The organism is Rhodococcus sp. 14-2496-1d (assembly GCF_002259365.1).
Taxonomy (GTDB): domain Bacteria; phylum Actinomycetota; class Actinomycetes; order Mycobacteriales; family Mycobacteriaceae; genus Rhodococcoides.
On record NZ_NPFV01000012.1, the window covers coordinates 169767 to 285109 of the forward strand.

Genomic DNA, 115343 nt, shown 5'->3' on the forward strand with positions numbered 1-115343 from the left:
ATCGCGGGCAAGGACCCTCTGTCCGAACCACTTTCGACCACAAGCACGTTCACCACAAGACTCGCCACCTCCGTACGATGGCACCGTGCTCACCGTAGAACTCGCAACTGCCGCCGACGCAGCAACGATACTCGGCCTGCGGCACGCAGCCGAGGACTGGCTCTTCGCTCGAGAAATCGACCAGTGGACACCGCGCGAGGTACCCCTGTCCACTGTCGCGGCGCACATCGAGGCAGGAGAGTTCTACGTCGCCCGGCGCGATCCGAGTGGCCCGATAGTCGGTGCGCTGAGACTGATCTGGGCCGATCCCACAATCTGGCCCGAAGAGGATGGGCTCGCCGGGTACGTGCACGGATTGGTGATCGACAGAAGCGAAGCGGGCACGGGCCTCGGCGCGTTGCTGCTCGAGTGGGCGGCGGAGCAGACCCACCGGGAAGGACGCGCGTTGCTGCGTCTGGACTGCGCCGAAACCAACGGTGCGTTGTGCAATTACTACCTGAATCAGGGTTTCCGCCACGTCGGCCGACACGAGTTCGCCGACGGCAGTGCGTGGTTCAGCGTGGCCCTGTTCGAGAAGTCGACCGATCGGTAGCCTGTCGTCCATGGGCGAGAACCGGGATCGGATGCTGCGCGGAGAGCTGTACCGAGACAGTGATCCCGACCTGGTTGCGTCCCGGGTGGCGTGCGGAAAGCTGCTCGACCGATTCAACGCAACCGAGGCAGATCAGAACAAAGAACGACGCGAGATTCTCGGCGAGCTGCTCGGATCCATCGGAGCGGATTCGTGGATCATGCCCAGGTTCCAATGCGATTACGGCACATACATTTCCATCGGATCCAACAGTTTCCTCAACTACGACGCCATCCTGTTGGACTGTGCACCCATCACCATCGGTGACGATGTATCGATCGGCCCACGGGCACAACTGCTGACGGCGCTGCACCCCATGGAGGATCACGAGGCGCGCCGAACACGCTGGGAGAGTGCTCTTCCCATCACCATAGGGAACAACGTCTGGCTGGGCGGCGGGGTCATCGTGTGCCCGGGAGTCACGATCGGCGACAACTCGGTGATCGGTGCCGGCAGCGTCGTCACCCGGGATGTGCCGTCGCACACCTTCGCTGCCGGCAACCCGTGCCGGGCTATCCGCGCCCTACCGTGAGATGACCTCGTGCAGGATCTTGTCGGAGTCGCCGACGAGCCTGTCGACCGCCATCCGCGCGTCAGCAGGGCAACAGAATTCGTTTGCACAGATAAGAGACTAACCGGTATGGATCGGATCGTCACGTGGTACGGATTGACCGCGTCGGTACCATCTGGGCATGAATCGCACGGCAGTGGTGACCGGAGCCTCGTCGGGTATCGGACGCGCGGTTGCGCAGGCGCTCGTCGCCCGGGGATATCGAGTGATCGGTACCTCCCGCAATCCGGCCTCGATGACCGACGCGCAGCGAGCCACCGGTGTCGAGTATCGCGCTCTCGATCTCACCGATGCCGACTCGATCCGCACCTTCGTCGCCGATCTCGGGGACGTCGACGTCCTGGTCAACAACGCCGGTGAGAGCCAGTCCGGGCCCTTCGAGGAGCTACCGACCGATGCCATCGAGCGACTCTTCCAGTTGAACGTCTTCGGCGCAGTGACGCTGTCGCAAGGTGTCATTCCCGGGATGCGCGATCGTGGTTACGGCCGCATCGTGATGGTCGGATCGATGCTGGCCAGCTTCCCGCTTGCCTATCGCTCGTCCTACGCCTCCACGAAAGCCGCCATCAAGGGCTTCTCCGATGCGGCGCGTCTGGAACTCTCGCCCTTCGGTGTGTGGATGACCACCGTCGAGCCGGGCTCGATCAACACCGGAATCAGTGAGCGCCGAACCAAGTACATCGCACCGGATTCGGTCCATCGAGACGACTTCCACACCGCCATCTCGTCGCTGGACCGCAAGGAAGGAACCGGCATCTCCGCCGAGGACGTCGCCGAGGTAGTAGTGAAGGCCATCGAGGCCGACAAGCCGAAACCGTTGTACGCCAGAGGAAGCAATGCACCGGTCGTGTTTCTCGCGCGGCGGCTGCTGCCTGCGACCTTCATGGAGAAGACGATCGCGAAGATGTTCGGACTGAAGAGGTAGTTTGAACCGCTGACCTGCGGGAATACAGCTGGGTGAACTATTTCCCTCTCGACCTACCGTGGTAGAGACACTCGGTCTCGTCCTGGCAGCCACAGGCCTGATCGTCGCCGCACAGGTGATCTCGAAGAAGACGACACTCCCCGCGGCAGCGTTGTTGACGCTCGCCGGCCTGGCCGTCTCGGCGTCGGCGTTGCCCGACATCGTTCTCGACCCCGAGCTCGTGCTGACCCTGGTGATTCCGCCGCTGCTCTACAGCGCCGCTCTGAACTCCTCCTTGATCGCCATCCGCCGCAACGTGTGGACCATCTTGAGTTTGTCGGTCGCCCTCGTCGTGGCGACGGCTGCCCTCGTCGGCGTCGGTCTGTGGTTGCTCGTTCCGGGGATCACGCTGGCCGCTGGTATGGCGCTCGGTGCCGCCGTGGCACCACCGGACCCGGTCGCGGCGCTGGCGGTGGGTCGACGCGCAGGCATCCCACCGAAACTGGTGACCCTGATAGAGGGCGAGGGACTGCTGAACGACGCGACCGCACTGACGATGCTGACCGTGGCGATCGCCGCGATCTCGAGTCAGGACATGACAGCCGCTCACGCCGGGGGATTGTTCGTGCTCGCCGCAGCAGGCGGCATCGTCGTCGGACTGATCGTCGCACTGGCGATTCGGCTGGTACAGCGGTTCGTTCACGATTCGCTGCTGCTCAACATCGTTTCGCTGGCTACACCGTTCCTCGCGTACCTCGCGGCCGAAGAAGTGCATGCGTCCGGGGTGTTGGCCGTCGTCGTCGCAGCACTGGTGATCGGTCACCACACCCGTCACGCCATCTCCGGAGCCAGTCGCCTGCAGACCAGTGCCGTGTGGAGGCTGATCGATCTGCTTCTCGAGGGCTTCGTGTTCTTGTTGATCGGCGAGCAATTGCCCACCGTTGTCGGCGGCCTGTCGGCCTACTCGGGGACGACCATCGCCCTCGCAGTCACGGTGACGCTCGCCGGCGTCCTGTTGCTGCGGCCGCTGTGGCTCCTGACCACCGGGCTGTCCGCCCGCGAGGCGGTGGTGATGAGTTGGGCAGGCACTCGCGGAGTCATCACCGTCGCTGCCGTCTTCACGTTGCCGCTGACCATCGACTCGGGCGAGCCGTTCGAGAGCCGAGATCTGCTGCTGTTCTGTGCATTTCTCGTCGTGCTGGTGACGGTGATCGGTCAGGGATTGACTTTCGCTCCGCTGGTGCGCAGGTTGAACGTCGTGGCCGATCCCGCCGCAGAGGCACGTCTACGCAACGAAGCACGGGAGGGTTCGACGAAAGCTGCTCTGTCACAGTTGGACCGGATTGCGGACGAGGAGAACCTGGACGACGAGGGTCGCGAGATACTGCGCCGCGAGTTGGAGCACCGTATCGACCGCTACCATCGCCGTCTGGATCACCTCGACGAGTCCGAGATCGGCGATGCGGTCATCTCACCCGAGCAAATTGCCGCGATGACCACACGTCGCCGCATACTCGACGTCGAGCGGGAGGAGCTGCTGTGCTGGCGAGACGCCGGCCGGCTGCCGGACAACAGCATGCGGAGTCTCGAGCACGAACTCGATCACGAAGAGCATTCCTTCCGCCCGCATCGAGAGACCGACTAGCCGGCGATCGCCGCGTGCATCTCCCACACGATCACTTCGGCTCCGGTCGCGGTGCTCAGCTTCTGACCGCCGCCTCCGCTGACGCGCACGGCATCACCCTCGGCCAGTGGTCCGACGCCCTCGAGCATCGCTTCGCCCCGGGCGACGAAGATGTGCACGAACGGGGCGTCGGGTATCTCGACGGGAGCCTGCCCGGACTGCAAGCGCGCCACGTGCATGGCGGCGTACTTGTTCTTGATGCGAATGGCTGCGTGGTCGGCGTGGTGTGCCATTCCTGATGCCACGGGAACCAAACCGCCACTGAGCAATTCGCCGTCGATCTCGAGCTGCTCGTAGCCGGGGGTGATGCCCTGTTCGTCGGGCACCACCCACATCTGCACGAAGCGAACGGGATCGCCGTGCTTGCCGGAGTACGAGCCGGCGGTCTCCCCGAGTCGCCACGAATCGTTCTTCTCCGAGTGCAGGATTCCCGTGCCTGCGCTCATTCGTTGGGCGAGACCGGGGTAGATGACGCCGGTGTGACCCATCGAGTCCTGGTGCACCAGTGAGCCCTGCAGCACCCAGGTGACGATCTCCATGTCGCGGTGCGGGTGGGTGTCGAAACCCTGGCCGGGAACGACGATGTCGTCGTTGTTCACCATCAACACGCCGTGGTGGGTGTTGCCGCGATCGAAGTGGTTGCCGAAGGAGAAGGAGTGCTTGGAATCGAGCCAACCGATCTTGGTCTTGAATCGGTCATCGGCTCGCCGGACGTCGAGTGTGGTTGCTGCAGAGGTCATGTCATTGCCTCGAATCTGGAAAGTAGGTGTGTTCTCAGAGGACGTGCGAGCCGTACATCTCGCCGAGTGGATCGGCAATCAGTTCCAGGCGGGCACCGTCGGGGTCGCGGAAGTACAGCGAGACCTCGCTGTGCTCGATCAGTTCGACTCCGGCGTCGATGAGCTTGGTACGCAGGTGCTCCCACCTGGCGGGTTCGACACTGATCGCCACGTGATGAAGGCCGCCGAGCACCTCGGCGTACGGTCCGACGTCGAGTCCGGGAAAGTCGAAGAATGCCAACAGGTTGCTGTTCCCGATATCGAAGAAGAAGTGCGAAGAGCCCGGGTAGTCACGGTTCTCGATGAGCTCGGTGAGCGGGAACTCGAGCAGATCCTGATAGAAGCGGACCGTTGCTTCGACGTCACTGCTGACCAACGCGGTGTGGTGGAGGCCGCGAGCCGACGACGCCGGCCGTTCGCCTGCGGGCTTGAGGTGCTGAGTACGGATACGGTCCCGCTGCTCTTCGTGTTCCTGCGCGCGTCGTGTCTCTTCGGCAGTCATGTCGTCGGTCATCGCTGCACCCTCCGGGTCAAGTAGTTGCTTCGTCAACTACCAAGAACAGTACACCCAGTAGTTGCGTTGTCAACTACTATGGACTCATGGATTCCCCACGGTGGCTCAGCCAGGACGAACAGCTGGCCTGGCGCGCGTACCTCGACGCCACTCGGCTGCTGCTTCGCGATCTCGACAATCAGCTCACGCGCGACTCCGGGATCTCGTTCACCGACTTCGAGCTGCTCGTGGTCCTTTCCGAAGCACCCGATCGCCGACGCCGCATGAACGAACTCGCCGACGCCGTCACCACCACTCGCAGCGGCGTAACCAGGGCAATCAGCCGACTCGTCGACTGCGGTTGGGTCCGGCGCGTCAAATGCGACGACGACAAGCGGGGCATGTCCGCCGAACTCACCGAAGCCGGACTGAACACCCTCGCCGCAGCCAGTCCAGGGCACGTCGAGGCGGTGCGGAAGAACATGTTCGACCTCGTGGATCCGGACGATCTTGCGGCACTGACCCGGACTTTCTCGGCCATGCGGAACCACGCGTCGTGATCAGCCACATTCCCGGGGAGCAGCGCCATCACTGGTGGAACGAGTGGCTCGATTCCAAACAGTCCTTCCCCGCGACCGGCAACTACGACCTGGCGGCCAACGCGCACGGGTTGCTGATGGTGCACAACGAGGACACCGTCTTTCCCGGCGAGGGATTCGACTCGCACGAGCACCGGGACATGGAGATCCTCACCTGGGTGCTCGAGGGCACCCTCGAACACACGGACTCCGAGGGCCACAGCGGGCTGATCCGCCCCGGACTGATTCAACGCATGAGCGCAGGCACCGGCATCCGCCACACCGAACGCAACGCATCGAGTCTGACCAGCCGCGACAAGCTACGCGTCGTGCAGATGTGGATTCCACCGGATGCCGACGGACGGGTGCCGTCGTACGACGAGCTGGACGTGCGGGACGAGTTGGCATCCGGCGAGCTCGTCTGCGTCGCATCGGGAATGCCGGGTAGGACCGGCGTACGCATCGGCAATCGCTTTGTGTCGCTTCATGTTGCGCGGCTCGCGCCGGGACAGTCGATCACCGTTCCCGACGCACCGTTCGGTCACGTCTTCGTCGCCGACGGTTCAGTGGTGTTCGAGGACATCGGCGATCTCGACCAGGGTGACGCGGTGCGGCTGACCGGTACCGGCGGACACCGTGTGACAGCATCGACGTCGAGCGAGATCATGATCTGGGAAATGCACGCCGAGTTCGCCTGAGGGAGTGTCGTCCATGCCGACCGTCATCACCGACGATGCCGTCACCCTGAACTATCTGGACGAGGGCAGGGGCCAGGCCGTGGTGCTCATCGCCGGCTTCTGCGCGCCCGCGACCACCTGGATGCTGCAGCAGAAGACATTGGTGGCGAACGGATACCGCGTTCTGGCGCTCGATCGACGAGGGCACGGTGCCTCGGAGGCACCGACACACGGCGCGACCATGGAGCGGCACGGACGCGATGTGGCGAACTTCCTGTCGGCGGTGGGCCTCGACGAAGCCGTTCTGATCGGCGGCTCGATGGGAGCGAGCACCATCTGGTCGTACGTGTCGCAGTTCGGCACCGAACGCGTTCGCGCCATCGTGTCGGTGGATCAGACACCGAGAATGGTCAACAGCGCGGGCTGGGCCAACGGGTTCTACGGACTCACCGAGGACAATCGAACGACGTTCTTCGACAACGGAATACCCGATACCGGTCACGGGCGGCCCCAGTGGAAATCCGTACCGTCGCTGCTGAGGCTTGTGCTCGCATTACGTGCGATTCCGAAATTGGCGTCCCCCGACACCCCACCGATGAGGGCTCTGCTCGCAGATCATGCTGCGCAGGATTGGCGCGCAACCATTGCCGGTATCGACAAGCCGTACCTGATGGTCGCCGCGCGTGACAGTCAGTTCTGGCCTGCTGCACATGCTTTCGAGTCGGTAGACCTGAACCCGCTCGGTCGATCGGTCGTCTTGGAGAGCTGCGGTCACGCCGCGAACATGGACCGGCCCAGTGAGTTCAACGCGGCGATGCTGGAGTTCCTCGACTCGATCGCGTGACGTCAAGACCGGTGCCCGCCCAACGCCTCAGCACACGCAACGAGATTGCGATGCAGCACTTTTCGCTCGCCCATCGACAGTGACGCAATCATGGCCTGCTCCACGGCGGCGACCGCCGCCGACGCTTGCCGCAAGCGCTCTCGGCCCGTAGCGGTCACGTACAGGCGTTGGTCACGACCGGCGCCCTCGATCTCCACCAAACCGTCTCGCGTGAGCCCGGCCAGCAGCTGATGCGTTGCCTGCCTGCTGACGAACACCGCGCGAGCGAGTTCGGCGTTGGACAGGCCCGGTGTGTGCGCGAGGTGTTCGAGGCTCGAGTACTGCGAGACCGTGATGTCGAGTTCGCTCAGAGCATCGTCCATCGCCGAACGCAGGGCGGACGTGGCTCGCTTGAGGGCCAGACCGATGGAGGAATCGACGTCCACTTGACTCATGTCAATATCTTGACATACATTTCCCTCGTCAAGAACTTGACGACCACTCGAAAGGACCCATCATGACCGTTGCAGCTGTTTCCGGACCGAGCTTCCTCTCACTCCAAGTACGCGACCTCGCCGTCAGCGCGGATTTCTACGAATCGCGTCTGGGTCTCGTCCGCGCGCCTCAGGCACCACCCGGCGCAGTGGTATTCACCACGTCACCGATTCCGTTCGCAGTCCGAAACCCAGCTCCCGGAACAGATCTCGACAGTGGTCAGCCGGGACTCGGAGTTGCGCTGTGGCTCGTGTGCAACGACGCCGAGGCGCTGCACGAGTCACTGATCGCGGCCGACGTGCCCATCCTGACCGCACCCTTCGACGGCCCCTTCGGTAAGACCTTCGTCCTGCAAGACCCGGACGGGTATGCCGTCACCGTGCACAGCAGCTAATTCCGAAAGAACTATTGCGAAATATTTCTTTCGGGTTATGGTTGTCGCATGACCCCACCGCCGCCCGACAGGACGCCCCGGAAGCTGACGGACATGTCCGAGCTGAAGGCGCTGACGCATCCCATTCGGCTCCGCCTGCTCTATGCACTCCGCGCCAACAAGTCGATGACGGCGACCCAGCTCGGCGATCTGGTGGACGAGTCACCCGCCTCGGTGAGCTATCACCTGCGCAAACTCGCCGAGCACGGGTTCGTCAAGGAGGTCGAGAACGGATCCGACAAACGTCAGCGCTGGTGGTCGGAGGCCAACGAGGGAGGGTTCAGCTGGTCCGAGAACGACTTCTCGGACTCACCCGAATCGCTGTCGGTCGCCAAGGCATCCATGGATTCCTGGCTGGCGCACCAGTGGTCGCGTCTGCACGACTTCGGGCGAACTTCGGAGTCCTGGGGGCCGGAATGGGTGGCGGCGGCGTTCAGTTCCGACGACGTCCTGCGACTCACCGCCGACGAGACGAAGACCATGGGGACGGAAATGCGCGCCGTCATCGACAAGTGGCGTCGACACGGCGAGCAATCACCATCGGCGGAGCGCGAACACGTCATGGTGCTGATGCACGGATTCCCCACCACACCATAGGAGTTGGCATGTATCCGTTCGATCCGCACACATACCTCTTCATCGCCGATCAGGATCGCGATCGGAATCTGCTTCTGGCCGAGCGCCGCAGACTCGCTGCTGCGCAGAAGCGCCTCCGCCGAGACGAACTCCGCGTTCAGAGGGCATGGGACGAGTTGACGGCATCCCTCGCCGATGTCTCCGCGTCCGAGCGACGGGTTCTCGAACTGGCTCGACGCTGATCAGAGCAAGATTTTGTGCAGCCCCACCTTTGAGGAATGAACGACGGCGAAAGTCGCCGGTACAGCCACTACTTCGCAGCAGCTCGCTTGGCGAGCGCCTTCGAGATTCCCAGCTGCGCAACCACGATGATGCAACCGACGATGGCACCGATGATCGCCGATGCGAGTGTGTTGACGATCCACGCCAGCACTCCGCCGATGCCGGCGACTCCTCGCACCGCTTCTTCGCCGTGGTGGACGAGTTCGTAGATGGGATGGAAGCCGAGCTCGTCGATACCCACGAGCAGGATGTGCCCGCCGACCCACAGCATCGCTGCGGTGCCGACGACCGAGAGCACCGACATGACCTTGGGCATGCCCTTGACCAGGCCTCGGCCGAACTTCTCGACGAACCCTGTGGAGCCGTCGGCCAATTTCAGTCCGATGTCGTCCATCTTCACGATCAGTGCGACGACGCCGTAGACGACGATCGTGATGACCACGGCGACGACGGCCAGGATGATCAGCCGACTCCAGAAGCCTTCTGCAGCAATGGTGTCCAGCGCGATGACCATGATCTCGGCCGACAGGATGAGATCGGTACGCACCGCTCCGGAGACGACGGCGTCCTCGTCACGCGGCTCGTCCTCGGCGGCCGCGTGATCATCGCCGTGGCCGAAGAGTGCGCCCCATATCTTGTGCGCCGCCTCGTAGCTGAGGTAGCAGCCGCCGAGCATCAGTATGGGCGTGAGCAACCACGGCACGAACTGGCTGAGCAGCAAGGCGATCGGCAGAATGATCAGCAACTTGTTGCGCAGCGAGCCCACGGCAATGCGCTTGATGATGGGCAGTTCACGTTCGGCCGCGAGACCGCGAACGTACTGAGGCGTCACGGCGGCGTCGTCGATCACGACCCCGGCCGCCTTGGCCGTCGCTTTGCCGGTAGCTGCTCCGACGTCGTCGATGGACGCTGCAGCCAGGCGAGCCAGCGCTGCCACGTCGTCGAGCAGGGCTACGAGTCCGCCGGCCATCACAAACCTCCGCGTCGATACGAGAACACCACATGGCTCCTCATGATGCGAGCCCTTGGAACCCTACCGCCCGCGGATGGTCCGTGATCGCCGTCCGGCCTTTCCCTCTGCTACGCGATCTTCCTCTCCTGCTCGTCGTCGAGAACTTTCGCGGGCGGCAGTCCGATGCTCGGGTCGTGTCCACGGAAGTTCTTCAGCCACCAACTCCAGTCCTCGGGGACCAGCGAGAACGGATCCCCGTGGCCGAGCTCACGCGCGGCCCAGACCGGCCAGTGCGGATTGGCCAGTGCCGGACGTCCGAGCAGCACGACATCGATCTTGCCTTCGCGGATGACGGCGTCGGCGTTCTCCGGTACGCCCAGATTCCAGCTGCAGGTCACCGGGATATCCAGCTCACGCTTGACGCGTGCGGCGCGCTCGACCATGAAGCCCATGTCCCCGAACGGAGGATCGACCATGTCGTCGGTGTTGAAACCGAGGCTGACATCGGCCATGTCCAGGCCATGCTCCTTCATCCATCCGATGGCGATCATGGATTCGTCGAACTGGACACCGTCCGGGTGGTGATCGTCCGAGCCCAATCGCATGGTGAGGGGGTACTTCTCGGGCCACACCTCACGCACCGCGTCGAGCGCCTCCAGGTGGAACCGCGCCCGGTTCTCCAGGCTGCCGCCGTACTGATCGGTGCGCTGGTTGGCCAACGGGGAGAAGAAGCTCGCACCGAGATAACCGTGGGCATAGTGCATTTCGAGCCATTCGTACCCGGCTTCGGCGGCCCGAACAGCTGCATCGGCGTAGCTCTGGTGGATGGCCTTGATCTCGGGCACGGTGAGTTCGTGGACGGGGAACGAGTGGTCACCGCCGTAGGGAATCGCCGATGGCGCCACACATTCCCAGCCGTCGGGATGGTCGGCCGGAAGCTGATGTCCGCCCTGCCACGGTGGGACTTCGCTGCCCTTGCGTCCGGTGTGCCCCAGCTGAATGGCCGGGACCGATCCCATCTCCTTGATCATTGCCGTCACGCGTGCGTGTCCCTCGATCTGGTCGTCGTCGTAGATCCCCGCACAGCCAGGAGTCGTACGACCGTCCGGCGTGATCGCAACCTGTTCCGGGAACACCATCCCGAAACCTCCTGCCGCACGCGCACCGAGATACATCAGGTGAAAGTCGTTCATCTTGCCGTCGACGGCGCGGTACATCGTCATCGGCGACATGGCGATTCGATTTCGAAGCGTCACACTCTTGAGGGTGAACGGGCTGAAGAGATCCGGCATGACAGTGGTCCTTTCCTGAGTGACACCACCTCACCACCTGGCACGTTTCGATCGACTACACCGATGCTGCACGTCGGTGACAGTCTTCTCACCGTCCCGATCATCCGAGTGTGAGGGCCCGATGTATGGTTTCCTATACGTATAGCGAGCTATACCTACGATCGGAGCACTCACATGACACTCAGATGGCTGTCGGTCGGCGCAGTCGGCCTTGCCGCCGCCTCGGCAACGGCGTTGCTGGCCTGGCTGGTCTCACCGGTCGCACCGGGGATCGCAGCGGTGGTGTTCGGGTTCACCGCTCTTCCGTTCGGTGCCATGCTGGGCTGGGTGCTCTTCGTTGCCCCGACGACAACCGAGCCGGCGTATGCATCGGGCGAAAGCATCGAATCTCATTGGACGTCGGCCGCATCGAGTGGGATGGCCACCGACCTGGTGTGCACTCTGGGCCTGACGCTGACCGTTGTCTCGATCGCACGAGCCGAACCACCGGCCACCCTCTTGCTGATCGGTCTGCTTCTCGCCGCGTTCGCATCGTTCACCGCGCGGTACACCTACGCGCGACATCGCGCACTGTCCGAGTGAAGAACAGTGTTCGACGGCGTCGCACCGAGCAGGGTTGGTCTCAGCACGAACTGGCCGAGCGCATCGACGTCACCCGACTGACGATCATCTCGATCGAGAAGGAGCGATTCGACCCGAGCCTGCCTGTCGCCTTTCGCCTCGCCGCGGCGTTCGATTGCTCGATCGAGGACCTGTTCGAGCCGGATCAGAGCTGATAGCTACTGCCGATAGGAGCTCATGAAATTGCCCAGGCGGTCGAGTGCCGTCGCGAGATCGTCGACGTTGGGCAACGTGACGAGTCGGAAGTGATCGGGCACATCCCAATTGAAGGCACGGCCGTGACTGACCAGAATTTTCTCGGACTCGAGCAGGTCGAGCACGAACTTCTCGTCGTCGACGATCCCGAACCGTTCGGTGTCGAGTTTGGGGAACATGTACAGCGCCCCCGCTGCCTGGACGCAGCTGATTCCGTCGATCGAGTTGAGCATGCGATGCGCCAGGTCACGCTGCGCGGTCAACCTGCCCGCCGGGAGCAGCAGATCCTCGATCGACTGCCTGCCGCCGAGCGCGGTCTGTATCGCATGTTGCGCCGGCACATTCGCGCACATGCGCATGTTGGACAGCAGCGTGATGCCCTCGATGAAGCTCGCCGCGCGTCGGCGCGGGCCGGTGATCGCCAGCCATCCCGCCCTGAATCCGCACACCCGGTACGCCTTCGACAGACCCGAATAGGTAAGGCACAGAACATCTTTCCCGGTCAGGGTGGCGAGGTTGGTCATCACCGCCCCGTCGTACACGATCTTCTCGTAGATCTCGTCGGCGAGCAGAACCAGATCGTGCTCCCGTGCCAGGTCGACGAATCGCTGCAGTACCTCTCGTGAGTACACCGCTCCGGTGGGATTGTTCGGGTTGATCACCACGATCGCGCGGGTGCGGGGCGTGATCTTGGCTTCGAGGTCATCGAAGTCCGGGGCCCAATCCTGGTTTTCGTCGGACAGATAATGGACGGGCACACCACCGGCCAGGGCCACCGAGCCGGTCCACAGCGGGTAGTCGGGCGACGGGATCAGGATTTCGTCTTCCGGGTTGCACAGCGCCTGCATCGTCATGGTGATCAGTTCCGAGACCCCGTTTCCGAGGTAGATGTCGCCGACGTCGAGATCGGTCAGGCCTTTGGTCTGGTAGTACTGGACCACTGCCGTGCGGGCGGAGAACAGGCCCCGGGAATCCGAATAGCCCTGTGCGGTGGGAAGGTTGCGGATCATCGCCATCATGATCTCGTCCGGTGCCTCGAAACCGAACGGGGCAGGATTGCCGACGTTGAGTCGCAGGATGGCGTGCCCTTGCTCCTCGAGTTCCTCGGTCTTGTCCAGAATGCGTCCACGGATGTCGTAGCGCACGTTCTCGAGCTTGCGCGCCTGGTCGATCGATCTCGTCATTTCGAAAACTCCTCCTGCCGAACGGTCGGCGACATCCGGGTCCGGACCGCCACTGTTGCACACACGATGACCGCCGCTCCACCCACGAGCACCGGCCACGTCAAGCCCTCGCGCAGGATGACCGCGGCCCAGCAGATGGTCAGCACAGGTTGGATCAACTGGACCTGGCTGACGCTGGACATCGGGCCGATCGCCAGTCCCCGATACCAGGCGAAGAACCCGAGGTACATGCTCACCACCGCCAGGTAGCCGAAGGCGGCCCACTCGGTTGCCCCCGCTGTCGACGGTTGCTGCCACCACGCGAGAGCAGTCAACGCTCCGGTGACCGGCACGGACACCACCAACGCCCACGACACCGTCTGCCACGCACCGAGTTCTCGCGACAGCAGCCCGCCTTCGGCATATCCCACCGCTGCGGCGACGACCGCTCCGAGCAGCAACAGATCCGACCACTGCAATCCGGTCAGCTGTCCGCCTTGCAGCGCAGCGAAGCCGACCGCGACGGCGGCCCCCACGCCTGCGACCACCCAGAACATCGGCCGCACCGGTTGCCGTTCGCGGACAACTGCAATAGCGGCGGTGGCCGCAGGCAGCAACGCGATGACCACGGCACTGTGTCCCGCCGATGCGGTGGTGAGGGCGTACGACGTCAGTACCGGGAAGCCAACGACGACACCGCCCGCGATCACTGCGAGCCGAATCCATTGCCGTCCCTGCGGGAGCCGTTGTCCTGTAGCGGCGAGCGCTATCGCGGCCAGCGCGGCTGCGACCACAGCACGTCCGCAGCCCACGAAGAGCGGGGACAGGCCTCCGGTGACCGCGACGCGGGTCAGCGGGACCGTGAACGAGAACGCCGTAACGCCCGCCAGGCCCCAGAGCAATCCGGCGCGCGATAGCAGGCCCGTCCCAGAACGAGTAGCGCTACTATGCTGTGTCATGTCCGACGATAGCAGTTCCCGGATCGTCTCTGCACTGAGAACCTGGATTGCGACTGCCCCTCCCGAAGCCAGGCTGCCGTCCACCCGCGCCCTGGTCGCCGAGCATTCGGCCAGCCCGGTCACGGTACAGAAGGCCCTGCGCACGCTCATCGCGCAAGGCGTCATCGAGAGCCGGCCTGGCGTCGGCACATTCGTCAGGACGGTGCGCACGGCCCGCCCCAACGACTACGGGTGGCAGACGGCGGCGCTGGGAGCGCCGGACAATCGACTACAACTTCCGGCGGCTCTGCAGTCGACGTCGAGCGATGTGATCGCGTTGCATTCGGGCTACCCGGCCCGGGAGTTGTTGCCGGAAAGGCTTGTTCACGCCGCCTTCACGCGTGCGTCACGGACCGACTCGGTGATCGCCCGACCCCCCACCGCGGGTCTGCCGGAACTGCGGGCGTGGTTCGCGGCCGAGTTGGGGGCGTCGACACCGTTGGGCGTCACGCCACCGTCGGCCAGTGACGTCGTCATCATTCCCGGCAGCCAGACCGGACTCAGCACAGCGTTTCGAGCACTCGTCGGTGCCGGGCGTCCACTGCTCATGGAGTCCCCGACGTACTGGGGTGCGATCCTTGCTGCCACGCAGGCCGGCGTCCGTGTGGTACCGATACCCAGCGGCGTCGACGGGCCCGACCCCGACGCGCTCGCACGAGCGTTCGCGCACACCGGCGCTCGGGCGTTCTACGCGCAACCCACCTTCGCCAGTCCCACCGGGGCCCAGTGGTCGCCCACGTTGTCCGAGCGGGTCCTCGACACTGTTCGACGCCACGGCGCATTCCTGATCGAGGACGACTCGGCCCACGATTTCGGTATCAGCTCCGAGCCGAATCCGCTGGCCGCACGGGACGACGGCGGGCATGTCGTCTACCTTCGCTCACTCACCAAGACGGTCTCGCCCTCGGTTCGCCTGGCCGGCCTGATCGCCCGTGGGCCCGCCCACGAGCGCATCCTCGCCGACACCGGCGCCGAATCGATGTACGTCAGCGGGATTCTGCAAGCCGTCGCCTTGGACGTCGTCACGCAACCCGCCTGGCGAACTCACCTGCGGAGGTTGCGCACTCAGTTGGCATCGCGCCGAGACTTGTTGGCCAACAGCCTCATCGAGTTCGCACCGCGTGGGCACCTCGACGCGGTGCCCCGAGGTGGGCTCAATCTCTGGATGCGCCTGCGCGACGACTCGGACCTGGAACGCATTGTGCAGGAATGCAAGGCAGCGGGTGTCATCGTCGGCGCGGGCGACGATTACTTTCCCGCCGAACCCACCGGCAAGTACCTACGGCTCAACTATGCAGGCCCCAACCCCGGCGAGTTCGCCGACGCGGCGCGCACGATCGGATCGATCATCTGAGACCGTTCAGTCGATCGAATGACAGCAACCTCTGGGGCACAGCATCTTCGGCCCTGCACGATCATCCGAACAAGGGATACTCGACGCGCGATCACTGTGTCACCATCGCTGAGACGGACAGCCCGTCGAATACTTTCGGTGGAGGAAATGTGGCGCGCACGAGTGGAATTCGCAGGAACCTGGTTCGTCGTTCGATGGCAGTCGCCCTGGCAACCGGGGCATGTGCCCTGGCCGTCCCAGCGGCAGCGGTCGCCCAACCCGAACTCGGACCCATAGTCGACAGTGGCAGCGCGATCGTCGACAGCGGAAGCGCAATCCTCGACGGTGGCAACATCATCGACAACGGTGCCCGCATCCTCGGCAGCGGAAGTGCCATCGCCGGAGGCATTCTCGGCATCGACACCGGTTCGGCCAACGGAGGCATCGCTACGCAGCAGTGCAATGCCTCCACGATGTCGGGTGAGGAGGGCGTGACTGAGACCCTGCACGAGCTGGGCCGAACCGGACCGACCTCGTTCGTGCTCAGCTACGACACCGTCGATGTTCCCGATCAGATCGAGGTCTTCTACCAGGGCGCACCGATCCACAACACCGGCTATGTCGGCGGCAGTACCGGAGTCGGCTCGGTGGTGGTGTCGGTTCCGCCCGGCACCGCGTCCGCTGTACTGGTCCGCGTCACCGGACCGGTCGGCACAGTCTGGACCTACACCGTGAGCTGCCCGGCCTGACGGGCTGTTCCCGCCCGGCCCCACCAGCTATGTTGATCCCGTGCAGAAGGTCAGGAACGACTACGCCGCGTGGATCGACCTGGGGCCGGGTGGCCTTCCCGCCAACGTCGGTGGCTGGCTGATCACCACTGCCCTCAAACCACTCGCCCGACGCGACACGACGACCGTCGACGGTGCCGGGAGCCCAGGACTGCACTGGCACCTCGATCACCGACCCGGACCTCGTCCGACGATCGCGCCCTACCCGATACCGCACCGGCAACTCACCCACCGTGGCAGCATTGAGCTCATCGAGCGGCTCACGGCAACGGTGGTCGCCGAAGCCCGATCCGGCGGGCCGTTTCACCTCGAGCGCAGTCGATTCGAGCGCAGAGGCGACGCGCTGTACGTCACGGACATCGGTGCCGCTGCGCCCTGGATCTCACGAACGAAGGGTGAAGTTCTGCACGTGCACGACAGTGAGGGCTCGCTGCACGTGGTGATGCAGCCGGACGATGCGCAGACCGTGATCTCCGCGGGTTGGGGTGAACTGCACCCCTTGGCCGGACGCCCGGTTCTCGGACTACCCGAGACCTACGTCTTCGTCTACGCACCCAGAGACGCCGACGACGCAGACCGAATCGAGCAGATCATCTCGCGCGCGACGGCGACTGCAACGACCTGAGCCGAGGACGATGCGGATCTGTTGCTCGACCGGCCACGTACGAAATCGGGTGAACGATCCTGCCGACCGTGTGACGATCGGGACATGACACTCGACGACATCGTGAATCTGGTCCGCAGCTTCGGAGGCACCGTGACGCAGCGGCCTCGAGAGGGAGACGGAACTCCCGAACTCGCCTGGGGCGATGCGTTCTTCTACTACTCGCCCGACGGGTCCATCCCCACGAACACTCAGCCGTTCGCCACGATCGTGACCAAGAACTACCCGGGCGACGAGCTGTCCCGACTGGACCGACCCGACGCGTTCCGCGTCAACATCGTTGCAGGAAAACAAGAATTCCACAGGATGCTGGGAGTGCCGCCCCGCGAAGCGGCCCACGCACCCCAGGCCGACACAGACGACGTCCTCGCTGCCCACCCTCAGTACGGCACCGCAGGCTGGCTGTCGGTGGTCAACCCGTCTTCGCAGACCGAAACGCGTGTCCGGGAACTACTCGACGCCGCGTATCACGGTGCCAAGAGCAGATACGAGCGCCGCCAAGCCTGATCAGCCGAAGAAATCGTCCATCGATCGGGAGAGCCCCTCGATATCCAGGCCGTTGGCCCGATCATGTTGGGCCACCGTGCCGTATTTGCGTCGTTCTCCTGCTTCGACCCCGACTCCCGACACCCGATGACGCGCATCGGCGAGGGCTCTGTTCACTTGCAGCACTGACGTTCCCGCGAGATACGGCTCGACGATCATGACGTCCGGCGCGGTCAACGTCGCCCGCAGCGTTCGGCTGTCGAACGGCCTGATCGTCGACGCATGCAGCACCGTCAGGTCGCGTCCCGAGGCTGCGGCGAGAACCCGGTCCGTCATCGGGCCGACGGAGATCACTGTTCCCGAATTGCCCTGTTGCACAATGGTGAACAATCCATCGGGCCGGACGTATGGACGTTCGTTGCACACCCCGTCGAGCCTGATGTAGACGCGATCGTCGGTTGCCGCCGCGCCCTGCAGCATCCACTCGACCTCGTCGACATGCCCGGGAACGTGAACCGTCCACCCGTCCAGGGTGTCGAGGAGTGCGACATCTCGCTGACCGAAGTGTGTCTCGCCGCCCTGCGGCCACCCGTAGGACCCACCCGAGCTCACCAGGATTGCGCCGACGCTCTGATGTCCCAGATCGAGTTTCACCTGCTCGAAGGGCCGCTCGATCAGGAACGGCGGGAAGGTGTGCACGATCGGACGCATTCCGGCCAGGGCCAGACCGCCGGCGACCCCGATCATGGCCTGCTCTCGAATGCCGACGTTGATCACCCGCGATCGAATACCGGCGGTGAGGTGCGGTTCGAGATATCCAACTCCGATCTCCGCCAGCACCAACGCTGTTCGCTCGTTCTGCGCCAACAGATCGGGCAGCAGGCCGTAGAAGTGCTCGCGTTGGTCCAGCGTTGCTTTCATCAGCTCTCCTTCTTTTCGACGTGAGCGACCACCACGTGCGGCCCCTGTGGATGATGGAGGCGAAACGCGCGCCTGAGAGCGGTGTGATCTCGGCCGTCGACGTCGGAAGCGGACCACCCCTCGACCGCGAACCGCGACGCGATACCGCCGGGCCATCCCAGGCCGGCGGAGTCGTTGTCGATCACCACCGCGGTCAGATTGCCCAGATTCGATCGCGCAGCGAATTGAACGGCTTCCATATTGCTCCCCTCGTCGAGCTCGGCGTCGCCGATCAGTACGAAGACTCGGGCGATACTGTTCTGAATCCGCAGCGCAACAGCAGTTCCGGCGGCCAGTGCCAAGCCATGACCGAGCGATCCCGATCCGATATCGACCCCGCGTGCCAGCGTGCGATCCGGGTGATTTCCCAGCGGTGAGTCGTAGCTGCCGAACGACGCGAGCTCGTGCGGCGTCAAGAATCCCCGTGCCGCAAGCACGGCGTAGTACGCCATCGGCCCGTGACCCTTGGACAGGTAGAACCGATCACGGTCCGGGTCGTCAGGATTGGCTGGGTCCAGGCTCAGAATGTCGGAGTACAACACCCACAACACATCGAGTGTCGAAGTGGCGTTGGTGCTGTGCTTTTCGTCGCCCGTCATCAGAGTCATGAGCCGAGGCAACTCGTCGAATGTCATCTGCATGACCCCACCCTGCAACCTCGAGCGCACTCGAGGTCAAGTCCTGCGGGGGAGGTGATGTGAGTGTCCGACATTCCCGGGCGGGACGGCGATTTCCGCTTCTCGAGCCGAATTGTGGACACTGACGGCACCACCGACCGTAGTCTCCAGATATGCCGCGAAACCCCCTCGCTATAGCGGGGACGTCCATCGACTGCGCCGATCCGGCGGAACTAGCGCACTTCTATCTCGCGCTTCTCGGCGGCGAGTTGTTGTGGGAGAACTCCGAGAGCGTTGGGATCCGCACACAATTCGGCCTGAACATCGTTGCTCAGAAAGTCACGAACTACTTTCCGCCCCAATGGCCGTCGACATCCATCGTGCACTTCGATCTGGACGCTGGAGCCGACCTGGCCGATTCCGTCGCCTTTGCAGTCGAATGCGGGACCAAGGAGGCAGCAGAGCAGCCGGACCCCCGATGGCGAGTTCTGCTCGACCCCGCCGGGCACCCCTTCTGCATCACCACGGAGGTGTACGACGGTTGACGAGGGCAATAGCCTGAGATGGTGCGCAATCTCGTCATCGTTCTGCTGCTGTTCGGATTCATCGTCGGATTGGTGCCGTTGGGCTGGTACCTGATGGGCGAGATGACCACCAACGCGAATGGCGTCGTGTATTCCGGTGGCTATCAAGCCCTGAACGGTGTCACGATGGACGACGAATTCGTCGGTGACATGAACGATTCGTTCGACCGAAGAACTCGAGGCCTGTCCATGCTGTGGCTGTACGTAGTGCCTGTGTGTACCGCAGCTCTCGGTGCACTGGCCGGATTCGTTCTCGGCAAGTTCGGATTCGTACTCACGCGCAAGCGAACTCGAGAGGCATGAGGTGGCTGGGCCTGCCCAAGTGGAGCTGAGCACCGACGACATTCGACACGTGACGGCCTTTGCGGCTACCTGCGCCCGACGGGCATTACCGATCTACGAGATGGCCCACCCCGGGGATGCGCGTCCACGCTCGGCGATCGAGGGTGCCGAGGCATTCGCCGAGACCGGCCACCGGACGGCGGAGTTACGCAGGCTCGCCTGGGACGCGCACAAAGCGGCCCGCGAACTGCCGACTTCAGCGGCCACGGACGCAGCACTGTCCGCAATGCACGCGGCCGGCTCTGTGTTTCTCCATCCGCTGTACAGCCCCCATCAGATCAAACACATTCTCGGTTCTGCCGTGCACCTGGTGCTCGCCGACCCCGAATCTGCTGCAGAACAGATCGAATGGATCGACGCGCAGTCCGATGCGACTGTGCGAGCGGTTTTGCGTCGGTTTCCGCCACCGATCGCCGGGCGCACGAGGTTCGGCGTGCTCATGGCCCGACTCGATACCGAATTGCGCCGTTGAGCCGTTGCCTCGATTGGAGTGCGGTGACAGCATGGGAAAGATGAAGGCACATGAACGCCCGTGGAAGCGTTATGCAATTGCCGCGTTGCTGGCCTTCCTCGCATTCTCGACAATCAGCGACATCGTGTCCGATCCTTCTGCCTGGAACTGGTCGAAGCTGGCTGTGCTGGCTGTGGCCGCTGTGTTCATCTGGTACGGAGAGCGCCGAACCTGGACGTCTCCGGACAAGATCGGACCCGAAGCCGTACCCGCCGGGGATGTCGAAGCGGTGGTCGCAGAATCCGGCAGAACTGTCCACGCCATCAAAGCGTTACGAGAGATGCATCCCGGTCTCGGTCTGCGTGACGCCAAGAATCTCGTTCGACCGGATCACTGACCGAGGAGAAGGCGATGTCGTCAGTCAGCGGTACACGTGCCGTCCAGGATCCCGCCGGACTGACCGAGGCCGCAATCCTGTTGATCGACTTCAATCGCGAGTACGACTACCCGGTGCCCGAGTCGGATTGGCTTGCAGCTCATCTCGATACTCTGGTGAAATCCGGCGATACCAGCGTGCTGACATTCGGGACTCCCGCCATCGGTGTGGCGATTCTGCGATTTCGGGCCGGCACTCTGAGCGCAGATATCGAGGCCTATCTCGCCGAGTTCTACGTCCGGCCTGGCCTACGCGGGAAGGGCTACGGAACAACCTTTCTCGACGACGTCATCGAGCACGCACGCGGCAGGGGTGCCACCTACATGGACCTCAACACTTCCGAGGACGACGAGGCGGCGCGACACGTGTACGAAAAGCGTGGCTTCGACTGCCACGAAGGCCGTGGCGAGGGACCCAAAGCTCTGTATTACGAACTCGAGCTGAACTGACGCAAGAGATGTAGCCTGGCCATATGGTTAGCCGAGATAACAGCTCTACATCGTTCGGGACCGTCGCCGACGTGTACGAATCTGCTCGCCCCGAATACCCGTCGGCCGCGGTCGAGTGGATGCTTGAACCCGTACTCGAGTCGGGCGGGCGGCCTCTTGTCGCCGACGTCGGTGCCGGGACCGGCAAGCTCACCCGCATCATCGTCGCCGCCGGGTGCGACGCCGTCGCGGTCGATCCTGATCCCGCCATGCTCGACGCCCTGCGCGTTGCAGTGCCCGGAGTTCCCGCCCACGTCGGCACTGCCGAGTCCCTGCCTCTGGATGATGAGAGCGTCGATGCCGTCCTGCTCGGACAGACGTGGCACTGGGTCGAGCCGGTGGCCGCGTCACGCGAGATCGGCCGGGTTCTCCGCCCAGGTGGCACCCTGGGACTCATCTGGAACATTCGCGACGAGTCGCACTCGTGGGTTCGGCGACTGAACTCGGTGGTCTCGCGCGGTGGAGCGCTGACCATGTTCGACGACGGTCCACCGCCGATCGCAGAACCGTTCCGCCGGCTCGACGAGGAGCGGTGGGCGTGGTCGCGCACGGTGAGCCGGTCCCAGTTGACCGATCTGGTTCGGTCGCGCAGCTTCTACATCACCGCGACCCCCGATGAGCGCAACCGCATCGATCGGGATCTCACTGCACTGTTCGACGAATTGGGTCTCGAGGGATCGAGGACGATCGAACTGCCCTATGTCACAAGGGCTTTCCGCACCACGAAGCCGAGCCGGTGAGACGCCCCAACCCCGGGAGTCGCCACATCCGAGCAAAACGAATATGATTCCCAATAAGTGGGTGCAGGTTCGACTTCGAGGAGCTACAACATGGCGTTTCCGATCATCGTCGCGAAAGCAGTATCGACGGTCGTAACAGGCGCAGTCGGCGTCGCCGCGTACAACGGTGCCAAGAAGCTGTACGACAAGGCTCCCGTCCGCAAGGTCGCGGTGTCGGCAACCGAGCTCGGTCTCCGTGCCGCACGAAAGGCCGAAATCCACGCCGAGTCAGCACGTCTGGCCGTGTCCGATGTTGTTGCGGAGGCGCGGGACCGGCTCGGCGAAGAAGTGCCGCCACCCTCGGCCACCGAAGTCGGCCACGGCCACTCGCACTGATCACGGCAGTCGGCCGAACATGACGATGCTCGTCGAACATTCCCTCGAAGCAGCTCCCGACCGCGCGGATGGCATCGAGATCCTGTCCGATGCCGCCGGCCGCATGCGGCTTCGCGTCGACTGGCTTCGATCGAGTCCGGGTCGCGCGGTCGCCGTCGAAGATCACGTCGACAAGATTCGCGGCGTTCGAGCTGTCCACGCGTACCCCCGCACCGCATCGGTCGTCATCTGGTACTCCCGCTCGCGCATCGACCGGGCCGAGCTGTTCGATGCCGTGAACGCAGGTCGCACCACCGACTGGGGACTTGTGCCCGTCCGAAGCCCACGCTCTGCGGACGTCACCAGCGGTGATGTCCTACGCATGACCATCGGCGGAGCGGCCCTGGTCCTGCTCGGCTTCCGTCGCTACGCCTTCCGACGGCCGCCCCTCCTCGGACCCACCAGCCGCGTCGTGGCGACCGGAGCCACCATCTTCACCGGCTATCCATTCCTGAAGGGAGCGCTGCGCTCGCTGACCGGAAACCGGTCCGCCGGGACCGACGCACTCGTCAGCGCCGCCACCGTGGCCAGTCTGGTGCTCCGTGAGAACGTTGTTGCCCTGACCGTGCTGTGGCTGCTCAACATCGGTGAATATCTGCAGGAGCTGACGCTCAAGCGCACTCGTCGCGCGATCTCCGATCTCCTGACCGGCACGCAGGACACCGCGTGGATTCGCCTTCCGGACGGTTCCGAGATCTCCGTCGACGTCGATCGGCTGGAGATCGGCGACGACGTCGTCGTGCACGATCACGTCGGCGTGCCCGTTGACGGGACCGTCGTAGACGGTGACGCGGTGGTCGACCAATCCGCCATCACCGGTGAGACATTGCCGGTGTCGATAGCTGCAGGCGACAGGATCCATGCCGGGTCCGTCGTTGTCCGTGGCCGCATCGTCGTCCGCGCGTCTGCGGTAGGCCGCGATACGACGATCGGCCGCATCATCTCGCGCGTCGAGGAGGCACAGGAAGACCGCGCCCCGATTCAGACGGTGGGAGAGAACTTCTCACGCCGCTTCGTACCCGCGTCGTTCATCCTGTCGGGCCTCACGCTCCTGGTCACCCGCGATGTCCGACGGGCGATGACCATGCTGCTCGTCGCGTGCCCGTGTGCGGTGGGTCTGTCGACTCCGACGGCCATCAGCGCCGCCATCGGAAACGGTGCTCGCCGGGGGATTCTCATCAAGGGCGGATCGCATCTGGAACAAGCAGGCAGGGTCGATGCCTTCGTGTTCGACAAGACCGGGACCCTCACCGTCGGACGCCCGGTCGTCACCAATGTCGTGTCATTCCAGGACGACTGGGAGCCGGAGCAGGTGCTGGCGTATGCCGCCAGTTCCGAGATCCACTCTCGGCATCCGTTGGCGGAGGCCGTGATTCGCAGCACCGAGGAACGCCATATCGTAATTCCTCCGCACGAGGAATGCGAAGTACTCGTCGGCCTCGGCATGCGTACCGTCGCAGACGGCCGGACTCTGCTGCTGGGCAGCCCGTCACTGCTGCGCAGCGAGAACGTCACCGTCTCCGACCATGCGGCCGAATGGGTTTCGCGCTTGCAGCGTGAGGCCGAAACTCCGCTACTGCTGGCGGTGGACGGCGTACTGGTCGGGTTGATCAGCCTGCGTGACGAGGTCCGATCCAATGCTTTGGACGTACTGAACGCGCTCCGCGCCGACGGTGTGGAACGGATCGTCATGCTCACCGGAGATCACCCGGAGACCGCCGCGGCCGTCGCCGCCGAACTGGGCATCGCCGAGTGGCGAGCCGAGGTGATGCCCGACGACAAACTCGACGCCGTCCGCAAGCTCCAACAAGAGGGATACGTCGTCGCGATGGTCGGAGACGGCACCAACGACGCTCCCGCGCTCGCCGTCGCGGATATCGGAATCGCAATGGGATTGGCGGGCACCGATGTTGCCGTCGAAACGGCCGATGTAGCTCTGGCCAGCGACGACCTGACACGGTTGCTCGACGTTCGCGATCTCGGTCGGCACTCGGTATCGGTGATCCGGCAGAACTACGGAATGTCGATCGCCGTGAACGCTCTGGGCCTCCTGGTCAGCGCCGGTGGAGCACTCTCTCCGGTGCTCGCCGCGATTCTGCACAACGCGTCCTCGGTCGCGGTGGTCGGCAACAGCTCCCGACTGATCCGATACCGAATCTGATCAGTAACGCCCCGACACGAGGGCGATCTGCTTGGTACCCAGTCCGCTATTTCGCGTCGCGGAAGTACGGTTCGACCGTGCCCTTGAGCTTGACGAGCATGGGATTTCCGTAGCGATCCTTCGCGGTGGGGACTTCGACTCGCACCCAACCCTCGGTGACGTTGTATTCGCGAACACTGGTCTTCTCGACGCCGTTGAAGCGAATACCGACGTCCCGGCGAAGAACCTCTTCGTTGTAGAAGGGGCTCCGCGGATCGATCGCGAGGTGATTCGGTGGAACGTCTGTGTGCTGGTCCTCTGACATGAATTACTTTCGTCGAATGCTGCGATAAGGGCTTGGTTGATTCCTGAAGAGAATACGCGACCCAGCGCTGTCGGCCCTAGCCCCGCGCCATGTCCACGAATCTGGACAGGTGAAGCTGGTGAGCCACAGTGATTGTCGCGGTCGGGCCGTTACGGTGCTTGCCGAGGATCAGGTCGGCCTCACCCCCGCGGGGGTCGTCGCGCTCGATTGCGTCAGGGCGGTGCAGCAGAATCACCATGTCGGCGTCCTGCTCCAGTGAGCCGGACTCACGGAGGTCCGAGACCATCGGCTTCTTGTCGGTTCGCTGCTCCGGGCCACGGTTGAGCTGGCAGACCGCGACCACCGGGCATTCGAGTTCCTTGGCCAACAGCTTGAGCTGACGGGAGAAGTCCGAGACCTCCTGCTGACGGGATTCGACCTTCTTGCCCGACGACATCAGCTGAAGGTAGTCCACCACAATGAGTTTCAGTCCGTTGCGCTGCTTGAGGCGACGTGCCTTGGCACGGATCTCCATCATCGTCAGGTTCGGGGAGTCGTCGACGAAGAGCGGTGCTTCGCTGATCTCGCTCATGCGCCGGGCCAGCTTGGTCCAGTCGTCGTCGGTCATCTTTCCCGAACGCATGTCGCCGAGCTTGATCTTCGCCTCGGCGGACAACAGTCGCATGACGATCTCGGTGCGACTCATTTCCAGGGAGAAAATGACACTGGGCATGCCGTGCTTGATCGAGCACGAACGCATGAAATCCATACTCAGGGTCGACTTACCCACGCCAGGCCTCGCCGCCACGATGATCATCTGACCCGGGTGCAGGCCGTTGGTGATTTCGTCGAGTTCGGCGAATCCTGTTGGTACACCGAGGGATATGCCACCACGGCTGGCGATGGAGTCGATTTCGTCCATCGTGGGCTGCAGCAGTTCCTCGAGGGGCAGAAAGTCCTCGGAGGTGCGGCGTTCGGTGACCTCGTACACCTCGGCCTGCGCACGGTCGACCACCTCGGCCACGTCCTGGCCGTCGGCTCCGGCGTAGCCGAACTGCACGATGCGGGTACCGGCCTGCACGAGCCGGCGCAGAATCGACTTCTCCGCGACGATCTCGGCGTAGTACCCGGCATTGGCTGCCGTCGGCGTCGTCTGCGTCAGGGTGATCAGGTACGGGGGGCCGCCGATGCGTTTGAGCTCACCGCGACGGTCCAGCTCGGCCGATACGGTGACCGGGTCGGCAGGCTCACCGCGGCTGTAGAGGTCGAGGATCGCGTCGTACACGTTCTGGTGGGCCGGGCGATAGAAGTCGCCGGGACGAAGCACCTCGAGCACGTCGGCAATGGCGTCCTTGCTCAGCAGCATGCCGCCGAGTACGGACTGTTCGGCCGCCATGTCCTGTGGGGGCTGGCGACCGAAATCCTCGCCGGGGCCCTCGCTGGAGGAGGGGCCGGAGTAGTCGGACTGTCCTCGATCGTCCACAACTGCCACGCGAACCGGCCGTCCTCTCCCCATTGTCGTCGGCACCGTCGAATATCACCCGGCGGTGCTGTGTAGCAAGTTCTACCCCCGGGCACCGACAGGTCCTGCTCGGCACCGGATACGCACTCTCCGGAGGCCGCTGCACGGCATCGAGAGAGACGCTGCACGGACGTTAAGCGCTATCGGCAGGAGTCACAACATGGCCTGTGGATGGAACTGTGGATGAAATGTGGATGGTGTTGAACAACGGTGTTGACCATCTGTGGACAACCTGGGTATAACTTTCCGGTTTTCGGGTTCTTCGCCAGGTCAAAGGGTGTACATAAAATTTTCTTCCTGTGCATCGATTCGGGAGCGGCGTGTCGGCCGAATTGACAACTCGGGCGTGTTGAGTAAATACCGGGTGAACCCAGGGGTGAATTGGGTCACACCGACTGGGATCACTCACAGAAACAGACCACTCTCCCGTTTAGACGCGAGAGGCCCGATCCCATTCTTGGAATCGGGCCCCTCGACACTCACGGCGAGACGTCAGGAGTCACTCTTCTGCGGGCAGTCCGCCGGGTCGAGGACCGTGATCTCCTGGGTACCCATCTGCAGAACTCGTGCCGACGGAATGTCGAAGAAGAGGCCGGTGATTCGTAGGCGCCCCTCGGCGTTGGCACGACCGACGACTCGATGCCGCGTGAGCGTCTGCAGCTGCACTGCGACGTTCACCATCGCCAGTTGGTCCTCCTCTCCGAATCCGAGCTCCGCCGCCTGACGACCGACCACGTGCCCGCTGCGATACGCGTCGAGGCTTGCCATCCCGTAACCCAACCACTCGGCGACGGAGGCGTCCGCGGCGTTCTCAGGGCCGCTGAGTACCGCCTTCATGGCACCGCAGCCCGAGTGCCCACAGACCACGACCGACGACGTCCCGAGTTGATCGACACCGAACGCCAGCGCCGCCTCCACCGAGCAGTCCTGCCCCTGAGCGGGAACGAGGTTGCCCATGTTGCGGACGGTGAACAGGTCACCCGGGCCGCTGCTGGTGATCGTGTTCGGCATGACTCGCGAATCCACACAGCACAGAAACAGAGTGTCCGGATCCTGGCTGTCGGTCAGTCCCTCGAGGTGCGGACGGATGTTGGGAGCATGCGTGCGGTGGTACTCCGCAACGCCGCTCAACACCGGCCGCAGGGCCGCGGGCGAGTCCTCCTGCGCGACATCACTCTTGAGCTGCCAGGCGCGCCACGGTGCCAACGAACTGCGTACCGTCGCCGATCCACGCTTGGGTGGCCCTTCGGCAGCCGCCGCCATGGACGCCGTACCCACTTCTTCGACTTTCACTGTGCCGCCACCGAGTTCGTGCTGACGCATCCACTCGTTCAAGGCGTCGTGCACGGCATGGTCGAGGAAGTCGACGCCGAGGTGGACCGTGACGGCCGTGCCTGCCGGGACAGTGGACAGCACATGCGTCAACCGGGGGAGCGCGAGGAAGCTCAACGACCCCTCGGTGGTGACACGCCAGGTGCCGTCGACGGTTTCCTCGGCCCTGACCTTCGCCCACACCACCCGACGCAGCACGAGGATGATCGACAGTGCCAAACCGATCAACACACCCTCGAGCAGGTTGAGAGCCACCACTCCGACGACAGTGACCGCATAGACCGCGATGTCTCCGGTCTTGTTCGCAATCTTGATGTCCGCCAGCTTGATCAGCTGCACGCCGATCATCACCAGCAACCCGGCCAGAGCTGCGAAGGGAACCAGTTCGACGATCGAGATGAACAGTACCGAGAAGATCAGAATCCACACGCCGTGCAGAATCGCCGATGCCCGAGATTTGGCACCGACCTTGACGTTGGTGGCACTGCGCACGATCACCCCGGTGATCGGCAGACCGCCGATGGCGCCTGAGGCCATGTTGCCGGCACCCTGAGCCATCAATTCACGGTCGAAGTTTGTGCGCTCACCGCTGTGCATCTTGTCGACGGCCACCGCGGAGAGCAGACTCTCGACACTGGCGATCAACGCGATGGTGATGACGCCGGTGACGAACGCACTCCACTGCCCGTCGGGCATGACCGGCAGGCTCAAGGACTCGATCAGGTTGCCGGGCAATTCGATTCGTTCGACATCGAGTGAGAAGAAGATCGAGACCGCGGTGGCGGTGACCACTGCGACCAGGGCGGCCGGCACCTTGGTGACCTTGGCCAGCACGGCGGACAACTCGCTCAACCGTGGCCAGGCGAACATCAGCACGACCACGATTCCGCCGACGACGATCGACGGCCACTGGCCGTTCGCGACGGATGTAGGGATGGCGAGCACGTTCTGGACCGCAGAACTTTCGGATTCCCCACCGAGAAGCACGTGAATCTGTTGCAGCGCAATGGTTATACCGATTCCGGCGAGCATCGCATGCACCACGACGGGCGAGATGGCCAACGCACTGCGCGCAATCCGGCTCATTCCCAGCAGGATCTGCACAGCACCGGCCAGGACGGTGATGGCGCACGTTACGCCCCACCCGAATTGGTTGACCAACTCGGCAACCACGACGGTCAGGCCTGCCGCGGGACCACTGACCTGCAGCGGTGATCCGCCGAGTATGCCGGCAAGAATGCCGCCGACCACAGCGGCAATGAGACCGGCCATGATCGGCGCGCCCGATGCGACGGCGATACCGATCGAAAGTGGCACTGCAACAAGGAAAACGACCAACGAGGCCGGTACGTCGTATTTCAGGATCGACCCGACGCGAGACTGCGGCTCGAGTCGGGTCTCGGGACTGGGGTCGGAATCGGGTTCCACGGTCGTGGTCACGGCAGCGTTCCTCCGGGCGTCTAGGCGTCAGGTCGGGTGAATCCAGTTGGTGATGATGTTCGATGTCGCCCCGCCTAAAGAGTACGCAAAGCTTTGCTCACGAACGTCCGAAGAGAGATGCTTCACAAATCGGAACCCATTGCGACAGTTGATCTTTGTGAGAAGACACGAAAAAGCCCCACGAACCGAGGTTCGTGGGGCTTTGTTCGACCGAAACGGGCCGAAAGCTGAAATCAGCTTCCGACGACATCCAGCTTGAACTTGGCGGTCACGTCGGGGTGCAGGTTCACGACGATGTCGTGCTTGCCCGTGCTCTTGACGTGAGCCTTCGGCAGATCGATGCTGCGCTTGTCGACGACCGGGCCACCGGCAGCCTTCAGAGCAGAAGCGACGTCCGACGCGGTGACCGAGCCGAACAGCTTGCCCGAGTCGCCCGCGGTCTTCACGGAGAGCGTGACGGCCTCGAGGCCTTCGATGGCCTGCTTGAGCTCGTTGGCGTGCTCGAGGCCGCGGACGGCACGAGCTTCCTGAGCGCGGCGGATGCCGTCGACCTGCTTCTGAGCTCCACGGGTGGCCTGGATGGCCAATCCGCGGGGCAGCAGGAAGTTACGGCCGTAGCCGTCCTTGACCTCTACGGTGTCGCCAGGCGCACCGAGGTTGTCCACATCAGCGGTGAGGATCAGTTTCATACCAATCGCCCCTTTCTATCGAGCCGTCGCGGCGTAAGGCAGCAGTGCTACCTCACGCGAGTTCTTCACGGCAACGGCCACGTCACGCTGATGCTGGACGCAGTTGCCGGTGACACGGCGAGCACGGATCTTTCCGCGATCGCTGACGTACTTACGCAGCAACGTCGTGTCCTTGTAATCGATCGACGTGTTCTTTTCCTTGCAGAAGGAACACGCTTTCTTCTTGAGCACCTTGTCGCGCAATGGCGGTTTGGGCATGGGTCTTTCTCCGTTACATCTGGTTGTTCTCGATCGAAGGATCTAGAACGGTGGCTCTTCGTCTCCGCCACGTCCGCCGAAGGAGCCCGACGCCGCCGGGGCACTGCCCCAGGGATCGTCTCCGCCGGAACCGGAGTTGGACGAGGAGTTCGAGCGGCCGCCGCTCGATCCGCCGGAGGAACCGGAGCCGGAGCCGGAGTTGAAGCCGCCTCCGCCGCCACCTCCACCGCGGTTGGCCTTGTTGACCTTTGCGGTGGCGTAGCGGAGTGAAGGTCCGATCTCGTCTACCTCGAGCTCGACGACTGTCCGCTTCTCACCCTCACGCGTCTCGTACGAGCGCTGCCGCAGCCGTCCGCTCACGATCACTCGCGAGCCTCGGGTCAAGCTCTCGGCAACGTTCTCCGCTGCCTCGCGCCAGATGTTGCAGCGCATGAAGAGCGCGTCGCCGTCTTTCCACTCGTTCGTCTGACGATCGAATGTGCGCGGGGTGGATGCAACCGTGAAGTTGGCAACCGCCGCACCGGCGGGGGTGAATCGAAGTTCTGGATCAGCCGTCAAGTTTCCGATGACGGTGATGACGGTCTCGCCTGCCATGGTTCCTCTTTCAGTAGTAAGCGTTGTAGATGCCAGCCTAGAGGCGGGCAACGACAATTACTTGCCCTGTCGCAGGACCTTCGTGCGCAGAACGGACTCGTTGAGTCCGAGCTGACGATCGAGCTCGCTGACGGTGGCAGGCTCGGCGTTGAGGTTCACAACGGCGTAGATGCCCTCGGCATGCTTGAGGATTTCGTAGGCCAGACGACGCTTGCCCCACACATCGACCTTGTCGACGGTGCCGCCATCCTTGCGAACGACGTTGAGGAACGTGTCGAGCGACGGAGCGACAGTGCGCTCGTCCAGATTGGGGTCGAGAATGACCATCAATTCGTAATGACGCATAAGACCTCATCACCTCCTGTGGACTAGTGAAAACGGCCACGGACTGTCCGTGGCAGGAGGGTCGTTGCGTCAGCAACCCCTCGAAGATACACGACAGGGCCCTGACCTGCTAATTCGCGTCGGGCGCACGGTCCGGCCCTCACGCGTCATACTCTTGCACCATGCGATCCGGGGTCCGCGCCAATCCGATGACGGTCGTCGTGGTCGTCGCGATGGCTGCGCTGGGATTGATTCTGGGATATCTGAACAAGGCCCGATGCGCGGTCGCGCCGTTCGACGCCTCCGGACGCAGCACGGTGTTCGACGCCATCAAGGATTCCTCGGTCTGCTACTCCGACATCCAATTCCTGTGGCTCGGCCGAGACATCGACAATCACATCTTTCCCTACATTCACGGAGCCATCACCAGCGACGGGATCCTCACCGGCGGGACGGTGGAGTATCCCGTCCTCAGTGGGTTGCTGATGTGGCTCGGAGCCATCCCGGCCCACACCGATGCACAGTTCCTGCTGACCTCGGCGTTGATTCTGGCACCGTTCGGTCTGCTCACCGCCTGGATGCTCGGGCGGATGGCCGGCTGGTCCGCGTTGCTGTGGTCGATCGGCCCACCTGTGGTGATGTACGCCTTCCACAACTGGGAACTTCCGGTCGTGGCCGCTGCCGTCGGCGCGATCTTCGTCATGACCCTGCCGATGCCGCTGCGGCGCAGAGCGATTCTCGCGTCGGTGCTGTTGGCCGTCGGCTTCTGCCTCAAGCTCTACCCGGGAGCTTTCGTATTGCCCCTGATCGCGTATGTGGTCACCGGCGGCATCGACGGGCGCGAGTCCGCCGACACCATCCGGGGTCGCTGGGACGTCCGCGGCGGTCTGATGGTCGCCGGTGCCGCGATCGGCACGGTCGTCGCAATCAACCTGCCGTTCGCAGTCCTCGGTTACGAGGGGTGGCGTGCATCCTTCACCTTCCAGTCGCTGCGGCAGGCAGACCTGACGACCAACTCCATCTGGTACTGGGGACTGCGCCACTTCTACATCAGCGACCAGATGACTCCCGATGCCTACGCGGAGGCCGACGCGTCCTTCCAGGATGTGGTCGATGTCGCGTCGCCGCTGCTGGTGTTCGCCGCGTTCGCACTTGCGCTGTGGCTCGGCTGGCGTCGGGCAAAGGTTGTCGGAACGTACCCGTGGGTCGCGGTGAGCGGGTCGATGCTGTGCGGATTCATGCTGCTGCACAAGGTGCACTCGCCGCAGTACACGCTGTGGCTGCTGCCTTTCCTGGTGTTGCTTCGGGTCCCGTGGGCGCTCGTCGCCGCGTATCTCGTCGTCGATCTGTCGATGGGAATCGGCGTGTTCAAGTACTTCGCCGCATTGGCCTCCGGGGTGGACGCCGAGGACGAGGAGTTCTTCGTTCTGGTGGGGGTATGGGGACGGGCGCTGCTGCTGGTGGTGCTGTTCGTGCTGCTCATCCGTACGCGCATGCGGATTCCAGTGCGCGGCGAAACAGACCAGGAGTCGGTATCATCGCGCCGACCAGCAGCGACATCGCTGACGGGATCACCGGGGCAGTAGGGCGCAGAGCGGGGCGGGGACATGACACAGGTGTCGCGATCACAGGAGAGCACAGAAAATCGGGCCACCGAAGTACGACGTGTCGGCCTCGTCGAGGACCACGAATCGGTAGCGCTCGGACTCAAGGCCATGCTCGCCGACGAACCCGACCTGGAACTGGTGTCCACCGCCGCCACCGTCGCAGAGTTGCTCGCCCAGCAGCCGACACTCGATCTGGTGGTACTCGATCTTCGGCTCGGTGACGGGTCCTCACCCCGCTCCAACGTGGAGCAACTGCACGCCGCCGGTGCGCGCGTCCTCGTCTACACCGGTGCCGAGAACGCCTTTCTGGTTCGCTCGGCAGCTCGTGCGGGCGTACTGGGCGTAGTTCGCAAGTCGGCACCGGCCGCAGCGATCGTCTCCGCGATCCGGCGCGCCGCGAGCGGGGGACAGGTCGTCACGACGGACTGGGCTGCCGCGATCGACGGCGATCCCCAGCTTCCGGACGTGGGACTCAGTCCACGCCAACGTGAAGTACTCGCCCTCTACGCGTCGGGCGAGAAGGCCGGACGCGTCGCCCGCCTGGCCGGACTGTCCGAGCAGACCGTCAACGACTACCTGGTGCGGATCCGCAACAAATACGCCGAGGCGGGGCGTCCGGCACCGACGAAGACCGATCTGTACAAGCGTGCGGTCGAGGACGGCTGGCTCCCCATGCCCGAGCTACCTCCACAGGATTGATGCAGGCCCCACTCGAAAAAATCGCCAGCGGGTCCGGTCTCGATACCGCCGAACGGCAGGCCTGCGGACTTCTCGAAGCAACTCTGCCGGATCGACTGCGGGCACCGGGACTGACGACGGACGAGGTCGCCGCGCACGCGCGGGCTGCCAGGGCACGGGGAGTGCAGGTGATTCTGCTCGACGACGGCGGGCTCACTATGGCTCATCCCACAATTTCGGACAGAGTGAGCACCGCGGTGTCCGACGCGCTCAGCGGTGCGACAGGCGGGGTGGTGACCGCTCGGATACTGCCGCCTGGACGCGCGAAGATCGTATTCATCCTGGTCAGCGGCTTGAGCGCCGATGTGCGGATCGAACTCGATGCAGTCGGAGAGAAGTCTGTCGTAGCCTCGTGACACTCTGACAGGACGGTTGACGGTTCAATGCCCCAAATAATAAGGGCAGAAAACCTGCGAATTACCTGTGAGAATCGACCGCATTGGTTTAGTCGGTCTCAACTCACTTCGGCGTCCGGGAGATTAGATGTCTGCACTGCTCGAACCCTTGCCCTCCGCGAACGACTCCGGAGTCCCGACGACGCGCCGTTCACGCGGTCCGATCAGCCTCGTTCCACCCCCGATGCAGATACATCCCGTTCCCGCCGCCACGAGCCCCTTCCCGCCGCGACCGGATCTGACCGGCCGCGAGATCGAGGTGCTGCTCTGCTGGATTCGACACGACTCGAAGACCGAAGTGGCAAAGGCACTGTTTCTCTCGCTCGGCACCGTCAACACCCACCTCACCCGGATTCGGGCCAAGTACACCTCCGTCGGACGGCCGGCACCGACCAAGGCGGCCCTCGTCGCGCGCGCCCTGCAGGACGGGCTCGTCGATATCTCGGAGCTGTGAACCAGGGTCGGTGATGCCGTCGGTCAGACGCTGACGGCAGTGTCCACGCCCTCGTTCTCGAGGCGTTTGTTGCGTCGAATACTGCTCAGCAGGGCGGCCCCGATGAACAGGATTCCCACGAAGCCGGTGATCAGCTCGTTGATGTGTACACCGATCGAAACCAGCAGGATGATGGACAACGCACCGATCGCCCAGTGCGCACCGTGCTCGAGGTACACGTAATCGGACAACGTTCCCTTGCGAACCAGGAAGACCGTGATCGAGCGGACGAACATCGCACCGATGAAGCCCAGGCCGAGCGCGATGATGATCGGGTCTGCGGTGATGGCGAACGCACCGATGACACCGTCGAACGAGAACGATGCGTCGAGCACCTCGAGGTAGAGGAACAGGAAGAACCCGGCCTTACCCGTCGCCTTCGCCAGTTCGCTCGGCCCGCCCGAGGACTCTTCGCCCTCTTCTTCGACGTGGAAGAGTTCACCGAGTCCGTTCACTGCGATGTAGGTGATCATGCCCAGCACGCCGGAGACCATGACGGTGGAGATCTTGTCGTCCTCGGCGAGGAATTCGGCGCTCAGGACCAGCAGCAGGCCTGCGACGACCACGGAGAGCTGATCGAGGCGACCGATGCGGGCGAGCGGCTTTTCGAGCCAACTCAACCAGGTGATCTCGCGATCCTCGAAGATGAATCCGAGGAAGAGCATCAGCAGGAACATGCCACCGAATGCAGCGATCTGCGGATGCGCGTCGGTGAGGAGCGTCTCGTAGCTGGGTGAACCGTCCGGGAACGTTGCGGCACCGTCGGCGGGCGGGTTGAGGGCCAGGTCGATCGCGGCGACCGGACCGAGGCCCGACGCAGCCCAGACGATGACCAGCGGGAACAGCAGCCGCATGCCGAACACGGCGATGATGATGCCGATGGTGAGGAAGATCTTCTGCCAGAACTCGCTCATGCGTCGCAACACGGTGGCGTTGATGACGGCATTGTCGAAGGACAGCGACACCTCGAGTACACCGAGGATGAGGACGAGGATCATCGCCTCGATCCCGCCGTACAGAAAAGCCACGATGACGGACACGATGGTGACCGCGATCGACCATCCGAAGATCTTGACAACCACAGTCGTGGCCCTTCTCGAGACAAAGACGGAAAAACCCCCGCCCATCATGGATGACGAGGCGGGGGTACTCCCAATCTTGAGGAGGCCTTTACTACACGTTTACTCCGAAATCGCGAGCGATTCCTGCGAGTCCCGAGGCGTAGCCCTGACCGACCGCGCGGAACTTCCACTCCGCGCCGTTGCGATACAGCTCACCGAAGACCATGGCGGTCTCGGTGGAGGCGTCCTCGCTGAGGTCGTAGCGTGCGAGCTCGGAGTTGTCGGCCTGGTTGATGACGCGGATGAACGCGTTGCGCACCTGACCGAACGACTGCGAGCGTGCGTCCGCATCGTAGATGGACACGGGGAAGACGATGGTCTCGATCTCCGGCGGTACTGCGGCGAGATCGACCTTGATCTGCTCGTCGTCTCCGTCGCCCTCACCCGTGGTGTTGTCCCCGGTGTGCTCGATGGAGCCGTCGGGAGACTTCAGGTTGTTGAAGAACACGAAGTGCCCGTCGCTCAAGGCCTTCTTCGTCGAGTTCAGAGCGATGGCGCTGGCGTCGAGATCGAAGTCGGTGCCGGTCGTCGTGCGGATGTCCCATCCGAGACCGACCACGACCGCGGTCAGGTTCGGAGCTGCCTTGGTGAGCGAGACATTGCCACCCTTGCTGAGGCTGACGCCCATTGAGAGGTCCTTTCGCAATTGGTTTCCCGTTACGGGGTCAACCGTAGTGGGAATGTCCGGTTCTTGGACGTACTCAGCCAACGACTGCGACATCGCCAGGGTTCCCGTCAGTACTATCGAGCAGGTGACAAGTCGCTGGCCTGGGGTGTTCCGCCGGGGTGCCGAATCGGACGCCGCCGCGCGTCGATCCCAGGACAACGCTGTCGCCGCGTTCCTCGACATGGACAAGCGTCAGTCCATCGCGTCGGCCGGCGTCGAGGCCTCCACCGCACTGCGCCCTCAGGATCGACTCGCAGGCCGATGGTCCGACACCGAGAAGCAATGTTTCGACGCCGGAGCCGCCTACCTCGCCGCCGTCGAGCAGTTCGACGGAATCACCACCCCTGCCGCCAGATCGGCGTTCGACCGAGCAACCGCGCTTCTGCACGATGCCAGCACCGCCGTCGATCGGTTCTACGACGCCCATCGAGGCACGCTCGAGCAGGCATCTGCTCAGTTCGCCGCGACCCCGCGCCTGGTCCAGGACGCGTTGGCCGAGGCAGACGCAGCCCGCTCCACCGTCGACGAGCAGTTCGCCGCCTACCCCTCACTTCGCCAGGCGTGGCGCGAACTCGATTCTGCGACAACACAATTGCAGGCCGATCAGCGCGACCCTCTGCGCGCCCGAGAGCACGCCGCCCAAGTCCGCGACCGTGCGGCCGCGCTGCGTGCTGCCGTGGACTCGGCCCCGGGACGCCTTCAGGAGGCCCGAACCGCGCTGGCCTCCGTGCGCACCCGAATCGAGGCGGTGCGAACCAGATCCGAGGGTATTGCGCCTGCCTTCTCGAGCTTGCTTCGTGAATTCAACGCCCAGAGCTCGGCAGATCTGTCCCGAAACGAACGATCCAGTGCGCGCCACATCGAGCAGGCCGACGAGGACCTGCGCGCGGCGCGTTCGGCGCTCGATTCGGGCAATCCCGAGCAGTCACTGGATCTGGTCACCCAGGCGCGCCAACACCTGAGCGATGCCGAACAGCTGGTCGACGCGGTCACCGACCGAGTTCGACTGCTGCGCGCGGTCAGGGCCGATCCGAAAGAGACCGAGAACAAGGTGCGGTTCAAACTTCGTGACGCTCAACAACTCGCGATCAATCGTGGTCTGGTTGCCGAATGGGGCTCGGTGTTGGATGCTCAGCTCGCCCGGATCGACAGGGCGAGCACAGCACTGACGGGTACCCACCCGGACTACTGGTCATATCTGCAGGATCTGGATACCATTTCGGACTTCATCGCAGGCGTGATCGACCGCATGCGAACGTCGCACTGACTACATTCACACGAAGGACAGTGGTGCAACACTTTCGCCATCTCGACGCAGACACTCGCCGACGAGTGTTCTTCATGCAACCGGAAGACATCGAGACGAGCGACGGAAACGACCTCGTGGCAACGGCTCTCGGCGCAACGCTGTACATCCCGGCCACGCGTCCGGACCTGACGGCAACGGTGAACAAACGCACCGACGAGGGTGTGCGGTCCATCGTCATCGATCTCGAAGACGCTGTCGCAGATCATGATCTGGAAGAAGCGTTGGCCAACACCGTGCGAACTCTGAACGAACTCTCGGGTTCGGGATCGCTGGTGTTCGTTCGGGCTCGTACCGCCGCCCACATCCGCAGCATCTGCGACGGCCTCGACCACGGTGCCGCAGGGCTGGCCGGATTCGTCGTACCGAAGTTCACGGCAGCACGCGGAGCCGAGTTCCTCGACGAGATCGTCGCTGCGTCGAAGACACACGGCACCCGTCTGTTCGCCATGCCGGTCCTCGAATCACCGGAGGTGGTGCACCGGGAGACCCGCGACGCGGAACTGGTTGCCATTCGCGAACTGCTCGGTGAGTACCGCGACGTCGTACTGGCGGTGCGAATCGGTGCCACCGACATGTGCGGCACGTTCGGCATCCGCCGCGACCGGGACCTGACGATCTACGACGTCCGCGTCGTCGCCGACGTCATCAGCGCGATCGTCAATCACCTGGGCCGCTACGACGGTTCGGGATTCGTCATCACCGGACCGGTGTGGGAGTACTTCGCAGACCACGAACGCATGTTCCGTCCCCTGCTGCGTCAGACGCCGTTCGTCGATCAACAGGCCGTACGCTTCCGCCAGCAACTGGTCAGCAGCGACCTCGACGCCCTGCTGCGCGAGGTGGCACTCGACCGCGCGAACGGCATTCAGGGCAAGACCGTCATCCACCCCTCGCACGTACCTGCCGTGCACGCACTGTCCGCGGTGACGCACGAGGAATACCACGATGCACTCGACATTCTCTCCTCCGACCAGGGCGGCGTCCAGGCGTCCGGCTACCGCAACAAGATGAACGAGCTGGGCCCGCACCGCAACTGGGCGAAGCAGACGGTGGTGCGCGCCAGGGCGTTCGGCGTCACCAACGAGGGAATCACGTTCGTGGATCTACTGACCGCACTGGCACAGCGATGAACACGAACCCGGCCGACGGAATCGCGCTCACCGACACCGGTTCGTCGTCGTCCTGGTCGGCCACGCAATTGGTGCGGCCAGGTCTGCGTCGCAATCCCCGCCGCGCCCATCTGTTGGTCTCGACGGTGCTCGGCAAACACATCCCTGTGGATCCGGACGTCGTGATCGCCGCAGGCACCGAACTGGCCGCCCTGGTGCACGCCGCGGTGGACGGTTCCGATGCCGATGTTCTCGGATTCGCCGAGACTGCAACGGGATTGGGCCACACGGTCGCAACGGCTCTGGGCGCGCACTGCTACCTGCACTCGACGCGCCGCGGTGTTCCCGGCATGACGGTGCACGGCGAGTTCGAGGAGGGTCACTCGCACGCCACCGACCACCTGCTGATGCCCACTTCGGCCGACCTTCTCGCCGGCGACCTGCCGTTGATACTCGTCGACGACGAGATCTCGACCGGAGCGACCGCATTGGATGCGTTGCGACAGATTCACTCCACGGCCGGGCGCGCGCACTACGTCATCGCATCCCTGGTGGACATGCGCACCGCCGAGCATCTCGCTGCAGCTGCCGCGGTGGCAACAGAACTCGGCGTTCGGATCGACAACGTGAGCCTGGCACAGGGATCCGTCGAGCTGGAGCCGGGACTGACGCAGACAGTGCTGGACCTCCCGGATCCGGTATTCAATCCCACTGCTGCACAGCCTGGCTCGGTTCATCGAGTCGACGCCCACTGGCCGGCCACCCTGCCGGACGGCGGACGCCACGGATTCCTCCGATCCGATTCGGCAGGTTTCGACTCCGCGATCGACGCCCTCGCAGCCACCGTGGATGCGTCGCTCTCCGAATCGACACCGGTGGTCGTCATCGGCCACGAGGAGCTCATGTATCTGCCCCTCCGGCTCGCGGCGGCCCTGCAGAAACTGGGGCACCGTGCGCTGTTCCAGACCACGACCCGGTCACCGGCGTACGTGCTGGACGTGCCCGACTACCCCCTGCGCCGTGGTTTCGAATTCGCTGCACCCGAGGACGAATCGGGACTGCGCTACCTCTACAACGCGTCCGCCCCGCACGAGACCACACTGGTGCTCGTCGCCGACGCCCCCGCCGACACCGACGCCCTTGCCGCCGCGGCGGAGACACTGGCAGCCTCGGGCACCGACGTACTCCTGGTGGTCGTGACGGGAGCCGACCCGGTGGCGCTCGAGGTTTCCCGGCGCGCACGCCCGCTCCGCGGACCCGAATTCGGCTCCTACGCGGCGGACGAAGTCACGTGGCTGCTCAAGGACCTCTCGTCGGTCTCCCTCGAAGCAGGAATCGAGGAGCGGGAGCAGCGCATTCAAGCCGGCGAGGCCCATTACGCCGAATCGCTTCCGGTCGAGTATCAGCCGGATCTGGCCTACCGCGAACTGTTCGAGAAGGTGCTACAGGAAAGCGCGTCACGGCTGGCGGTCGCGGTCGGAACCGTCACCGAGGTCGTGCTGGCCGAGCGCGGACACGACATCGCACTCGCGTCATTGGCTCGGGCGGGTACACCCGTCGGAATTCTGATGCGCCGCTGGGCATTCGCGGCCCACGGCATCGAGCTTCCCCACTACGCCGTCTCGATCGTGCGTGATCGAGGCATCGACGCCGTGGCACTGCGCTACCTCGCCGAACACCACGACTCGCGCTCGGTGGTGTTCGTCGACGGCTGGACCGGCAAGGGTGCGATCGCCCGCGAACTCACCGCCGCCCTCCGCGACTTTCCCGGTGCCGAGTTCGACGACGACCTCGCCGTGCTCGCCGATCCTGGCAACTGCGCGCGCACGTACGGCACCCGCGACGACTTCCTCATCGCGTCCGCCTGTCTCAATTCGACGGTCTCGGGCCTGGTTTCACGAACCGTGCTCAACGACAGTCTGATTCGTCCCGGGGACTTCCACGGCGCGAAGTACTACGCCGATCTCGCCCCCGACGACGTCTCGCGGCACCTGCTCGACACCGTCGCTGCGCGGTTCGACGATGTCCGCGGTGAGGTCGAAGCCTCGGTGGCTGCGGTGTTGGGCTCCGACCGAACCCCCACCTGGACCGGATGGGCATCGGTGGAGAAGGTGCGTGAAGAATACGGAATCTCGCACGTCAACTTCGTCAAACCGGGCGTCGGCGAGACCACCCGGGTGTTGCTGCGTCGTGTCCCGTGGCGGGTACTGGTGCGGGACGCCGATGCGCCCGAGCACGAACACATTCGGATGCTCGCCGCAGCCAGGGGCGTGCCGGTGGACGTGGTGCCCGACCTCGCCTATTCGTGCATGGGGCTGATCAAGAACGTCTCGAACGGGGACCCGTCGTGAGCGCTCTGGTCGCGGTGGATCTCGACCGTACGATGATCTTCTCCGAGGGCGCACTCGGGGTTCCCCTGGACGATTCGTTCGAGTGCGTCGAGATGTACGAGGGAAAACCACTGTCCTACATGAGCTCTCGCGCGGTGTCGTTGCTTCGGGAGTTGAGCGAGACCACGGTCGTGGTGCCGACCACCACGCGAACCATCGAGCAGTTTCGGCGGATCGCGTTGCCCGGGGCACCGTGGCGATATGCCATCACCAGCAACGGGGGCAACATCCTTGTCGACGGTGTGCCGGATATGCAGTGGCGCAGCAGGTTCGAGTTGGATCTGGTGGGAATCGGCGCAGAGTTGAGGTCACGGGTCTCCGAGGAGTGGGTCCTCAAGTACCGCGAGGCGGACGGGCTGTTCTGCTACCTGGTGGTGAACACGTCCGCCGTGCCCGAGGGCTTCGTCGCGCAGTGGTCGCAGTGGTGCGCCGCTCGGGACTGGAACGTCTCGCAGCAGGGTCGAAAGATCTACACGATGCCCAACGCGGTGTGCAAGAGCTCTGCGGTGGCCGAGGTACGGTCTCGGCTGATCCAGGACGGCACGCTGGAAGCCGACGCTCGACTGTTCGCCGCCGGTGACGGCGCACTCGATGCCGAGATGCTCATGGCCGCCGACTCGGCCGTTCGACCACGGCACGGCGAACTGGAGCTGCTCGGATTCACCCGGCCGGGCTTGACCGTCACCGACTCCTCCGGCGTCCGGGCCAGCGAGGAGATTCTCGAGTGGCTGCGGAACCGAAGTGCCGTGCGCCGCGTCTAACTGTTCGTCGGGGAGACAGGCAGTGGGGCAAGGGGTGGGCATGACGGATCCGTACGAGGAACTCGCAGCGACGATCGACAACATCGTCACCAGTGCGTTCGTGACGCCGGTTGGCCCCGAATTTCTCGGCTCCGTTCTGCAAGCGGCATTCGAGAAGGCGAACGTGGCCCTCGACTACCGCGGCGAGTTCGAGCCGACCGAGGTGGTCATCACCGAGGCGTTCGAGGTGATGCCGCACGAGGAGATCGTGGCCATGGTCGGATCGCTGGGAACCGACACCATCGGGAACTCGTCCAAGAACTGGAACGACTTGTCCGCTGCCGCTACCACCGGATCCGACACCTTCCGGTCCGGCATCGAGGCGGCCATGACGTCGGGCTGGTCGGGACCGACAGCCGACGCCGTCCGTGGCGGCGTGGCCGACTACGTGTCGTCTGCGACCGCGCTGTCCACCTCGATGAGCCTGATCAGCAACAAATTACTCGAGGCGCACTCCGGATTCACGCAGACGCAATCGAGGATGCCGCCGGTGGTTGCGGCGCCCGTGAGCAGCATGATCGATTCCCTTCTGCCCATTCCCTTCGCCGCGAAGGACGCAGCGTCCGCCCGCGAGGAGCAGCAGGAAGAAGCTCGTCGAATCATGCGCTCGGTCTACGTACCAGGGGTGTTGCAGTCCGATTCCGAGGTGCCGGTGCTACCGGCGGCGCACAACCCGGTCGCAGACAGTGCCCCCTCCAGCGGAGGCTGGGGACTCGGGAACTCCGCGGGGGACGGCAGCCTCGGTTCGAGTTCCGGAAACCGGAGCGCGAACGGAACAGATTCGGCGGCCCCGACGGCTGCAGGACAGGCACCACCCGGCGGCACCGAAGGTGCCGATACGGGTCGGACCGGTACGCCGTCGGAGCAGGCGGGGGCCGGCGGTTCGGGTTCCTTGCCTCCTGCCGACAACTCCGGTGACACTCGGGCCGCATCGGCCACCGGGCCCGGCACTTCCGGTGGTGCGGGTTCCGGGCTGGGCGCAGGTCCCGGCGGCGGCTACGGCGGAACAGGACCGGGCAGTGGCGGCTTCGCAGGATCCAATGGTTCGGGCTACGGCGGCGCGGGATACGCGGGTGGATCCGGAAACGGTTCCGGTGCCGGATCAGGTTATGGCAGCTCGGTTCTCGGCCCTCCGATCGGCGGCGGGACGGGCGGCGGCGGGGCAGGCAGCAATGGGGCGGGCGGCGGACTCGGCAGCGCAGCAGCGGCCGGCCGCGCGGGAGCGCACGGTATGCCGGGAATGGGTGCCGTGGGCGCACCGGGCACACGGGGAGCGGGCGACAACGACGGCGAACACGCGACTCCCGGTTACCTGGTGGACGTGAGCAACGGCAGCGAACTGATCGGCGATCTGCCCCTCGTCGCACCTCCGGTACTCGGCGGCTGACGATGACGACCTGGACCATGCCCGGCATCGATTTCATGATGCTGTGCAGTCGATTCGGACGCGACCGACTGCCGTACCCCCTGGCGGTCACCATCGACGTCGATACCGTGGACGAACTGCGACAACTGCGGCTCGAGGCGTCGGCAAGGATCGACGCGATGATGGACGAGGAGCTCGGCGCAGCTGTTCGGAGCGTCGTCGACCCGATGGTTCGTATCGAATGTCGCGGCGAGACAACCGATTCCCCCAACGCAATCGTGCGCAGCCACGCAGCGATTCGCCACGATACGGCCGCGGTGCTGACTCAACAACCGGGGCCCGACGCCTCCTCCGGTGGTGCCGTCACCATCGAACTGACCGGCCCGGCTCGTGCCCCCGCCCTGGTCCTCGGGCCCGTGCCGAGTATCACGGCAGGTCACCGACCGGCCGAGCGACTCGAACGTGCCACTGCCGCAGCGACATCGGGTGGCACGCATCTGTCCACCGCAACGCGGGGCGCGACGGCGGACGAGCAGTTCCGGTCGTTCTTCGACCGCCCACGGTCGGCAGTCGGCGAGGTCATCGTCGCGCGCGGCAAGACCTACGACAACCGCCGCGACACCGACGCCGTCTCGTTCTTCTGGATGGACTTCGATCGAGACGGTCGGTACATCGTGCACTCCGGAGAGTCGATCGAGATAGCGCCCATCGATACCGCCGGCTTGGCGTCGCAGATCGAAGGGCACGTGGCGGTCGCGCTGAGGCAATGACTGCGCGCCCTTGACACCGTATCGATTTTCGATAGGTTATCGATATTCGTTGTTATCGACTATCGATATGGAGGCGGCGGGATGGCATACGGACTGGGCTCGGCACGAGCCAACAAATGGGCGATGGCGTTCTACGCGGCTGCGGCTGTGGTGTGGTCGGGGAGGAGGCTGTGGCAGTACCACTCGTCTGAGGACGTCCTCGCGCGGTTGGAACTGCAATCGGGCACACCACCAGCCGAGTTGTTCGGCGGTCGGTTGGAACCGGGCAACTCGATCGAGCTCAGCGTGCCCAAAGCGGACCTGACCCGACTGATGGGCATCATCGACTTCCTGCGCTACGGGTCCATCGTCGTAGGGATGGTCATCATTCTGGTCGGGCTGCTGTTCGTCTACCGATTCTGCGACCGCGTCATCATGGGCAACCCGTTCACCAACGCCGCCCGCACCGACGTGGTGATGATCGGCGTCTGCATCGCCGTCTATCCCGCCATCACCGGCTTCATGAATCTGCTGGGCACGAACAGTGTCGTCGGCGCACTGGAGCTATCGGACGTCGCAACGTCGTCGATATCGACCGTCGGCCTCTACGTTGCAGTCGTAGTAGCGGTGTTTCTGCAGTTCGTCTACGCCACCATCACCCAGGGCACCAAGCTCGCTCGCGATGCCGAGGGCCTGGTCTGATGGTGGAGGAGTTCGTCGACCATCTGGTCGTCTGCCATCTGGGCGAGATTCTCGACGCCCGCGGGATGACGCTCGCCGAGCTCTCGCGTCTGGTCGGAGTCAGTGTCGTCAATCTGTCGGTGCTCAAGAACGACCGCGCCAAGGCAATCCGATTCTCGACCCTCACCGCCGTGTGCCGCGCCCTCGACTGCACACCCGGCGACCTGTTCACCCTGCGGCAGATCTGACGGCCGCCGAATCCCAGTGACGCCAGTCGGACAAATCGAACAAGTACATTGGATGACGGTAACCAGCACTACGAGAGAGAGTCCATCACATTGTCTGCTCCGGCCGGTCAACCGTTGTCCAAGGGTCAGAACGGCCCACTCACCGTCGGTGACGTCGTCGTCTCCATCTCGCTGGCCGTACCCGCGGACCTGTCCGCGCTACTGGTCACCGACGCCGGAAAAGTGCGCACCGACGCCGATTTCGTGTTCTTCAACCAGCCCACCGGCCCCGGCGTACGCCTCGAGCCCGGCCAGGGCGGACCGGCCCGGCTCGCCGTATCGCTCGCCGCAGTTCCCGCCGACATCGAGCAGATCCGCGCTGTCATCACCCTCGACGACGCGTCGAGCAACTTCGGTCGATCCGCCGCTCCCGTCGCCCGAGTGAGCGACGCGACCGGAAATGTGTTGTACGAGTACACGATCGACGGCTTGAGCTCGGAGTCGATCGTGATCGCACTGGAGATCTACCGACGTCAGGGCAGCTGGAAGGTGCGAGCCGTCGGGCAGGGTTACGCAGGTGGCTTCGCCGCACTGGTGACCGACCACGGTGTGTCCGTGGACGACGCCCCCGCACCCGCACCGACGCCTCCTCCCGCACCCGCCGCTCCACCGCCACCCGCTGCGCCGGCCGCACCACCCGCCGCCCCGGTCCGTACCGAGGCTCCGGAAGTCAGCCTCACCAAATCCAAGCCCGTCAGCCTCACCAAGGGCCAGAAGGTCACCCTGCGCAAGGACGGCGGCGTGGCTCTGACGGTCATCCGCATGGGCCTCGGCTGGGATCCGGTGACCACTCCGAAGAAGGGCGGACTGTTCGGTGGCGGAGGCCGCGCCGCGAACATCGACCTGGACGCGTCGGCGATCATGCTCGCCGACCGCAACGTCAACGATGTCGTCTACTACGGCCAGCTCAAGGCCAAGGACGGCTCGATCGTGCACCAGGGCGACAACCTCACCGGCGAAGGCGAGGGCGACGACGAGGTGATCGTGGTCGACCTGACGCGGGTACCCAAGCACGTTACCGGCATCGTCTTCACCGTCACCTCGTACCGCGGTCAGACGTTCGAGCAGGTCGCGAACGCATTCTGCCGTCTGGTCGACAACACCACCAACACCGAACTCGCCCGCTTCACCCTGCAGGGCGGCATGCCGTTCACCGGTCTGGTGATGGCCAAGGTGTATCGCCAGGGCAGTGAGTGGAAGCTCCAGGCGATCGGCGACGGCATCCAGGCCAAGCACGCCGGTGAAGCCGTCAAACAGCTCGGCCGCTATATGTGACCTTTCGGGCCCCGGTCCGATCCGAGATGGTCCGATCTGCAGCGCCGTCGAGCACGCCACCGAGCGGGTCGACGGCGCTGCCGTTTCTGATGAGATCCTCGGACGGTCGGTAGATCTGCCGAACGATCAACGCGCACAATCCGATCACGGCGACATCGCGCACCACGACGGTCGCGGTGAACCACTGTTCGGGTAGGCCCTTGTTCTCCACACCCAGGTAGTAGTACATCCGCGGGAACCAGACGAATGCGTCGATCGTCATCCACGCCAACAGAATTCGCCGATGCGGCAGCGCCAGCACGGCCAACGGAACCAGCCACAGCGAATACTGCGGGCTCCATACCTTGTTGGTGAGCAGGAACCCGGCCACCACCAGGAACACCAGTTGCGCGAGACGCGGCCGCGTCGGTGCCGTCGTACCGATGTATGCGATCAGCGCACACACGATGGCGAACAACACGAGTGTCACGGCGTTGAGGACCAACGGTTTGTCGCCCGGGTAGAGGGGGCCGTCGAAACCGGTCCAGCCGGTGAACGAGGTGACGACGTTGTACAGCGAATCCGGGTCGGCACCGCGCTCGGAATTGAGCCGGAAGAATTCGTACCATCCCGACGGATACAGCAGCGCGAGAGGGAGATTGACCGCCAGCCAGGCACCGAGCGCCGCGCAGGCGGTGATGCCCCACTCGCGCATCTTTCCGGTGCGCCAGCACAGCACCAGCAGGGGTCCGAGGAACAGCAGGGGATAGAGCTTGGTGGCACCGCCGAGACCGATCAGAACTCCGGCCAGAACCGGCCGCTTCTTGGCCCACGCCAGCAATCCGGTGAGAGCGAAAGCCGTTGCGAGAGCGTCGAAATTGGTGAATCCGTGCACGATCACCAGCGGCGAGGCCGCCACGAGCGCGGCATCCCAGATGCGGCGTCCGGCAGCTATTGCGGTGGCCCACACGGTGACCAGCCAGGCGACCGCCAATCCCAGGGCAACCACGTTGAAGTAGACCACGACCGGCAGCGCCTGCGGCAGGAAACTCAGTGAGTTCCAGGCTTTTCCGACGACCATCGAGCCGTACTGGTACAACCCCGCGAGCACCGGGTACTCCATGTACCTGATCTGACTGGACCCGTCCGCCTTGGTTTCTTCCCAGGACTTCTTGTACGGGAAAGCACCTTGATCGAGTCGCTCCGCCCCGTAGAGCGGCACGGTGTCGGAATAGCACATCGCCACGTACTGACGACTGCCACTCCAGTCGAGTCCGAGCTCGCCGCCCGGTCCCACCGGTGCCTGCTGGATACAGGCTGCCTTGGCGAACCAACCGAAGCATAGGAAGACCACCGCCAGCAGCAGAATCACCCGTAGTGCGGTAAACCAGCGCTGCCGACCGATCAGCGCGTGCTTGCCGACCGGCCCGCCGATGACCGAGGACAGTTCCTCGGTCATCGGATCGGTACGACTGGGCAGATCGCGGTCTGCTGCGCTCGCGGGGTCGAGGCGACCGGGGCTGGCCACTGCTCGACCCTTGCGCTCGGGTTCGGTCGTCACCGCTGGAGTCGTTACTGCCCGGGTGCCACTGGTTCGGGCGCGGCGGGTTCGGGTGCCGCCGGTTCGGGTTCCGCGGGCTGCGCCGGTGCCAGCCCTGGCAGCGGGATGGTGACGCCGGGCAGAATCTCGACCTGCCGCGGAGTGATGACCACCGGCGGCGAGATCTCCGTCGGAATCGGCAAGGTCACCTGCGGCGGAGCTGTCGACGGTGCCACCGTCGCCGTCGGGGCCGGTGCCGAGTACTGCGGCACCCCGGCCTGACCTGCGATGGCCTCCGGCGTCGGGAAGGTCTCGTTCGAGGTGCCCTCCAAAGTGCCGTCCATCGTGTCTTTCCAGATGTCCGACGGTATGCCCGATCCGTAGATCGGTCCGCCGTAACTGTTCTCGAGCGGCAGACCCTGCTCGGTGCCGACCCACACGGCCGTGGACAGTGACGGCGTGTAGCCGACCATCCAGGCGTCCTTGTTCTGCCCGGTGTCTCCGAGCTGAGCGGTACCGGTCTTGGCCGCCGACTGGCGACCGCCGGCGAGGTTGTGACCGTTGGAGTAGCCGGCGATCGGACGCATCGCCGAGGTCACGTTGTCCGCGACCGCGGCCGAGACGACCTGCTGGCCCGCTTCGGGAGCGCGGTCGAGAAGGACTGTGCCGTCGGCCGTGACGACCTTCTGCACGAAGTGCGGGGTGTGATAAACGCCCGACGCAGCCAAGGTCGCGTAGGCCGAAGCCATGTCGATGACGCGAGACTGGTACTGGCCGAGCACGACTCCGTAGTTGGGGCCTGCGTTGTCGGGCTCGGTGAGGGTGGGTCCGACGCCGTCGATCTCCTGCGGGATGCCGAGCTTGTGCGCCATGTCCGCGATGGCCTGCGGACCGTTGTCCATGCCGAGCATCATGCGATAGAAGCTCGTGTTGAGCGAGCGCTTGAGTGCTTCGGCGATGGTGCACGTTCCACAGGAGGCACCCTCGACGTTGCTGATCTCGATGCCGTTGACGTCGAGCGGCGAGCTGTCGTACATCTTCGAGAGCGGAATGCCCTGATCCAGCGCAGCGGCCAGACCGAACACCTTGAACGAGGACCCGGTCTGCAAGCCGGACTGCGCGAAGTCGAATCCTCGTCCGTCCGCGCCGCCGTAGTACGAGCGGACCGCACCGGTACGGGGATCGATGGACACCGAAGCCGTGCGCAGCTCGGACGGTTCGTTCTCGAGATTGCTGTTCACGGCATCGACCGCAGCCGCCTGGGCTTTCGGATCGATGGTCGTCGTGATCTGCAGTCCCTCGGTGTTGAGGTCCTGCTCACTGACCCCGGCAGCGGACAGCTCGCGCAGCACCTGGGCCTTGATCAGACCGTTCGGACCGGCGTCGTCGGCGTCACCGGAGTCCACCTGTGACGTAGGGACCACCACCGGGAACATCATCGCGGCCCGCTGGGTCGCGTCGAGCTGACCCTGCGAGACCATGCCGTCGAGCACGTAGTCCCAACGAGCTTGCGCGCCGGTGGGGTTGGTTTCGGGATCGAGATTGGAAGGCTGCTGAATGACCGCCGCGAGGACGGCACCCTCCTCGACGGAGAGCTGATCGACGGACTTACCGAAGTACGCCGTCGACGCGGCAGCGATACCGTACGCACCACGGCCGAAGTAGATGGTGTTGAGATACGCAGCGAGAATGTCGTCCTTCGACCACTGACGCGCCATCTTCGAGGAGATGACGAGCTCACGCATCTTGCGGGTCAGCGTCCGATCGTTTCCGACCAACGCGTTCTTCACGTACTGCTGGGTGATGGTCGAACCGCCGCCTGCGCTGTCGCGTCCGAGCACGTTGTCACGGAGCGCTCGACCGAAGCCGGTCACCGAGAATCCGGGATTGGAGTAGAAATCGCGATCCTCGGCCGAGAGCACGGCATTGCGCACATGCTCCGGAATCTGGTCGATCGTCACGTCGGTGCGGTTGCCCTCGGGCGGCACCACCTTGCCGAGCACACTCGCGCCGTCCGCGGCGAAGATCGTGGCGACCTGGTTGGTCCTGATGTCGCCGGGACGCGGCACGTCCTCGACGGTGTACGCCACCATGAAGGCCAGGATAGGCACGATCAGACCCAGGGCGATCAACGCGTACATCGTGCGTCGAACGACCCGCCACTTGGACTTCTTCTTCGTTTTCGCGGCGGGACCTCTTTCGGGCGGCTCGGGCGGTTCGCTACCCGAGGAGAGAACTGATGGATCGTTCGGTTCGTAGGGCGGTGGCACGGAGCCGGACCGAGTGACGGCCGTCGGGGCAGCAGACCGAACAGGAGGCGCGATGGGCGGCTCTCCGTAGCGACGTTCTCCGTAAGGACGCTCACCTGCGGGACGTCCACTGACCGGATCGACCGGCGGCCTGCCCTGAAAGGGTCGGCTCTGCGGCGGCATCGGTCGCTGGCCCGGAGGGGGTCCGGGTCGCTGCCCGGGAGGAGGTCCAGGACGTTGGCCGGGAGGAGGCATCGGGGGACGACCCTGCGGCGGCATCGGACGCTGCCCGGGAGGAGGCCCTGGTCGCTGCCCGGGAGGAGGTACCGGACGCTGACCGGCAGGGGGCATCGGGGGACGACCCTGCGGCGGCATCGGACGCGGGCCGGGAGGAGGCACCGGGCGACGACCGGGAGGATCGGAATGTCGACTGCCGCGCGGCGGCCCGGGCACGTCGGGACGCCGTCCGGAGTCGCTACGGCCCGGTTCGTTGCTACCCGGGTTGTTGTCGTAGGGGGAACTCACGTACGAATCTCCAGTAATTTCGGCGGCCGCGTCGAACTCTCGGTGGATGGGATCAGCGGAGCGATTGTGTCACTCACTCGCTGTTCGACGGTTCGGTTGTCGGGAACCCGATCGCGGACGACGGGGTTGTTTGGGCGCGGGAACGGCCCGTGGGACATAGGACTGGACGAGGTGGTTCCAACTGCACGACCTACACACCTCGACCACATGGACCGAGAACTCCTCCTGGGTCGCCGCGAGGCGGACGAGTTCGTCCGCAGTTCTCGCCGACCCGGACAGCGCCCCGAGCTTCTCGCCGAACACCCAGGACACCAGCGTGAGCTGCTCCTTGCGGCAGATGGGGCACACCACGTCGCTGCCGCGCCCGTGGAACTTGGCAGCGCGCAGCAGGTACGGATCTGCATCACAGACCGCTGCGACACCCGTCTTACCGGAGTAGACCTCGGCCAGCAGCGACCGACGCTGAAGGGCGTAGTCCACCACCTGTCGCTGAAGTCGCACGAGGACCAGAGTACGTGCGGCCCCTCCGATGCGGACCTGCGAACCCCGCCTCGGCAACGAGCAGGCCCCATTTCGGCCTCGAGACACAGTGCTCCACCTGTTGCGACGCGATGATCCGTCGTTCGTGATCATGCACACTGTGCCGATCCTCGCCGTGGGCATGACCGTCCGGTCCCTACACTCGCCCACATGTTCGCCACATCGGGAATACACGTGCGGCCCCGACGGGACGGCGACCTGAGCACCCTCCTACCCATCCTGCAACGTACGCACGAAACACAGCGCTATCCCATGCGCGCAGCGGCGGTGCGCGCCGACTGGCTTGCCGCACCCAACGAACTCGCAGCCTGGGTCGCCGAGCACGAGGGCACCGTCGTCGGACACATAGCGCTGCATCCGACGGCGTCACCGGGACAGGATCCCGGTGCGGACGATGCGAGCGCGCAGTGGCAACGAGCAACCGGGGTCGCTGCCGATCGACTCGCCGTCGTGTCGCGGTTGATGACCGACGGCTCCGTGCCGGGCAGCGGAACGGCGTTGCTCGCACACGCAGTGAATGCGGCACGGAGCGAGGGACGGGCACCGGTGCTGCTCGTCGATCCGAGTAGCGCCGCTCTCGGCTTCTACCGCCGGTGAGGCTGGCACCGAATCGGGACGGCTGCGCAGCAGTGGGGCGAGTACCGAGTCGACGCGGTGCTCATGGTGGCTCCGGTTCGCTGAACCGATAAGCCACTCCACGTTCACCCGCGCTCGGTCATGCCAACAGAGCAAACAGGGCACACACCACTGCACCGCAGAGACGTACGCGGTCTGCTGATCGCAGTCGACTCATCAAGTGTCCGTTGCGTCCCGCACGCCCCAGTTCGCCATGGACTGGAGCAGCCACGAATGCAGTCGCGAGCGCGGAGATCACTGCGCCGGCAACGCTGATCAGGGCAGCAAGGTGGGTCGAACCGGACACCAACACCCACAGACACGCAGCAGCGAGTAGTCCGTAGACCAGCCCGACTACGAGGGTGATGCGCCGCGAGTGAGCGTCATGGGCACGCTGCCAGTCGTCGTGCGGCACCTCCGCCAACGCCGGGTAGACGACGGCGGTCACCACCAACTGAAAGCCCAGGTGGAGGGCGGCAGCGGCGGCGAGCGCGTCGACCGGGGTCATGTGTCGCAGGATACGTTCACGGCCGAGTTGTCAGAATATGTATCGGCGCGATACATTCTTCGATAGTGCGGTCAATCGCATCGCCATGATGTGATCGTTGGATTCGAGAAGGGGGAGTTGCATGCTCGAGCTCGCAATTCTCGGACTGCTTCTCGAATCACCCATGCACGGTTACGAGCTCCGCAAGCGGCTGACCGGCCTGCTCGGAGCTTTTCGAGCGTTTTCGTACGGATCGCTGTACCCGGCACTCCGTCGACTTCAAACCGACGGACTCATCGCCGAGGACGCCGGTCCCGACTTGCTCGTGAAGAGACGAGCGAAACGGGTGTATCAGCTCACCCCGCTCGGCAGGGAACGATTTGCCGAACTGGTGGCCGACACCGGACCGCAGAACTACACCGACGACGGTTTCGGCGTACATCTTGCCTTCTTCAGTCGGACTCCCGCGGAAGCTCGAGTCCGCATTCTCGAAGGCAGACGTCGCCAGGTCGAGGAGCGCCGAGAAGGGCTCCGCGACGCTGTGGCCAAGGCGAACGGGACACTCGACCGCTACACCAGGCAGCTACACCAGCTCGGACTCGAATCGAGCGAACGCGAGGTGCGCTGGCTCAACGAAGTCATCGCAGCCGAGCAGGCCGACCCCAACCCAGCACCGTCCCACACAGCACCAAACAGGACAGTCAAGACAGAAGGAGAACCCGACCATGGGTGAGAACAACAACGCAATCCGCGTGGCCATTGTGGGTGTGGGCAACTGCGCCTCATCCCTGGTCCAGGGTGTCGAGTACTACAAGGACGCGGACGAGAACGCCACCGTCCCCGGCCTCATGCACGTCATGTTCGGCAAGTACCACGTCCGCGACGTCGAATTCGTCGCCGCGTTCGACGTGGACGCCAAGAAGGTCGGCTTCGACCTCTCCGAAGCCATCTTCTCCAGCGAGAACAACACCATCAAGATCGCCGACGTACCCCCGAAGGACGTCCACGTCCTCCGCGGACCGACGCTCGACGGCCTCGGCAAGTACTACCGCGAGACCATCACCGAGGCCGACGGCGACGCCGTCGACGTAGCGCAGGCCCTGCGCGACGCCAAGGTGGACGTGCTCGTGTCCTACCTCCCCGTCGGATCCGAAGAAGCCGACAAGTTCTACGCACAGGCCGCCATCGACGCAGGCGTCGCCTTCGTCAACGCACTGCCCGTCTTCATCGCCAGCGATCCCGTCTGGGCCAAGAAGTTCGAGGACGCAGGCGTCCCCATCGTCGGCGACGACATCAAGAGCCAGGTCGGTGCCACCATCACCCACCGCGTCATGGCGAAGCTCTTCGAAGACCGCGGCGTGCAGCTCGACCGCACCATGCAGCTCAACGTCGGCGGCAACATGGACTTCCTCAACATGCTCGAGCGCACCCGCCTCGAGTCGAAGAAGATCTCCAAGACCCAGGCCGTCACGTCGAACCTGCAGAAGGAATTCAACGCCAAGGACGTCCACATCGGACCGTCCGACCACGTCGGCTGGCTCGACGACCGCAAGTGGGCCTACGTCCGCCTCGAAGGCCGCGCCTTCGGTGACGTTCCCCTGAGCCTCGAGTACAAGCTCGAAGTATGGGACTCGCCCAACTCCGCAGGCGTCATCATCGACGCAGTCCGCGCCGCGAAAATCGCCAAGGACCGCGGCATCGGTGGACCCGTCATCCCCGCTTCGGCCTACCTGATGAAGAGCCCGCCGAAGCAGCTGGCCGACGACGTCGCTCGCGAACAACTCGAAGCGTTCATCATCGACGCGTAGGGCCCGCAGCTAGACGCGAACTTCCGCCCGCCGGTCCACTCGATGTGACATTGACCCCCGAAAAGGCCACTGAATGTCACATTGAGTACCGGCGGGTATTCGTCTATCCGGCCGCGGTGATTTCTCGTGGATCGAAGGTCACCTTGATATCCATGATTTTTCCGTTCTCGATTCGCTGCCAGTTGGCGGTGCTCGCCGGGGATGCGATGGACGTATGCAGGTCGAACCACGTCAGCACGTTGGTGCCGTCCACGAAGACATGGGCGATGTCGATATCGGTGACGATCTTCGACATTCCTTTCAATCCGGCCACACATTCCGCAGCATTGTCTGCTGTGCCGAGTGGTCCCCGGAACGTCGCGTCCTCGTGCAGGATCGACGCAAGCGTGTCGAAATCCTTCGCCTTCCAGGCCTCGAAGTAGGTTGCTGCAACTTCTTTCGGTGTCTGTGTCATGACATCGAGTCTCGAACGCACCGGACCAGAAGTCCAACAGTTGATAGCGATGATCGTCAGAAGTTTTACTCATAGCCGCAGCTGGAGTTCGCGCGCTATCGTGTGCTCGTGGCCATCGATCCCACTTCGAAGCATCCGGTCCTCGAACGTGTTCGCACGATGGCGTTCGCCTATCCCGAGGTGTCCGAGAAGATCTCCCATGGCCGGCCGACCTTCCGCACCGCCTCGGTGTTCGTCTACTTCGGCGGCGGTGTCAAAGGCGGCGACCAATACGACCTCTCGATCCTGGTCAAATGCGAGAGTGCCGAGGAGCAGCGCGCCTGCGAACTCGAACCCCGCTACTTCCACCCCGCGTACCTCGGCCCGGCCGGCTGGGTGGGCTTCGACCTGAGCGACGCCGACGACGACGTCTGGGCCGAGGCAGCCGAATTGATCGACTGCAGCTACCGCGTCACGGCCCCGAAGCGGAACATCGCCAGACTCGACGCCGGTGAGGGCCCGAATCTGGGAGTGCAGCAGTGGAATTGAGACAGCTGGAGTACTTCGTCGCAGTGGCCGAGGAAGCGAACTTCACTCGCGCCGCAGCCAGAGTGCACATCAGCCAATCAGGCGTCAGCGCACAGATCCGCGCGCTCGAACGCGAACTCGGTGCCGAATTGATCGACAGATCCGGCGGCACAGCAACATTGACCACCGCAGGTCAGGCCGCGCTGACACAAGCCCGCGCGACGCTGGCCGCCGCCGGCTCGGTCAGACAATCCGTCGACGACATCGCCGGACTCCTGCGGGGCTCGCTTCGCGTCGGGATGGTCACCGCCTGCACCGTCCCACAACTGTTCGACGCGTTGGCCCGCTTCCATTCGGCGCACCCCGGCGTCGAACTCGCTCTGCAGGAGGGTAATTCGGATCGCCTGGTGGCCGATGTGCGCGCAGGCGAACTCGACATCGCACTCGTAGGTGTCGCAGCTCGGGTCCCGGACGGATTGGAATCGATGGTGGTGATAGACGAACGCATCGTCGCAGCCGTTCCACCGCAGCATCCTCTGGCAGCACAGGGCGAGGCGACGTTGGCGCAGGTGTGCGAGCACCCGATCATCGCCCTTCCTCCCGGCACGGGCATCCGTGCGGTCTTCGACCGGGACTGTGCCGGAGTAGGACTCGCGCCGACGATCGCGTTGCAGGCCACCGCCCCCGCCGCCGTGGCCGACCTCGCCGCCCGCGGCCTGGGGGTGGCGATCCTCAGCGCATCGATGACGACGTCCTACGACGACACACTCGTTGCGGTGGAGCTCACGGACTCGCACACCGCCGCGCTGCTGGCCCTGGTCTGGCGGCCCAGGATGAACGCGGCACTGACCGAATTGGTTTCGGTGGCAACGCGCAGCTTCAACGAATCTTTTTGACGCAGAACCACAGTGCGATCAACAGACCCAGCAGCGCCACCGACGGCAGAACGCCGGGATTGCCCCCGATGATCCCGGCTACCGCAACGATCAGCGCCACGAGCGCGAAGAATCCCAGAATGCCCGCCAGCAACTGAAGATGGTCCTGAGCGGTCACGATTTGACGCCGCCCGCCGTCAGTCCGGAGATGATGCGACGCTGGAACAGCAGCACCATGATCACCAGTGGAATCGCCACGATGGTGCCCGCGGCCATGATCGCGGCATACGGCACCACCAACGGATCGTTGCCGGTGAACCGCGCGATGGCCACGGTGACCGGTTCGGTCCCGTCACTCGAGAGCTGACTGGCCAGCAGGTACTCGTTCACGGCTGCGATGAACGCGAGGATCGCGGTGGTGAACAGGGCAGGTGCGGCAAGGGGGAGCATCACCAGGCGGAATGCTTGGAAGCGCCCGGCACCGTCGATCCTTGCGGCTTCTTCGAGCTCCCAGGGCAATTCGGCGAAGAACGCGGCCAAGGTGTAGATCGTCAACGGCAGCACGAACGAGATGTTGGGGATGACCATCGCCTGGTAGCTGCCGATCCACCCGATGTTGGTGAAGAATTGGAACAGCGGGGTCACCAATGCGACGACGGGGAACATCGACGCACCTAGGATGATGCCAGTCACCACGTACTTGAAGCGGAAGTCGATGCGGGACAGCGCGTATGCCGTGAAGACGCCGATGACCAACGCGATCAGCGTGGTCGCGCCGCCTACGATCAGACTGTTCCCTACCGCACGCAGGAAATTGTTGCCGTTCGCCGTCGACAACGCGTTCTCGAAGTTCTCCCACGTGACGTGCGTCGGCCACGGCGTCGTGTCGAAGGTGTAACGCGGGTCGCGGAATGCAGTGACGACCATCCAATAGAACGGTGCCAGTCCCCAGACGAGGATGACGACGACACCGAGATAGATGCGGGCCTGTTTCATCGCCCGGCCCCCTTACGCTGATTCTCCTGGGTGGCAACGGCATTGGCTCCGAGGAATTTCACCAGGATGAAGGCCACGATGAAGATCATGACGAACGAGATGGTCGACAGCGACGCAGCGCTGTTGAACCCCTGCCGTATCTGCTCCACCACCAGGATGGAGATGGTTCGCGTGGCGGGGTTGCCCTCGGTGAGGATGGCCGGCAAGTCGTACATGCGCAGTGCGTCCATGGTGCGGAACAGAATTGCCACCATGAGCGCCGGCTTGACCAGCGGCAGTGTGATCTTGGTGAACCGCTGCCACGCCGACGCCCCGTCGACGCGAGCAGCCTCGTAGACGTCGGCGGGAATCATCTGCAGCCCGGCGAGAATCAACAGCGCCATGAACGGCGTCGTCTTCCACACGTCGGCGATGATCACTGCAAAACGAGCGGGCCAGGCGTCGCCGGTCCACAGAATGTTCGTTCCCAGAATGCGATTGGCGATGCCGTCGTACGCGAAGATGAAGTACCAGAGCTTGGCGGTGACAGCCGTCGGGATGGCCCAGGGGATCAGGATCGCGGCGCGGAGCAGAGCGCGTCCGGCGAAGGTCTTGCCCATGATCACGGCCATCGCGAAGCCGATGACGACCTCGATGGACACCGTCACGACGGTGAAGAACGCCGTGTTACCGACCGCGCCCCAGAACTGGGACCCGAGAGTTCCCGGCGGGCAGGGCACCGACGTGCCCGAGGCCGAGGTGCACTGCTGCAGAATCCAATGCGTGTAGTTGTCGAAGCCGGCAGATCCACCGGTGACGAACATACCGGTGGCGGGATCGAGACCTGGGTCCTTGGAGAAGGACATCACCAGGGCTCGGATCACCGGGTAGACGATGACGATCGCGAGGATCACCATCGTCGGTGCGATCAGCAGCCAGGCCCGACCAGGCGTCAGGCCGAAGCGCTTGTTCTTGGACCGCACATGCCGACCGCGGCCGGGGGACGAGCCCCCGGCCGCGGTGGTTGCGCCGGCCCCACTGGTCACACCAGCAGGTACAGCCATTGGTTCTCCCGAAATCAGTTGGCGCCGGCGGTTTCGATACCGGCCTGCATGTCGGTGATCGCCTGGTCCACGCTCTTCTCGCCCTTGATGGCGGCAGACACGTTGTCCTGCACAGCCTTCGAGACGGCCGGGTAGAACGGGGTGACAGGGCGCGGGACGGCATTCTCGATGGACGCCTTCAATGCGGGAAGGTACGGCATCGCAGCGATCAGTGCGGGATCGTCGTACAGCGACGAGAGCACGGGCGGCAGAGCGCCCTCGGCGATGATGCGCTGAGCCTTCTCGCCCTGCATGAATCGCAGGAAGTCGGCAGCAGTGGCCTTGTTCTCGGAGTACGCGCTGATCGCGGCGTTGTATCCACCGAGCGTCGACGTGCCGACGCCGGTGACCCCGGGAAGCGGTGCGACCGCGTACTTGCCGGCCACAGCCGAACCCTCCTCTGCGGCGGTGCCGTAAACGTACGGCCAGTTGCGCAGGAACAGTGTCTTTCCGTCCTGGAACGCCTGCTGGCTCTCGGACTCCTTGAATGTGGTGTCCTGGGCCGGGATGACGCCTGTCTCGAACGCGGTGACCAGGGTCTGCAGTCCGGCCTTGGCCTCCGGGCTGTCGACGGTGGGGGTCTTGCCGTCTTCGCCGACAATCGATCCGCCGTGCGCGTTGATGATCTCCGACGCGTTGGCAGTCAGACCCTCGTAGGGGGCGAATTGCCCTGCGTAGCAGTCGATGTTGTTGTCGCGCGCGACCTGGCAATCCTCGGTGAGCTCGGCCCAGGTGGTGGGTGCCTCGGGGAGCAGATCACTGCGGTAGTAGAGCAGTCCGCCGTTGGTGTTCTTCGGCGCGGCGTACTGCTTGCCGTTGTAGGTCGCACTCGCGACGGTCGCGGGCAGAACGCCTGCGTTGTCGAGTGCGAATTCACCCTCGAGCGGCACGAGCCAGCCCTTGGCTGCGAACTCGGCGGTCCAGACGACATCGAGTGCCATCACGTCGTAGTCGCTCTGCTGGGCCTGGAGCTGTTGAACGAAGTCGTCGTGGGCCTGATCGGCGTCGGCGGACTGTTCCTTGAAGGTGACCTGCTCATCGGGGTTGGCGGCGTTCCACTCCGAGATGATCTGCTGGACGACACCGGTCTCGGTGGTGTCCTGTCCCTCTACATAGGTGATAGGTCCACGGCCGTCGGCATTTTCGGACGCAGCGCCCGAATCGCCGCTCGATCCGCTGTCGCTCGAACATCCGGTGAGCGTCAGCAGCGTAGCTGCTGTCGCAACCACTGCCACCTTCGTGATCAAAGACGCCATTGTTCTCTCCACTTACTTCTACGCGGTGGTATGTGCCCGGAGTTGGGCACGCAGAATCTCGCTGTGATGCTCCCCCTGACACATATGTCGATGGGTACTGTGGCACACATCGCACCGCGCAGTGGTCATTTTTGCCTTCCTGAATCGGTCAACCCGGGGGTGTCGGAGAGGGCCGGTAGCCTCTCGCTCATGAGTTCGGACAAGATGCTGACGCGGATCGGTGGGCTGCTTCGCCAAGCCGAGTCCACCGACAACCCACACGAGGCCGAGGCCTTCATGGAGGCCGCTCAGCGTTTGGCGACGTCGGCATCGGTCGATCTGGCGGTGGCGCGCTCGCACAGTGCGTCCAGGGAGCGACAGGCGACGCCGAGCCAGAAGGTCATCCCCATCGGAGAACCGGGCAAGCGTGGACTCAAGACCTACGTGCATCTGTTCGTGGCCATCGCGCACGCCAACGATGTTCAGTGCGATGTGTCTCGATCGTCGACGCAGGTGTTCGCCTACGGCTTCGACTCCGACATCGAGACCACCGAGGCGCTGTATTCCTCACTGTTGATCCAGATGGTGCGAGCATCGGACGCGTACATCAAATCCGGCGCGTACCGGTCCGAGACGGCCATCCGAACCGTCACCGAGATCAAGAATCGCCGACGCTACACCCGACGCGAGGAAGTGCCGGTCGCTGCGGTGACGGCTCGGCTGAACTTCCAGACCGCATTCGCGTCGCGCATCGGTCAACGGCTCGGCGACGTGAAGAAGGAGACCGAGGCCAAAGCCATCGAACAAGAACCACAGGGCGCTGGGACAGCACTGGTGTTGCGCAACAAGGAGATCGAGCTCCGGGACTACTACCGTCAGACCTCGACTGCTCGGGGACACTGGCGAGGCCAGAGCGCGAACGCCGGGTACTCCGAGGGCGCACGAAAGGCCGGCGACCGCGCGGGGCGAAACGCAAAGATCGGCGGTCATGCCGAAATAGACGCAGCAAGCAGGCAGCTGGGACGCTGACCACTGCGTTCGTGGTGAAGAAGCGAGCAGTACCTCGCCCGGGTGGTCCGGTGGTGTCGGTAACGGTCCCATCGATCTCGGCTATCGACGTACCGAACAATCGGAGCACCGCGGTTGTATCGACCGTTTCGGAAACCGCTACGACCGAACCATGTTCGGTGAGTGCAGCAGCACAGTCGAGTTCTGCGCGTCCCCAGCTTCCGCCGCGCTGCCACCGAGCTTCAGGTCTCGCGGGTCGTTCCCGCAAACGCGCGCGCATTCGCCAGGTGCGCACGGATTCGCGTCGAATCGAGGGCGAATCTGCGCGCGAATGACAAACGCGCGCGCGTTTGCGGGAAACCGGGGGCGCGGCGGGAAATTGGGGGGCGAATCTGCGCGCGAATGACAAACGCGCGCGCGTTTGCGGGAAACTGGGGGCGCGGCGGGAAATTGGGGGGCGAATCTGCGCGCGGATGACAAACGCGCGCGCGTTTGCGGGAGACTGGGGGCGCGGCGGAAACTGGGGCGGAGCAGCGGGGTCAGTCGAGGCGGGAGAGCACCACGCGCAGGCCGATGACACTGGCGATGGGGAACAGGGCCGCGACCAGCCACGGGATGGCTGCGCCCCAACCGGTGGCGGGGGATGCGTCGATCACCACGCCGAGTGCGGTCGATCCGATGAGCACTCCGATGCCCCCGAGCGAGGCCATGAAACCGTAGTACGAACCGAGTCGACGTTCGGCGGCCATGCGCGGCACCAGATCCCGCGCCTGAGGCATGGCGATCATCTGCCCCAGCGCGAGCAGCAGGACGAAGAGCGCAGCCGGGATCAGCCCGAGGAGACCTTCCAACTCCAGTGGACTGAATACCGCCACGAGTGCGAACGATGCTGCCATGACGGCGAATCCGATCGGCAGCGTGATTCGCGGTGATACCCCCGCGACGCGTCGAGTGATGGGCAGTTGCGCCGTCACCACGAGAACTGCCGAGATCGCGAAGAACCAGCCCAGCACCGTCTGCGAGCCCCAGGCGCGTTCGACCTCGAGTGGCAACAGCAGGTACAGCTGGTTGTAGGCCACCAACTGCGCGCTCATCGCCACCGCGAACAGCACGAAGGTCCGGTTGCGCACCACGTCGGTCCAACCCGAGAGCCATGGGTCGTCGCGATGTTCGCCGCGCTCACGCGGCAGCCACCGCACGTGAGCGGCGATGACCAAAACGAAGATGGCCGCAGCCACGAGGCACGCGATCCTGAAATCGACGAGCAACAGTACCGATCCGACGAGCGGGCCGGTGAAGGAGCCGATCTGGCTGCACACCGACATCAGCGCGAAGCTCTCGACGCGCGTGGCTCCGCCGTCGCGTTCGCTCTTGCCCGCTTCGATCGCCACTGCGGATTCGACTGCAGGGGAGAACAATGCGGCTGCGAATCCCACCAGCACCGTGGCGATCAGCACAGCAGGCAGGGAATCGGCGAAGGCGAGACCGACGAATCCCAGCACCCGCAACACACACCCGACGACTACGACCGGCTTGATTCCCCACCGATCGGCGAGGGTGCCACCGACGAAGAACAGTCCCTGTTGCGAGAAGGTCCTGATCCCGAGGACCACACCGACGAGCGCGGCCCCGAGCCCGAGATCGGCTGTCAGATGCACCGACAGATACGGCAACACCATGAAAAAGCCGATATTGAAGGTCATTTGAGTCAGGACGAGCAAACGGACGGTAGGCGTGGCTCGCCGCAGATCGACCAGAAACGACCACCGCCACCGCGTCGGAGATCCGTCGGTCCTCGTGCTCACGTACTGCGTCCTCCTGCGTCGACTTTCTCGATGACGCTACCGGTCTTGCGCACCCGCCCCGAGGTGGCACCGGCGATCGAGACTGCGAGAACGGCGAGTGCGATCAAGGACGCGAGTGGAGCAGCAGTGACCCACGGTGCCCGCTCGACGGCGGCGACCCCGTCGGACAGTATCAATCCCCAATCCGCAGTGGGGGGTTGCGGACCGAGGCCGAGGAATCCGAGAGCGGCCAGAGCGAGGGCGACACCGGGGAGCCGAATCATGGCGTGTCGCAGCACTACCGGAACGACGCTGGGCACGATGGACCCGAACAGGATTCGCGCAGTGCCTGCCCCGAGTGTCGGCAGGATGGAAATGTAGGGCCGAGCGCGAGTCTCCTCGACGAGAGCGGCTGTGTGCGCGGCGAGCGGAGCCCACGTGACGATGAGGACGGCAACGGCCGCCCCGCCTGCACTCGGACCCCAGATCGCTGCGATCAGAATGCCGGTGACGACGGGTGGTGCCGCATTGGTGACCTCGACCAGCCCACGGGAGGCCCGCGGAATCAGTCCCATCAGCACCCCGACCACCAGCGCCGCAAGCGTCACGGCAAGCGAGAGACCGATGGAGCGCAGTGCGCCGTCGGCGACGCGGGCCAACAGATCTCGACCCGAGGCGTCAGTTCCGAACGGGTGGGCCGGCGACGGAGCCGAGAACTTCTCCCGCGTCGTCGCCTGGCCGTCGCGGGGGAGTCCGGCAAGCACCATGACCAGCAGGACCGACGCCGCAGCGATCGGCACCAGCCACCGTCGCGGCGACGGGTGGAAGACGCCGGACGGGATGGGCATCGCCTTCTCGTGCAGTGCGCTACCGAGCAGAAACCGTCGGGCCAGTTCGGCGGAAATCCCCAGAACGGCACTGACGGCCAGCAGTAACAGGATGTCGATCTGCAGGGCGGGCAGATCCTGCGATTGCGCATCGCCGAGGGTGGTGCGACCCAATCCCGGTATGGCGAAGACTTTTTCGACGGCCACAGCCCCGCCGGTCATCGCGACCATGATCAGACCGATCTGCGATGCGAGGCCGGGAAGGGCACGTCGCAGAACCGCACCGGCGATCTGTGGCCGCGAGAAGCCTGCGACCGTCCACGTGATGACCCACCCCTCGGTGAAGGTGACGGCGATCGCGTCGGCGAGCAATCGCCCGATCAGCCCGCCCGCAGGCAAACCGAGTGCGAGCGCAGGCAGCACCGCGTACTCGGGACCGTTCCAGCCGTAGGCCGGAAACGACAACCACACGGCACCGAGAACGACGAGTACCGACGCGAGCAGAAACTCCGGCATCGACGTGAGTGCGGCCGCGACGCCGCCCCCGGTCCGTCTCGGTGTACCGCGGAGCCCGGCCCGAACGCTGGGAACGACCACGAGGGCGGCGGCTGCGATCGCGACGACCATCGCGAACCCCATCAGTGTCAGCGACACCAGCAGCGCATCGAGGGCCCCAGGTAGCACCGGTTCACCTGTGTTCCAGGATGTTCCGGGATTGCCCGACGCGATGCCGGTGAGCCAGTCCCAGAACATTCGCAGCGGCCCGGCATCGAGGCCAATGTCGCGGCGAATGGCTGCCAGGGCCTCGGGGGTTGCTTCCTGCTCGGCCGAGCGGGCCCGCAGAAGGCTCAGTGCCGGATCGCGATCGGACAGCCACGGCAGCATTCCGACGAGGAGGACGACACCGGCGACGGCAACCAGCCTCGAGGCGGTTGTTCTCACTGCTTACTCGAAGGCGGTCTGGTTGGTGATGAGCGTGCGTTCCCTCGGATCGCGGGCGACGCCGGTGATGCCTTCGGATTCGCCCTGGATGACGCGTTCGTGCAGCATCGGCACGGCCGCACCCTTCTCCAGGATCAGCTTCTCGGCGTCCAGGATCGCGGCGCGGCGGTCGTCTCCGGGTTCGGTGGCCGAGGCGTCTGCCAACGCCGCGTCGACCTGCAGGTCGCAGAACTGGGAGATGTTGAACGATCCCTCACAAGCGAAGTCGGAGAACATGTATGCCACGGGGTCACCGGAATCGAGCACGGTGGCGCGGGAGAGAATGAAGGCATCGAATGCGCCACTGAGCGCGTCGGTTTCGATGAACTGGTATTCGCGCACCACCTGCTCGACGACGAAGCCCTTCGCCTCGAGTTCCTGCTGCAGCAGCACGGCGACCTCGGGAAGTTCGGCACGGTCGGTGAACGTGGCGAGCGTGATCTTCTTGTCGGTGGCATCACCCGCCGGTGTGTCGGTGCGGGCGGGACGGCCCGCCGCCCACGGCAGCGCGGGGCCGAGCAGCCCGTTCGCGGCGTCCGCGCGGCCCTCGTAGACCTGCTCGACCAGACGATCCTTGTCCACCGACTCCCGTGCGGCGGCGCGCATGGCCGGATCGGCGAACACGCCGGACGACGTGTTCAGGTACAGGGTGTTGGTACGCGGCATCGGAACCTCGTGCACCAGCGACGGGTCGATGTTGGCGGCCTGCGATACCGGAATCGCCTCCACCACATCGGCGGTGCCGTTGCGGAGCGCCGCTGCGCGGGCCGTACCGTCGGGCACGAAGTCGACGTCGATGCCGGCGAGCGTCGCGGTCTCACCCCAGTAGTTCTCGTTGCGATCCAGCGTGGCACTGGATGTGCCGTTCACAGCGGTCAACACGAACGGTCCGGTGCCGGTTCCGACGGGGTCGCTGCCGCCTGCGGAGTACGCCGCGGGTGCCAGGATGGCGAGCTGAGGGCTCGAGAGTCGTTGCGGCACCAGTGGATCGACGTCCTCGGTGGTCACCTCCACCGAATCGTCGTCGGTGGCGGTCACCGTCAGCTCGACGCCGTCGAGGATGCGCGGTTTCGGCGCGGCGGTGGTGGCAGCGGTCAGTGCGGTGACGACGGCGGCGGAGTCGAGCGGCGCACCGTTGTGGAACCTCACGTCGGGTCGGAGGTCGAAACTCCAGGTGCGCTCGTCGACGCGGTTCCAGGCGGTGGCCAGAGCCGGCTGCGCGTCACCGAGATCATCGAGCGTGACCAGGGTTTCGGCGGTGGACCAGCGCGAGAGTTTGAAGGCATCGTCGCTGAACTGCGAGAGCCCCGAGCGTGGCGGCTGCAGCATTGCAACGCGGGCCCTGTCCGTGGTGCCGTCGGAAGGGGCCGAAGAAAAGCAGCCGGTCAGCGTGAGGGTTCCTACCGCTGCCAGGGTGCCGAGGCGGAAGGCTTTGGTGGTCAATGGATCTCCTGTGGTGGTGCGAGCCGGGGTACGGCGTCGATCAGGTCTCGGGTGTACGGGTGCTGTGGGTCGGTGAGAAGGTCTCGTACACTGCCGGTTTCGACGATCCGGCCGTCGTGCATCACCGATACCTCGCGGCAGAGTCGTGCGACCGCAGACAGGTCGTGGCTCACGATCAGCAGGGCGCTCGGTAGGCCGGCCAGCACTGAGAGGACCTGCTCACGCAGTTCGGGGTCCAGTCCGCTGACCGGCTCGTCCGCCAGCAGGTACCGCGGTTCGCATGCCACCGCACGCGCAATGGCGACGCGTTGATTCTGGCCACCGGACAGTTCCGTCGGGCGGCGCTGCAGATAACGCTGGTCCAGCCCGACGGCAGCGAGTGCGGCACCTGCCTTGGCTCGATGATCGCCGTCGATGCCGAGCAGTCGCAGCGGCGTAGCCACCAGATCCAGGACACTGCGGCGTGGGTCGAGACTGGTGGCGGGGTCCTGGGGTACGTACTGCACCAATCGGCGAAACCACCGCAGCGATCTCGCGGAACCCGGACGGACGTTGCGCCCCTCCAGTTCCACGGTGCCCGCATCAGGGGAGTCCAGTGCCAGCAGCATGCGCAGCACAGTGGTTTTCCCCGAACCGGATTCGCCGACAACGGCGACGCGACCGGCAGGCGGTAGCGAAAGCGAGACAGCGTCCAGCGCGGTACGAGACGATCCGTGCCGAACGTAGGTGCGCGTGATGTTCGTCGCCGCCAATCCCGCAGTCATCGCGCTACCAGCTGACGAAACGGATCGGCGGCGCGAGCTCGATCGAGCATGCGCACCACGAGATCGGACCTGGGACTGTCGAGAATCTCTGCCGTGGAACCTGATTCGACGATGCGTCCCGAGTCGAGAACCATCAGGTGATCGCACAGCTGTGCGGCGACGGCGATGTCGTGCGTGATCAGCAGCAGCGAGGCCACCTCACGAAGAGCGTCGAGTACCCGCGCCTGGCTGACCACATCGAGGGCCGTCGTCGGCTCGTCCGCGATCACCAGCGGGCTCTCGCGCGCCAATGCGACTGCGATACAGACGCGTTGACGCTGACCACCGGACAGCTCGAGCGGGTGCGCGGCCAGGATGCGTTCGGTGTCGCGCAGACCCACACGCTCGAGCAGCGCGGAGGCGTCGCGCGCGCGGAGTTGCCTGCCGACGGTGACCATCGGGTTCAGCGCGGTGGCCGAATCCTGGAACACCATCGCCGGACGGGCGGTGCGCGGTCGCCGGGGCGTCGGAACCCCGGTGACGTCGTGGCCGTCGACGAGAATGCTGCCGCTGCAGGTGATGCCCGGCGGCAGCGCTCCGACCAACGCCGAAGCGATCATCGACTTTCCCGATCCCGACGCACCCAGAAGGCCGAGGCGTCGACCGGCGGGGATCTCGAAGGACACGTGCCGGACGATGCGCGAGTGTCCGGCGTCGATGCAGAGGTCATCGACGGCGAGCACGGTTTCTCCTGGGCTTGAAGGTGTTTATGAATGCGACAATCGTTGTCGATAGAGGACTGTAGGCGAATCGGGAAGGCGACACAAATTAGGCTGATCCGATGAGCAGGGCGAGGGACGCGCAGCGAGCGGCCGTCTACGACGCCGAGCAACTGGTCCGCACCATGTTCGATCGCGCCGAGGAGCGAGGTCTTCGCATGGTGGAGGTGATGGGTTCGCAGATCACGCTGCCGATCGAGCGCAAATTCGCCTCCATCGAGTCGGTGCAGGCGTACGTCGATGCGGTGCTCGGGCTGGATTGGGTCGCCGCCACCTGGCCCGAGGCCGGTCTTGTGATCACCGTCCGGGCCCGTTCGGGTTCGGCTGCGGCGCATTACGAATCGGACACCGCCACCATTGCCGTGCCCCTGCATCGGGGTAACAGGGCCTGGGCGCTGCGGGAGCTGGTGGTGTTGCACGAGCTCGCGCACCATTTCGCCGAGGAGAACGAGCAGCAGCACGGCGGCGCATTCGTCGACCGCTACATCACCCTCGTCGGCGAGATCGTCGGCTCCGAGGCCGGGTTCGTACTGCGCGCGATGATGGCCGAGAGCGGCGTCCGCATCGGCTGATCGCATTCGGGTGCATCATGGGAGACGCAGCCCACACGACGAGGAGATGTACATGGCCGTCAAGATCGGTGTTCAGCTTCAGCCCCAGCACGCTCCCGACTATCAGTTGATCCGCGACGCGGTGTTGCGATCGGAGGATGCGGGCGTCGACATCGTCTTCAACTGGGATCACTTCTATCCGCTGTACGGCGACCTCGACGGCGCGCACTTCGAGTGCTGGACGATGCTCGGTGCCTGGGCCGAGCAGACGTCGAACGTCGAGATCGGCGCGCTCGTCACCGGCGGCGGCTACCGCAATCCGGACCTGTTGGCCGACATGGCGCGCACCGTCGACCACATCAGCGGCGGCCGGCTGATTCTCGGCATCGGCGCTGGGTGGAACGAGAAGGACTACGACAACTTCGGCTACGAATTCGGCACGGCCGGTTCGCGTCTGGCCTTGCTGAAGGAGAGCCTGGCCAGAATCCGACACCGACTCGACGTCGGAAACCCGGCTCCCACCCGCGACATCCCGATTCTCATCGGCGGTGGCGGTGAGAAGAAGACCCTGAAGATGGTCGCCGAGTACGCGCACATCTGGCACAGCTTCGCCGACCTCGAGGCGTTGAAGCGCAAGTCCGAGATCCTCGCCGAGCATGGCACCACCGTCGGACGCGACGTCTCGGGCATCACTCGATCGGTCTCGTGGCCGGGCGCGGACACCGCCCAGGACTTCGTCGATGCCGGAGCCACCCTGTTCACCGTGGGTACCGGAGGCCCCGAATACGACCTCACGGAACTGGGCGAAGCCATCGCGTGGCGGGACGCGCACCGGTAGTCACACGTCACGGCAGTTCGTTGAGCGAAACCCTTGCGCGTCGGCCGTTTGGGTGAGTGGGCCCTGGTCCGCTTAGGGTTTTGTCCATGGTTGCCGTACGCGCTTCACGCGCGCTCGTGGTTCTCGTTCTCGGACTGTTGATGGCCCTCACGCTCGCCGCGTGTGGAACCTCGAACTCCGATGATCAGGCGGCCGCAGGTCCCACCGACCTGTGCGCCCCTCCCGGAGTCGACAGTGCGTCGTCCACGCCGACGAACTTCGACGCTGCCGCAGCGGCCGCGACAGAGGACAGATACACGACGGACAACGTCACCCCGCTGGACCGCATCGACACGAACGCCCTGGGATTGGCGACGCCGGGAGTGTTGACCGTCGGCACTCTCTCCGACGCCCCGCCGAGCATCTGCCTCGACTCGGCCGGCCAGTACACCGGCTACGACAACGAACTGCTGAAGGCCGTCGCGGACAAGCTCGGGCTGCAGATCAACTTCTCGGGCACCGAGTTCTCGGGCCTGCTCGCCCAGGTTGCGGGCCGCCGCTTCGACGTCGGGTCGTCCTCGATCACGACGACGGACGAGCGACGCAACACCGTCGGATTCACCAACGGATACGACTTCGGCTACTTCTCCCTCGTCGCTCGGACCGGCGGTCCGATCAGCCGCTTCGAGGACCTGAACGCGAGCACCAGGATCGGCGTGGTGCAGGGCACCGTGCAGGACGACTACGTGGTGAACACGCTCGGCCTCGATCCGGTGAAGTTCCCGGACTACAACACCGCCTACGCGAACCTGCGGACCGGTCAGATCGACGCCTGGGTGGCCCCGTCGCAGCAGGCCGAGGGCTTGGTCAAGCCCGAGGACGGCACCGCGATCACACAGAACACGTTCTCGCTGAACAACTTCGTCGGCTGGGCCGTCGCCCGTGACAATCAACCACTGATCGATGCGCTGAACTCCGGGCTCGACGCGGTGATCGCCGACGGCACCTGGGCCACGCTCTACTCCGACTGGGTTCCTCGCGAGCTGCCCGACGGCTTCAAGCCCGGCAGCAAGGCAGCACCGGAGCCGGAGCTACCCGACTTCGCCGCCATCGCCGCGCAGAACGACGCGAACGCTCCCGAAGCGGTTGCGGTCCAGCCGAAGTCGACGCTGGCGCAGTTGGGCGACACGTTCTTCGACTGGTCGCTGTACAAGTCCGCCATCCCCGACCTGTTCAAGGTGGGCCTGCCCAACACGCTGATTCTGGCGTTGGCGTCGGGCATCATCGGTACGGTCCTGGGCATGTTGCTGGCTCTGGCCGGCCTCTCCCGCACGCGCTGGTTGCGCTGGCCCGCCCGCGTCTACACCGACATCTTCCGCGGACTGCCCGCCGTGGTCATCATTCTGATCATCGGACTGGGCATCGGACCGGTGGTGCAAGGTGTGACCGGCGGCAATCCGTACTGGCTCGGCGCTGCCGCCCTCTCGCTGCTCGCCGCCGCGTACATCGGCGAGATCTTCCGATCCGGCATCCAGAGCGTCGAAGCCGGGCAGATGGAAGCAGCCCGGGCACTCGGATTCAGCCGTCGTCGTTCGATGAACCTGGTGGTCGTCCCGCAGGGTGTCCGACGCGTCCTGCCGGCGCTGATGAACCAGTTCATCTCGCTGATCAAGGACTCGTCGCTGATCTACTTCCTCGGACTGCTCGCCACCCAACGTGAGCTGTTCGCGGTCGGTCGAGATCTCAACGCACAGACCGGAAATCTGTCCCCGCTCGTCGCGGCCGGATTGTTCTACCTGGTGCTGACCGTGCCGCTCACCCATCTCGTGAACTACATCGACAAGCGACTGCGCACCGGCAAGGCCGAGCAGACGCTGGACCCGGTCGAGCAGGCCGTCGTCGTGGAAAGAGGCTGACATGACTTCTGTTTCGCTCGTAGGCAAGGACATCCACCTGTCCTTCGGCACCAACAAGGTGCTTCGAGGGGTGAGCATCGACGTCCCGGCCGGCACGACCACCACGGTCATCGGCCCGTCGGGCTCGGGCAAGTCGACGCTGCTGCGTGCTCTCAATCGACTGCACGAACCCGAACAGGGCGACATCCTGCTCGACGGCAAGTCGGTGCTGAACGACAACCCCGACCAGTTGCGTCAACGTATCGGCATGGTGTTCCAGCAGTTCAACCTGTTCCCGCACAAGAGCGTTGCCGACAACATCGCGCTCGGCCCGCAGAAGCTGCTCGGCCTGTCCAAGGAGGCTGCTCGCGCGGCCGCGATGGATCAGCTCGAGTTGGTCGGCCTGGCCAACAAGGCGGATTCGCGTCCGGGCAATCTCTCCGGCGGACAGCAGCAGCGCGTCGCCATCGCGCGAGCACTGGCCATGAAGCCGGAGGTGATGTTCTTCGACGAGGCCACCTCCGCTCTCGACCCCGAGTTGGTCAAGGGCGTGCTGGCGCTGATGGCAGACCTCGCGAAGGGCGGCATGACGATGGTGGTGGTGACCCACGAGATGGGCTTCGCGCGATCGGTGTCCAACAGGGTGCTGTTCATGGATCACGGCAGCGCCGTCGAAACCGGAACGCCGGAGCAGTTGTTCGACGATCCGCACACCGATCGACTGAAAGCGTTTCTGTCGCAGGTGCTGTAGCACGTTAGGGCAACCTCGTTGTCCGCGACTTCACCTGAACGTTCCTTTACTTTCGCTTTTGGGTGACAGCGTGCCCACTCATGAAGCCACTACCCTTGTTCGCGGTTCACGACGGAAGCTCCAAGCGATCGGCATTGACGTGCAAATACAAGTGCGGCGATGCGTGTTTCCACGAGGTTCCCAACACCTCGAAGGGTGAATACTTCGGCGACATCGTCAAGACCGCGATGTCGCGGCGCGGAGTGATCAAGGGCGGTGCCATGGCGGTGCTCGCCGTCGGCGCCGGTAGCGCTCTCGCCGCGTGCTCGACCGACGAGCCCGCCGCCACCGGAAGCGGAACCTCCAGCGCGTCGGGTGCCGACACCCCGGCGGTCGACGGCGTGGATTTCGTTGCGGTGGAACCGAACACCGAGGATGCCGTCGTGATACCCGAGGGCCACGAGCAGGCTGTCGTGATCCGCTGGGGCGATCCGGTCGTCGAGGGCGCTCCCGCGTTCGACTTCGACAACCAGACCGCTGCTGCGCAGGCGATGCAGTTCGGCTTCAACAACGACTTCGCCGGTCTGCTTCCGGTGGAGGGCACACCGAACGCGTTCCTGCTGGCGGTCAATCACGAGTACACCACCGAGCCGGCGATGTTCAAGGGCTACGACGCGGAGAAGCCGACGCGCGAGCAGTTCGACATTGCACTCGCCGCACACGGCCTGACGGTGGTTCAGGTTCAGGGCGAGGCTGATTCGGGCAAGCTGACGCCGACGATGGGCCGATACAACCGTCGCATCACCGGGACGACGGAGTTCGTCGTCACCGGCCCGGCCGCGGGCAGTGACTTCCTCAAGACCAGCGCCGACCCGACGGGTACCCGCGTGCTCGGCACGTTCAACAACTGCTCGGGCGGTCTGACGCCGTGGGGCACGGTGCTCTCCGGTGAGGAGAACTTCAACCAGTACTTCGGCAACGCGGAGTCGGTCACCGAGACCGTCGCCGCCGATCGCCTCGCCCGCTACGGCATCGAGGGCGCCGCCAGCGATCGCAAGTGGGAAACCTTCGACAAGCGCTTCGATCTCGCTCAGGAGCCCAACGAGGCCAACCGATTCGGGTACATCGTCGAGGTCAACCCGTGGGATCCGCAATCGGCTCCGATCAAGCACACCGCGCTGGGACGCTTCAAGCACGAGGCCGCCACCATCCACGTCACCGACGACGGCACCGTCGTCGCCTACAGCGGTGACGACGAGCGCTTCGACTACATGTACAAGTTCGTCTCGAGCCGCACGATGATGCCCGGCACCGGCGCGGCCGCGATGCGCAACAACCTGACGCTGCTGGACGCGGGCACGCTGTACGTCGCGAACCTCACCGGCGACACTCCCGACGAGATCGACGGCTCGGGCACCCTGCCCGCCAACGGCGAGTTCCGCGGCACCGGAACGTGGATCCCTCTGCTCGAGACCGGCGAGGACGGCCGCGGCACGTCACTCGTCGACGGCATGTCGGCCGAGGAGGTCGCGGTGTTCACCCGCCAGGCGGGCGACAAGGTGGGCGCAACCAAGATGGACCGTCCGGAGGACTTCGAGCCCAACCCGGTGACCGGCAAGGTCTACGTCGCGCTGACCAACAACACCAACCGAGGCACCGAGGGCAAGGCCGCGGCCGACGAGGCCAACCCCCGCAACGCCAACAAGAACGGCCAGGTGCTCGAGCTCGACGACGACCACGCGGGCACGTCGTTCACCTGGAACCTGCTGCTGGTGTGCGGTGACCCGAACGAGGCCGACACGTACTTCGGCGGCTTCGACAAGAGTCAGGTCAGCCCCATCTCGTGCCCCGACAACCTCGCCTTCGACTCGAAGGGCAACCTGTGGGTCTCCACCGACGGCAACGCTCTCGACTCCAACGACGGCCTGTTCGCCGTGGTGCTCGACGGCCCACGTCGTGGTGAGACTCGTCAGTTCCTGACGGTTCCCGCGGGCGGCGAGACCTGTGGTCCCATCGTCTCCGACGAGCGGGTCGTGGTGTGCGTGCAGCACCCGGGCGAAAGCGACGACGCCACCGCCGACGCACCGATCTCGCATTGGCCCGACGGCGGCGACACCCAGCCGCGGCCCTCCGTCGTCGCAGTGTGGAAGTCGGCGTAGCCGTAGCTGTTTCGCATCGATCGGAACGCGCCCGTGGTCGAAGACAGTCGACTGCGGGCGCTTCGGTTGTGTCAGGCGTCCTCGGGGGCGCTCAGTCGGCAGCCGTATCTGTCATCAGCCGTGCGACGACCCAGGCCATCGCACGGCTGACGGCATCACGCGATTCGCCGGTGTGATCGAGCATGTCGAATCCGTGTTGTCCGTCGGGTACGTCGATGATGTCTAGGTTCGTAGCGTGGGCAGCCTCGACGAAAGCGTTCACCCCCGAGACGAATTCGGGGCGATCGCGGCCCACACGTGTGAGCAGAATCGGCAGTGCTCCCGAATCCGATACGGCGAGAGTGGAATCGAATCGCGGCTCGACCCCCCATTCAGGGAGGGTCTGCAGCACCGGGTATGTCAATGCGAGACAGGTCAACCACGCCGGAGGGTGTTTCAACCAGTCGGCAGCGAGCAGCCCGCTCCCGGAAAAGAACCACAGCGCAACTCGATTGGGATCCACTCCGGGGAGTTGTCGAACCTGGTCGACTCCGATGGCGATCTCATCGGCAGCCGCAGCACACTCGGCCAGCGAGGACATGTGATGTTCGAGTACGACACCGACGACACCTGCTGCCGCAGCGATGGATCCGTATCCCACGAAAACCGGTTGATCTCGGGGTCGCCATTCGACGCCCGGCGGACGCGGACCACCGTGGACGAAGACAACAGCGGGCCGAGGAGCGTCTTCGCCGGGTGCCGTGTCGGGTGCCCGATATACGTCGAACGATTCTCGACGTTCGCGTAGTACGTCGGGCGTTGCGAGTACGAACGGCTGCGGTTCCATTCACTTACCTCCATCGATGGTGCGCTGGAATCGGTCGAGTGCCCAGGCGTCACGCTTCACCTCACGACCCGGGTTGTGCGGCGATTCGCCTCGCTGCCTCCACGACAAAGCGTCGACGTGCCGCCCGTGCCTGCTGGTCGTTGGGTCCAGCACCGGTGATCATTTCGGCGAGCTGCGGGACGGTCTGCCACCAGGCGGCCAGCGCGATCAGCGTGAACACCAAGTGCGCAGGATCGATCTCCGAATCGATGAGGCCGTGTCGCTGGGCGTCGGCGAAACGCGCCACCTTCTCTCGGTAGTGCGTCGTGCGCACCTCCGCGTGAGCCGGCGGGCCAGGCTGGAGACCCTCCCACTGCAGCAGGCGGCCCAGTTCGGGATGAGATGCGTGATAGTCGAACGTCGCTCCGGCGAATTCGCCGATGTCGTCCAAGTCGACCCCTGTGAGTTCGACGCCGGTCGCAAGGCGCTCCAACTCGGTTGCCAGGACGAGGTCCCAGAGAGCCTTCTTGTCGCCGAAGTAGCTGTAGAGCCTCTCCTTGTTGACGCCTGATCGAGTTGCGATGGATGCGACGGTCGTGCCCTCGAACCCGTGAGCTGCGAATTCCACCAGCGCGGCATCGCGGAGTCGACGCCGTGTCCCGTCCGTGTCCCAGGCCATCCGCCGAGATTACCAACTTCTGAGTTGGAATTTCCCCGCGCTCGAGAGGTAGCATTCCAACTACATCGTTGGAGTTGGAGAGTAAACATGAACGTCGTCGACAGTCTTCCCGCAGAAATCCGATCGCCCGCGCCGAACTCGGTGGCTCTGGTGACGGGAGGGAACAGTGGCATCGGTCTCGAGACGGCGCGGCAGCTACTGGCTCTCGGCGTGAACGTATGGATCGGAGCGCGGGATCTCGACAAGGGGCAACGCGCAGCCGCAGAACTGGGCTCGGGCGCGCGCGTCGTGCAGCTCGATGTCACGGACCCGTCTTCGGTCGCCGCAGCCGTGCAGCAGGTCGGCGAACTGGACATACTCGTGAACAACGCCGGGGTGAACCCAGGCAACGACGACGTCGTCGGCACCACGCTCGAGCAGTTGCGTACTGCGTACGAGACCAACGTCTTCGGTCTCATCTCCGTCACTCAGGGATTTCTCCCTGCGTTGCACAGGTCCGCGCACCCACGCATCGTCAACGTGTCCAGCGGAGCCGGATCCCTGACCTGGAACAGCAGCCCGAACCCACAGTTCGACTGGGAACGAGTGAAGGGCGGCGGCGTGGCCTACCGAAGCTCGAAGACAGCCGTCAACGCCGTCACGCTGCTGACCGCTCAGACCCTCGGCGAGAAGGTCAAGGTCAACGCCCTGGCACCCGGGCTGCGCCACACCAACCTCGTCGCGGGCATGTCGGCGGGCGGAGACCCGGCCGAGGCGGCTACGGGAGTGGTCCGTCTCGCCCTCCTCGCCGACGACGGCCCCACGGGAGCCCTGTGGTCGTGGGACGGTACGCGCGTGCCCTGGTGACGGAGTGCGCAGCCGTGCAGTTTCAGGAACGTCACCAGCGAGCGAGTACTCGCAGTGATTCCGGTGTGCCCGAGTAGTGATTGATGTCGGTTCGCCCGTCGATTCCGGGAATCGTGCCGCGGTCGGTGAACTGCCAGAACAACCAGTCGGTCCAGCCGCCAGGCAGCGGCCCCAGCTCGTCGTCGTAGTCGGCGATCCACAGCGGATAGTTGTTGAACTCGTGGGTGTCGGCCATCGCCGTCCGCCAGAAGTTCGGATAGGTGTAGATGATCGGCTGACGGCCGGTCAGCGTCTGGACCGTGTCGAGGTACCGGTGCGTCCAGTCGATCACCTCGGCTGGCGACCGGCCCTTCGCATCTTCGAGGTCGAGCACGGGCGGCAGATCGCCAGGTCCGTTGATGCCCAGCACCAGCGCCGAGTAGTACGCGCCCTGCAACTCTGGCGAGAGCGTCACATCGGCGTAGTGGTACGCCCCGCGCGCCACGTTCGCCGTACGCATGACGATGGAATCCTCGACGAAATACGGGTTGACGTAATCCAGCCCTTCGGTGGCCTTGACCATCGCGAATCCGTGGCCTGCAGCCTTGACGGCGTGCCAATCGATCGAGGTGCCGTCGATGTGTTGCCACGACGAGACGTCCGGTCCCTGCGGAACGGCGGACGCTATCCCTGGCGCAGCACAGGCGATGACACCGACCGAGAACAATCCGAACAGGGCACGCAACGTGCGGGAGAAGACCACTCGGGTGAGATTAGGGGCCCGGACCTGGGCACTCAATGGTGAACAGTCACTAATGCACTCTGTTCACAGACGTGGTTGAGTCGTCACTAATGAGACGTGGGTAACACTCACGCTGCCGACAGCGACATACCCAGAGTCGGCACGAACAAACCCAATGGAAACACGAACTACATCTCTTGGCTCGGAGGCGCACCCATGACTGTCGTGAACGATCTCTCGCATCTGGCTCTCACGGAACTCGACCCGTCCGACTACGCGGTGCCGACCATCGCGCCGATCCGAAGCACCGGACACCTCGACCCTGTGTTCTGCATCCATCCCCTGGTGGGTCTGGTCGACTGCTACGTGGGTCTGGCAGCTCACGTCGACGACGACCGCCCCATCTACGGCGTCCAGGTACCCGCGTCCGGTGAGCGCGCCGAATCCTTCGCAGCACTGGCGGCGCAGTACGCCGACGACATCGCTCGCATCCAGACCGACGGCGCCGTCCACCTTCTGGGCATGTCGTTCGGTGGAGTTCTCGCCCACGCCATCGCCGTCGAGCTGCAGAACCGGGGCATCAGCGTCGGCGCACTGACGCTGCTGGACAGCGACCCTGTGCTGGCCCGCGCCGAGGGCGCAGATCTCCTCGGAGCCATGGGCGACGAGATCGATCGCAGCCATGTCGAGGAACTGCTCGCCGTCGCGTCGCACAACGACGAACTCGTCCAGCGCCACCTGCCCGGCATCTACTTCGGCGACATCCTGGCCGTCTCGTCCCTGGGCACCGACTCCGGTTCCGCGTGGCATCCCTTCGTCTGCGGCACCGTCGCCAAGTACCTCGTGCCCGACGCCACCTCGTTCGAAGTCGTCGGCCCTCTCGTCGAGAGCTACCTCGACTGACCCTGCTCGCTACCCCAGCCAGTCCAGCACGGCCGCGGCCGTCCAGGATTGCTGCATGCTGCCGAGCGGCTTGCCCGTGAACGGCTCGTAGTACTCGGCGAAGCTGCCGTCGCTGGCCTGGCGCAACCCTTCGTCTCGCAACGACAGTGACCGCTCCGACCACCCACGACGCGCGAACGCCCACGAGAACAGCCACGTCATCACCGGCCACACCGGTCCGCGCCAGTACTCACGGGCACGGAAATCCTTCGACACCGGGGACGTGGACGGTGGAACGGCATAGCGCAGATCCGGATGTCCGCAGAACCGCGTGCCCTCGAAGATGCGGATCAAGTTTCGTTCCTGTTCGCGGGGCAGTCCGCCGCACAGCAACGGGGCGAACATCGCGATCGTCTCGGTACCGATCCACTGGCCCGTTCGCAGATCGAAGTCACGGGCCCCACCGGAGCGCGCATCCGTCGTCGCGATGACTCCCTTGCGGAACTTCTCCGCCCACGACCGCAACTCCCGAACATCGGAGTGGGGACGTGAATGGTCCTCGCCGATGGTCGCGAGCACATCGCATGCCACTGCGAAGATGGCGCTGACGAACACGTCCTCGACGGCGAAGCTCATCTTCGTCTTCAATGCATCGTCGTCGTACCCGACCTGCTTCATCTCCTCCACCAGCCAGATGTAGCGGTCGTACTCGAGATTGCTCGGCCGCTGGGAGGCGTCGGAGATCACCGCCTTGTCCTCTCGGAAATACGGATCCATCTCTCCGGGAACCACATTCGCATAGGCCGAATCCCAACGAGGCGAATTGTCCATCCCCGACTCCCAGCCGTGGAAGACCGCGATCCGTCCGTTGTCGTCGACATCGCGGGCCTGAGCAAGCCAGCGATGCCACCGCACCAGATCACCCCAGCGGCGGTCGAGGAACTCCTCGGCGACGGCACGCGTCGTACGTCCGTGGCGCTTGGAATGATCGAGGATGCGCTGCACCGCGATCGCGTGCACCGGCGGTTGGGTGATCCCCGAGGTCTGCGGGCTCATCGGTGCGTGCGACGCGAGCGTGCCGGTCGCCCACCGCGCAGGACCGGGGAAGTAGCCGTCGACACCGTTGGCGAAGACGATGTGCGGGATCATCCCGTTCTTCCACTGCGCGGAGAGCAAGGTGTCCATCTCCACCACGGCCCGCTCCACGCTCAGCGGAGCCAGCCCGACCGAGACGAACGCCGCATCCCAGCTCCACATGTGCGGATACAGTCGCGGGGCCGCGCTGGTCATGGTGCCCAGGTCGTTGCCCCTGAGCAGATATGCCGCGCGCGCCGCCAACTGCGTGGAAGTGAAACCTCGATCGCCCATGCAGACAGTTTGCGTCCGCGCGCGTGATTCCGCTCGTTTGAAATCGAGGACCGAATATGTCCTCGATTGTTTCTAGTGTGGGATTCACCAGCCCATCCAGGAGGAAACGATGACCACCGAGAACACCGACATCACCAGAATGCTCGACGAACAGCGCGCGAACTTTCTCATCACCGTGCGCGGCATCAGCGACGAGCAGGCGCGTACCCGCACGACCGCCAGCGAACTCACCCTCGGCGGACTGCTGCATCACGTGATCAGCAACGAACGGCACTGGATGAAGGTGATCGCCGAACTCGACGACACGGCCGAGTTCGACATGGAGTCCGCCGGCGGCGAATACGTCATGGCGGACGACGAGACTGTCGCAGGGCTCATCACCGAGTGGGAAGAGGTGGCGCGCTCCACCACCGATGCCTTGGCGACGTTGGATCTGAATCTGTCCGTCCCGGTCCCGACGGCACCCTGGGCACCCGAACGCATCTGGCAGAGCGCACGATTCACGGTGCTGCACATCCTGCGCGAAATCTCGCAGCATGCAGGGCACGCGGACATCATTCGCGAGGAACTCGACGGAGCGAACACCACCCGGACCTGGGCATCCGAGGCGGGGATGAGCTTCTAGATAGTCTGGCTTCATGACTCGTACTGCGCTGGTGACCGGGGCAAGCCGTGGCCTCGGGGCCCACATCGCCCGATTGCTCGCCCCGGATCACCACGTCCTGCTCGGCGGACGATCGGCCGAGTCTCTCGAGGCCGTCTCGTCGGAACTGTCGGGAGCCACCCCGTGGCCGGTGGAACTGACCGATCCCGACGCGGTGGCCGCAGCCGCGTCGGGCATCGATTCTCTCGACGTGTTGGTGCACAACGCCGGAGTCGCAGCACTGGGGACGGTCGAGGAGTCGACGGCCGATGATTGGCGTCGGCAGTACGAGGTGAACGTCATCGCCGTCGTCGAGCTGACTCGGCTGCTCCTACCGGCGCTGCGGAAGGCCAACGGCCATGTGGTGCTGATCAATTCGGGTGCCGGCATTCGCGCGAACCCGGGGTGGGGCGGCTACGCGGCGAGCAAGTTCGCGTTGCGCGCATTCGGTGATGCACTGCGACAGGAGGAGCCGACGCTTCGTGTGACCTCGGTTCATCCCGGACGTATCGACACCGAGATGCAGCGCGAGATCGTCGCACACGAGGGTGGGGAGTACGACGGCTCGAAATTCCTGCAGCCCAGCACCGTTGCCCTCGCGGTGCGCAACGCCATCGATACCCCCGCCGATGCTCACCCCACGGAGTTGGTGCTGCGCACCAGGTGAGCAGAAGTGCCCTCGGCCGTTGCGCAGGCTCCACTCCGGCCTCGTAGGAGGGGATGGAATCTCCGATCGCGTTCAGAGGTCGTCGAGCGTCACGATGCCGTCCTGCAGTGCCCGGGCGACCAGTGCAGCCTTCGTCGGAGCCGCTCTACCCACGCGGGAGTACTTGTCGCGGATTCGCGTCAGGTGCGTGTTGACGGTTCCCAGTGCGATGTGAAGACGGGCCCCGACGTCGACTTTGGAGTCGCAGTCCAGCCAAGCCTTCAGGACGGTGACCTCACGCTCGGTCAATCCGGGAGATGCGTACACCGGCACCGCCTGCGGCGGTGTCCTCTGCACTCGCACCGGAGGGTGCGTGGAACGTGTCAGGGGCTGCCTGGTGCCGAGTGGTGCCAGAGCTCGCGGCTGTGTGGGGGGTCGATGACCGATCACCACCATGTGTGCCTCCTTGCGATATCGGCCGTCACACGAACTCTCGGCCCGTGTGCATCTGATCACGGCGCGTGAATCCCCTGCAACACAAACCAATTCGACTCAGGTCTCCATCAGAGTGTTCCAACTAACCCCACGTGTAGTTGGTTGTAAACCATGCGGGCGACACACTCGGATTGCTATGGTTCGAGGTCCATTCCGGAGCTGTGCAGTCTGTAGAGGCGGTAGTCGTTGAACACCAGGCCGACCCCGCGCGAGCAGTTCCTTCGGACCGGCTACCGGCTTCTGGACGAACTCGATACCACCGATCTGGCGCGATCGCTCTCCATCGCGGCCGTCGTGGACGGTGCCGGTCTGTCCCATCAGACCTTCCACAACGCCTACCCAGGCAACTCACGCAGCGGTGGCTCCGGCGGCAAAGAGGCGTTCGTCGCGGATCTGCTGGACAACCTGACCGTGAATTACAGCGGAACCGTCTCACCCACCGACCCGCCGACGGGATGGCGCGACGCGGCTGCGCCGGTGTCGGCCCTGTTCGACGACCTGACGTCGGGATTGATGCGGCGCCGACTCATCGCCGTCCTGTTCGCAGCCGACCACGACGGAGCCCGCAAGGCAGTCACCCCGGAATTCGAACGGCTCGATGCAGACCTCCGCACAGTGGTCGGTCAGGCGATCCAAGCCCAGGGTGGGTCCGTGCGTCGGCCGTTGTCCTTGACGTCCCTGTCCACTGCCCTGGGCGCACTCCTCGACGGCTACGCGCTCCGTGAGATGCTCACGCCCGGTTCGGTTGCCACGGACGAGGTATCCGACGCAGTCACCTCGATCCTGCGGTGGGCCATCGACCCGGTGCACTCCGATCGAATTGCACCCGAACCCGACCCCGTCGATGCGCTCGAGGGTGCCGCTTCCCTTCGCCCGGATCTGGAGGCCGACGTCATTGCGGCTACGGAAACGCTCTTCCTCGACAACGGCTACTTCCTGGTCACGCTCGCCGACATCGCCGCAGCGGCGAAGATCCGGGTCGAGGATCTTCGCCGCCTGTTTCCCAGCAAGGTCGACATCATCGTCGCCGCACTGAAACCCGAGTTCGATCGCGTCCTACGATTGCGCCGCGCCGACGAACGCCTCGGAATCGAGCCCGCAGTCGCACTGCAACGAACCCTGATCTCGCTGGGGGACTTCGTGATCGACAACCGGGCGATGAGCTCGGGGATGCTCCTCGCCCTGAGCTTCGAGCAGTTCCAGCATCCGAGCACGATCACGACCGTGATCGAGAACCTCTACCTCCCCGCTGCCGTCGTCCCCATCCTCGAACGCGGACGCGAAACCGGTGTGTTCAGCGACGAGGCACCCGCACCCGAGGTGGCGATCATGCTGACCAACAACGTTCTCTTCCGATGCCTGACGCGTCCCACCGAAACGGCGTCGGACGTCGTCGCCGGTGTGCTGCGAGTACTGATGCCGGGCGTCTCGACCAGGACGCCCTGACATCACCCGGCCCGAGGGTGCGTCCAGGTCTGGAACTCGGTCTGCGAAAGTCCTACGGTTGTGTCATGGCACTGTCGAAGGCAGAACGCGAAGAATTTCTGGCCGAGTCTCACGTCGCCGCGCTGTCCGTCTCCGCGGGCCCGGATCGTGGTCCGTTGACCGTCCCCATCTGGTACGACTACACACCTGGTGGCCAGGCCTGGGTTCTCACCGGCAAGACGTCCAGGAAAGCCGAATCGATCCGGGCTGCACAGCGTTTCACGCTCATGATCGAGCAGACGAATCCGACCATCAAATACGTGTCCGTCGAGGGACCGGTTGCGCGGGAAGAGCCGAGTACGCCGGAGCTACTACGCGCCATGGCTGCGCGCTACCTACCGCCGGAGAAGGTCGACGGCTATCTCGAAATGGCCGACAGCGAGCACGAAGAGAACGTGGTGTTCTACCTGCAGCCGGAGCATTGGCTGTCGGCCGATCTGGGCGCGATCTGAGGTAGCGCGCCGGTAGCGCCTTCCCGAATCAGGTGGTCGGTGTCAGGGCGTTGCCGGGCGGGACGGTCGCACAGTTGCTGTGCGTCGGCCCACCGGCGAATCGCTCGGTCAAGAACTGCAGGCTCTGCGCCTCGAACACCGGGAACGCATCACTGTGCGTCAAGCCGTCGTACTGTGCGTACTGCACATCGACGCCCCGCCCGCAGTATGCGTACGCCAGCCCCTGCACGTCGCCGGTGATCATGATCGTGTCGCCGATCGGATCGGCGTGCCCGACAGCGAGGAACATCGGCGTTCGCGGAGTGCCCTGACTGCCCATGATGTTGTCGTCGATCGCCGCCACGACCTCGGGTACGTCCAGCAGTGAGGTGTACGGGGCCTTGACCATCGACGCGTCGGTGAGCGTCGGATAGTCGTCGGCGAACTGCGCGATGCACTCCTGATCGACCTGATCGATGACCTCGAGGCCGTAGTCGGAGATGAAACTGTTCAGGTCGAGGCCGTATGCACGTTCGTAGGCGACCACCAGTGCCGGGATGACACCCGCCCACTGCTTGTTTCCGCTGACGTACGGCAGGTTGTGAGCCAGGTCGACCGGCAGCCCGCCGGCAGCCGCACCGACGAGGTTCAGCTCGGGGGCGTACTCGGGAGCGATTTCGGCACCCCACTGCGTCGGCACGGATCCACCGGAGTACCCGACCATGCCGACGGGCGTGCTCGACGGAAGCCCCAGAAAGGACTGGGCCGCACGAACGCCGTCCAGCGCTGCGTAGCCCGACTGCCGCCCGATCGTCCACTCGAGCTCCTCACCCTCGTAATCCGGTACGACGACGGTGTAGCCGGCTGCGAGGTAGCCGGCAATGACTGCCTGTTCCGCGCCGGCAATGGGACTCGTCGACCCGCCGCTGAGCGTGTACGAGGGATTGCACTGAGAGCCGAGCGCGTCGTAGGCCATGTGGTACGAGACGATCCGCGTCGGCCCGGGAACCAAGGGCCGCAGCACAGTTGCGACCGTGACGACGCCGTCACCCTGCTGGTCGGTGGTTCGGTACAGAACCTGGCTACCCGTGATCGGCGTCGGCTGGCTGGGGGTACGGAACGTCATGGGCCTCGACCGAAGGACCGTTCCCGGGGAGACGTCCAGACCGCCGTCCCACTCGTAGAACGGATCGTCGGCGGGAATCGGTGAGCCGGGACCCGGATCTGCTTGTGCCACAGGGACACTGACGAATGATGCGGAACCGAGGAGTAGAACGACCGAGGCCATCAGCCTCATTGCAAAGCCTCTACCAGCCAGTGACATGGAACAATTAAACCCCCGCGAACTCGAAGTCATGGACGGAAATCGCCAGATTTTCATCCATGACTTCGAGTTCGGCGGAGGCTGGGTTACTTCAGGACGATGTTCACCATTCGACCCGGGATCACGATGACCTTGGTCGGGGCCTTGCCGTCGAGCAGGGCCACGATTTTCTCGTCGGCGAGCGCAGTCTTCTCGACGTCGTCCTTCGTCGCATCGGCGGGGACGGTGATGCGGCTGCGGACCTTGCCGTTGACCTGGATGGGGTAGTCGACGGTATCGGCGACGAGCCACTTCTTCTCCACGCGCGGGAAAGGCCCGTGCGCCAACGACTTCTCGTGACCGAGCTTGCTCCACAGTTCCTCGGACAGGTGCGGTGCCAGCGGAGCGAGCATCAGGATCAGCGGCTCCACCACCCCACGCGGGGCACCGTCGGGGTACGCCTTGGTGATGTGGTTGGTCAGCTCGATCAGCTTGGCGCCCGCCGTATTGTCGCGCAGCGCAGCGTAATCCGCGTGCACACCGTCGATGACGCGGTTGAGTACCCGCAACGTGTCCTCGGTCGGCTTGGCGTCGGTGACGCGGACCTCGCCGGTCACCTCGTCGAGCACCAGTCGCCACACCCGCTGCAGGAAGCGCTGCGCGCCGACGACATCCTTGGTCGCCCACGGCCGCGAGGTGTCCAGCGGTCCCATCGACATCTCGTAGAAGCGCAGGGTGTCGGCACCGTACTCGGCGAAGATCTCGTCGGGGGAGACCGAGTTCTTCAGCGACTTACCCATCTTTCCGTACTCACGGTTGACGGGCTGGTCCTGGTGGAAGTAGCCACCGTCGCGCTCGATCACCTCGGCCGCGGGCACGTAGACGCCGCGAGCGTCGGTGAAAGCGTAGGCCTGGATGTAGCCCTGGTTGTAGAGGCGGCGGTACGGCTCGCTCGAGCTGACGTGGCCCAGATCGAACAGCACCTTGTGCCAGAAGCGCGAGTACAGCAGGTGCAGCACCGCATGCTCGACGCCACCGACGTAGAGATCGACTCCGCCGGGATCGTGGGGTCCGTGGATCTCCGGACGCGGTCCAACCCAGTACTTCTCGTTCTCCGGGTCGGCGAAGGCCTCGGAGTTGGTGGGGTCGATGTAGCGCAGCTGGTACCAGGAGCTGCCGGCCCACTGCGGCATCACGTTGGTGTCGCGGGTGTAGGTCTGCAGCCCGTCACCCAGATCCAGTTCGACGTTGACCCACTCGGAGGCCTTGGCCAGGGGCGGGGACGGCTCGGAGCCCGCGTCGTCGGGATCGAACGAGACCGGTGCGTAGTTCTCGACCTCCGGAAGTTCTACCGGCAGAGCAGAATCCGGCAGCCCGTGCGGGTTGCCCTCTGCGTCCCAGACGATCGGGAAGGGCTCGCCCCAGTAACGCTGGCGAGCGAACAGCCAGTCGCGCAGCTTGTACTGAATGGTGCCGCGGCCGGTGCCGTCGGCTTCCAGTCGCGTGATGACGGCGGCCTTGGCCTCGTCCACCGGCAGGCCGTCGAGGAAGTCGGAGTTCACCAGCTCACCGTCGCCGACGTATGCGGCCTCGGTGACGTCTCCGCCCGAGATGACCTCGCGCACAGGCAGATCGAACGCGGTGGCGAACTCCCAGTCGCGTGCGTCGTGTCCGGGGACGGCCATGATCGCGCCGGTGCCGTAGCCGGTCAGCACGTAGTCGGCGATGAACACCGGCACCTGCTCACCGTTGACCGGGTTCTTCACGTAGGCACCGATGAAGACGCCGGTCTTCTCCTTGTTCTCCTGCCGCTCCAGATCGGACTTGGCGGCGATCGACGCGCGGTATGCGGCAACGGCTTCCGCGGGGGTTGCGGCTCCGCCGGTCCACTTGCCGGAGACGTCCGACGGCCACTCGGGAGCAACCAACGCGTCGACCAGTTCGTGCTCGGGGGCGAGCACCACGTAGGTGGCACCGAACAGCGTGTCCGGTCGAGTGGTGAACACCTCGATGTTCGAGAAGGAGACCTGCGCACCGCGGGAGCGCCCGATCCAGTTGCGCTGCATGGTCTTGACCTTCTCGGGCCAATCCAGGTACTCGAGGTCGTCGACCAAGCGGTCCGAGTACGCGGTGATCCGCATCATCCACTGCCGCAGGTTCTTTCGGAACACCGGGAAGTTTCCACGATCGCTGCGTCCGTCGGCGGTGACCTCCTCGTTGGCGAGCACCGTACCCAGACCGGGGCACCAGTTGACCATCGAGTTGGACTCGTACACCAGACGGAAGCCGTCGATCACCTCGCGGCGTTCACCGACGGTCAGCGACTCCCAGGAGCGGCCGTCGTCGAGGGTCCGCTCGCCCGAGGCGAAGGTCGCCTCCAGCTCGGAGATCGGACGCGCCTTGTTCTGATCGACGTCGAACCAGGCATTGAAGATCTGCAGGAAGATCCACTGCGTCCAGTGGTAGAAGTCGACGTCCGTCGTCGCCAGGGACCGTCGGCGATCGTGCCCGAGACCCAGCCGACGCAGTTGGCGTCGCATGTTGGTGATGTTGTCCTCGGTGGTGCTGCGCGGGTGCGTGCCCGTCTGCACGGCGTACTGCTCGGCCGGCAGACCGAATGCGTCGTAACCCAGCGCGTGCAATACGTTGCGGCCCTGCATGCGGTGATAGCGCGCGAAGACGTCGGTGGCGATGTAGCCGAGGGGGTGACCGACATGCAGCCCACTGCCCGAGGGGTACGGGAACATGTCCTGGACGAAGAGTTTGTCCTTCGGGACGTCTCCGGCGAGGCTTCCGACCGGATTGGGCGCGTCGAAAGTGCCCTGCGTCTCCCACAGGTCCTGCCACTGCTCCTCGATGTGCCCGGCGAGTTCGGCTGTGTAGCGGTACTCGGGGGCGGACTCGGTGGGTGCTTCAACGGAATCGGTCACACCTACCAGCCTAAAGTGTGACGCGGCCCGCCTGGTACCAGGACCTCGCTGCGCCGTATCCTGGCCAGGTGGTCATCGTCTCGGTTGTGTTGTTCGTGCTCGCCCTCGTCGTCGGCGCTGTCGCTGTCGCGTCACTGCTGGGCCGGCTGCCACGCAACCGTTTCGCGGGTGTCCGCACCGCCGAGGCCATGCGTGACGACGAGACGTTCACCCTCGCCAACCGCGTCGCAGGTCCCACCACCGCCGCATCGGCTCTGGTACTGGCCATCGGCGCCGTAGCCGCTCTCGCACTGAGCGGCATCGCCGCTATCGTCGGCGTCGTCGTTGCCCTCGTGGCCGCGCTGTTCATCGCCGCAGCCGGCGGGACCATCGGGGCCCGCGCAGCAGCGGCCGTTCCGCCACCCGCCGAGGCGGACGGATGCGGAAGCTCGTGCATCTCGTGCAGCCTCAAGGACGCCTGCCAGCCGAGCTGAGCCGAGCAGATGAAATCGAGGGCTGCCCGCACGTTCGATCCCGCCGGGGTCGTCTTCGGTGTTCTCGGACCTCTGGTCGTCGCTGCTCTCGGTCTCGTCCTCGCGTACCTGTGGCAGGACCGTCTGCCGGAGCAGGTCGCCACGCACTTCAGCGGCACCGAACCCGACGACTTCGCCGACCCGCTCTCCAACGCCTGGACCCTCGCGGTCGTGATCGTGCTGGTGGGCGGCGGGTGCAGTGCCGTCGCATCATTGGCTCGGGTGCTGCTGATCATGCGTCGCACGATGCTGATCATCGGGCTGACCGTCGTCGGGACCATCGGTGTTCTGCAGATCGCGACCCTCGTCCGTGAACTGGATATGGCGACCGCGCAGAGCGTCACCATCCCCGGTTGGGCCATGGCGGTGGGAACCGTCGCCGGCTTCGCGGCCGGACTGTTCGGCGCATCGCGGCTGCGCGACCACCGCGAGCGCGTTCTCGCCACCTCGCCGCCGCACTCCGATCTGCCGCGGTGCAATCCCGAATTGCCCCTGGTCGTCCATGTCGGTGCCAGTCGAGTCGCCGGCACGACCGTCGCGGCGGTATCTCTGGCAGGCGCTGCTCTGACGTGCTACCTGTCCAGCTCGCTGTGGCCGATCTTCCTGTTCGCCCCGCTGACCATTCTCATCCTGTCCCTGCTGCGCTTCACCGTGCACGTCGACAGCGACGGCCTGTACGTATCGAGTCTGGGAATGGCCGCGTTCGACTACGACATCGACGAGATCACCGGCTCGTCCGTTCGGACGGTGGACCCGTCGAAGGAGTTCGGTGGTTGGGGTCTACGGGCCAAGGGACGCGGCAACTACGCCGTCGCCACCGAAGCCGGGCCCGCGGCCTTCGTCACGTTCGCGAACGGGGACCGGCTCACCATCGGGTCTGCCGACGCGGCGATCATCGCGGGAACCCTCAACACCCTCACCGATCGGACCCGCAGCACCACGATGGATTAAGTTAGCCGAGTGAAGTTGTTGCGGGATACCGTGCTGGATCCCTTCCTGCTGGGCATCTTCGCGGTCGCCGCGCTGGCAAGCCTCTTCCCTGCCACCGGCACGGCGGAGGACGTCCTCGGCTGGATCACGCGCATCGCCATCGCACTGCTGTTCCTCATCTACGGAGCGCGGCTCTCGCCGCGTGACGCCTGGGACGGTGTCAAACACTGGCGGCTGCACTCGGTGATCCTGGCGTGCACGTATCTGCTGTTCCCCGCGCTCGGGCTTGCGCTGCGGATTCTCGTCCCCGGGGTGATCAGTGACGACCTCTACACCGGAATCCTGTTTCTGTGTCTGGTCCCCTCGACCGTGCAGTCCTCGATCGCCTTCACCTCCATCGCACGCGGCAACGTCGCCGGAGCTGTCGTGAGTGCATCGTTCTCCAACATCATCGGCGTGTTCGTCACCCCACTGCTGGTGATCGCCCTGATGACCACCACGGGTTCCGTGACCATCGACCCCGGCTCGGTACTCGATATCGCTCTGCAACTGCTGCTTCCGTTCGCCGTCGGTCAGCTGATCCGGCCCTGGGTGACCGGATGGCTCACCCGACACAGCGCGCCGACGAAACTCGTCGACCGGGGTTCGATCCTGCTGGTGGTCTTCGCCGCCTTCAGCGAATCGATGAACCAGAACGTGTGGTCGTCGGTGGCGGTGTGGCGCATCGGCGTCGTCGTCGCCGTGTGCGCCGCGTTGCTCGCCCTGGTGCTCACGATCACCTGGTACGGAGGCAAGTGGTTGGGCTTCACGTTCGAGGATCGATTGGTGCTGCTGTTCTGCGGATCCAAGAAGAGTCTGGCCAGCGGGCTACCGATGGCGGCGGTGCTGTTCGTCGGCCAACCCGTCGGACTGATCGTGCTGCCGCTGTTGATCTTCCACCAGATCCAGCTGATGGTGTGCACCGTGATCGCGCAGCATTTCGCGCGACGGCCGGAATCGGAACTGGGCCCCGTGGCCCGCGTCGCGGACTAGATTGAGTACCAGTCGAGAACTCGGGAGAAGACGATGACCAGGAAACTGCACACCGACGGCGTCGTCTCTGCCGCCTACACCGGCCGCCTCGCCACCAATCCCGTACCCGCACTGCGACTTCCCGAGGACCAACTCGATCCGGAAGCCGCATACCGCTACATCCACGACGAACTGATGCTCGACGGCAGCTCGCGCCTGAATCTGGCGACGTTCGTCACCACGTGGATGGATCCGCAGGCCGAGAAGCTCATGGCGGAGACGTTCGACAAGAACATGATCGACAAGGACGAATACCCGTCCACCGCGGCCATCGAAGAGCGCTGCGTCAACATCGTCGCCGATCTGTTCCACGCGCCCGGACTCGACCGAAAGGACCCGTCGTCGGCCACCGGCGTGTCGACCATCGGGTCCAGTGAGGCCGTGATGCTGGCCGGGTTGGCACTCAAGTGGCGCTGGCGAGCCAAGGGCACCGGAACGGCCGCGCCGAATCTGGTGTTGGGCAGCAACGTTCAGGTGGTGTGGGAGAAGTTCTGCCGCTACTTCGACGTCGAGCCCAAGTATCTGCCCGTCGAACGTGGACGCTACGTCATCACCCCCGAGCAGGTTCGGGATGCAGTGGACGAGAACACCATCGGCATCGTCGCGATTCTCGGCACCACGTTCACCGGAGAACTCGAACCGGTGCAGGAGATCTGCGCGGAACTGGACAGGATCGCGTCGAGCGGAGGCCCGGACGTCCCGGTCCATGTCGATGCGGCCAGCGGCGGCTTCGTCGTTCCGTTTCTCGACCCGGATCTCGAATGGGACTTCCGGCTGCCGCGGGTCAAGTCGATCAATGCCAGCGGCCACAAGTACGGATTGACCTATCCGGGAATCGGATTCGCAGTCTGGCGCACCAAGGAAGATCTTCCCGAGGACCTCGTGTTCCGGGTCAACTATCTCGGCGGAGACATGCCCACCTTCACCCTGAATTTCTCCAGGCCGGGTAATCAGGTGATCGGGCAGTACTACAACTTCCTGCGACTCGGCAGATCCGGATACACCGACATCATGAAAGCACTGCGCGACACGGCCGTTCGTGTGAGCAGGCATCTCGACGAACATCCCGACGTCGAGGTCGTCACCGACGGATCTGCGATCCCGGTGCTGTCGTTCATGCTGAAGGATCACTGCGACTTCACGGTCTTCGACGTCTCCCACGAACTACGCGCCCGTGGATGGCAGGTGCCGGCATACACGATGCCCGACGACGCCACCGACGTCGCAGTTCTCAGAGTCGTTGTCCGAGAGGGTTTCAGCGCGGATCTGGGCAGAATGCTGTGCAGCGCCATCGACGAAGTGATCGACGGACTGAAATCAGGCGGGCACTCGAACGCGAGGGCCTTCTCTCACTGAGTGCCTGCGGCAGTGGTGCGGTTGAGTGCCCTGGGTGGCACCTGACCGCGCCACTGCGTAGCACTCAGTTCCGGTCGACGTCGATCGGATGGGATGCCAGCAGCGCCAACGGCATCGGCTGCCGACGCAACACATGGGCCCACAGGTCGATGCGTGGTGGACCGATCACATCGGATGGCAAGGCAGACAACACCATCCAGTCTTCCCGGTCCAGTTCACCTTCGAGCTGGCCGAACGTCCACCCCGAGTACCCGGCGAAGATGCGGACACCTTCGACCAGTGGGGCGATATCGGCAGGATCGGAATCGAGATCGACCATCACCACTCGGCCGTCGACGCGTCGTAGACCGGCAACACCGTCGAGCGACACGCCGGTCCGCAGCGTCGCCAGGCACAGCGCCGAATCGCGCTTGACCGGGCCACCGACGTACAGCGCCTGCGGCTTGGCGGCCAGCTCGGACCAGTTGGGCAGCACGTTCTGCACCGCGGTGTCGCTGGGACGGTTGATCACGACACCGAGGCTGCCCGCATCGTTGTGTTCGATGATGTAGATGACGGTGCGCCGAAACGTGGGCTCCACCAGTTCGATGGACGACACCAACAGGCTGCCTGGGCGGACATCGCGCAAGGCCGATGTCGTCTGGTCCTCGGGTTCCTCCGCATGCGATGCCACGCTAGCCATTGTGGCACCGCGCACCCGCCGATGTGGCGCAAGCACCGCGGCCAGTTTCCATGGGTCGTTCCGCGGGCTCCACTCCCGCCTCGGCCCTACCGGAGCCCGGCGATCTCGGTGAGAAGTCCCAACTGATACTCGAACAAGTCGTCCCTGTTGGCGAACGTCGTGGCACCGTACTGATCGAACACATCGAAGCTGATGGCCCCGAACAGCGACGCCCACACCATGACTCCCAGTGCGATCAGCCCGTCGGGCAGATCCGTCTCCATCTGCGCACGGATGTCCTCGAAGCTTCCGTGCAGTGACGCCAGCTCGGGCGGATCGGCCTCGACGTCCGGTCGACGTGTCTGCCACGCCGAGTGGAGGACGGCCACCAACGTGGTGATCACGCGCGTGCCCGGCCCGGTGGTCTGCTCCGCGGGCGCGTGATAGCCGGGCACCGGGCTGCCGAACAGCAACGCGTAGCGTGCCGGCTCCCGCAGTCCCCACTGTCGAACCGTCCGGCCGAGCGCGAGGAACTTCTCCCTGGGACTGTCCACCGCGTCCACCGCCGCGTCGACAGCGTCCCCGAGCTCGGTGTATCCGTCGACGACGAGCAGGGTCAGCAGCTCGTCACGGCTGGCGACGTACCGGTAGACGGCGGAGGACACGACGCCGAGGTCCCGGGCGACTGCCCGCAGCGACAGGGCCGCGGCACCGTCGGCGGCCAGGTGCTCGCGTCCGATCCGCGTGATGTCGGCCAAGGTCTGCGCACGGGCTCGGGTGCGGGGGGTGCTCGCCATGGCTCTCACAGTAACTGCCGCTCTTTTTGGAGAGCACTGCTCTTGCTTTATTGCGGCCACGGGTGCACACTCGTTACATCAGAGAGCACCGCTCTCGTTTACCGAATTGGAGCAGTCATGACCGAACTACACGTCGTCACCGGAGCCGGGCCCGTCGGCTGGACCGTCGCCGAACAACTTGCTGCACAGGGCCACTCGGTGCGCGTCCTCACCCGGTCGGGTAGCGGACCGGATCATCCGATGATCGAACGCCGCGCCGTCGACATCGAATCCGACGATCTTCGACCCCATCTGAGCGGTGCCACCGCGATCTACCACTGCACCCACGTCGCCTACGAGGACAAGGTGTGGCGGGACAAGCTCGAAGCGATGGAAAAGCGGGTGCTCGACGCGGCCGCGGGCACCGTCGTCGCGTTCCCCGAAAGTCTCTACGCATACGGCCGGGTCGACGGACCGATCCGCGAGGACTCGCCCCGAGACGCGACGTTCCGGAAATTGGGAGTACGTACCGAGCTCCTCGCTGCGCGTGATGCGCACGCGACCCCCACCGTCAGCGTCGCCGCCTCGGATTTCTACGGGCCACGCGTGCTGGCCTCGCACATGGGGGAGCGGGTGATTGCGCCGATCCTGGCCGGCAAGCCGATCCGCGTCGTCGCCTCCGCCGATCTTCCCCACTCGTTCACCTATGTCCCGGATCTGGCAGCCGCGATGATCACCGCCGCCGCGTCGCCATCGCTGTGGAACACCGTCCTGCATGCCCCGACAGCTCCCGCGGTATCGCAGCGATCCATGATCGAGATGTTCTCCGCTGCAGCTGGACTCACCGCACCCAAGGTCGGCGTCATTCCGGCCTGGGTGATGCGCGCATTGAGGCTGGTGCCCGGCCCGATGAAGGAACTCGGCGACACGCTGTATCAGTTCCGTTACCCCTATGTCCTCGACTCGAGCCGCAGCGAGAGCATCCTGGGGCAGCAGCCCACGTCACTCGTCGACGGTACGGCCGCCACGATGGCGTGGTGGGCCTCGACTCCCGCTGTCTCCGTATGACGCGCGGGGGCTAGAGTCCCGTCGGTGAGCGACGCGTCCTTCCGTACCCGACTGCGCCGGTCCCCGGGAGTCGGCAAGCTGACCACTGTTCGGTTCGCCGGTCAGTTCGGCGACGGGTTGTTCCAGGCCGCGCTCAGCGGTGCCATTCTGTTCAACCCGGAGCGTGCGACGAACCCGGCCGAGATCGCGGCCGGATTCGCGGTGTTGCTCGTCCCGTATTCAGTGGTCGGACCGTTCGCCGGGGCATTGCTCGACCGCTGGGATCGCCGCTCGGTCCTGCTGTGGGCCAACTTGATTCGCATCGTTCTGATCATGGCCACGGCAGGACTGCTGTGCAGTGGGGTCGATTCCACACCACTGCTTCTGCTGGCGTTGGCCACCGTGGGGCTCAGCCGATTCGTGCTCGCCGGAGCGTCGGCGTCGCTTCCTCACGTGGTTCGGCAGTCGTGGCTGGTGCCGATGAACTCGGTCCTTGCAACCGTCGGCTCCGGTTTCGCCGCCGCGGGTGCCGGCCTGGCTGTCGCGGTCATCGGCGTCGTCGGTGCCGGCGATGTCGGCTCGGGGATCGCCGTGGGTCTGGCGGCCACCGGCTCGGTCGCAGGCGCTCTCGCGGCGGCACGGTTTCGGCCCCGATCACTGGGACCGGGAACCCCGAGCCGAACCGATAGTACTGTGAAAGACGTTGCGACAGGATTGAAATCGGGCGCACAGGCAGTCTGGCGCTCGGCCGGCGTCACGACCGCGATGATCGGCATCGGCGCACACCGCATCGTGTTCGGCATCAACACCCTGATCATGGTGTTGATTCTTCGCGAGACGACAGCGAGCAGCTTGCCCGGCGGACTCGCCGGCTTCGGCATAGCGGTGGGTGCCACCGCCACCGGCATGTTCCTCGCTGCCGTCATAACCCCCTTCGTCGTTCCCCGGTTGGGGCGCACCCGCACGATTGCCTCCGCTCTCGTGCTCGCCATCGCGGCGCAGCTCGGAGCCGTCTCCGCCCTGACACAGACCAGCTTGCTGATCGGAGCCTTCCTCCTGGGCATCGCCGGGCAGACCGTCAAGCTCAGCGGGGACGCCGCCATGCAGATCGAGATCGACGACGCCCACCGCGGACGCGTCTTCGCGTTGCAGGACACCGTGTTCAACGTGGCATTCGTCTCTGCCCTCGCCGCTGCGGCCTTCGCCGTCGGCCCCGACACGACCGATCTGAGCCAGGACCCCAGTGCACACGCGCTGGTGTTCGTCGGGGCGGGAATCTATACCCTCGGCCTGGCCGCAGCGGTGATCGACACCAGGCGCGCACGCCTCTGACGTGGTGTATCTTCTCGTACCGGACCGATGAGTATCGTCGGAGATCACGGGGGCAACACATGCAGGGCCGTACGACATCGCTCGGCTGCATACTCGCGGTTGCCGCTGGTACGGCCGTCCTTGCTGCGCCGCCGGCGTTCGCGGCCCCGCCTCCGCCGGTGAACTCCTGTGGGGAAACCGGTTTCGACCCCAAGGATTACCCGCCCGAACCCATCGGACCCGGCAATCCACCGCAGTTGCCGCCGTTGCCGGACCGCGTGGTGATCCCCGTGCCGCACCCGTCGATCGAACTCGTGCCGGTGCCCGACCCGGCCCCGAACAACACCCGCGTACAGGCCGATGTGCTGACCGACCCGTGTGCGGACCCGTGCCCCGATCTCACCGACGACACCGATTCACCGGCATCGGGCTCCGCAGACCATCTGCCGTTCCCCCGCATCGAGATCGACCCGCAACCCGAAACCATTCCCATCCCGATCCCCGGTCCCGGCGGAACCCCGGGAACCCCGCCGCCCGCTCCTGCCGTCACCCCAGCAGAGCCCGGACCCACGACGATGCCACCCGCGGCACCTGCCGTCGGACACGTCGAGGTCGTCTCGCAGGTGACCGGACCGGGATCGGAGAACCGCACCGACAAGCGCTGGCAGGTCGACGGCACCGATCTCGGCATCATGTGGGAGAGCAAGCCCGGCGAGATCGCAGTGGCATTCGGCGATTCGTTCGGCAAAGGGTGGGAATTCGGCGTCGTCGGCGGCGACGACTGGCGATCCAACGCACTGGGACACAGCACCGACACCGACCTGTCCGACGGCATGACCCTGGACTCGATGGTGCAGGACTCGCGTTGCCACGCAGCCGAACTGCTGCCCTCGCGCAAGATCGAGAACTGGGAGACCACGGTCATCCCCACCTCCGGGTTCGCGATCGACGATCGACAGTACATGTCCTACATGTCCATTCGACGCTGGAGCACGATCCCCGGCATGTGGTGGACCAACTACGGCGGTATCGCCTACTCGGACGACAACGGGTCAACCTGGGTCAAGGACGAGCATGCCAAGTGGGACAACGTCTTCGGCTTCTCGAAGTTCCAGGTGTCGACGATGGTCCCGGCGGGGGAGTACGTGTACATGTTCGGCACCGTCAACGGTCGCGTCGGACAGGTGGGGCTCGCGCGCGTCCCGAAGGCGGACGTGCTGAACAAGACGGCCTACCAGTACTGGGTGAACGGCACCTGGGCTCCCGTCGGCTCGAACGAGGCCACCCCCATCGCCGACGGTATGGCCGGGGAACTGTCGGTCCATCACGACGAGGCCCGGGACCTCTGGCGGATGACGTATCTCGATCCACTGCGCGGCGATATCGTTCTGCGCGAGGCGAATTCGCCGCAGGGGCAGTGGACCGCGCCGGCGACCCTGATCGACACCGCCGAGTACCCGAAGACCTATGGCGGCTTCGTTCACCCGTGGTCGACGGCGGACGAGCTGTACTTCACCGTCTCGGAGTGGGACAGCTACAACGTCTATCTGGTCAAAGCCGAGCTGCGCTCGTCGTGAGCGGAAATTCGTAGTGGGCTACGAACTTTCGCGCACGTGCGCGGGACGCGCCTAGTGGGTGGGCCACCACTCGAGCAACGCGGCCTCGGCCTCCTCGCGAGAGAGCGGTCCCCGATCCAGGCGCAGTTCTTTCAGGTACTTCCAGGCCTTGCCCACATCGGGTCCGGCCGGGATGTTCAGCAGCTCCATGATCGCGTTGCCGTCGAGATCGGGCCGCACCCGAGCCAGGTCCTCCTGCTCGGCGATACGGGCGATGCGTTCTTCCAGGTCGTCGTAGGTGGCCTGGAGCGCCGCAGCTCGTCGCTTGTTTCTCGTCGTCGAATCCGCGCGAACCAGCTTGTGCAGCTTGGGAAGTAGCTCGCCGGCATCGGTGGCGTAGCGGCGGACGGCAGAGTCGGTCCACTGACCCTTGCCGTAGCCGTGGAACCGCAGATGCAGGAACACCAGATGCGAGACGTCCTCGATCATCTTCTTCGAATACTTCAACGCGCGCATACGCTTTCGCACCAGCTTGGCACCCACGACCTCGTGGTGGTGGAAGCTGACTCCGCCGCCCGGCTCGTTGCGTTTGGTGTCGGGCTTGCCGATGTCGTGCAGCAGTGCAGCCCAACGCAATACGAGATCCGGATCGCCGTCCTCCAGGTCGATCGCCTGCTTCAGCACGGTCAACGAGTGCGAGTACACGTCCTTGTGCTGGTGGTGCTCGTCGATCTCGAGCTTCATGTTGGGCACCTCGGGAAGGATGCGCTGCGCCAGACCCGTCTCGCACATCACGTCGATGCCGTCGATCGGGTGCGCACCGAGGATCAGCTTGTCCAGCTCCACCTGGATTCGCTCGGCGGTGATGCGATCGATCTGATCCGCCATGTTCTCGATGGCTCGGTGCACACGAGGCATCAGCGAGAAGCCCAGCTGGGAGACGAACCGCGCGGCCCGCAGCATCCGCAACGGATCGTCGCCGAACGAGACCTCCGGTGCCGACGGGGTATCGAGAACGCCCTCGAGCAGCGCATCCATCCCGCCGAGCGGATCGACGAATTCCTGGGCGCCGTCGGCTCCGAGACGCACAGCCATGGCGTTGACCGTGAAATCGCGGCGCACGAGATCCTCTTCGAGGCTGTTGCCGTACTGCACCTCGGGATTACGGGAGACCTGATCGTAGGAGTCGGTGCGATAGGTGGTGATCTCGATCGTCTGGCCGTCCTTGGCCGCACTGATCGTCCCGAACGCGATGCCGGTGTCCCACTGATGGTCCGCCCAGCCCGAGAGCAAGGCCTGAACGTCCTCGGGCCTGGCGTCGGTGGTGAAATCCAGATCGGTTCCGAGTCGTCCGAGAACTGCGTCGCGCACCGTGCCGCCCACGAGGTACAGCTCGTGCCCGGCTGCGGCGAACAAGGTACCGAGCGGAGTCAACACCGGAGCGAGTTCGCGCAACGTCACAGCAGCTCCCGCCAGCAACCTCTCCCGGCGGGCATCGGTGTGCTCGGCGGAAACGGAGGACAGGGACTGATCGGCCACGGTGGAAGAGCCTACTTGCGCCGAGACCAACGATTGTCCCGGCCTTCACCGCGCGGTGCGGCACGGTAGAAGAGTGCGCACAGGCAACTAGTATGGATTGGGTGTCTGCTGCCGAACGTGCGAACAGGAGCCGCCGCAACCCGCGGCGGCGTCAGGCACGCGCCGACACCGAAGCACCCAAGCTGAGGACCGTCCGCGAAACCTCGGCAGGAGGCCTGGTGGTCGACGGCCTCGACGGGCCGCCCGCCAAACGCTGCGCCGCCCTGATCGGCCGCACCGACCGTCGCGGACGCCTCCTCTGGTCCCTGCCCAAGGGACACATCGAGCAGGGCGAAACGGCCGAACAGACCGCCATGCGCGAGGTCGCCGAGGAAACCGGCATCCGCGGTACCGTCCTGGCCTCGCTGGGCAGCATCGACTACTGGTTCGTCACCGAGGGCCGACGCGTCCACAAGACCGTCCACCACTACCTGCTCCGATTCCTGGGCGGCGAACTCTCGGACGAGGACCTCGAAGTGACCGAGGTCGCGTGGGTTCCGCTGACCGAACTACCGTCCAGGCTCGCCTACGCCGACGAACGCAAACTCGCCGCCATCGCCACCCGCCTGATCGACGACATGAGCAGCGGCAACTCGGGCGCACCCATCCCCGGCGGGAAGTGATCGTGCGGGCCCGGAAGGTCGCTGCCGCCGCATTGACCACGTTCGTTCTCGCGGTGGCACCGTCGGTCGGCACCGCGGCACTGATCCCGGCACAACTTCCCGACGCCGGAGCCCAACCCGACTCGTCCGTCGGCGATACGAGCGGTACCACCAGCGCCGTTCCGGACACCCCGATGACGCAGGACGGCAACCCCTTCCTGACGCTGAGTATCGAAACCGTCGCCCCCTCCACCGTCACCACCAGCAGCGATCCGTTCGTGACGGTGCGCGCCACCGTGAAGAACACCGGGGACCGCCGCGTCGACGACGTCAGTGTCCGGATGCAGGCCGCGGATGCCGTCGACACCACGGCCGGACTGCGGACCTCGCTGACCCTCGACCAGGACCGCTTCGAGCGTGTCGGCGATTTCGTCACCGTGGCCGAGTCCCTGGAGAAGGACGAGAGCCGCCAGTTCGACATGTCGATGCAGCTGCGCAGCACCACCGAACCCTCCCTGGGAATCGAGGCCCCTGGCGTCTATCCGCTTCTGCTCAACGTCAACGGCACTCCCGAATACGGCGGAACCGCACGACTCGACGACGCCCGCTTTCTGCTCCCGGTCGTCGGACTGCCCCGCAACCCCGGTGAGATGGACCCCACCGCTCCCGACGCGATGCCACTGCCTCCCAACACCCGCAACCCCGTCGCCATGACGGTCCTGTGGCCGCTGGCCGACATTCCACGTCTCGCTGCCGGGATGCCCGGTTCGGTCGACGAGCGCGTTCGGCTGATCGACGACGAACTCGCCGGCGAGCTGGCCACCGGCGGCCGACTCGACACCCTCCTCAAGGCGGTCGAGTTCGCGACACAACCCGGCCTCGATCCCGACGGCCGACTGGCGTCGAGCCTGTGTATCGGCCTCGACCCCGACCTGCTCGTCACCGTCTCGAACATGACCCGCGGTTACCTCGTCGTCGACAACCCGGCCGATCCTGTCGGCACGACCCGCGAGGGCACCGGAAGCGCAGCCGCAGCTCAGTGGCTGTCCCGACTGGAAACGATCGCATCGAGCACCTGCGTGACGGCAATGCCGTTCGCCCAGACCGATCTGGGGGCGGTGGCCGACATCGGCGATCCCACGCTGCTCAGCAGTGCCGTCAGCGCCCCGGCCGACATCGTCGACGGCATCCTCGGCATCACCTCGACACGCGGCTTCACCTGGAGCACCACCGGTGGGGTCGACGCGAACACCGCCGACGCCCTGCGTGCGGCGGGCACCGGAACCGTCCTGGTCGCCGACAACAGCATCAGCCCGCCGACTTCGGCACCGACCTCCCTGCTGGCGACGACCGACAGTGCATCGACCGGAACCGAGCCGACCCAACCGCTGGCCGCCACCCACTACGACGCCGCCACCGCAGCGGCATTGGCCGGGGTCGGAGCCTCGCCGTCCACGCCTGCCCTCACTCCCTCCGAGCAACGCTTCGATCTCGCCACGGACTCGCGCACCGCACGCCTGCAGGACGCGCTCGGAGCCGTCAACTTCCACGCCCTCGTCGGTGCCGATCGGCCCGGACGCACCGTCACCGTCGCGCCCCCGCAGTACTGGACCGCGGGCGGAGACGAACCGTCGGCGATTCTGTCGACGGTGTCCTCGCTGCTGCGGTCCGGACTGGCGACGCCGCGGCCTCTGGCCGAGTTGCTCACCGAGCCCACGACCGGAACTCCGGTGACCGGCATCGACGCGGCCACCGAACTCGATGCCGGCACCATCGACCTGGTGCGATCGCAGAGCGCCCGAGTCGACACCCTGATGCAATCGCTCGTCGAGGATCCGCAGTCGGCGCTGACTCCACGCCTGTACACCGCTCCGCTGCGCGAGGACATGCTCCGCGCGCTGTCGACGGCAGGTCGCGCGAGCGCCGCCAGCGAACGAACCGGCACCATGGCGCGCGACCGACTCGCGGCAATCCGCATCGGACTGGACACCATCTACGGATCGGTGACCGTGCTGGCCCCCGGCGGCGTCTACACCCTCGCCTCGGAACAGAGCCCGCTGCTGCTCGTCGCCCGCAACGACCTCCCCGTCCCGGTCAACGTGCTGCTCCAGGTCGACGCACCACCGGAGATGACGATCAGTGACGTCGGCGTCACCCAACTTCCGGCCCGGGGATCACGGACCATCACCGTCCCGGCCGAGGTCGACGACACGCGCAACCTGTCCGTCGACTTCTCCGTCACCACACTCGACGGCTCCCGGCTCGGCGAAGTGTCTACGGTGTCCGTGCGATCGAACGCATACGGCCAGGCACTGGCGATAATTACCGCCTGCGCCGGAGCTCTCCTACTGTTACTTGCAGGTCGACGCCTCTGGCATCGATTCAGAGGTCAACCAGACCCGGCCGACGAAGGGTACGAGAGACCATGACTGGCAACGTCCCGTACGACGGCGACCTGCCGCGGTCACGCCTGCCCGCGTCGCAGGTGTTCCGACGAACGACGCCACCGCGGTCCGCGCCCTGGGAACGGCAAGCGCGGCCGGAGCTGCGCTCGTACCCGGCACCGCCGCCGCTCGACGGGCAGCCCGCCGCCGACGACACCGTCACCCAACTCATCCCGCGCTTCCGCGAGGAGGATTACCCGCAGGCACCCTCCGGAACGGTCCCGCCGACAGATCTTCCGCCGAAGGGGTCCGACTCGGCACCGCAACCCGAGCCGAAACCGCAGAAGTCACTGCTGGCTGCGTCGGGTTCGATCGCGGTGGCGACCCTGGTCAGCCGCATCACCGGATTCGCCAAGCAGGTCGCCATGACGGCCACCCTCGGCCCAGCGCTGGCCAGTGCGTTCACCGTCTCGACGATCCTGCCGAACATGATCTCCGAGCTGGTCCTCGGTGCGGTGCTCGGAGCGATCGTCGTTCCGGTGTTGGTCCGCGCCGAGCAGGAGGACGCCGACGGCGGGCGAGCATTCGTTCGACGGCTGTTCACCATCGCGGTGGCGCTGCTCGGAACCGTGGCGCTGGCCGCAACGATCGCGGCCCCGCTGCTGGCGCGGCTGATGCTCGACGGCGATCCGAAGGTCAACGAAGACCTGACCATCGCGTTCACCTACCTGGTGTTGCCCGCGCTGATGTTCTACGGATTGTCCGGCCTGCTCACGGCGGTGCTCAACACCCGGCAGAACTTCAAGCCCGGGGCCTGGGCACCGGTGTACAACAACCTGATCGTGCTCGGCGTCTTCGCGCTGTACTTCTTCATGCCGGGCGAGATCAGCGTGAACCCGGTCGAGATGGGCAACCCCAAACTCCTCGTTCTCGGCCTCGGAGTCACTGCCGGTGTCATCACCCAGGTCGTCGCGCTGATCCCGGCACTGCGCCGTGAACGCATCGACCTGCGCCCGCTCTGGGGATTCGACGAGCGCCTGAAGAAGTTCGGCGCGATGGCCGCCGCGATCGTGCTCTACGTCGTCATCAGCCAGATCGGGCTGATCGTGGCCACCAGGATCGCGTCGGGCACCGACGACGCGAGCAACGTGATCTACTCGCAGGCCTGGATCGTCCTGCAGCTGCCTTACGGCATCCTCGGCGTGACGGTTCTGACGGCCATCATGCCCAGACTCAGCCGCAACGCCGCCAACGGTGACACCCCGTCCGTCGTCGACGACCTCTCGGTCGCCACCCGCCTGACGATGGTCGCGCTGGTGCCCATCGTGGTGTTCCTGACCTTCGCGGGCCCGTGGGTGGGCGAGGCGCTGTACGGCTTCGGCCGGTTCGCCGATGTCGCACCCCGACTCGGCGAGGCCGTGAGCTGGTCGGCGTTCTCCCTCATCCCGTACGCCCTCGTCCTGATCCATCTCCGCGTGTTCTACGCCCGCGAGAAGGCCTGGACGCCGACGTGGATCATCCTCGGCATCACCGCCGTCAAGATCGGACTGTCTCTGCTCGCCCCGATCGTCGCGTCCGACCCGGATCAGGTGGTGCTGCTCCTCGGCGCAGCGACCGGCCTCGGGTACACGGTCGGCGCGATCATCGGCGGATACCTGCTACACAAGAGCCTGGGCCGCCTGCGGATGGCCAACGTCGGCAAGACGGTCTGGCTGGTCCTCATCGCCTCACTGGCCGGCGGTGCGGCCATGCTCGCGATCGACCGGATCCTGGGTCTCGACGCCATGACGAACGGCTGGATCGGCAACTTCGTCCGCGTCGCGATCGACGCCGTCATCATGCTCGGCATCACCTTCTCGATACTCTGGTTCGGCAAGATTCCCGAAGTCCTGGCAGTCACCGTGGCCCTGAGCCGCGTCGTTCGGAAATTCCGCGGCACAACCGCTCGGACGGACACCGATCCGGCCGCCGCAGAAACCGGCGTGATTCCGGTTATTCGAACCGAGCCCACATGGGACACTGCGCGGGATCGGCTCCCGTACCCTGGTCATCGGCACCCGGGGGCAGAAGCCAACGCAGGTCGACCTTTTGCAGGACAACACGGGGCATATTCGCCTGAAGGAGTGACAGTGACCGACGACGAAGTTGCTGGGGGGCCGGCACAATCTCCAGCAAGCGAAGCCGACCGAACGAGCGGCGGCGGCGTCGAGGTCGACACCCAGGACCGCACCGAACCCGTGAAGGCCGACGCTGCCTCGCCATCGAAGAGTGCGAAGCCCGCCGAGACACCGAAGCCGGCCGAGACACCGGCCGAGCCGAAGGCTGCACCCGAAGCGAATAAGTCGGCCGCAGCTCCCGAGCCGGACGCCGAGAAGGCAGCCGACAAGACGGTCTCCATCTCCAAGGCCGCTCTCGCGGCGCGTCCGACCGACAAGACCATCTCCATCTCGAAGGCCGATCTCCCGGTCGAAGCCGACAGCGACACGAAGGCCACACGGGAGTCGAAGCCTGCGGCCGACGCTGATTCCACGGCGGATGCGGATTCCGAGAAGACCGAAGCGGCACCGGCCACACCCGACGCCTCCGACTCGGACAGCACCGACGAGGGTGCCACTGCAGCAGCCCCGGCGGGCGCTCCCGAGCGCACGCTTCGCGGCCCGACGCTCATTCCCGGTGCCTCCGTTGCCGGTGGCCGCTACCGACTGCTGGCACCGCACGGCGGAGCACGTGGACTCAAGTTCTGGCAGGCACACGACGTCAAGCTCGATCGCGAGGTTGCCTTGACGTTCGTCGACGCCGATCAGCAATCGACCGCCTCGACCGACGACCGCACGCAGGGACCGCAGGCGATTCTCTCGCGCACGCTGCGTCTGGGACGGATCAATTCGCCCGGCCTCGCCCGCGTGCTCGACGTGGTGCGAGGGAGCTCCGGCGGCATCGTCGTTGCGGAGTGGACTCCCGGCCGCTCACTGCGTGAGATGGCCGACACCGTGCCCTCACCGACCGGCGCTGCGCGTGCGATCAAGGTCCTCGCCGCAGCGGCCGAGGCAGCGCACCGCAGCGGAGGTGCCCTGTCGATCGACCACCCCGATCGGGTGCGTATCAGCTCGAGCGGCAACGCCGTCCTCGCATTCCCCGCGACACTGGCCGACGCCGACCCGAGTTCGGACGTCCGCGGACTCGGCGCGATGCTCTACGCCCTGATCACCGCCAAGTGGCCGCTGTCCGACACCACCGGCGATGCCGTCGTGTCCGGTGATGCATCTCCGGCACGCAGCGTCGGTGGCATGCGTCCGGCCGACCGTGACGACAAGGGTGCCCCGCTCGAGCCGAGGCAGGTTCGTCCGGACGTTCCGTTCGAGATCTCCGCCGTCGCCGTGCGGGCATTGGAACAGAACAGCGGCATCAGGACCGCTGCCACCGTGCAGCACGTTCTCGATCAAGCAGCAGTGGTCAACGACAAGACGGATCTGATGCCGGCGCTGCGATTGGGCCAACGAGCGCCAGGTGCCAGTGGGCATTCGCTCGCCGATCCCGAGGAGATCGCTGCCGAGAAGGCCAAGTCGATGCGCACCAACATCGCCATCGCGGTGCTCGGTGCCCTGACGGTGGTGGTTCTCGCATTCGCCGGCTTCTGGCTGTTCACCTCGATTGCCGGCAACGACACCGACACTCCGCTCGACACCCAGGACTTCGGTCTCACCACTCCTGCCACGGCGCCACCGGCGGGCGATGCGGCCGCTGCGCCGCCGGCCGAGACCGGTGGACCCGTGGCGATGGAGGACGTCAGCGTGTTCTCACCTCAGGGTTCCGCCGACAACCCCAGCACCGCGTCCAACGCGATCGACAACGACCCCAGCACAGCGTGGACGACCGACTCGTACTTCCAGCAGTTCCCGGCCCTCAAGAACGGCGTCGGACTACTCGTGTCCATTCCGTCCTCGACGCTGCAGAACGCGTGGATCGAGTCGACATCTCCCGGAACTGTCGTCGAGATCCGGTCGGCCCCGAACGGCTCGCCCAGTCTCAGCGACACCACGCTCCTCGGTGAAGCCACACTGCAGAACGGCCGCACCGATATCGCCCTGAGCGACGCGGAGCCGACCGGGAACGTGCTCGTCTGGATCACCCGACTCGGCGAGCAGGGCGGCCGCATCGCCACCTCGATCTCCGGGATCGGTTTCGACTCCTAGATCGGGCTTTCGGTAGCCGATACCGACTTGTTTCGTACTTCGCGGTCTCGATGGCTTAGGCTCCCCCCAATGCGTTAACACGGGGGGAGCCGTTTTCGTATGACCGAACGTTTCGATTCGGCGCCAGGGGAGCGCACGGATGCGGAGCTTCTTGCTGCCCATGCGGCCGGGGAGCCGAATGCCTTCGCCACGCTGATCTACCGACATCACGAACATCTGTGGCTGACGGCTCGACGCACCAGCTACACGCCCGAGGACGCCTCCGATGCTCTGCAGGAGGCACTGCTCTCCGCTCACCGCACGGCCGGGTCGTTTCGCGCCGACGCCGCGGTGCGAAGTTGGTTACACAAGATCGTCGTCAATGCCTGCCTGGACCGCATCCGAAGAAACAAGGCTCGGCCGTCGGTTCCGTTGAGCGAGAACGAAAGTCACGAGCCCGTTTCGCCCAGGGACCGGATCTCCGAGACGGAGACGAGCATTCTCGTTCGACAGGCTCTGATGACGTTGCCACCCGACCAACGCGCAGCCGTCGTCATCGTGGACATGGAGGGCTATTCGGTGGCCGACGCTGCCGTGTTGCTCGGTGTTCCCACCGGTACCGTCAAGAGTCGATGCGCCCGCGGCCGGCTCAAGCTCTCGACACAGCTCGCGTATCTGAAAGATGCAGGGAACCGAATCTGACCCTCTCGCGTCTATACCGTGTGAGAGGGAAAGCAGATTCGGCGGAGGGAGGCAGGAACGTGTCGTCGAGCACCGACGCTCCACAAGCCCCGTTCTCGCCGGAACTGCTCGCCGATCTGCATGCGGATGCACTTCCCGAGGACGTCAGCAGACGACTGTGGCCACTGGTTCGTCTCGACGAGGATTCGATGCGGATCCTCGCCGGTCTCGACGCCGTCTCGGCTCGACTCCACGAGATGGGCGAGGACCCCACCGGAACGTTGTCGATCCCGCCCGACGTCGCCCGGCAGATCGACCGCACTGTCCAGACGGTCGAGCGATCGGCATCCGCGCCGGAGGTCGTCGTTCCGCTCCGTCCCCGAGGACGACGTGTCGTCCTCGGAACTGCCGCTGCCGCAGCACTTCTGGTGGCCGGGTCGGTTGCCGTCGTGGCACTGTTGTACACCCCGAACGAACCCGAATCGATCGCCGCCGACCCGTCGCAGGCTCCGGATTCGTCTCTGGTGCTCGATTCCGCCGACCTCGATTCCGGTTTCGCCTTCAGCATCATCGGCAAGCGCGATCCCGGAGCACTCGCCGATCCGGCCGATCTTGCTGCCTGCCTTCGGTCCAACGATGTGGATCCGGCCACCACCGTTCTCGGTTCGAGTCGAGTGCGCGTCGACGGCCGAGACGGAACCCTGCTCGTCCTCGCCGGAGCACAGCCCTCACAGTTCATCGCCCTCGCGGTGGGCAACGACTGCGGCACCGCCAACCCCGACGTGCTCACGCGTCGCGATATCGGCTGACGGATCTCTCACCGGGGAACAACTGCCTCTAGGGTGGTGTTGACCAGATGTACGTCGAGAGCCGTGTGCGCTGAGCACTCGCTTGTCGACGACACGTACACGCCGCACAAGATCGGAAGGTCTGCATTGAGTACCCCCAAGGTTCACGATCTCATCATCGTCGGCTCGGGACCGGCCGGTTACACCGCCGGCGTCTACGCCGCACGCGCGGAACTGGAACCGATCCTGTTCGAGGGAACGCAGTTCGGTGGTGCGCTGATGACCACGACCGAGGTCGAGAATTTCCCCGGGTTCCGCGAGGGCATCATGGGCCCCGATCTGATGGAACAGATGCGCGAGCAAGCGCAGCGATTCGGTGCCGACATCCGAACCGAGGATGTCGAGGAGCTCGACCTGACCGGCCCGATCAAGACCGTCTCTGCCGGCGGCGAGACCTACCGGGCTCGCGCGATCATCCTCGCGATGGGCGCAGCAGCCCGCTACCTGTCCATCCCGGGCGAGGAGAAGCTGCTCGGACGCGGTGTGAGCGCCTGCGCCACCTGTGACGGCTTCTTCTTCCGCGATCAGGACATCGCCGTCATCGGTGGTGGCGACTCGGCCATGGAGGAAGCGACCTTCCTCACCCGCTTCGCACGCAGTGTCACCATCGTGCACCGCCGCAGCGAGTTCCGGGCGTCGCGCATCATGCTCGAGCGCGCCAAGAACAACGACAAGATCCGCTTCCTCACCGACACCAAGGTGCTCGAGGTCCTCGGCGACACGAGCGTGACCGGACTGTCGCTCGAACACGCCGACACCGGCGAGAAGACCACCCTGGACGTGACCGGAATGTTCGTGGCGATCGGTCACGATCCCCGCAACGAATTGGTCAAGGGCCAGGTCGAGCTCGACGACGCCGGCTACGTCAAGGTCGCGTCGCCCACTTCGGCCACGTCCGTCGAAGGCGTGTTCGCTGCCGGAGACCTCGTCGATCACGTGTACCAGCAGGCCATCACCGCTGCGGGTACGGGCTGCACCGCGTCGATCGACGCCGAGCGTTGGTTGGCCGAGCAGGGCGATATCACCACCAACACACTCGAACACGCCGACCAACCGGTCGACGCCGTCAACGCCTGACAGGCACTGAGCTTCCAATATCGAGGAGATAGATATGTCCGACGACAAGAGCACTGTCACCATCACCGACGCATCGTTCGTCGACGATGTTCTGACCAGTGAGAAGCCCGTCCTGGTCGACTTCTGGGCCACCTGGTGCGGCCCGTGCAAGATGGTCGCCCCGGTTCTCGAGGAGATCGCGGCCGAGCACAAGGACAAGCTCACCATCGCCAAGCTCGACATCGACGCCAACCCACAGGCCGCCCGCGACTTCAAGGTCATGTCGATTCCGACGCTGATCCTCTTCCAGGGCGGTAAGCCGGTCAAGCAAATTGTCGGCGCAAAGGGCAAGGCCGCGCTGCTCAAGGACCTCGAAGGCGTTATCTGACTCACCCGCACACCGTGTGGATTGCAGCGGAAGCCAGTCTTTCTGCGACAATCATCTGATGTGCCGATGCTTCGGCATCGGCACATCGGCCGCGAGGTGCGAGTGCCGTCGGAACGATCGAGAGGCTTTGTCGAGGATGCAGGAACTCAGTCACGGCGATTCCGGACCCGCCGTCGCCGAGGTCCGCGGCACCCTGTCGGCACTCGGCTTTCTCCACGAAGCAGTCGTTCCCCCAGGTCCGATGGCCGACGGCCACTGGACCGCTCCCGGATCCGTGTTCGACGGTGCCCTCGGAGGTGCCGTGCGCGCCTTCCAACAACACCGCGGCCTGCTGGTCGACGGCGTGGTGGGCCCGGCCACGTATCGCGCGTTGAAAGAGGCGTCGTATCGCCTCGGCGCTCGAACCCTCATCTATCAGCTGTCAGCTCCGCTGTACGGCGACGACGTCGCCTCGTTGCAAACCAGACTTCAGGATCTCGGCTTCTACAGCGAACGCGTCGACGGCTTCTTCGGTCCGCGCACACACGAGGGTCTGTCCTCGTTCCAGCGCGAGATCGGGCTGTCCCCCGACGGCATCTGTGGGCCTGCGACTCTGCGCTCTCTGGACCTTCTCGGAACTCGTGTCACCGGTGGATCCCCTCACGCCATGAGCGAGGAAGAACTCGTTCGTAAGTCCGGCCCGCAGTTGACCGGCAAGCGCATCGTCATCGACCCCGATCTCGGCGGAGCAGACACCGGACACATCGTCGACGGAGCGTTCGGCCGAGTCTCCGAATCGGAGATTCTGTGGGATCTGGCCAGTCGGCTCGAGGGCCGCATGGCCGCGACCGGCATGGAGACGTTCCTCTCCCGTGCGCGCGGAACCAATCCTTCGGTTGCCGACCGCGCCGAGACCGCAAATGCCTGGGGTGCCGATCTGATGATCTCGTTGCGCTGCGCATCGAGCACCAGCCCCATGGCCAACGGTGTCGCAAGCTTCCACTTCGGTAACTCGCACGGATCCACCTCGATGATCGGCCAGGTACTGACCAGCTACGTGCAGCGTGAAATCGTCGCTCGCACACCGCTTCTGGACTGCCGTAGCCACGGCCGCACGTGGGATCTGTTGCGTCTGACCAACATGCCGACCATCCAGATCGACCTCGGCTACCTCACCAACGAATCCGATGTCGAAGTGCTCAGCGACCCGAAGTTTCGCGACATCATCGCCGAAGCAATTCTGATCGCCGTCAAACGTCTGTATCTACTCGGGCAGGACGATCAGCCGACCGGAACGTTCACCTTCGCGGAGTTGCTCGCCGAAGAACTCGCAGCCTCCGATCGCCCCTGACCGACCGCGTACCAACGTGTCGATCGGTCAGTACTCAGCGCGCCCCGACGGTCGACTTCTGCTCGATGTCGACGACGGAGATACTCGCCGCGATCAGTAGCTGCTCGAGTGCGGATTCGACGTCCTGCTTCCACCCGTGATCACGATCGAGCTCGAGCCGTAGTCTCGGGAATCTGTGGTGGGGAGCGATGACCTCGAACCCGACCTTCTCGAGGAAATCCGCTTCGATCATGCACGTCGATGCCGAACACGTCAGTTGTGCGGTGGCGTTGGGAACCACCGGCGCAGCATCGTCGGCGTTGCGTCGAATGCCGAACGCTTCCAGAGCGCGGACGCCACGATTGACCAGATCACCCACGACTGCCTGGATCAGGGTCGCCGAATGCAGATCCGCATCGTCGGGCGAATCGATGCGGAGTTGGGTCAGTAGGACCGCATCGTGGCTGACGGGCGAAGTCGGGAACGTCGCCGCCCGTGGAACTGCTCGGGGTGGGCAGTAGAGCGCGCAGCCGATCGTCCTGCCATCGATGGACAGCAACTGCCCACACGATCCCCACTCGAGCATGATGGTCGACAGCCATACTTCGTTCTCGAATTCGAGATCGACCGACGAACTCTCCGACGCGGGATCGAGTACCCAGAAGCTGCACCGCCGCGAATGCGTCGGCAAGTGCTCGAACGAACCGAGCGTCACTCCGGTCACCATCGCCGACACCGCTTACCTCAGCCTTCGTGCACTCGTTCAACGCGAGAATTCTCCGTCGGAGTCGATCCGCTCCTCGACAAGGATGTCACATGGGTTGTTCCGCAGGCGTCACCCCCGCCATTCCATCGTCGAACCCGTCGAGCGGAGCGAATCATTCAAATGCGTTGTATGACAATATCTTTCGACCATTTTGCGAACATTCGTGACCGCCTCCGATCGAGCTACGTCACAGTGACGTTTCGCCCGCGTATGACTGGTCCTGAAAATTCGCCACTACTTTTTCTTCTGTGCTTCCATCATCTCGACGATCCTCTGAAGGTCGTCTACCGAACCGAATTCGACCACGATCTTGCCTTTCCGCTTGCCGAGGCTGACCGTCACCCGAGTATCGAACGAATCCGAGAGCCGATCGGCGACGTCCTGGAGGCCCGGCATCTGAATCGGCTTGCGTCGAGGTGCCGGATCCGGGCTCTTTCCGTCCTCCCGATTGGCGAGAGTGACGGCCTCTTCCGTCGCGCGTACGGAGAGACCCTCGGCGACGATTCGCGCAGCCAACGACTCCTGCGCATCGGAACCCGCGTCCAAGGACAACAAGGCGCGGGCGTGTCCGGCCGAGAGAACTCCGGCCGCCACTCGTCGTTGTACGGGAATCGGCAGCTTCAACAGACGAATCATGTTGGTGACGACCGGACGTGATCGACCGATTTTCGCAGCCAGTTCCTCGTGCGTGACGTCGAATTCCTCGAGCAACTGTTGGTACGCGGCCGCTTCTTCGAGCGGATTGAGCTGTACCCGGTGGATGTTCTCGAGCAATGCATCCCGCAACATCGCATCGTCGGCGGTCTCCCGAACGATCGCGGGGATCGACTCGAGGCCGGCTTCCTGGCTTGCACGCCACCGACGCTCGCCCATGACGAGCTGATATTTTGCGTCACCGGCACCAGCGGAACCCGATACGAGGCGGACCACGATGGGCTGCATGAGTCCGAATTCACGGATCGAGTGAACCAGTTCGGCCAACGATTCGTCGTCGAAGACGTGCCTCGGTTGCTTCGGGTTGGCTTCGATTCGGTCCGGTGCGATCTCGCGATAGACGGCACCGACGGGGGAGAGGTCGTCTCCGCTCAGCACCGGTGGTGTCGGAGTGGGCGCCGTGGCTGTCGCGGTGAGATCGTCGGCGGGTGCGGTTCGCTTCGGCTTGGTGGACGTATCGGGACGGTCCTTGGCGTTGCGATCCGCGCCGATGATCACGTCTGCCGCGGCGTTACCGAGGCGTGGTCCGGCGTCAGGTCCGGTGGGGATCAGTGAGGCCAGGCCGCGACCCAGACCACCCTTACGTGTCGAACTCATCTGGTTACTTCTTTCGTGCTTCGTCGATGCCGGCCGATCGGGCAGCGAGCTCTCGTCCGGCGTCCAGGTAGCTCATCGCACCTCGCGAACCGGGGTCGTAATCCAACACCGTCATGCCGTACCCGGGAGCCTCGGATACCTTCACGCTGCGGGGGATGACGGCGCGCAAGACGGCGTCCCCGAAATGCTTGCGTACTTCTTCTGCTACCTGGTCCGCCAACTTGGTGCGGCCGTCGTACATCGTCAGGATGACGGTCGAGACGTGCAGTTCGGGATTCAGATGAGACTGCACCAGCTCGATGTTGCGGAGGAGCTGACCCACGCCTTCGAGCGCGTAGTACTCGCACTGGATGGGAATCAGTACCTCGGTCGCGGCCACGAGCGCGTTGACAGTCAGCAGACCGAGCGACGGCGGGCAGTCGATCAGGATGAAGTCCGCGTCGATGCCGGCGAGCTCCTCCACGGACAGCGCCGTCTTGAGGCGCCCTTCGCGAGCGACCATCGACACCAACTCGATCTCGGCTCCGGCGAGGTCGATGGTTGCCGGGATGCAGAACAACCGGTCGCTGTGCGGACTCTTCTGCACGGCGTCCTTGGCGCTCACCTCACCGATGAGGACCTCGTAGCTCGACGGCACACCCGAGTGGTGCTCGACGCCCAACGCGGTGCTGGCGTTGCCCTGAGGGTCCAGATCGACCACGAGAACCGTCAGGCCTTGGAGCGCGAGCGCGGCAGCCAGGTTCACGGCGGTCGTCGTCTTCCCGACGCCACCCTTCTGGTTGGCAATGGTCAGCATGCGTCGCTTCGCCGGCTTCGGCAGCGACACCGATCCGGGATGCAGAACCTGGCTGGCTCGATGTGCCGCGGCACCGATGGGGGTGTCGTTCGGTGAGATCGCGTTGGTGTACTCGAACCCTGAGCCGGCCGTCACCCCCGACTTGTTTTCCGAGTTGCTCGAGGCGTTCTTCTTGGGCGCTGTTTCACGTGAAACAGCGGGATCGGACCCACCCGACATATGTGCTCCTTAGTGCGGAACTGACTGTGTTCAATACGATCGATCGGGTCGAGCGCGCGGCGTGTGAGCCCGCAATCGACTTCAGTGACGACTCAGTCTCCGCGGCTCACGCACCGCTCTGACGACAATGGTGGGAGTGGGCAACAGCCCCACTCCGCACTCCACTACCTCCAGCTTGCCAGCACCCATCCGAGCGAGGGAAGCCCGGTCACGTTCGATCTCTTCAGCGGCGCTCGAACCCTTCAGAGCCAGCATTCGACCGTGCTCGTGAACGAGCGGCAGCGACCACTTTGCAAGCTTTTCCAAAGGTGCCACCGCCCTCGACGTCACCACGTCGGCGCCGCCGGCTTCCTTCTTGACGCCGGGCTGCTCCGCGCGGCCGCGCACGACCAAGATGTTCAGATCGTGTTCCTCGATGAACTCGGCGAGATACACGGTCCGCCGGAGGAGGGGCTCGACGAGTGTCACTCGCAGATCGGGTCGCGCGATCGCCAGCGGGATCCCGGGCAAGCCCGCGCCGCTGCCGATGTCCACGACGGTCTCGCCTTCATCGATGAGCTCACCGATCGCCGCACAATTGAGGATGTGTCGCTCCCAGAGCCGTGGAACTTCACGCGGTCCGATGAGTCCTCGTTCGACGCCTGCCGTTGCCAACGAGTCGTGATACCTCCGTGCCAACTCGAGCCGGTCACCGAAGATCTGCTCTGCCACGGCCATCACTTGGTTGCTGTCCGAGCCTTCTTGTTCCACGTGAAACATCTTCCCGTGCCCGAGCGCGGAACGCCAAACGACATCGCTGTAACTCGGCGGATTGCGACTTTCGCACCGGAATTGGCGACACCACGGGCGCCGTGCGGGCTCCCTTCGGACCGAGCCGTAGCAAGTCACGATTGGCGAGCCAGCCGGTTTTCGGCCAGGTCCGTCCGAGCAAACCGATCCGCCCGTGCGCTCGAATCAATGATCTCCAGCCCCAATCAGAATCAGGCCGACCTATCCATCCCCGACGGACTCGGTCCTGTCGACGACTCGAGGTCTCCCGGCCCCACATCATGTTTCACGTGAAACTTCTCCTCCCACGGTTGGCAGTCATTCGCCTACCGCGCACCGACTCGATAGGTCACGCGTTCGTCGACGGAGCAACAGGCCGATGGGAGAAGAGCCGACCAAATCGATCGTTTCGTCAGCACCTGGCAGCAGCCTTGAGAATCCAACCGAATGGGCACGGTGCGATCCACACCAACACCGCCGTACCGATACCGCGGGACGGTTCATCCCGTCGGCGAACGATCACAGTCGGTGGCGCTACCCCTTGACGACACGGATCCTTGAGAACGATCGATGTTTCACGTGAAACCGATCCACCGTTGCTCAGCCCCGCGCAGAGGGTCGTAGCAGAACGACCGCGGGTAGCCGATGCACACCGCAGAGCTTTCTTGGCCGCAATACCGGTTCCGGAGATCCTCGATCTCGACGCCGGGCACGGACGGGGGAAAGTCCACAGTTTCGATCTCGATCACATCGCGATCGACTCGAGCACCCAGCCGCTGCACCCGAACTCCAGACGCACCCACACTGCATGTGGATCAGCCGGATGGGTCAGCAGTCGTACACAGTCGATCGCTGGACGAGTGCTCCCGTGCAACTGTCCCGAGCCCATCGTCGGCCCGCGCTCATGTCCCGAATCGAGTCCGCGGAGATTTCGACGGGCAACCTTTCGAAGATCACAACGCCGCGAGTGTCGCCTCATCGTCGGATTCGCGGTACGGGCACTTCGTCCCGCGCTGGAGTTCCCGCCGCGGCTACAGCAATCGACCGATTCTCTCGACCTTCACAACGATCGGTGCGCGACTGTCCGGGGTGAGTCGCATCGTCGTCGGAAAGATCGTTCATGAGCCCGGGCCCGCTGTTGTCTATCTCCGAATCCCGTCAACGCCGATCTTTGCCAACATCGAATCCGACAGCGACGGCCGGATGTCCTGTCCCACGTATATGCCCTCGGCCGGATCGTCGGCACACACCCTGCGCGATCGATGCCCGTCGCTATTTCTTCGCTGAGTGTCTCGAACTCAGTTTCACTGCTGCGCCGAACTCGATCCGGACACCCAACTGGCATCGGACTGTTTCACGTGAAACCGCCCCGGCTCCGGACCGTCTCGAATAGCAGTCGAAATGTCTCAACTTCATCAGAGAACGAACGTCACGACGGCCCAGTGTGCGCGGTGCCTAGAACCAGCGTCCGCGAGAACAGCACTGCGACGGACGCAACATGGTTGGACGATGACGACATCGATGTCGCACGTTTCACGTGAAACATTCCGCACAATGTGCGCTCGATACCGACGCGTCACACCGCCATAGTTGCCGTCACAGTGACGAAAGCGCACTGGATGCCTGGATCTGGTAATTCGGCGAGGAAATCGATCGAACCGGCAACATCGTCGTCTGCTCGGCGCACAAATTACATCGATGATATTTGCCAGGATGTGCGGCTACATCCGGATACGTCGATGGCCCCCACCGAAGTGGGGGCCATCGACTGGGAGGCTCAGTTACGCCTTGACGACGACTACTCGTCGGGCCGGCTCGACGCCGGTGCTTTCGCTCGCGACGCCGTCGATCTTGGCGACCGCGTCGTGCACGATCTTTCGCTCGAACGGAGTCATCGGGGTCAGTTCTTCGCGTTCACCGGATTCGAGAACGCGCCGCGCTGCTTCGGCACCGAGGTTGCCGAGTTCCGTTCGCCGGTTGGCGCGCCAGCCGGCGACGTCGAGCATCAGCTTGCTGCGCTCACCCGTCGACTGCTGAACGGCGAGGCGAGTCAGCTCCTGCAGTGCATCGAGAACTTCGCCCTTGCGACCGACGAGCTTGGCGAGATCGTCGCCGCCGTCGATGCTGACGATCGCGCGATCACCCTCCACGTCGAGATCGATGTCGCCGTCGAAGTCCAGGACGTCCAGAAGTTGCTCGAGGTAGTCGCCGGCAATCTCGCCTTCCTCGACCAGATAATCTTCGTCGTCCTCGTCCTCGTCATCCTCGTCGGTCTTGTCCTCGACCACTCCCGAGTCATCGGATTCCTCGACCACAGGAGCCTGATCTGCCTCCGCGTCGACTGCACCCACCTGATCGGCCTCGACCACCACGTCACTCGCTCCATCCCCGGATACCGCGCCGGTTGTCCGTACTTCGTCGTTCTGTGCTTCTTCTACGTCCGCTGCCATGTTCGTCCTTCTCTCGACGTGTCGGTCAGCGCCGCTTGCGCTTGGTCGACTTGTTCCGGTTCGCCTGCGGTCTCGGTTTCGCCGGCGTTGTGGCACCGGTCGTCGAACCGGAACTGCCATCGGCGGTCTCCGCCACGGACGAATCGCTCGTCGGCGTCATCTTCGAGAGCTTGGGACGAGCACCTGGCTTCGGCTTGGTGGTCGATACCGGCTTCACACCGGGCTTGGGCGCGTTCTCGGAACGCTTCTCCACTGCGGCAGCGACCTTCGCGGCTTCTTCCTTGTCGATCTTTCCGAACACCAGGTGCTGCTGCGCGTAGGTCCAGGTGTTGTTGCTGACCCAGTACAGCAGGATCGCGACGGGCAGCAGGGCACCGAACACGAGAACACCGAGCGGGAAGACGTACAGCGCGAGCTTGTTCATGATCGCGGACTGCGGGTTCGCTGCGGCCGCCGCGCTCTGACGCGCGACCGATGCGCGCGAGTTCAGGTGCGTCATGATGGCCGCGATGATCATCAGCGGGATGGAGACTGCTGCGATGACCCAGGTGGACGGAATGGTCGCATCCGGTCCTACGGCGAATGCATTGAGCTGGTCCTGCGGCATCGTGATCCACGCCGAGATCGGTGCACCGAACAGGCGGGCGTCCAGGAAGGACTGCACGTCCGCCACGTTGAACGCGTAGTTCGACAGCTCGCGGTTCTCCTCGGGAGTCAACCCGAGCTGACCGAAACCGGTACCGGTGCGGTTGAACGAGCGCAGTACGTGGAACAGGCCGATGAACACAGGCGCCTGCGCCAGCACCGGCAAGCAGCCCATCAGCGGATTGAAGCCGTGCTCCTTCTGGAGCTTCTGCATCTCGACGGCCATCTTCTGCTTGTCTTTGCCGTACTTCTTCTGCAGCGCTTTGA

Annotated in this window: 118 protein-coding genes (2 of these 118 cut by a window edge); 69 read left to right on the forward strand and 49 right to left on the reverse strand. The window is 64.8% G+C overall.

What is annotated here, in order from left to right:
- Positions 1–11, reverse strand: the start of a protein-coding gene (locus tag CH296_RS09060) for a D-2-hydroxyacid dehydrogenase (protein ID WP_256980389.1). It extends 898 nt beyond the left edge of the window; only the first 11 of its 909 coding nucleotides appear in the window; it begins with the start codon at positions 9–11; its stop codon lies off the left edge, out of view.
- A gap of 74 nt (positions 12–85) precedes the next feature.
- Between CH296_RS09060 and CH296_RS09065 the strand changes: the two genes are divergently transcribed.
- The 4 genes from CH296_RS09065 (at position 86) to CH296_RS09080 (ending at position 3751) form a co-directional block, all read left to right on the forward strand.
- Positions 86–592, forward strand: coding sequence for a GNAT family N-acetyltransferase (locus tag CH296_RS09065; RefSeq protein WP_256980390.1), 507 nt, complete (start codon positions 86–88; stop codon positions 590–592).
- Between the two features lie 10 nt (positions 593–602).
- The gene (locus CH296_RS09070; protein ID WP_094684543.1) at positions 603–1163 is read left to right on the forward strand and encodes a sugar O-acetyltransferase; all 561 of its coding nucleotides are present in this window, start codon (positions 603–605) and stop codon (positions 1161–1163) included.
- 160 nt (positions 1164–1323) lie between these two features.
- Positions 1324–2127 (forward strand): SDR family oxidoreductase, encoded by an 804-nt coding sequence (locus tag CH296_RS09075; RefSeq protein ID WP_045197635.1) that lies wholly within the window; start codon positions 1324–1326, stop codon positions 2125–2127.
- A gap of 58 nt (positions 2128–2185) precedes the next feature.
- The gene (locus CH296_RS09080; RefSeq protein ID WP_094646203.1) at positions 2186–3751 is read left to right on the forward strand and encodes a Na+/H+ antiporter; all 1566 of its coding nucleotides are present in this window, start codon (positions 2186–2188) and stop codon (positions 3749–3751) included.
- Here CH296_RS09080 and CH296_RS09085 read toward each other — a convergent pair.
- Both CH296_RS09085 and CH296_RS09090 read right to left on the reverse strand, forming a co-directional pair.
- Positions 3748–4530 (reverse strand): pirin-like bicupin family protein, encoded by a 783-nt coding sequence (locus CH296_RS09085; protein WP_094684544.1) that lies wholly within the window; start codon positions 4528–4530, stop codon positions 3748–3750. The genes CH296_RS09080 and CH296_RS09085 overlap by 4 nt on opposite strands.
- A gap of 34 nt (positions 4531–4564) precedes the next feature.
- Positions 4565–5071 carry a VOC family protein gene (locus CH296_RS09090; RefSeq protein ID WP_373557277.1) on the reverse strand — a complete coding sequence of 169 codons (507 nt, stop codon included), beginning with the start codon at positions 5069–5071 and terminating at the stop codon, positions 4565–4567.
- A 98-nt stretch (positions 5072–5169) separates the two neighbouring features.
- On the opposite strand from CH296_RS09090, the gene CH296_RS09095 reads away from it, so the two are divergent.
- From CH296_RS09095 to CH296_RS09105, 3 genes are read left to right on the forward strand one after another with little or no spacing between them, the layout of a single operon-like run.
- Entirely contained in the window at positions 5170–5622 is a 453-nt protein-coding gene (locus tag CH296_RS09095) for a MarR family winged helix-turn-helix transcriptional regulator (RefSeq protein ID WP_094684546.1), read from the forward strand.
- Positions 5619–6338: a pirin family protein gene (locus CH296_RS09100; RefSeq protein WP_094684547.1), complete on the forward strand. Its 720-nt coding sequence runs from the start codon at positions 5619–5621 to the stop codon at positions 6336–6338. The genes CH296_RS09095 and CH296_RS09100 overlap by 4 nt, the downstream gene beginning before the upstream one ends.
- Positions 6339–6351: 13 nt before the next feature.
- A complete protein-coding gene (locus CH296_RS09105; protein ID WP_094646433.1) occupies positions 6352–7161 on the forward strand; it encodes an alpha/beta fold hydrolase in 810 nt (269 codons plus the stop codon).
- 2 nt (positions 7162–7163) lie between these two features.
- On the opposite strand, the gene CH296_RS09110 is transcribed toward CH296_RS09105, so the two are convergent.
- Positions 7164–7595 (reverse strand): MarR family winged helix-turn-helix transcriptional regulator, encoded by a 432-nt coding sequence (locus CH296_RS09110; RefSeq protein WP_094646207.1) that lies wholly within the window; start codon positions 7593–7595, stop codon positions 7164–7166.
- 62 nt (positions 7596–7657) lie between these two features.
- On the opposite strand from CH296_RS09110, the gene CH296_RS09115 reads away from it, so the two are divergent.
- The 3 genes from CH296_RS09115 to CH296_RS09125 are packed head-to-tail and all read left to right on the forward strand — an operon-like array spanning position 7658 to position 8886.
- Positions 7658–8029 (forward strand): VOC family protein, encoded by a 372-nt coding sequence (locus CH296_RS09115; RefSeq protein ID WP_094646208.1) that lies wholly within the window; start codon positions 7658–7660, stop codon positions 8027–8029.
- Between the two features lie 48 nt (positions 8030–8077).
- The gene (locus CH296_RS09120; protein WP_256980391.1) at positions 8078–8665 is read left to right on the forward strand and encodes a helix-turn-helix domain-containing protein; all 588 of its coding nucleotides are present in this window, start codon (positions 8078–8080) and stop codon (positions 8663–8665) included.
- Between the two features lie 8 nt (positions 8666–8673).
- Entirely contained in the window at positions 8674–8886 is a 213-nt protein-coding gene (locus CH296_RS09125) for a hypothetical protein (RefSeq protein WP_032396900.1), read from the forward strand.
- Positions 8887–8954: 68 nt separating this feature from the next.
- Here CH296_RS09125 and CH296_RS09130 read toward each other — a convergent pair whose 3' ends face one another.
- Together CH296_RS09130 and CH296_RS09135 are read right to left on the reverse strand one after the other, a co-directional pair.
- Positions 8955–9896: a DUF808 domain-containing protein gene (locus tag CH296_RS09130; protein WP_045197652.1), complete on the reverse strand. Its 942-nt coding sequence runs from the start codon at positions 9894–9896 to the stop codon at positions 8955–8957.
- Between the two features lie 110 nt (positions 9897–10006).
- Entirely contained in the window at positions 10007–11170 is a 1164-nt protein-coding gene (locus CH296_RS09135; RefSeq protein WP_094656648.1) for an NADH:flavin oxidoreductase/NADH oxidase, read from the reverse strand.
- Positions 11171–11344: 174 nt separating this feature from the next.
- Here CH296_RS09135 and CH296_RS09140 point away from each other — a divergent pair, with 174 nt between their 5' ends.
- Positions 11345–11752 carry a hypothetical protein gene (locus CH296_RS09140; RefSeq protein WP_032396903.1) on the forward strand — a complete coding sequence of 136 codons (408 nt, stop codon included), beginning with the start codon at positions 11345–11347 and terminating at the stop codon, positions 11750–11752.
- Entirely contained in the window at positions 11749–11946 is a 198-nt protein-coding gene (locus CH296_RS09145) for a helix-turn-helix transcriptional regulator (RefSeq protein WP_094629072.1), read from the forward strand. The genes CH296_RS09140 and CH296_RS09145 overlap by 4 nt, the downstream gene beginning before the upstream one ends.
- Before the next feature lie 3 nt (positions 11947–11949).
- Here CH296_RS09145 and CH296_RS09150 read toward each other — a convergent pair whose 3' ends face one another.
- Together CH296_RS09150 and CH296_RS09155 are read right to left on the reverse strand one after the other, a co-directional pair.
- Entirely contained in the window at positions 11950–13170 is a 1221-nt protein-coding gene (locus tag CH296_RS09150) for a pyridoxal phosphate-dependent aminotransferase (protein WP_094629071.1), read from the reverse strand.
- Positions 13167–14108, reverse strand: a complete 942-nt coding sequence (locus CH296_RS09155) for a DMT family transporter (protein WP_094646210.1) — start codon at positions 14106–14108, stop codon at positions 13167–13169. The genes CH296_RS09150 and CH296_RS09155 overlap by 4 nt, the downstream gene beginning before the upstream one ends.
- Here CH296_RS09155 and CH296_RS09160 point away from each other — a divergent pair.
- The 4 genes from CH296_RS09160 (at position 14107) to CH296_RS09175 (ending at position 17439) form a co-directional block, all read left to right on the forward strand.
- Complete coding sequence (locus CH296_RS09160; RefSeq protein ID WP_094684549.1) at positions 14107–15501, forward strand: PLP-dependent aminotransferase family protein; 1395 nt, start codon at positions 14107–14109, stop codon at positions 15499–15501. The genes CH296_RS09155 and CH296_RS09160 overlap by 2 nt on opposite strands.
- Positions 15502–15695: 194 nt before the next feature.
- Positions 15696–16229 (forward strand): hypothetical protein, encoded by a 534-nt coding sequence (locus CH296_RS09165; protein ID WP_179277676.1) that lies wholly within the window; start codon positions 15696–15698, stop codon positions 16227–16229.
- Positions 16230–16269: 40 nt separating this feature from the next.
- Positions 16270–16893, forward strand: coding sequence for a hypothetical protein (locus CH296_RS09170; protein ID WP_094656652.1), 624 nt, complete (start codon positions 16270–16272; stop codon positions 16891–16893).
- An 84-nt stretch (positions 16894–16977) separates the two neighbouring features.
- Positions 16978–17439: a DUF6194 family protein gene (locus tag CH296_RS09175; RefSeq protein ID WP_094684551.1), complete on the forward strand. Its 462-nt coding sequence runs from the start codon at positions 16978–16980 to the stop codon at positions 17437–17439.
- On the opposite strand, the gene CH296_RS09180 is transcribed toward CH296_RS09175, so the two are convergent.
- On the reverse strand, positions 17440–18339 hold the full coding sequence (locus CH296_RS09180) for a transketolase family protein (RefSeq protein WP_094684552.1): 900 nt from the start codon (positions 18337–18339) through the stop codon (positions 17440–17442).
- Complete coding sequence (locus CH296_RS09185; protein ID WP_094684553.1) at positions 18339–19019, reverse strand: thiamine pyrophosphate-dependent enzyme; 681 nt, start codon at positions 19017–19019, stop codon at positions 18339–18341. Before CH296_RS09185 ends, CH296_RS09180 begins: the two co-directional genes overlap by 1 nt.
- A 149-nt stretch (positions 19020–19168) precedes the next feature.
- Between CH296_RS09185 and CH296_RS09190 the strand changes: the two genes are divergently transcribed.
- The 8 genes from CH296_RS09190 to CH296_RS09225 all read left to right on the forward strand — a co-directional run bounded on the left by CH296_RS09190 (position 19169) and on the right by CH296_RS09225 (position 24611).
- Positions 19169–19540, forward strand: a complete 372-nt coding sequence (locus CH296_RS09190) for a VOC family protein (protein WP_094684554.1) — start codon at positions 19169–19171, stop codon at positions 19538–19540.
- Positions 19541–19558: 18 nt separating this feature from the next.
- The gene (locus CH296_RS09195; RefSeq protein ID WP_094629064.1) at positions 19559–19882 is read left to right on the forward strand and encodes a hypothetical protein; all 324 of its coding nucleotides are present in this window, start codon (positions 19559–19561) and stop codon (positions 19880–19882) included.
- 19 nt (positions 19883–19901) lie between these two features.
- Positions 19902–20393, forward strand: coding sequence for a putative immunity protein (locus CH296_RS09200; RefSeq protein WP_094629063.1), 492 nt, complete (start codon positions 19902–19904; stop codon positions 20391–20393).
- A 40-nt stretch (positions 20394–20433) separates the two neighbouring features.
- Complete coding sequence (locus CH296_RS09205; protein WP_141214688.1) at positions 20434–20769, forward strand: hypothetical protein; 336 nt, start codon at positions 20434–20436, stop codon at positions 20767–20769.
- Between the two features lie 14 nt (positions 20770–20783).
- Positions 20784–21257, forward strand: coding sequence for an N-acetyltransferase (locus CH296_RS09210; RefSeq protein WP_094629061.1), 474 nt, complete (start codon positions 20784–20786; stop codon positions 21255–21257).
- Positions 21258–21280: 23 nt separating this feature from the next.
- On the forward strand, positions 21281–22036 hold the full coding sequence (locus CH296_RS09215) for a class I SAM-dependent methyltransferase (RefSeq protein WP_094629060.1): 756 nt from the start codon (positions 21281–21283) through the stop codon (positions 22034–22036).
- 90 nt (positions 22037–22126) lie between these two features.
- The gene (locus CH296_RS09220; RefSeq protein WP_032396920.1) at positions 22127–22411 is read left to right on the forward strand and encodes a DUF1490 family protein; all 285 of its coding nucleotides are present in this window, start codon (positions 22127–22129) and stop codon (positions 22409–22411) included.
- A gap of 19 nt (positions 22412–22430) precedes the next feature.
- Positions 22431–24611 (forward strand): cation-translocating P-type ATPase, encoded by a 2181-nt coding sequence (locus tag CH296_RS09225; protein ID WP_306436627.1) that lies wholly within the window; start codon positions 22431–22433, stop codon positions 24609–24611.
- A 46-nt stretch (positions 24612–24657) separates the two neighbouring features.
- Here the strand turns inward: CH296_RS09225 and CH296_RS09230 are convergent, their stop codons facing one another.
- From CH296_RS09230 to rpsF, 7 genes are all read right to left on the reverse strand, one after another.
- Positions 24658–24915, reverse strand: a complete 258-nt coding sequence (locus tag CH296_RS09230) for a DUF3297 family protein (RefSeq protein WP_032396922.1) — start codon at positions 24913–24915, stop codon at positions 24658–24660.
- A gap of 76 nt (positions 24916–24991) precedes the next feature.
- On the reverse strand, positions 24992–26386 hold the full coding sequence (dnaB, locus tag CH296_RS09235) for a replicative DNA helicase (RefSeq protein ID WP_032396923.1): 1395 nt from the start codon (positions 26384–26386) through the stop codon (positions 24992–24994).
- A 522-nt stretch (positions 26387–26908) separates the two neighbouring features.
- Complete coding sequence (locus CH296_RS09240) at positions 26909–29188, reverse strand: bifunctional SulP family inorganic anion transporter/carbonic anhydrase (protein WP_094684555.1); 2280 nt, start codon at positions 29186–29188, stop codon at positions 26909–26911.
- Between the two features lie 233 nt (positions 29189–29421).
- A complete protein-coding gene (gene rplI, locus CH296_RS09245; protein ID WP_032396925.1) occupies positions 29422–29877 on the reverse strand; it encodes a 50S ribosomal protein L9 in 456 nt (151 codons plus the stop codon).
- Between the two features lie 15 nt (positions 29878–29892).
- Complete coding sequence (gene rpsR, locus CH296_RS09250; RefSeq protein WP_032396926.1) at positions 29893–30135, reverse strand: 30S ribosomal protein S18; 243 nt, start codon at positions 30133–30135, stop codon at positions 29893–29895.
- 42 nt (positions 30136–30177) lie between these two features.
- Complete coding sequence (locus CH296_RS09255; RefSeq protein ID WP_032378699.1) at positions 30178–30729, reverse strand: single-stranded DNA-binding protein; 552 nt, start codon at positions 30727–30729, stop codon at positions 30178–30180.
- Positions 30730–30786: 57 nt separating this feature from the next.
- On the reverse strand, positions 30787–31074 hold the full coding sequence (gene rpsF, locus CH296_RS09260; RefSeq protein ID WP_008711385.1) for a 30S ribosomal protein S6: 288 nt from the start codon (positions 31072–31074) through the stop codon (positions 30787–30789).
- A 161-nt stretch (positions 31075–31235) separates the two neighbouring features.
- On the opposite strand from rpsF, the gene CH296_RS09265 reads away from it, so the two are divergent.
- The 4 genes from CH296_RS09265 (at position 31236) to CH296_RS09280 (ending at position 34247) form a co-directional block, all read left to right on the forward strand.
- Positions 31236–32639 (forward strand): glycosyltransferase family 87 protein, encoded by a 1404-nt coding sequence (locus tag CH296_RS09265; protein WP_094684556.1) that lies wholly within the window; start codon positions 31236–31238, stop codon positions 32637–32639.
- A 21-nt stretch (positions 32640–32660) separates the two neighbouring features.
- Positions 32661–33359 carry a response regulator gene (locus CH296_RS09270; protein ID WP_094629057.1) on the forward strand — a complete coding sequence of 233 codons (699 nt, stop codon included), beginning with the start codon at positions 32661–32663 and terminating at the stop codon, positions 33357–33359.
- On the forward strand, positions 33359–33754 hold the full coding sequence (locus tag CH296_RS09275) for a hypothetical protein (RefSeq protein WP_094684557.1): 396 nt from the start codon (positions 33359–33361) through the stop codon (positions 33752–33754). Before CH296_RS09270 ends, CH296_RS09275 begins: the two co-directional genes overlap by 1 nt.
- Positions 33755–33881: 127 nt before the next feature.
- A complete protein-coding gene (locus CH296_RS09280; RefSeq protein ID WP_032396930.1) occupies positions 33882–34247 on the forward strand; it encodes a helix-turn-helix transcriptional regulator in 366 nt (121 codons plus the stop codon).
- A gap of 23 nt (positions 34248–34270) precedes the next feature.
- On the opposite strand, the gene CH296_RS09285 is transcribed toward CH296_RS09280, so the two are convergent.
- Complete coding sequence (locus tag CH296_RS09285) at positions 34271–35368, reverse strand: DUF475 domain-containing protein (RefSeq protein ID WP_094629055.1); 1098 nt, start codon at positions 35366–35368, stop codon at positions 34271–34273.
- A 91-nt stretch (positions 35369–35459) separates the two neighbouring features.
- On the reverse strand, positions 35460–36035 hold the full coding sequence (locus CH296_RS09290) for a TerD family protein (RefSeq protein ID WP_032396932.1): 576 nt from the start codon (positions 36033–36035) through the stop codon (positions 35460–35462).
- Positions 36036–36255: 220 nt separating this feature from the next.
- Here CH296_RS09290 and CH296_RS09295 point away from each other — a divergent pair, with 220 nt between their 5' ends.
- The 9 genes from CH296_RS09295 to CH296_RS09335 all read left to right on the forward strand — a co-directional run bounded on the left by CH296_RS09295 (position 36256) and on the right by CH296_RS09335 (position 46040).
- The gene (locus tag CH296_RS09295; RefSeq protein WP_094684594.1) at positions 36256–37341 is read left to right on the forward strand and encodes a hypothetical protein; all 1086 of its coding nucleotides are present in this window, start codon (positions 36256–36258) and stop codon (positions 37339–37341) included.
- A 23-nt stretch (positions 37342–37364) separates the two neighbouring features.
- Complete coding sequence (locus CH296_RS09300) at positions 37365–38513, forward strand: HpcH/HpaI aldolase/citrate lyase family protein (RefSeq protein WP_032397329.1); 1149 nt, start codon at positions 37365–37367, stop codon at positions 38511–38513.
- Positions 38510–40843, forward strand: coding sequence for a phosphoribosyltransferase (locus CH296_RS09305; protein WP_094684558.1), 2334 nt, complete (start codon positions 38510–38512; stop codon positions 40841–40843). Before CH296_RS09300 ends, CH296_RS09305 begins: the two co-directional genes overlap by 4 nt.
- Complete coding sequence (locus tag CH296_RS09310; RefSeq protein ID WP_179277677.1) at positions 40840–41643, forward strand: HAD family hydrolase; 804 nt, start codon at positions 40840–40842, stop codon at positions 41641–41643. Before CH296_RS09305 ends, CH296_RS09310 begins: the two co-directional genes overlap by 4 nt.
- A 40-nt stretch (positions 41644–41683) precedes the next feature.
- Positions 41684–43069 (forward strand): PPE domain-containing protein, encoded by a 1386-nt coding sequence (locus tag CH296_RS09315; RefSeq protein ID WP_094684559.1) that lies wholly within the window; start codon positions 41684–41686, stop codon positions 43067–43069.
- A gap of 2 nt (positions 43070–43071) precedes the next feature.
- The gene (locus CH296_RS09320) at positions 43072–43818 is read left to right on the forward strand and encodes an ESX secretion-associated protein EspG (protein ID WP_094684560.1); all 747 of its coding nucleotides are present in this window, start codon (positions 43072–43074) and stop codon (positions 43816–43818) included.
- 81 nt (positions 43819–43899) lie between these two features.
- Positions 43900–44499, forward strand: a complete 600-nt coding sequence (locus tag CH296_RS09325; RefSeq protein WP_256980392.1) for a hypothetical protein — start codon at positions 43900–43902, stop codon at positions 44497–44499.
- Positions 44499–44726, forward strand: a complete 228-nt coding sequence (locus CH296_RS09330) for a helix-turn-helix transcriptional regulator (RefSeq protein ID WP_094684561.1) — start codon at positions 44499–44501, stop codon at positions 44724–44726. Before CH296_RS09325 ends, CH296_RS09330 begins: the two co-directional genes overlap by 1 nt.
- A 90-nt stretch (positions 44727–44816) precedes the next feature.
- Entirely contained in the window at positions 44817–46040 is a 1224-nt protein-coding gene (locus tag CH296_RS09335; protein ID WP_256980393.1) for a TerD family protein, read from the forward strand.
- Here the strand turns inward: CH296_RS09335 and CH296_RS09340 are convergent.
- From CH296_RS09340 to CH296_RS09355, 3 genes are all read right to left on the reverse strand, one after another.
- Positions 46015–47478 (reverse strand): glycosyltransferase family 87 protein, encoded by a 1464-nt coding sequence (locus CH296_RS09340; protein WP_045200639.1) that lies wholly within the window; start codon positions 47476–47478, stop codon positions 46015–46017. The two genes, CH296_RS09335 and CH296_RS09340, sit on opposite strands and share 26 nt — an antisense overlap.
- A 113-nt stretch (positions 47479–47591) precedes the next feature.
- Complete coding sequence (locus tag CH296_RS09345) at positions 47592–49700, reverse strand: transglycosylase domain-containing protein (RefSeq protein WP_032397335.1); 2109 nt, start codon at positions 49698–49700, stop codon at positions 47592–47594.
- 702 nt (positions 49701–50402) lie between these two features.
- Positions 50403–50834, reverse strand: coding sequence for a DUF5318 domain-containing protein (locus CH296_RS09355; protein WP_256980394.1), 432 nt, complete (start codon positions 50832–50834; stop codon positions 50403–50405).
- A 189-nt stretch (positions 50835–51023) separates the two neighbouring features.
- On the opposite strand from CH296_RS09355, the gene CH296_RS09360 reads away from it, so the two are divergent.
- On the forward strand, positions 51024–51470 hold the full coding sequence (locus CH296_RS09360) for a GNAT family N-acetyltransferase (RefSeq protein WP_094684562.1): 447 nt from the start codon (positions 51024–51026) through the stop codon (positions 51468–51470).
- A gap of 118 nt (positions 51471–51588) precedes the next feature.
- Here CH296_RS09360 and CH296_RS09365 read toward each other — a convergent pair whose 3' ends face one another.
- Positions 51589–51996: a hypothetical protein gene (locus CH296_RS09365; RefSeq protein WP_094684563.1), complete on the reverse strand. Its 408-nt coding sequence runs from the start codon at positions 51994–51996 to the stop codon at positions 51589–51591.
- A gap of 121 nt (positions 51997–52117) precedes the next feature.
- Between CH296_RS09365 and CH296_RS09370 the strand changes: the two genes are divergently transcribed.
- Entirely contained in the window at positions 52118–52708 is a 591-nt protein-coding gene (locus tag CH296_RS09370) for a PadR family transcriptional regulator (RefSeq protein WP_032396938.1), read from the forward strand.
- The gene (locus tag CH296_RS09375; RefSeq protein WP_032396939.1) at positions 52701–53783 is read left to right on the forward strand and encodes an inositol-3-phosphate synthase; all 1083 of its coding nucleotides are present in this window, start codon (positions 52701–52703) and stop codon (positions 53781–53783) included. Before CH296_RS09370 ends, CH296_RS09375 begins: the two co-directional genes overlap by 8 nt.
- Before the next feature lie 103 nt (positions 53784–53886).
- Here CH296_RS09375 and CH296_RS09380 read toward each other — a convergent pair whose 3' ends face one another.
- Entirely contained in the window at positions 53887–54237 is a 351-nt protein-coding gene (locus CH296_RS09380; protein WP_094684564.1) for a nuclear transport factor 2 family protein, read from the reverse strand.
- Between the two features lie 108 nt (positions 54238–54345).
- Between CH296_RS09380 and CH296_RS09385 the strand changes: the two genes are divergently transcribed.
- Both CH296_RS09385 and CH296_RS09390 read left to right on the forward strand, forming a co-directional pair.
- Positions 54346–54765: an MmcQ/YjbR family DNA-binding protein gene (locus CH296_RS09385; protein WP_373453902.1), complete on the forward strand. Its 420-nt coding sequence runs from the start codon at positions 54346–54348 to the stop codon at positions 54763–54765.
- The gene (locus CH296_RS09390; protein WP_094684565.1) at positions 54756–55640 is read left to right on the forward strand and encodes a LysR family transcriptional regulator; all 885 of its coding nucleotides are present in this window, start codon (positions 54756–54758) and stop codon (positions 55638–55640) included. Before CH296_RS09385 ends, CH296_RS09390 begins: the two co-directional genes overlap by 10 nt.
- Here the strand turns inward: CH296_RS09390 and CH296_RS28890 are convergent.
- The 4 genes from CH296_RS28890 to CH296_RS09405 are packed head-to-tail and all read right to left on the reverse strand — an operon-like array spanning position 55624 to position 58953.
- A complete protein-coding gene (locus CH296_RS28890; protein ID WP_179272810.1) occupies positions 55624–55797 on the reverse strand; it encodes a hypothetical protein in 174 nt (57 codons plus the stop codon). The two genes, CH296_RS09390 and CH296_RS28890, sit on opposite strands and share 17 nt — an antisense overlap.
- The gene (locus CH296_RS09395) at positions 55794–56615 is read right to left on the reverse strand and encodes a carbohydrate ABC transporter permease (RefSeq protein WP_094684566.1); all 822 of its coding nucleotides are present in this window, start codon (positions 56613–56615) and stop codon (positions 55794–55796) included. Before CH296_RS09395 ends, CH296_RS28890 begins: the two co-directional genes overlap by 4 nt.
- Positions 56612–57658, reverse strand: a complete 1047-nt coding sequence (locus tag CH296_RS09400; protein ID WP_179275492.1) for a carbohydrate ABC transporter permease — start codon at positions 57656–57658, stop codon at positions 56612–56614. Before CH296_RS09400 ends, CH296_RS09395 begins: the two co-directional genes overlap by 4 nt.
- A gap of 14 nt (positions 57659–57672) precedes the next feature.
- Positions 57673–58953: an ABC transporter substrate-binding protein gene (locus CH296_RS09405; RefSeq protein WP_032396943.1), complete on the reverse strand. Its 1281-nt coding sequence runs from the start codon at positions 58951–58953 to the stop codon at positions 57673–57675.
- Positions 58954–59142: 189 nt separating this feature from the next.
- Here CH296_RS09405 and CH296_RS09410 point away from each other — a divergent pair, with 189 nt between their 5' ends.
- Complete coding sequence (locus CH296_RS09410; protein ID WP_094684567.1) at positions 59143–59961, forward strand: DUF2786 domain-containing protein; 819 nt, start codon at positions 59143–59145, stop codon at positions 59959–59961.
- Between the two features lie 518 nt (positions 59962–60479).
- On the opposite strand, the gene CH296_RS09415 is transcribed toward CH296_RS09410, so the two are convergent.
- Genes CH296_RS09415 through CH296_RS09435 form a run of 5 tightly spaced genes read right to left on the reverse strand, consistent with a single transcriptional unit; the run spans position 60480 to position 66461 of the window.
- The gene (locus tag CH296_RS09415; RefSeq protein ID WP_094684568.1) at positions 60480–61745 is read right to left on the reverse strand and encodes an MFS transporter; all 1266 of its coding nucleotides are present in this window, start codon (positions 61743–61745) and stop codon (positions 60480–60482) included.
- Positions 61742–63493 carry an ABC transporter permease subunit gene (locus CH296_RS09420; protein ID WP_218830249.1) on the reverse strand — a complete coding sequence of 584 codons (1752 nt, stop codon included), beginning with the start codon at positions 63491–63493 and terminating at the stop codon, positions 61742–61744. The genes CH296_RS09415 and CH296_RS09420 overlap by 4 nt, the downstream gene beginning before the upstream one ends.
- A gap of 3 nt (positions 63494–63496) precedes the next feature.
- Entirely contained in the window at positions 63497–64975 is a 1479-nt protein-coding gene (locus CH296_RS09425; RefSeq protein WP_256980395.1) for an ABC transporter substrate-binding protein, read from the reverse strand.
- Positions 64972–65739 carry an ABC transporter ATP-binding protein gene (locus CH296_RS09430; RefSeq protein WP_094682446.1) on the reverse strand — a complete coding sequence of 256 codons (768 nt, stop codon included), beginning with the start codon at positions 65737–65739 and terminating at the stop codon, positions 64972–64974. The genes CH296_RS09425 and CH296_RS09430 overlap by 4 nt, the downstream gene beginning before the upstream one ends.
- Positions 65736–66461, reverse strand: a complete 726-nt coding sequence (locus tag CH296_RS09435) for an ABC transporter ATP-binding protein (protein ID WP_094656672.1) — start codon at positions 66459–66461, stop codon at positions 65736–65738. Before CH296_RS09435 ends, CH296_RS09430 begins: the two co-directional genes overlap by 4 nt.
- A 98-nt stretch (positions 66462–66559) precedes the next feature.
- On the opposite strand from CH296_RS09435, the gene CH296_RS09440 reads away from it, so the two are divergent.
- From CH296_RS09440 to CH296_RS09460, 5 genes are all read left to right on the forward strand, one after another.
- Positions 66560–67069: a TIGR04338 family metallohydrolase gene (locus CH296_RS09440; RefSeq protein WP_094656673.1), complete on the forward strand. Its 510-nt coding sequence runs from the start codon at positions 66560–66562 to the stop codon at positions 67067–67069.
- Positions 67070–67115: 46 nt separating this feature from the next.
- A complete protein-coding gene (locus tag CH296_RS09445; protein WP_179272808.1) occupies positions 67116–67886 on the forward strand; it encodes an LLM class F420-dependent oxidoreductase in 771 nt (256 codons plus the stop codon).
- An 86-nt stretch (positions 67887–67972) separates the two neighbouring features.
- The gene (locus tag CH296_RS09450) at positions 67973–69781 is read left to right on the forward strand and encodes an ABC transporter substrate-binding protein/permease (RefSeq protein WP_032396951.1); all 1809 of its coding nucleotides are present in this window, start codon (positions 67973–67975) and stop codon (positions 69779–69781) included.
- Position 69782: 1 nt separating this feature from the next.
- Positions 69783–70511 carry an amino acid ABC transporter ATP-binding protein gene (locus CH296_RS09455; protein WP_094656675.1) on the forward strand — a complete coding sequence of 243 codons (729 nt, stop codon included), beginning with the start codon at positions 69783–69785 and terminating at the stop codon, positions 70509–70511.
- 80 nt (positions 70512–70591) lie between these two features.
- Positions 70592–72649: a PhoX family phosphatase gene (locus CH296_RS09460; RefSeq protein ID WP_094684570.1), complete on the forward strand. Its 2058-nt coding sequence runs from the start codon at positions 70592–70594 to the stop codon at positions 72647–72649.
- Between the two features lie 91 nt (positions 72650–72740).
- Here CH296_RS09460 and CH296_RS09465 read toward each other — a convergent pair whose 3' ends face one another.
- Together CH296_RS09465 and CH296_RS09470 are read right to left on the reverse strand one after the other, a co-directional pair.
- Positions 72741–73475, reverse strand: coding sequence for an alpha/beta hydrolase (locus CH296_RS09465; RefSeq protein WP_094646234.1), 735 nt, complete (start codon positions 73473–73475; stop codon positions 72741–72743).
- A 61-nt stretch (positions 73476–73536) separates the two neighbouring features.
- Positions 73537–74133 (reverse strand): TetR family transcriptional regulator, encoded by a 597-nt coding sequence (locus CH296_RS09470; RefSeq protein ID WP_068047591.1) that lies wholly within the window; start codon positions 74131–74133, stop codon positions 73537–73539.
- Between the two features lie 87 nt (positions 74134–74220).
- On the opposite strand from CH296_RS09470, the gene CH296_RS09475 reads away from it, so the two are divergent.
- The gene (locus tag CH296_RS09475; protein ID WP_094682442.1) at positions 74221–74979 is read left to right on the forward strand and encodes an SDR family NAD(P)-dependent oxidoreductase; all 759 of its coding nucleotides are present in this window, start codon (positions 74221–74223) and stop codon (positions 74977–74979) included.
- A 31-nt stretch (positions 74980–75010) separates the two neighbouring features.
- Here CH296_RS09475 and CH296_RS09480 read toward each other — a convergent pair whose 3' ends face one another.
- Complete coding sequence (locus CH296_RS09480; RefSeq protein ID WP_094684571.1) at positions 75011–75721, reverse strand: glycoside hydrolase family 25 protein; 711 nt, start codon at positions 75719–75721, stop codon at positions 75011–75013.
- A gap of 195 nt (positions 75722–75916) precedes the next feature.
- Here CH296_RS09480 and CH296_RS09485 point away from each other — a divergent pair, with 195 nt between their 5' ends.
- The gene (locus tag CH296_RS09485; protein WP_094684600.1) at positions 75917–76603 is read left to right on the forward strand and encodes a thioesterase domain-containing protein; all 687 of its coding nucleotides are present in this window, start codon (positions 75917–75919) and stop codon (positions 76601–76603) included.
- A gap of 9 nt (positions 76604–76612) precedes the next feature.
- On the opposite strand, the gene CH296_RS09490 is transcribed toward CH296_RS09485, so the two are convergent.
- Positions 76613–77950 carry an amylo-alpha-1,6-glucosidase gene (locus tag CH296_RS09490; RefSeq protein ID WP_032396956.1) on the reverse strand — a complete coding sequence of 446 codons (1338 nt, stop codon included), beginning with the start codon at positions 77948–77950 and terminating at the stop codon, positions 76613–76615.
- A 109-nt stretch (positions 77951–78059) separates the two neighbouring features.
- On the opposite strand from CH296_RS09490, the gene CH296_RS09495 reads away from it, so the two are divergent.
- Positions 78060–78575 (forward strand): DinB family protein, encoded by a 516-nt coding sequence (locus CH296_RS09495; protein WP_032396957.1) that lies wholly within the window; start codon positions 78060–78062, stop codon positions 78573–78575.
- Between the two features lie 13 nt (positions 78576–78588).
- A complete protein-coding gene (locus tag CH296_RS09500) occupies positions 78589–79260 on the forward strand; it encodes an SDR family oxidoreductase (protein ID WP_094684572.1) in 672 nt (223 codons plus the stop codon).
- Positions 79261–79332: 72 nt separating this feature from the next.
- Here the strand turns inward: CH296_RS09500 and CH296_RS29505 are convergent, their stop codons facing one another.
- Positions 79333–79566 (reverse strand): LuxR C-terminal-related transcriptional regulator, encoded by a 234-nt coding sequence (locus tag CH296_RS29505; RefSeq protein ID WP_371828381.1) that lies wholly within the window; start codon positions 79564–79566, stop codon positions 79333–79335.
- A 354-nt stretch (positions 79567–79920) separates the two neighbouring features.
- On the opposite strand from CH296_RS29505, the gene CH296_RS09510 reads away from it, so the two are divergent.
- Entirely contained in the window at positions 79921–81180 is a 1260-nt protein-coding gene (locus CH296_RS09510; RefSeq protein WP_094684573.1) for a TetR/AcrR family transcriptional regulator, read from the forward strand.
- Positions 81181–81245: 65 nt separating this feature from the next.
- Positions 81246–81671: a pyridoxamine 5'-phosphate oxidase family protein gene (locus CH296_RS09515; RefSeq protein ID WP_045200650.1), complete on the forward strand. Its 426-nt coding sequence runs from the start codon at positions 81246–81248 to the stop codon at positions 81669–81671.
- 28 nt (positions 81672–81699) lie between these two features.
- Here CH296_RS09515 and CH296_RS09520 read toward each other — a convergent pair whose 3' ends face one another.
- Positions 81700–82938 carry a lipase family protein gene (locus CH296_RS09520; protein ID WP_179277679.1) on the reverse strand — a complete coding sequence of 413 codons (1239 nt, stop codon included), beginning with the start codon at positions 82936–82938 and terminating at the stop codon, positions 81700–81702.
- A gap of 122 nt (positions 82939–83060) precedes the next feature.
- Positions 83061–85883 (reverse strand): leucine--tRNA ligase, encoded by a 2823-nt coding sequence (gene leuS / locus CH296_RS09525; RefSeq protein ID WP_094684575.1) that lies wholly within the window; start codon positions 85881–85883, stop codon positions 83061–83063.
- Between the two features lie 68 nt (positions 85884–85951).
- Here leuS and CH296_RS09530 point away from each other — a divergent pair, with 68 nt between their 5' ends.
- The 4 genes from CH296_RS09530 to CH296_RS09545 are packed head-to-tail and all read left to right on the forward strand — an operon-like array spanning position 85952 to position 89752.
- Positions 85952–86356 (forward strand): SdpI family protein, encoded by a 405-nt coding sequence (locus CH296_RS09530; protein WP_094684601.1) that lies wholly within the window; start codon positions 85952–85954, stop codon positions 86354–86356.
- A 9-nt stretch (positions 86357–86365) separates the two neighbouring features.
- Positions 86366–87346: a DUF1648 domain-containing protein gene (locus CH296_RS09535; RefSeq protein ID WP_094629028.1), complete on the forward strand. Its 981-nt coding sequence runs from the start codon at positions 86366–86368 to the stop codon at positions 87344–87346.
- Positions 87347–87355: 9 nt separating this feature from the next.
- Entirely contained in the window at positions 87356–88357 is a 1002-nt protein-coding gene (locus CH296_RS09540) for a bile acid:sodium symporter family protein (RefSeq protein WP_094656683.1), read from the forward strand.
- A gap of 33 nt (positions 88358–88390) precedes the next feature.
- Positions 88391–89752: a glutamate decarboxylase gene (locus CH296_RS09545; RefSeq protein WP_094684576.1), complete on the forward strand. Its 1362-nt coding sequence runs from the start codon at positions 88391–88393 to the stop codon at positions 89750–89752.
- 64 nt (positions 89753–89816) lie between these two features.
- Here the strand turns inward: CH296_RS09545 and CH296_RS09550 are convergent, their stop codons facing one another.
- Both CH296_RS09550 and CH296_RS09555 read right to left on the reverse strand, forming a co-directional pair.
- Positions 89817–90434 carry a YqgE/AlgH family protein gene (locus tag CH296_RS09550; protein WP_032396966.1) on the reverse strand — a complete coding sequence of 206 codons (618 nt, stop codon included), beginning with the start codon at positions 90432–90434 and terminating at the stop codon, positions 89817–89819.
- 86 nt (positions 90435–90520) lie between these two features.
- Complete coding sequence (locus tag CH296_RS09555; protein WP_045197748.1) at positions 90521–91210, reverse strand: TetR/AcrR family transcriptional regulator; 690 nt, start codon at positions 91208–91210, stop codon at positions 90521–90523.
- A gap of 117 nt (positions 91211–91327) precedes the next feature.
- On the opposite strand from CH296_RS09555, the gene CH296_RS09560 reads away from it, so the two are divergent.
- From CH296_RS09560 to CH296_RS09570, 3 genes are read left to right on the forward strand one after another with little or no spacing between them, the layout of a single operon-like run.
- The gene (locus CH296_RS09560) at positions 91328–92257 is read left to right on the forward strand and encodes an NAD-dependent epimerase/dehydratase family protein (protein ID WP_094656685.1); all 930 of its coding nucleotides are present in this window, start codon (positions 91328–91330) and stop codon (positions 92255–92257) included.
- Positions 92258–92281: 24 nt separating this feature from the next.
- Positions 92282–93568 (forward strand): MFS transporter, encoded by a 1287-nt coding sequence (locus CH296_RS09565; RefSeq protein WP_094684577.1) that lies wholly within the window; start codon positions 92282–92284, stop codon positions 93566–93568.
- Positions 93569–93627: 59 nt separating this feature from the next.
- Positions 93628–95124 (forward strand): DUF4185 domain-containing protein, encoded by a 1497-nt coding sequence (locus CH296_RS09570; RefSeq protein ID WP_094684578.1) that lies wholly within the window; start codon positions 93628–93630, stop codon positions 95122–95124.
- 51 nt (positions 95125–95175) lie between these two features.
- Here the strand turns inward: CH296_RS09570 and CH296_RS09575 are convergent, their stop codons facing one another.
- Positions 95176–96642: a CCA tRNA nucleotidyltransferase gene (locus CH296_RS09575; protein WP_094684579.1), complete on the reverse strand. Its 1467-nt coding sequence runs from the start codon at positions 96640–96642 to the stop codon at positions 95176–95178.
- A 101-nt stretch (positions 96643–96743) separates the two neighbouring features.
- Here CH296_RS09575 and CH296_RS09580 point away from each other — a divergent pair, with 101 nt between their 5' ends.
- The 8 genes from CH296_RS09580 (at position 96744) to CH296_RS09615 (ending at position 108142) form a co-directional block, all read left to right on the forward strand.
- Positions 96744–97304, forward strand: coding sequence for an NUDIX hydrolase (locus CH296_RS09580; protein ID WP_032396972.1), 561 nt, complete (start codon positions 96744–96746; stop codon positions 97302–97304).
- 2 nt (positions 97305–97306) lie between these two features.
- Complete coding sequence (locus tag CH296_RS09585; RefSeq protein ID WP_094684602.1) at positions 97307–99712, forward strand: glycoprotein; 2406 nt, start codon at positions 97307–97309, stop codon at positions 99710–99712.
- Positions 99709–103860, forward strand: coding sequence for a lipid II flippase MurJ (locus CH296_RS09590; protein ID WP_179277681.1), 4152 nt, complete (start codon positions 99709–99711; stop codon positions 103858–103860). Before CH296_RS09585 ends, CH296_RS09590 begins: the two co-directional genes overlap by 4 nt.
- Positions 103861–103959: 99 nt before the next feature.
- A complete protein-coding gene (sigM, locus tag CH296_RS09595) occupies positions 103960–104541 on the forward strand; it encodes an RNA polymerase sigma factor SigM (RefSeq protein ID WP_032396975.1) in 582 nt (193 codons plus the stop codon).
- A gap of 59 nt (positions 104542–104600) precedes the next feature.
- Positions 104601–105329, forward strand: a complete 729-nt coding sequence (locus tag CH296_RS09600; protein ID WP_094684580.1) for a hypothetical protein — start codon at positions 104601–104603, stop codon at positions 105327–105329.
- 126 nt (positions 105330–105455) lie between these two features.
- Positions 105456–106445 carry a thioredoxin-disulfide reductase gene (trxB, locus tag CH296_RS09605; RefSeq protein ID WP_032397344.1) on the forward strand — a complete coding sequence of 330 codons (990 nt, stop codon included), beginning with the start codon at positions 105456–105458 and terminating at the stop codon, positions 106443–106445.
- Positions 106446–106479: 34 nt separating this feature from the next.
- Positions 106480–106812, forward strand: coding sequence for a thioredoxin (gene trxA / locus CH296_RS09610; RefSeq protein ID WP_008711582.1), 333 nt, complete (start codon positions 106480–106482; stop codon positions 106810–106812).
- 136 nt (positions 106813–106948) lie between these two features.
- A complete protein-coding gene (locus CH296_RS09615) occupies positions 106949–108142 on the forward strand; it encodes an N-acetylmuramoyl-L-alanine amidase (protein WP_032396977.1) in 1194 nt (397 codons plus the stop codon).
- Positions 108143–108176: 34 nt separating this feature from the next.
- On the opposite strand, the gene CH296_RS09620 is transcribed toward CH296_RS09615, so the two are convergent.
- From CH296_RS09620 to yidC, 6 genes are all read right to left on the reverse strand, one after another.
- Positions 108177–108857 carry a hypothetical protein gene (locus CH296_RS09620; protein ID WP_032396978.1) on the reverse strand — a complete coding sequence of 227 codons (681 nt, stop codon included), beginning with the start codon at positions 108855–108857 and terminating at the stop codon, positions 108177–108179.
- A gap of 264 nt (positions 108858–109121) precedes the next feature.
- Positions 109122–110198, reverse strand: a complete 1077-nt coding sequence (locus CH296_RS09625; RefSeq protein ID WP_094684581.1) for a ParB/RepB/Spo0J family partition protein — start codon at positions 110196–110198, stop codon at positions 109122–109124.
- A 4-nt stretch (positions 110199–110202) separates the two neighbouring features.
- Entirely contained in the window at positions 110203–111213 is a 1011-nt protein-coding gene (locus tag CH296_RS09630) for a ParA family protein (RefSeq protein ID WP_032396980.1), read from the reverse strand.
- Positions 111214–111294: 81 nt separating this feature from the next.
- Complete coding sequence (rsmG, locus tag CH296_RS09635) at positions 111295–111972, reverse strand: 16S rRNA (guanine(527)-N(7))-methyltransferase RsmG (RefSeq protein ID WP_094629016.1); 678 nt, start codon at positions 111970–111972, stop codon at positions 111295–111297.
- Positions 111973–113762: 1790 nt separating this feature from the next.
- The gene (locus CH296_RS09650) at positions 113763–114431 is read right to left on the reverse strand and encodes a R3H domain-containing nucleic acid-binding protein (protein ID WP_094646252.1); all 669 of its coding nucleotides are present in this window, start codon (positions 114429–114431) and stop codon (positions 113763–113765) included.
- A gap of 25 nt (positions 114432–114456) precedes the next feature.
- A protein-coding gene (gene yidC / locus CH296_RS09655) for a membrane protein insertase YidC (protein ID WP_094646253.1) crosses the window boundary here: on the reverse strand, positions 114457–115343 show its 3' portion. It continues 205 nt past the right edge of the window; the window shows 887 of its 1092 coding nt (coding positions 206–1092); the start codon falls outside the window, past its right edge — the gene reads right to left on this strand; it ends in the stop codon at positions 114457–114459.

Coding starts and splice junctions, on each gene's coding strand:
- CH296_RS09590 (WP_179277681.1), top strand. CDS start 99,709: ATGACTGGCAACGTCCCGTACGACGGCGACCTGCCGCGGTCACGCCTG.
- CH296_RS09615 (WP_032396977.1), top strand. CDS start 106,949: ATGCAGGAACTCAGTCACGGCGATTCCGGACCCGCCGTCGCCGAGGTC.
- CH296_RS09455 (WP_094656675.1), top strand. CDS start 69,783: ATGACTTCTGTTTCGCTCGTAGGCAAGGACATCCACCTGTCCTTCGGC.
- CH296_RS09165 (WP_179277676.1), top strand. CDS start 15,696: ATGGCAGTCGCCCTGGCAACCGGGGCATGTGCCCTGGCCGTCCCAGCG.
- CH296_RS09500 (WP_094684572.1), top strand. CDS start 78,589: ATGACTCGTACTGCGCTGGTGACCGGGGCAAGCCGTGGCCTCGGGGCC.
- CH296_RS09400 (WP_179275492.1), bottom strand. CDS start 57,658: ATGGCTGTACCTGCTGGTGTGACCAGTGGGGCCGGCGCAACCACCGCG.
- CH296_RS09105 (WP_094646433.1), top strand. CDS start 6,352: ATGCCGACCGTCATCACCGACGATGCCGTCACCCTGAACTATCTGGAC.
- CH296_RS09555 (WP_045197748.1), bottom strand. CDS start 91,210: ATGGCGAGCACCCCCCGCACCCGAGCCCGTGCGCAGACCTTGGCCGAC.
- CH296_RS09225 (WP_306436627.1), top strand. CDS start 22,431: ATGACGATGCTCGTCGAACATTCCCTCGAAGCAGCTCCCGACCGCGCG.
- CH296_RS09215 (WP_094629060.1), top strand. CDS start 21,281: ATGGTTAGCCGAGATAACAGCTCTACATCGTTCGGGACCGTCGCCGAC.
- CH296_RS09560 (WP_094656685.1), top strand. CDS start 91,328: ATGACCGAACTACACGTCGTCACCGGAGCCGGGCCCGTCGGCTGGACC.
- CH296_RS09315 (WP_094684559.1), top strand. CDS start 41,684: ATGACGGATCCGTACGAGGAACTCGCAGCGACGATCGACAACATCGTC.
- CH296_RS09630 (WP_032396980.1), bottom strand. CDS start 111,213: ATGTCGGGTGGGTCCGATCCCGCTGTTTCACGTGAAACAGCGCCCAAG.
- CH296_RS09085 (WP_094684544.1), bottom strand. CDS start 4,530: ATGACCTCTGCAGCAACCACACTCGACGTCCGGCGAGCCGATGACCGA.
- sigM (WP_032396975.1), top strand. CDS start 103,960: ATGACCGAACGTTTCGATTCGGCGCCAGGGGAGCGCACGGATGCGGAG.
- CH296_RS09545 (WP_094684576.1), top strand. CDS start 88,391: ATGACCAGGAAACTGCACACCGACGGCGTCGTCTCTGCCGCCTACACC.
- CH296_RS09380 (WP_094684564.1), bottom strand. CDS start 54,237: ATGACACAGACACCGAAAGAAGTTGCAGCAACCTACTTCGAGGCCTGG.
- CH296_RS09375 (WP_032396939.1), top strand. CDS start 52,701: ATGGGTGAGAACAACAACGCAATCCGCGTGGCCATTGTGGGTGTGGGC.
- CH296_RS09395 (WP_094684566.1), bottom strand. CDS start 56,615: ATGAAACAGGCCCGCATCTATCTCGGTGTCGTCGTCATCCTCGTCTGG.
- CH296_RS09515 (WP_045200650.1), top strand. CDS start 81,246: ATGGCACTGTCGAAGGCAGAACGCGAAGAATTTCTGGCCGAGTCTCAC.
- CH296_RS09330 (WP_094684561.1), top strand. CDS start 44,499: ATGGTGGAGGAGTTCGTCGACCATCTGGTCGTCTGCCATCTGGGCGAG.
- rpsF (WP_008711385.1), bottom strand. CDS start 31,074: ATGCGTCATTACGAATTGATGGTCATTCTCGACCCCAATCTGGACGAG.
- CH296_RS09365 (WP_094684563.1), bottom strand. CDS start 51,996: ATGACCCCGGTCGACGCGCTCGCCGCCGCTGCCGCCCTCCACCTGGGC.
- CH296_RS09570 (WP_094684578.1), top strand. CDS start 93,628: ATGCAGGGCCGTACGACATCGCTCGGCTGCATACTCGCGGTTGCCGCT.
- CH296_RS09650 (WP_094646252.1), bottom strand. CDS start 114,431: ATGGCAGCGGACGTAGAAGAAGCACAGAACGACGAAGTACGGACAACC.
- CH296_RS09520 (WP_179277679.1), bottom strand. CDS start 82,938: ATGGCCTCGGTCGTTCTACTCCTCGGTTCCGCATCATTCGTCAGTGTC.
- CH296_RS09305 (WP_094684558.1), top strand. CDS start 38,510: ATGAACACGAACCCGGCCGACGGAATCGCGCTCACCGACACCGGTTCG.
- CH296_RS09280 (WP_032396930.1), top strand. CDS start 33,882: ATGTCTGCACTGCTCGAACCCTTGCCCTCCGCGAACGACTCCGGAGTC.
- CH296_RS09495 (WP_032396957.1), top strand. CDS start 78,060: ATGACCACCGAGAACACCGACATCACCAGAATGCTCGACGAACAGCGC.
- CH296_RS09270 (WP_094629057.1), top strand. CDS start 32,661: ATGACACAGGTGTCGCGATCACAGGAGAGCACAGAAAATCGGGCCACC.
- CH296_RS09370 (WP_032396938.1), top strand. CDS start 52,118: ATGCTCGAGCTCGCAATTCTCGGACTGCTTCTCGAATCACCCATGCAC.
- CH296_RS09090 (WP_373557277.1), bottom strand. CDS start 5,071: ATGACTGCCGAAGAGACACGACGCGCGCAGGAACACGAAGAGCAGCGG.
- CH296_RS09255 (WP_032378699.1), bottom strand. CDS start 30,729: ATGGCAGGCGAGACCGTCATCACCGTCATCGGAAACTTGACGGCTGAT.
- CH296_RS09535 (WP_094629028.1), top strand. CDS start 86,366: ATGAAATCGAGGGCTGCCCGCACGTTCGATCCCGCCGGGGTCGTCTTC.
- CH296_RS09210 (WP_094629061.1), top strand. CDS start 20,784: ATGTCGTCAGTCAGCGGTACACGTGCCGTCCAGGATCCCGCCGGACTG.
- CH296_RS09110 (WP_094646207.1), bottom strand. CDS start 7,595: ATGAGTCAAGTGGACGTCGATTCCTCCATCGGTCTGGCCCTCAAGCGA.
- CH296_RS09445 (WP_179272808.1), top strand. CDS start 67,116: ATGTACATGGCCGTCAAGATCGGTGTTCAGCTTCAGCCCCAGCACGCT.
- CH296_RS09095 (WP_094684546.1), top strand. CDS start 5,170: ATGGATTCCCCACGGTGGCTCAGCCAGGACGAACAGCTGGCCTGGCGC.
- CH296_RS09295 (WP_094684594.1), top strand. CDS start 36,256: ATGGACAAGCGTCAGTCCATCGCGTCGGCCGGCGTCGAGGCCTCCACC.
- CH296_RS09625 (WP_094684581.1), bottom strand. CDS start 110,198: ATGAGTTCGACACGTAAGGGTGGTCTGGGTCGCGGCCTGGCCTCACTG.
- CH296_RS09205 (WP_141214688.1), top strand. CDS start 20,434: ATGAAGGCACATGAACGCCCGTGGAAGCGTTATGCAATTGCCGCGTTG.
- CH296_RS09405 (WP_032396943.1), bottom strand. CDS start 58,953: ATGGCGTCTTTGATCACGAAGGTGGCAGTGGTTGCGACAGCAGCTACG.
- CH296_RS09460 (WP_094684570.1), top strand. CDS start 70,592: ATGAAGCCACTACCCTTGTTCGCGGTTCACGACGGAAGCTCCAAGCGA.
- CH296_RS09230 (WP_032396922.1), bottom strand. CDS start 24,915: ATGTCAGAGGACCAGCACACAGACGTTCCACCGAATCACCTCGCGATC.
- CH296_RS09440 (WP_094656673.1), top strand. CDS start 66,560: ATGAGCAGGGCGAGGGACGCGCAGCGAGCGGCCGTCTACGACGCCGAG.
- rsmG (WP_094629016.1), bottom strand. CDS start 111,972: ATGTTTCACGTGGAACAAGAAGGCTCGGACAGCAACCAAGTGATGGCC.
- CH296_RS09125 (WP_032396900.1), top strand. CDS start 8,674: ATGTATCCGTTCGATCCGCACACATACCTCTTCATCGCCGATCAGGAT.
- CH296_RS09430 (WP_094682446.1), bottom strand. CDS start 65,739: ATGACTGCGGGATTGGCGGCGACGAACATCACGCGCACCTACGTTCGG.
- CH296_RS09485 (WP_094684600.1), top strand. CDS start 75,917: ATGACTGTCGTGAACGATCTCTCGCATCTGGCTCTCACGGAACTCGAC.
- CH296_RS09075 (WP_045197635.1), top strand. CDS start 1,324: ATGAATCGCACGGCAGTGGTGACCGGAGCCTCGTCGGGTATCGGACGC.
- CH296_RS09265 (WP_094684556.1), top strand. CDS start 31,236: ATGCGATCCGGGGTCCGCGCCAATCCGATGACGGTCGTCGTGGTCGTC.
- CH296_RS09490 (WP_032396956.1), bottom strand. CDS start 77,950: ATGGGCGATCGAGGTTTCACTTCCACGCAGTTGGCGGCGCGCGCGGCA.
- CH296_RS09130 (WP_045197652.1), bottom strand. CDS start 9,896: ATGGCCGGCGGACTCGTAGCCCTGCTCGACGACGTGGCAGCGCTGGCT.
- CH296_RS09070 (WP_094684543.1), top strand. CDS start 603: ATGGGCGAGAACCGGGATCGGATGCTGCGCGGAGAGCTGTACCGAGAC.
- CH296_RS09185 (WP_094684553.1), bottom strand. CDS start 19,019: ATGCAGATGACATTCGACGAGTTGCCTCGGCTCATGACTCTGATGACG.
- CH296_RS09115 (WP_094646208.1), top strand. CDS start 7,658: ATGACCGTTGCAGCTGTTTCCGGACCGAGCTTCCTCTCACTCCAAGTA.
- CH296_RS09180 (WP_094684552.1), bottom strand. CDS start 18,339: ATGAAAGCAACGCTGGACCAACGCGAGCACTTCTACGGCCTGCTGCCC.
- CH296_RS09550 (WP_032396966.1), bottom strand. CDS start 90,434: ATGGCTAGCGTGGCATCGCATGCGGAGGAACCCGAGGACCAGACGACA.
- CH296_RS09160 (WP_094684549.1), top strand. CDS start 14,107: ATGTCCGACGATAGCAGTTCCCGGATCGTCTCTGCACTGAGAACCTGG.
- CH296_RS09290 (WP_032396932.1), bottom strand. CDS start 36,035: ATGGGCGTCAGCCTCAGCAAGGGTGGCAATGTCTCGCTCACCAAGGCA.
- CH296_RS09190 (WP_094684554.1), top strand. CDS start 19,169: ATGCCGCGAAACCCCCTCGCTATAGCGGGGACGTCCATCGACTGCGCC.
- CH296_RS09410 (WP_094684567.1), top strand. CDS start 59,143: ATGAGTTCGGACAAGATGCTGACGCGGATCGGTGGGCTGCTTCGCCAA.
- CH296_RS09320 (WP_094684560.1), top strand. CDS start 43,072: ATGACGACCTGGACCATGCCCGGCATCGATTTCATGATGCTGTGCAGT.
- CH296_RS09465 (WP_094646234.1), bottom strand. CDS start 73,475: ATGGAACCGCAGCCGTTCGTACTCGCAACGCCCGACGTACTACGCGAA.
- CH296_RS09340 (WP_045200639.1), bottom strand. CDS start 47,478: ATGACCGAGGAACTGTCCTCGGTCATCGGCGGGCCGGTCGGCAAGCAC.
- CH296_RS09275 (WP_094684557.1), top strand. CDS start 33,359: ATGCAGGCCCCACTCGAAAAAATCGCCAGCGGGTCCGGTCTCGATACC.
- CH296_RS09140 (WP_032396903.1), top strand. CDS start 11,345: ATGACACTCAGATGGCTGTCGGTCGGCGCAGTCGGCCTTGCCGCCGCC.
- CH296_RS09195 (WP_094629064.1), top strand. CDS start 19,559: ATGGTGCGCAATCTCGTCATCGTTCTGCTGCTGTTCGGATTCATCGTC.
- CH296_RS09220 (WP_032396920.1), top strand. CDS start 22,127: ATGGCGTTTCCGATCATCGTCGCGAAAGCAGTATCGACGGTCGTAACA.
- trxA (WP_008711582.1), top strand. CDS start 106,480: ATGTCCGACGACAAGAGCACTGTCACCATCACCGACGCATCGTTCGTC.
- rpsR (WP_032396926.1), bottom strand. CDS start 30,135: ATGCCCAAACCGCCATTGCGCGACAAGGTGCTCAAGAAGAAAGCGTGT.
- rplI (WP_032396925.1), bottom strand. CDS start 29,877: ATGAAACTGATCCTCACCGCTGATGTGGACAACCTCGGTGCGCCTGGC.
- CH296_RS09450 (WP_032396951.1), top strand. CDS start 67,973: ATGGTTGCCGTACGCGCTTCACGCGCGCTCGTGGTTCTCGTTCTCGGA.
- CH296_RS09155 (WP_094646210.1), bottom strand. CDS start 14,108: ATGACACAGCATAGTAGCGCTACTCGTTCTGGGACGGGCCTGCTATCG.
- CH296_RS09120 (WP_256980391.1), top strand. CDS start 8,078: ATGACCCCACCGCCGCCCGACAGGACGCCCCGGAAGCTGACGGACATG.
- CH296_RS09345 (WP_032397335.1), bottom strand. CDS start 49,700: ATGTACGCGTTGATCGCCCTGGGTCTGATCGTGCCTATCCTGGCCTTC.
- CH296_RS09175 (WP_094684551.1), top strand. CDS start 16,978: ATGACACTCGACGACATCGTGAATCTGGTCCGCAGCTTCGGAGGCACC.
- CH296_RS09475 (WP_094682442.1), top strand. CDS start 74,221: ATGAACGTCGTCGACAGTCTTCCCGCAGAAATCCGATCGCCCGCGCCG.
- CH296_RS09150 (WP_094629071.1), bottom strand. CDS start 13,170: ATGACGAGATCGATCGACCAGGCGCGCAAGCTCGAGAACGTGCGCTAC.
- CH296_RS09325 (WP_256980392.1), top strand. CDS start 43,900: ATGGCATACGGACTGGGCTCGGCACGAGCCAACAAATGGGCGATGGCG.
- CH296_RS09360 (WP_094684562.1), top strand. CDS start 51,024: ATGTTCGCCACATCGGGAATACACGTGCGGCCCCGACGGGACGGCGAC.
- CH296_RS09470 (WP_068047591.1), bottom strand. CDS start 74,133: ATGGCCTGGGACACGGACGGGACACGGCGTCGACTCCGCGATGCCGCG.
- CH296_RS09135 (WP_094656648.1), bottom strand. CDS start 11,170: ATGCCGGATCTCTTCAGCCCGTTCACCCTCAAGAGTGTGACGCTTCGA.